Raw genomic sequence first — 112,370 nt, 5'->3', positions numbered from 1 at the left:
TAACATGGTCCATTCCTGGAGGGCGGGGTGAGGCGATGCGCCTGCTGCGGCTGATGGTCGGCACCGCGCGGGCCGCGACGTTCGCCCAGCACGACCATCCGAGCTACCGTCAGCCCGGCGACCCTCAGCGCGAACCCGATCCCGAGGACGTCAAACCCGAAGCCTGCCCGAGGCGTCGCTGCAAGGGGCGTATCAGGAAGAACAGCTACGGCGACCTCAGCTGCTCGAAATGCGGTTTCATACCGCCGGCGAAGACCTCATGACCGCGAGCACCTCACTCGCAGATGCCGCAACATCCGTCGGCAACCGAGTCGGCCGGTATTTCAGTGTCGTCGGCATGATCCCGGCACTGTTCCTGGTGCTGTGGGGAGCCGTTCTGATCGCGAGCGACGCGTGGCGCGGTCACCCGAACCTGCCTCGGCTGGGCAGATCCCTGTCCGGTTGGACCTTGAGCAGCTATGCCGGAGCGCTGCTGTGGATCTTGCCGGCATCCTTGATAGTCGGTCTGGTACTGAACCCGCTGCAGTTCGGGATGACGCGGTTGCTCGAAGGCTATTGGGGTAGCTCGGGTCCGGCGCGGCTCGTCCTGCGCTGGCGAATCAGCCGTCATCGACGCCATCTGGACCTGTTGCTCCAGCGCCAAGAGATGCTTCGCGAACGTCAGGCCATGGGACTCGACGAGTTGCTGAGGAAGCTCTACAGCCAAGATCCGAAGAGTTGGGACGACCGGACCCGGGAAATTCATCGCAGGAGTATGTTCGATTCAGAGGACGGCGCGAAATTCAGCGGCTTACGGGCCGCCGACGACGCGTTGTTCGGGATTATTCGTTCCCTCCCGGTCATGGCCAGGACGATGCCGACTCGCCTGGGAAACGTTCTGCGCGCCGCGGAAGATCGGGTCGGCAAACAGTACGGGCTCGACGTCATAGCGACCGCTCAGCACTTTTCTCTAGTCGCGGAGCAACGGCATCTCGACCACTTGCGGGACGCACGTCAGCAGTTCGACTTGACCGTGCGCCTGTGTGTCGTCTTCCTGATCGCCACCGCGATGGCCTGTGGCTACCTGGCCACGGACGGGTGGTGGCTGCTGGCCGCGTTGATACCCTACGCCCTCAGCTGGTTGACCTATCGCGCCTGCGTAGGCGCCGCCGCCGACTACATGGCCGTCATGGCCACCGTGATAGACCTCAACCGCTTCAAACTCTACGAAAGCCTCCACGTCGAACTGCCGCGCAACAGCGTGGAAGAACGTCGGAACAACGAGAAGCTCATGAAACTTCTGGACCAGCAGCGAAAAACCACCGTTCGATACAAACATCCCACAATCGTCACTCCGGCTACTCCCCCAGGAACTCCCTGATCGACAGCCCCAGCGACCCCGCGTCCAGCCCGTGGGCCAGGTCGTGGTCCGCGATCTCCCCGTACGTCCGCACCTCCGCGTCCCGTCGCACCCCCAGCGACCGCAGCCGGTGCGGCACATCCGACAGCGCCTCCGACACCCAATGCGCCGACGTCCCCGCCAAGTACGGCTCCACCAGCACGACGGAAGCCGAAGCAGCGAGCACCGCCGACCGCAAGCCCGCCGCGTCGAAAGGGCGGATCGTCGACGCGTACAGCACCGTCACGTCCAGGCCGGAAGTGGCCCGCAGCACCCGATCCAGCACCGGCCCGACCGCCACCACGACCCCGCGAGAGCCCGCCCGCAGCCGCGTGAACCCGACTCCCAGGTGCGGCGACGCGTTCTCCTGAGCCGAGAGGCGCAAGTAGACGCGGCCGTCTCCCGGGATCGACTCCAGCAAGAGCCGGCGCGCCTCCGCAGGGTGGCCCGGGACGTGCACCGTCCAGCCTGGCAAAGAGTCGATCAGCGCCACATCACCCGGCGCCTGGTGCGTCCGGCCCGCCGTCGGCATGTCGTACGACGCGCCGTACGACACCAGCACCCCGCCCAGCTCCTGGTGCGAGAAGTCCAGCTTGATCTGCTCGAACCCGCGCTCCACCAGGAACGACGAGAACGTGTGCACGATCGGCCGCAGCCCCGCCAGCGCCAGGCCCGCGCCCGTGCTGACCAGCAGCTGCTCGCGGATCCCGACGTTGATCACCCGGTCCGGGTGCCGTCGCGCGGCGCCGGCCAGCTGCGCCGCCGAGATGTCCGCCAGGACGATCGCGACGTCCGGGTCGGCGTCGAGGATCTGCTCGGTCGTGGTCAAGAACGTGTCGCGCATGAGTTCAGCCCTTCGGTTCGACGACGGCGACGACCGCGAGCGGCCGGCCCGGGTGCGGGGTGGTGAACGCGGCGAACAGCGCGTCGTGGTCGCGGCCGGGCACCGTGCGCGTCTCCCAGCCCTCGACGTCGAACCGGCGCGCGATGCCACCCGGCCAGCCGCGCGTCGACGACTGGTTGTCGATCACCACCGTCGTGAGGTTCTCGAGTGCGAAGCGCGCGGCGACGACGATCGCCTCGTGGTTCGAGCCCTCGTCCAGTTCCGCGTCGCCGATGAGCGTCACCACCTTGGGTGACAACAGGCCGCGGGCGCGCAGGCCCAGCGCCGTGCCGAGCGCGATCGGGAGGCCGTGGCCCAATGATCCGCTGGAGATCTCGACGCCCGGGATCCGCCGCCGGTCCGGGTGGCGGCCGAGGCGCGACACCGGGTCGGACCACGTCGGCAGCTCCGCCTCGTCCAGGAAGCCTTTCGCGGTCAGCACGGCGTAGTACGCCATCGGCCCGTGCCCCTTCGACAGCAGGAACCGGTCGCGGTCCGGCTTGCGGAAGTTCTCGGTCGTGATGTCGAGCACGCGGTCGTAGAGCACCCACAGGACGTCCACTGTGGACTCGGCGGCGGCTTGGTGCTTGTCGTCGCCCGTCATCAGCGAGATCAGTCGAAGCAGCTCGGCGTAACCCGGTTCGGTCGCAGTGGTCATGCTTCCGACGATGCAACCTCGACTAAACTCGAAGTCAAGGCTAGCCTGAGCCGGTGACGAGGCTCGCCGAACATCTCAGTATCGGGCAAGTGGCAGACCGCAGCGGAGTACCGCACACGGCGCTGCGGTTCTACGAGGAACGAGGGCTGATCAGCTCGGAGCGCTCGGCGGGCAACCAGCGCCGCTACGCGCGTTCGGTGCTGCGGCGGATCGCGTTCATCCGCGCGGCGCAACGGGTCGGCCTCTCCCTCGAAGACATCAGCGCGGCGCTGGCGACCCTGCCCGTCGACCACGCGCCGACGAAGGCCGACTGGGCCCGCCTTTCCCGCGACTGGCAGCACGAGCTCGACGCCCGGATCGACGCCCTGCAACGCCTTCGCGACCGCCTCACCGGCTGCGTCGGCTGCGGCTGCCTGTCCCTGCGCAGCTGCGCGCTCTACAACAACGACGACGACCTCGCGCGCTTCGGGCCCGGCGCCAGCAAACTGCGTCCCGCGGTCGAGGGCGGCATCTAATTCGCTTGCCCGCGGCGGGATCCTGGGGAGGTAATGAACGACAAAGAAATGATCCGCATCTCGAAACGGCTGGCGCTGCACCTGCGCCACGACCCCGCCGCGATCGGCCTCACCCTCGGCCCCGGCGGCTGGGTGGCGGTCGACGCGCTCCTGCGCGCGCTGCGCGCCCACGGGTTCACGCTCACCCGCGAGCAGCTCGACGAAGTCGTCGAGACCAACAGCAAACGCCGGTACGCCTTCGACGAAACCGGCACCATGATCCGCGCGAGCCAGGGCCACAGCGTGGCCGTCGACCTCGGTCTGGCGAACGCGACGCCACCGGCTGTCCTCTACCACGGCACGGTGGCGAAGTTCCTCGACGCGATCCTGCGCGACGGCCTGCGCCCGATGAACCGCCACGCCGTCCACCTGTCGGCGACGATCGACACGGCCCGGACGGTCGCCGCCCGCCGCAGCAAGCCGGTCATCCTGCGCGTGGACGCCGCGGCGATGACGGCCGCGGGCCGCACCTTCCAGGTGAGCGCGAACGGCGTGTGGCTGACCGCCGCGGTGCCGCCGGAACACCTCCACCGCCTGGCCTGACGCGGACGACACGCGCACCTGAGCGGACGACACGCGTACCGGGATGGACGACTCGCGTACCCGGAGGGTCGGCTCGCGCACCGGGACGGTCGGCTCGCGCGCCCAGGCGGTCGGCTCGCGTATCTGGACGGTCGGCTCGCGGGATCAGAACCCGAACTCGCGTGATTGAGGAGTCGACTCGCGTGATTGAGGAGTCGACTCGCGTGATTGGGGGGTCGACTCGCGAGGCGGGTCGGCTCGCGGGTTAGAGGGTTGAGATCGGGAGGTGGGCTCGGCGGCGGGGGCGGCCCAGGAGCCGGCGGCCGACGTCGAGGAGTTCCGTGCGGAGTTCTTCGTCGTCCAGGCCGGCCAGGTCCGGGGAGCCGCCGGCCATCGCGATGCCCGTCAGGGCCACCATCGCGTTGACGCGGGCCGCCGTGTCCGGGTCCGGGCCCGACAGGATGCCGAGCAGCGCCTGGCCGAAGCCCTCCATGCCGCCGTGGGCCGACTTCTCGATCGCGCGGATGAGGCCCGGGTCGCTCGAGAACAGCGCCACCAGCGTGCGGTGCCGGACCACCAGGTCGACGAACCCCTCCAGCAGCAGGTCCACCTGCGCGCCGCGGCGCTTCTGCGCGGCCGCGCGCAGGACCAGCTCGTCCAGGTCGCGGATACCGGGCTCGGCGACGGCCTCGGTGAGCTCTGCCTTCGTCTTGAAGTGGTAGTAGACCGCGGCCTTCGTGATGCCGAGCGCGTCGGCGATCATCTGCAGCGACGTGCCTTCGACCCCGTGTTCGGTGAACAGCCGCAGCGCGGTGTGCAGCAGTCGGGTCCGGGTGTCCTCGGCCGGGCCGGCGGTCATTCTTCCTCCTCAGCGAGTCGTCGGAGCGTACGTCAAGCCCTCCTTGGCGAGCAAACCCGCTTACTTGCCGATCGGCAAGCGAACTCCTTGCTGTTCGACAAGTCACATACTTGCCGATCGGCTTGGACGCCTCCTTGCCGATCGGCTAGCTTGGAAAGTGATCAGATGGAGTGAACCGACCCCGTTCGGGCGAAACGGAGCTGACTCGTGGCGACCTTCCTATACCGGCTGGGCCGGTTGTCGTTCCGGCGGCGCGCGCTGGTCGCGGCCGTCTGGGCGGCCGTACTCGTGGCCCTCGGACTGGGCGCGCTGACGCTGTCGGGCCAGCTGTCCAACTCGGTGACCATCCCCGGCACCGAGTCGCAGCGGGCGATCGACCAGCTCACCGAGAAGTTCCCGCAGGCCAACGCCGGAGGCGCCACCGCGCGCGTCGTGATCGAGGCCCCGGCCGGGACCACCGTGGCCGACGCCCGGGGCAAGGCCACCGTCGAGGCGCTCGTCGGGCAGCTGAAGACCGCCCCGAAGGTGTCGAGCGTCGTCGACCCGTTCCAGGCCCAGTCGATCTCGCCCGACAAGCGCGTCGCCCTCGCGCAGGTCAGCTACGGCGCGAAGGCCTACGAGCTCACCGACGAAGACCGCCAGGCGCTGCTGAACACCGCGAACGCCGCCCGCGCGGCCGGGTTCACCGTCGAGCTCGGCGGCGACGCGGTGCAGGGCATCCCCGAAACCGGCGCGACCGAAGGCCTGGGTGTCGCGGTCGCGGCCGTCGTGTTGATCATCACCTTCGGCTCGCTGATCGCCGCCGGGATCCCGCTGCTCACCGCGCTGATCGGGGTCGGCACCGGGATGGGTGGCATCTTCCTCGCCTCCGGCTTCCTCGAGCTGAACTCGAACACGCCGATCCTGGCGTTGATGATCGGGCTCGCCGTCGGCATCGACTACGCGTTGTTCATCGTGTCGCGCTACCGGCACGAGCTCAAGCTCGGCCGCAGTCCCGAGGAAGCCGCGGGCCGCGCGACCGGCACCGCCGGGTCCGCCGTCGTCTTCGCCGGGCTCACCGTGATCATCGCGCTGGCCGGGCTGACCGTCATCGGCATCCCGTTCCTCGGCCAGATGGGCGTGGCCGCCGCGGTCACCGTCGCGGTCGCCGTCGTCATCGCGCTGACGCTGCTGCCCGCGATCCTCGGCTTCGCCGGGAAGCGGGTCGCCGGCGAGCGGATCCGCCTGCGCCGCAAGCCGGTCGAGACGACGCACGGCGAGCGCTGGGCGCGGTTCGTCGCCCGCCACCGGTGGCCGGTGCTGCTCGTCGCGCTGGCCGGGATGGCCGTCGTCGCGCTGCCCGCCCTCGGCATGCAGCTCGGCCTGCCCAACGACAGCACCGCCGCACCGGAGTCCACGCAGCACAAGGCGTACGAGATCGTCAGCCGCAGCTTCGGCGAAGGCGCGAACGGGCCGCTGCTGGTCGTCGTCGACGTCGGCTCGAGCACCAACCGCCAGGCCGCGCTCGGCCAGGCCGCGGCCGACATCCAGAAGCTGCCCGACGTCGCCGCCGTCACCCCGCCGAAGGTCAACCAGAACGGTGACACGGCGTTGCTCTCGGTGATCCCCAAGAGCGGGCCGAGCAGCACCCAGACCGAGGACCTCGTCGCCGCGATCCGCACCGAATCCGGGACGCTGCAGGAGGCGACCGGCGCGAAGCTGGCCGTCACCGGGCAGACGGCGGCGAACATCGACGTCTCGGAGAAGCTCTCGGACGCGATGCTGCCCTACCTCGCCCTGATCGTCGGGCTGGCGTTCATCCTGCTGATGCTGGTGTTCCGCTCGGTCGTGGTGCCGCTGAAGGCGACGATCGGCTTCCTCGGCTCGGTCGCCGCGACGTTCGGCGCCGTGGTCGCGGTGTTCCAGTGGGGCTGGCTGACGGACCTGCTCGGCGTCGAGTCGACCGGGCCGATCATGAGCATGCTGCCGATCCTGCTCATCGGTGTCCTCTTCGGACTCGCGATGGACTACCAGGTGTTCCTGGTGACGCGGATGCGCGAGGAGCACGTCCACGGCGCCGAACCCCAGGAGGCCATGGTCACCGGCTTCCGGCACGGCGCCCGCGTGGTCGTCGCGGCCGCGCTGATCATGATCAGCGTGTTCGCCGGGTTCATCCTGGCCGAGTCGACGCTGATCCAGTCGATCGGCTTCGCGCTGGCGTTCGGCGTGCTGGTGGACGCGTTCGTGGTCCGGATGACGCTGGTGCCGGCCGTGATGTCGCTGCTCGGCCGCGGCGCCTGGTGGCTGCCGAAGTGGCTCGACCGGATCCTGCCGGACGTCGACGTCGAGGGCGAGAAGCTCACGAAGCACCTGGACGACGCTCCGGGCGACGACCCGCGCGAACTGGTCGGCGCGAGCCGCTAGCGGCAAAGTCCGTGAAGGCCTCCTTACCGGCTCTTATGGCCGGTAAGGAGGCCTTCACGGCTTTACGGGGTCAGCTGGCGAACCAGAAGATGGCGCCGCCGATGGCCAGTACGGCCGCGATGCCCAGCACCACGGCCATGAACTTGGCCGTCTTCCAGGCCGAATAGACGCCGCCCACCAGGAAACCACCCAGGGCCAGCAGCAGGACGCCCACCACTTCCTTGCTCACGCTGGTTAGGGTGCCACATGCCGTTCGACGTGATCGTGCTGGGCAGTGCCAGCCCCTACCCGCGCCCCGGTGCGCCGTGCTCGGGGTACCTCGTGCGCAGCGCGGGCGCCACGCTCTGGCTGGACGCCGGGCCCGGCACCCTGGCCGCGCTGCAGGAGCACACCACCCTCACCGACGTCGACGCGATCTGGATCTCGCACCTGCACGCGGACCACGTCGCCGACCTGCTGCCGGCGGTGTACGCGCTGCTGTTCGCCGACCTCCGCCCGGCGCGGCCGATCCCGCTGTACGGCCCGCCGGGCATCGCGGCCCGGCTCGGCGCGTTCCTGACGAACACCGCGGCGGCGCCGATCGGCGAGGCGTTCGAGGTGCACGAACTGCACGACGGTCACTTCGCCGAGGCCGGCGGGCTGACACTGGCGACCACGGCGGTGGAACACGGTTTCCCGGCGTTCGGCGTCCGCGTGACCGACGGCGACCGGGTGCTGGCGTACTCCGGCGACACCGGCCCGTGCGCCGCGCTCACCGAACTGGCCAACGGCGCCGACCTGTTCCTCTGCGAGGCGGACGGGCCGGAGCCGTCGACGGTGCACCTGACGCCGGAGGACGCCGCCCGGGCCGCGCACACCTCGGGGCGGCTCGTGCTGACCCACCTCGGGCCGTTCCTCGGCGCCGCCGACGCAGTCGAGCGCGCCTCGGCCGTCCACACGGGACAGGTCGAGGTCGCGACGCCCGGCGCGGTGTTCGCGGTCTAGAGCACGCCCTTCGTGGAGGGGATGCCGCCCGCGCGGGGGTCCGGTTCCGTTGCCGCGCGCAGGGCTCGGGCCACCGCCTTGTACTCCGCCTCCGCGATGTGGTGCGGGTCGCGGCCGTGGATGACGCGGACGTGCAGCGCTATCTGGGCGTGGAACGCCAGCGAGTCGAACACGTGGCGGGTCAGCACGAACGGGTAGTTGCCGCCGATCGTGAAGGTGGTGAACTGCTCCGGCTCGCCCACGTGCACGCAGTACGGGCGGCCCGAGACGTCGATCGCCGCGTGGGCCAGGGTTTCGTCCATCGGGATCCAGGCGTCGCCGAAGCGGCGGATGCCGCTCTTGTCGCCCAGCGCCTGGCGGAGCGCCTGGCCGAGCACGATCGCCGTGTCCTCGACCGTGTGGTGCGCGTCGATGTGGACGTCGCCCGTCGCCTCGACCTTGAGGTCCAGCGAGCCGTGCACGCCGAACGCCGTCAGCATGTGGTCGTAGAACGGGACGCCGGTCGAGATCTCCACCTCGCCCGTGCCGTCGAGGTCCAGCTGCACGGAGATCGAGGACTCCTTGGTGGTCCGTTCGACCTTGCCGATGCGCGTCATCGTGATACTTCCTTACTCGCCTCGAGGAAGGCGTCGTTCTCCTCCGGGGTGCCGATGCTGACGCGCAGGTGCCCGGGGATGCCCGGGTCCCGGATCAGCACTCCGGCGTCCAAATAGGACTGCCACGCGGTCGCCGGCGAAGCGAACCGTCCGAAGAGGACGAAGTTCGAGTCGCTCGGCACCGGGTCGAAACCCAGTCCCGCCAACGCCTCCACGACGCGGTCGCGTTCCGCCGCGAGCTTGTGGACGGTGCCCAGCGTCGCGTCCGCGTGGCGCAGCGCCGCGCGCGCGGCCGCCTGGGTCAGCCGCGAGAGGTGGTACGGCAGGCGCACCAGCAGCAGCGCGTCGACGACCGCGGGCGCCGCCGCCAGGTAGCCGAGGCGGCCGCCGGCGAAGGCGAACGCCTTGCTCATCGTGCGCGACACGATCAGCCGCGCGGGGTAGTCGGCCAGCAGCTCGACCGCGCTGGGCTGTGACGAGAACTCCGCGTACGCCTCGTCGACGACGACGATCCCGGTGGCCGCGTCCAGCACCACGCGCAGCTCGTCGAGCGGGATCGAGCCGCCGGTCGGGTTGTTCGGGCTGGTGACGAACACGATGTCCGGCCGCTTCTCCCGGATCACCGACGCCGCCGCGGCCGTGTCGAGCGTGAAGTCGGCGCGGCGCGGCGCCGGGAGCCACTCGGTACGTGTGCCCGACGCGATGATCGGGTGCATCGAGTACGACGGCTCGAAGCCGAGCGCGCTGCGCCCGGGGCCGCCGAAGGCCTGCAGGATCTGCTGCAGCACCTCGTTGGACCCGTTGGCGGCCCAGACGTTCTCCTCGGTGAGCACGACCCGCGTCGACACGCTCAGGTAGTCGGCCAGGTCGTGACGCAGCTCGAGGGCGTCGCGGTCCGGGTAGCGGTGCAGCTCGGCCGCCTCCGCGCGGACGGCCTCGGCGACGTCCGCGACCAGCTCGGGCGGCGGCGGGTACGGGTTCTCGTTGGTGTTGAGCCGGACCGGGACGTCCAGCTGCGGCGCGCCGTAGGGCGACTTGCCGCGCAGGTCCTCGCGCAGCGGCAGCTCGTCCAGCGTGATCTCTTCGCCGATGGTCATCGGGCCTCCCCCGCGAATCGGGCCGTGACGGCTTCGCCGTGCGCCGGCAGGTCCTCGGCGTTCGCCAGCGCGACGACGCGGCCGGCGACCTCGCGCAGGGCGTCCTCGGAGTAGTCCACGACGTGGATGCCCTTGAGGAAGCTCTGCACGGACAGGCCCGAGGAGTGGCGGGCGAACCCGCCGGTGGGCAGCACGTGGTTGGAGCCGGCGCAGTAGTCGCCGAGCGACACCGGGGCGTACGCGCCGACGAAGATCGCGCCGGCGTTGCGGACGCGGGCGGCGACCGCGCGCGCGTCGGCCGTCTGGATCTCCAGGTGCTCGGCGGCGTAGGCGTCGACCACGGTCAGCCCGTCATCCACAGTGGACACCAGGATGACGCCGGACTGCTTGCCGCCCAGGGCTTCGGTGACGCGCTCGGTGTGCTTGGTCGCCGGGACGCGGCCTGCCAGCTCCTTGTCGACGGCGTCGGCCAGCTCCTCCGACGTCGTCACCAGGACGCTCGCGGCGAGCGGGTCGTGCTCGGCCTGGCTGATCAGGTCGGCGGCGACGTGCACCGGGTCGGCGGTGTCGTCGGCGAGGATGGCGATCTCGGTCGGGCCGGCTTCGGAGTCGATGCCGATCAGGCCGCGCAGCATGCGCTTCGCCGCGGTCAGGTAGATGTTGCCCGGGCCGGTGACGACGTCGACCGGGGTCAGCTCGGTGCCGTCAGTGTCCGTGCCGCCGTAGGCCAGCAGCGCGACGGCCTGCGCGCCGCCGACGGCCCACACCTCGTCGACGCCGAGCAGCTCGGCCGCGGCGAGGATGGTCGGGTGCGGCAGGCCGGCGAACCCGGCCTGCGGCGGCGAGCAGACGACCAGCGAGCCGACGCCGGCGATCTGCGCCGGGACGACGTTCATCACCACGGTCGACGGGTACACCGCGAGCCCGCCCGGCGCGTACAGCCCGACGCGCTCGACCGGGACCCACTTCTCGGTGACCGTGCCGCCGTCGACGACCGTGGTCGTGACGTCGGTGCGGCGCTGCCCCTCGTGCACCTTGCGGGCGCGGGTGATCGACTCCTCCAGCGCGGCGCGCACGGCCGGGTCGAGCTGGGCGAGGGCCTGGGTGAGCCGCTCCCGCGGCACGCGCACGCTCACCGGCCGGACCTTGTCGAACTTCTCGGTGTACTCCAGGACGGCTTCGACACCGCGATCGCGGACCGCCTCGACCACCGGCCGCACCTGATGCAGCGCCGCGTCCACGTCGTATTCGGCACGCGGGAGGGTGGCGCGCAGTTCGGCGGCGGTCGGGACCTGCCCACGCAGGTCGGTGCGGTTCAGCATGCCCACCAGGGTACGAGGTCACGATCCCGGCCCGTTCGGCGATACTCCCCGGTGACGGCGGATCCCAGCATGCAGGAGGCCACGGTGGCGCGAATCGCGTTGTGCCAGCTCAACTCGGGTGACGACCCGGAAGCGAACCTGAAGCTGGTTCGCTCGGGCGTCGAAGCGGCGGTCGCCGACGGCGCCCGGATCGTCGTGTTCCCGGAGGCGACGATGGCGCGCTTCGGCCGGCCCCTGGACACGGTCGCCGAGCCGCTGGACGGGCCGTGGGCGTCGGCGGTCGCCGCGGTGGCGGCCGAGCACGACGTGGTGATCGTCGCCGGGATGTTCACCCCGGCGGACGGCCGGGTGCGCAACACGCTGCTGGTCACCGGCGGCGGCCACCACCGCGGTTACGACAAGATCCACCTCTACGACGCGTTCGGCTTCGCCGAGTCCGACACCGTGGCGCCGGGCGCCTCGTTGACGACGTTCGAGTTCGAAGGCGTCGTCTACGGCGTCGCGACGTGCTACGACGTCCGGTTCCCGGAGCTGTTCCGGTCGCTGGCCGACGACGGCGCCGACGTCGTGCTGCTGCCGGCGTCGTGGGGTGCGGGCGAGGGCAAGCGCGAGCAGTGGGAGGTCCTGGTGCGGGCCCGCGCGCTGGACTCGGGCTGCTGGGTCCTGGCGTGCGGCCAGGCCGACCCGGCGGCGACGGGCGTCACGGTGAACCCGAAGGCGCCGACGGGCATCGGGTACTCACTGGCGTCCGACGGCTTCGGCCGGGTGCACGCCGCGGCGGGCCCGGGCACGGAGACGCTGGTGGTGGACGTCGACCCGGCGGTGGCCGCGCGAGCCCGCACGGCGACCGGCGCCCTAGCCAACCGCCGCCTCTGAATCCCGAAGGCGGCACTTTCACGTGAAAGTGACCACCAGGGGGCGGCACTTTCACGTGAAAGTGCCGCTTTAGCGGAGCAGGCCTTCGCGGATCGCCACCCGGACGAAGCCCGCGCGGCGGCGTTCGCCCGTCTTGTCGCGGATGCGGTCCAGGTAGGAGCGGACCGTGCGGACGCTGATGTTGAGGATCTCCGCGACGTCGACGTCGCGCTCGCCCGCCGCCACCAGGCGCAGTACCTGCTTCTCGCGCTCCGAGAGCACTATCTTCGGCCCGGCGTGCCGCTCCTCGCTGTCCTGGATGATCATCCCGGCCAGCGTCGGCGACACGTAGGCGTTGTCGTCGGCGATCGTGCGGATGGCGCGCAGCAGCTCGTCGCCGTCGACGTCCTTCGACAGGAAGCCCTTCGCGCCCGCCTGCATCGCGCCCAGGACCTCGGGCTGCTCCGCGTGCGCGGACACCACCAGCACCTTGTGCCCCATGTGCCCCACCTCCAGGACCGCGGCGGCGTCCTGGACGCCGCGCAGCTTGAGGTCGAGCACCACGACGCTGCCGGCCGGCTGTTCCTGCACGGCGAAGCGGGCCACCGAGTCGGCGACCGCGCCCAGCTCGATGTCCGGGGCCTCGGTGAGCACGCGGGTCAGCGCGTACCGGTAGAGCGGGTGGTCCTCGATCACGCCGACGCGGATGCGCCGCGGGGCCGGGGTCTGCTCGCCGGAGTCGCTCACTTGCGACCGCCGCGCCGCGGGCCGGACCCGCCGATGAGACCGCGCCGGATGGCTTCCTTGACCAGCCCCGGCCGCCGGCGCTCGCCCGTCTTGTCGCGGATCCGGTCGAGGTAACCGCGCACCGTCCGGACGCCGATGCCGAGGATCAGGGCGATGTCGACGTCCCGCTCCCCCGCCGCGACCAGCCGCAGCACCTGTTCCTCGCGCGGCGACAGCTCGACCTCGGCCGCGGTGACCGGGCGGTCGGCGTTGTCCTTGATGATCATCCCGGCGACCACCGCCGAGACGTACGCGCCGCCGTCGGCGACCGTCTTGATCGCGATCAGCAGCTCGTCGGCGTCGACGTCCTTCGACAGGAAGCCGCGCGCGCCGGCCGCGATCGCGCCGAGCACGACGTCCGGTTCCGCCTGGGCGGACACGACGAGCACGTGGTGGCCCAGCTCGCAGACCTCCAGCACGGCCGCCGCGCCCGCTACGCCCGGGAGGCCGAGGTCGAGCAGCACCACGCTGCCCGGCGGCTGCCGGTGGACGTGGAAGCGCGCGACCGAGTCGACCACCGCGCCGAGCTCGACGAAGTCGGCCTCGGCCAGCACGCGCTCCACGGAAACGCGGTACAGCGGGTGGTCCTCGACGACCGCGACCCGGATCTTGCCCATCGCGGCCAGTGCGTCTTCGGTCGAGCGCTCTTCTGTCATGTGCACGACTTTCACCCCGTTCCACCCGACGGGGCCGGCCGGCCGGCGGTGACCGGATCCAGCGCGGGGCCCGTCGGCACCAATGCGAGCAAACTACCTGCGATCGACTGGCGGGCCACTCCTCCGTACCCCAGCGAGGCCAGCGCCTGTGTGTTCACCACCGGATACTTCAAGCCCGTGTCGGTCACCAAGTACGTCGTCGCCGAACCCGCTTCGACGACCACCGCACCTCCCGACGGCGGCACGAACACCTCGTCCGCCACCCGTGCTTCGGAGCGGGTCGCGACCTGGATGGCCCGGGATCCGGCGGGCAGCGGAAGTTCGGCCGAAACGAGCAACCGGTTCCCCTGACTGCACAGCGTCACCGAGTTCCCGGTGATCGGCGCCTTGCCGGGGATGCGGTCCGGGAAGGCGGCCGGGTCGGCGCCACCGGCGCGGGGCGCGGCGAGCTTCGGCGCCCCGGCGACGTCGGCCGCGCGCACCTGGACCGGCGCCGGAGTGCCGGCGTAGGCCGCCGCGTTGGCCTCGGTCGTCACCAGCAGGCTCGCCTCGGTCTGCCCGACCGGCTCGAGCCCGTCCGCGCGGACCAGGTAGTACGACGTCGCGGTGCCGGGCGCGGCCATCGCGTCGACCACGGAAAGCACTTCGCCGACGCGCGTGTCGCGGCCGCCCACGACAGGCCCGCGGCCGCCGGCGCCGTCGACCGGCAGCGCGGTGAGGTCCCGCCCGGAGGCGACGGTGTCGATCCAGCGGGCGGACACCGCGATCGTCGGGTAGCTGTCGAACTGCAGCGCGGTCGCGGCCTCGTCGCCGAGCTTGTAGCGCCGGCCGCCGCTGAGCAGGAACTTCTCGCCCTGCGGCAGCCGGACGATGACGCCCTGGTCACGCGGCAGTTCGACGCCGGACGCGGGCGCGGCGAGCAGGACGGCGGTGCGCGGCTCGGCCGACGCGGGCGCGTCCTGGGTGGTCCGGCTGCAGCTCGTCCAGGGCGCGGTGACCAGCGCCGGCGCCGCGGGCAGCGAGTCGGGGGCGCCGGCGATGCCGATCTGGGCGCCGCGCCCGGCCTTGCCGAGGTTCTCCGAGGACACCGAGACGGTCGCGTCGCCGTTGCCGCCGGCCAGCAGCCGGGCGGAGGCGTAGTTGAGGACCGGGTGCAGCACGCCGTCTGCGCCGAGGACGAACCGCGCGCCGGTGCCCTCTTCGACGATCACCTTGCCGCCGGCCAGCCAGTCTTTACCGCCGGAGGGGTTCAGCAGGCCGATGATGCCGAAGACGGCGGTCACGAGCAGGGCGGCGACGAGGCCCAGGACGGTGCCGAGCACGAGGCGGCGGCTGGGCGAGACGGGGTGGTTGGCGTCGGCGGCGACGAGCGCGGAGACCAGCCTGCGGCGGAGGAACTGGTACGCCTGGATCTGGTCCCGCTGCGTCCACACGCTGCTGCGCCCCCGGTGTGTGCGTACCGACCCTCCGAGCCGTTGATGCTAAGCACCCGATCCGGGCACGGCGAGGGTAATTTTTACGCCCACGCCGTATCTGGGGAGGTACTAGCGTCCGGGACCGGGGAAAGGGGAACCTGTGTCCGTCGGAACCGCTGAATCCACCGTCCGCCCGGCGCCGCCGCGACCCGCTCGCGCGCCGCTGCCCTGGCTGCTGCCGATCCGGCCGCTGCAGGCCGCGGTGTGGGAGATCGCGGCCATCGCCGCGCTGCTCGCGTGGACCGTCGGCGGCCTCGCGCAGCCGGTCAGGATCGGCGTCAGCGCCGCCGCCGGGCTGGTGGTGCTGCTGACGTCGGTGCGGTTCGCCGGGCGGCACCCGGCCGGCTGGACGCTGACGTGGATCGCCTACCGCCTGCGGCGCCACGACACCCGTCACGACAGCCCAGACCCCTTGATGCGCGTCGCCGGGCCGGTGAAGGTGCGCCAGCACGTCGACCGCGCGGGCAACCGCTTCGGCGTCGCGGAGGTCGACGGCGGGTGGAGCGCGCTGGTGCGCCTCACGCCCGGGTCGGGCTCGCCCTCGTCCGCGGTGCTGGTGGACATCCTGCGCGCGGCCTACCGCCGCACCGACGTCCCGCTGGCGTCGGCGCAGCTGCTGACGTGGGCGGTCCCGCGCGGCGACCAGGTGCTGCGGGTGCGCTGGCTGGCCGTGCGCTACCGCCCGGACCTCGCGCCGATCGCGGCGCTGGCCCGCGGCGGCGGCGATCTGGGTGCGTTGCGCAGCACGGCGTCGGCGGCGCTGAGCCTGATGGGCGAGCTGGCCGAGGCCGGCTACCCGAGCACGGTGCTGGAGGCGGGCGAGCTGGGCCAGGAGCTGCGGGTGGCGCTGGGCGTCCAGGGTCCGTCCGCCGCGCAGGCCGACCACTGGCGGGCGTGGACGTGGGGCGAGGCGAGCCAGATGTGCTTCATGCCGCGTTCGGTGCGGACGCTGGACGTCTCGGTCCCGGAGGCGGCCTTCACGGCGACGTCGTACACGCTGCGCCGCACGGCGGCGGGCAAGGAGCACGAGGAGCTGACGATCCGGGTGGGTGGCCGTCCCGGCAAGCCGGTGCCGTCACCGGGCCACTCGGCCGTCCCGCTGCACGGCCGGCACGGCGCCGGAGTCCGCCGCACGCTCCCGCTGGCGCTGGACTCCTGAAAGCCGTGAAGGCCTCCTTACCGGCTCTTATGGCCGGTAAGGAGGCCTTCACGGCTTTGGACCAGCGTCAGCCGCGGACGGCTTCGTAGACTCCGGCGATCATGCCGACGAACGGGACCAGCGAGAGCAGCACCAGGAACTCCGAGACGTCCAGCAGCCGTGACCAGTACGGCGATCGCAGGCCGCGCGCTACCCGGGTGGCGTAGGCCAGGCAGATCGCCGCGGCGAGGACGACCGCGCAGCCCGTCGCGAAGATCGCCGTGCGGTTGCCCGAGGCCACCAGCCAGCCGCCCGCGACGACCAGGCTCGTGATGCCGAAACCCACCAGCACCAGGCGTTGGGTCTTCCCCGCGTACGACCGCGACCGCAGGATCCACGCCAGGCCCAGCACCGCCGCCAGCCCGGCGTCCCACGGGCCGCCGGTCGCCAGCACCACCGTCGAGAACAGGACCACCAGGCCCAGCGCCACCAGCAGGCCCGTCAAGACGGCTTGGGCGCGCGACGTCCGGCCGAACATCTCGTCGCCCAGCGACGGCTGTTCGTCGGCGCGGAAGGCCTCCATGTCCTCCGGCACCCGCGGCAGCGGAAGCCGCGCGAGGCGCAGCGCCAGCATCGGGGCCACCGCGGCCAGCGCCGTGGCGAGCACGGCGGCCACCGCCGCGGCCGCCACCGGAGTGGTGCCGGCCAGCAGCACGACCCCGGTCGTCACCGCGCCGAAGCCGGCCGCGACCGTGATCGCGACGAACCACGGCAGCCGGTCGGCGACCGAGACCGCCGCGAGCACGCCGTAGATCGTCACGGCGGCGAAGCCGGCGGCCAGCGGGCCGGCCGACAGCGAGAACAGCGGGTGCGGCGGCAGCACGGACATCCCGGCCAGCAGCGCGACGCCGACCCCGGCGAGCGACCCGGCCGCGCCGGCCTCGGCGTCGCCGTACGCGCGGCTCAGCGCGCCGCCGCCCAGGAGCAGCACCAGCGCCAGCAGCCCGGTCCCGATCGGGGCCAGCACGCTGCCGGACGCCGCGGCCTGCACCAGCAGCCCGCCCGCGAGCAGCAGCACGACCGCGGCCACCAGCCCGGACCGCCGCGCGACCGACGGACCCCAGCCGCCGTTCGAGTCGGCGACGCTGGCGATCGAATCGATGACGTCGTCGAACAGCAGCGGACCCCGCGGGCGTTCCCGCGGGGTCAGGTGGAGGACTTCGCCGTCGCGGATCTGGGCCGCGGCGACGCTCAGGCCGAGTGCGAGTGGCGCCCCGCCGAGCCGGGAGAGCACCCAGCCGGGATGGTCGGCCGACGCCTGCCCGGCGGCTCCGGCCAGCCGCACCAGCTGCGGCACCAGCTCGGCGAACGTCGATTGCTGCGGCAGCGCGACGTCCACCCGGGCCCGCGGCGTGACCACCGTGACCCGGCGGGTCGTCCCCGTGATCGCGGCGGCCGTCATCGTGGCGCCTCCGCGGGAAAGAACACGTCGGCCGTCATCAGATGTTCTTGGCGGCCGAGATGACCGGGGCGAACTTCGCGTTCGAAGCCTCGGCGAGCTTCGTGAGCCCGGCGTTCACCGCCTCCAGCACGATCTCCGAGAGGTTGCGGGCGTCGTACTCGCGGATCGCGCGGGGGTCGATGTCGATCGAGGTGAACCGGCCGTCGCCGCGGAGGGTGACGGTGACCTCGTTCTGCCGCGAGTGCGCCTTGACCTCCATCGCCTCGACCGTGCGCTGGATCCGCTGGACCTCTTCGGTCTGCTTGCGCACCTGCGCCAGCAGTTCGTCCATGTCCGGCACCGCGTACGGATCGGTCACTGTTGTCTCCCTTCGTGCTGGCGGACGTGGACGCTGCCGACGAACCGCTGGAAACCGGGTGAGAGCGCCCGCGCGGTCGCGGGCGCGGCCGTGCAGGCGAGCTCGAGCACCAGCCGCTGCTCCGGCGTGGCGCCGGGGACGGTCAGGTGCACCTGGGTCTGGATCAGCTCGGTGCCCTCGCCGGTGCGCAGGCGCAGCAGCTGCATGACACCGGGCGCGGCCGGGGCGCCGACGTCCCGGTGGCTGAGGACGTCGAGCCCGGCCGAGCTGAGGGACAGGCGCTCGACGGCTTCGGCGGCGATGTCGTCGATCGACTTCGCGTCGGGCCGCTGCTGCACGCTCACCGTGATGTTCGGGACGAACTCGCCGGCCGGCGCGTCGTGCACGGCGACGAACACCGCGCCGGAGTCGCCGGGGTCGACGGCCGTCCAGCCGTCGGGGATCACGAAGTCCAGGGGAAGGGTCACCACGCCCCCACCGACGAAACCGCGTCGTCCCAAGCGGAACCGACGGCGTTGGCGGCGTCGTGCGCCGCGGTGCCGACGTAGTCGGCGGCCGCGCCGCCGTACTCGCTGATCGTGTGGCCGACCTTCGGCAGGTCGATGTCGATCTTCGCGCCGACGCCCGCGCCGAAGCCGAGCGCGGCGCCCGCCTTGAAGTTGACCTTGAGGTGGCCGGCGTCGTAGACGGCCTGGGCGTCGAGCTGCGCGCCGATGCCGTACTGCAGCGTGCCGTTCGCGCCGACGCCGATGCCGGCGACGTCCGCGGCGACCTCGCCCTCGACCTTGCCGCCGACGAAGACGTTCGCGTGCGCGCCGACGCCGTGCGCGCCGAGGGTGCCGGACGCGCTCGCCTCGCCGCCGGCGAACACCGTGCCCTTGGCGTGCGCCGACGAGACACCCCAGTCGCCCTTGAGCTCGCCCTCTTCCTTCACCGCGGCCAGCTCGGTGTGCCCGGACGCGCCGACGTCCCAGCCCTTCGACGTGATCTTCCCGTCGTACTCCGGGGTGAGCCCGTCCTGGTCCTGCTTGAACTTGTAGTAGGTGATCTCGGTGTTGTTGCCCAGCTTGTCCTTGAGCCCCTCGGGCTTCGGCTGCCCGAACGGCGTGTCCGCCTTCTTCGGCGCGCGCGTGCCTTCGAGGCCGTCCCAGGTGAGCTTCTTCCAGCCCGAGTTCTTGAACCACGACGGCGCGTCCCGCGGCCGCTTGCGCCCGTCGAGCGGGCTGCCGTTGAGCCAGCCCAGCGGGCCCGCGGTCTTCTTGCCCAGCTTGTACTCCAGCCGCTGGGTGCCCTCGGGCGGGAACAGCTCGGCGAGCGCGTCGGAGTACTCGTCGACGACCTGGCGGGCCGCCTGGACGCTCTGCTCGCCGAGCTGGCGGGCGGCCTGGATGAACGCGCCGACCGAGGCGGAGTTCACCGCGCGGGCCTGCGCGGTCAGCTGCTGGGCGTACTGGTCGAACTGCGCGAGCACCGAGTCGACGGCGGCCTTCGCGGACTGCACGAGCTGGGCCGCCGTGCTTAGCCGTTTCGCCTGGTCGTCGAGCTTCGTGGCGGCGTCGGTGAGCTCCCCGCCCAGTTTCTGCGCCGCGGTGGCGAACGCGGTGTAGGCGTCGCCGTCCCAGTCCGCGTGCAGCGTCTTCGCGGACTCGTCGATCTCCTTGGCCTTGCCGGAAACCGTCGAGGCCTGGGTGGCGACCCGCTGCGACGCCGCGCTCAGCGCGCCCGGGTCACCCGTGACGCGCCGCTGGCACTCGACGAGGACCTGCCGGTACCCGGACAGCACGGAGCTGACCACTCCCGACGCGTCGACGACCCCCGAGCCCGTCATCGGCTAGTTCCCGGCCGCGTCGTAGCCGACGTGCTGGCTGAAGTGCTTTCCGTCGTAGTCGAGGTTGATGTCGACGTCGAAGTCCTGCCCGCCCGGAGCCTCCACAGTGGACTCACCGGTGGTGAGGTTGGTGTGGATGACGACCTCGTTCGCGCCGCCGGCCGCGCCCGCGCCGCCGGTGACCGGGGCGGGCTGGGTGACGGGCTGGGTGACCGGCGCCGGCTGGGTCGGCACGGTGGCGCCGTTCTGGGCCGGGTCCACGGCGATCCAGCTGTTCGACGGGTCGAGCGGGGTGCCGTTGGCCGTCACCGGCGTCGTGGCTCCGGTCGCTCCGGTGCTGGAACCGCCGCCGGTGGCGAGCGCGGGCGGGGTGTAGTCGGTGAACGAAGGCTGCTGCTGCGGGATCCCCCCGCCGCTCCCGCCCGCCACCGCCTGCTGCCCGGCCGGGCTCGCCACCGACGACGGGGCCTGCGGGGCCGTGACCGGGGTGGTCCCGGCCGACGGCGTCGTCGCTCCCGCGGTTCCGGTGTCGTGGTGGAACAGCTTCTCGATCTCCCCGATGACCGTCGCCAGCTGGGTGATCTGCTGGGCGAGGTCGGTCGCGCCGAGCGCCTTGAGCAGCGCGCCGATCGACGTGATGAAGGCCCGCAGCGACGCGCTCGTGCCGGTCGACAAAGCGACCGCCGCGCCGTAGGTCCACGGGTTCGACATCAGCGAGGCGACCGTCGGGTTCACCGCGGCGACGACCGCGCGGTAGGCCTCCTGCGCGGTCTTGATCAGCGTGCCGGAGATGCCGAGCAGCTCGGCACCCTTCTGGACCACGCCGATGATCTTGGTGAGCTGGTCGAGGGAGTCGGTGATCTTCTTCAGCGCCGACTCGCTCGCCGCGCCCGACCAGATCTTGCCGAGCTGGTCGGCGGCCTTGGACAGCTCGGTGTACATGCTCAGGAACTGCTCGGCCTTCTTGACCAGGTCGAGCACGTGCTGGGCGATCTGCTCCGGCTGGCCGGTGACGATCTGCGGCAGGATGGTGATCGGCCCGCCCGAGGACGCGGTCGCGTCCATCGCGCTGGAGTTCGGGAAAGTCAGCATCGGACGACCTCACAAAGTCTCATCGGGCGGGAAACACAGCTCAGACGACGGAAGCGGGCCGGTACACACTGACTTTCGCCAGTCCGCTGATGCGGGCGTCGAGGAGCCCGTGGTTGTACAGGCGGCCGCCGTCGCCGGCGACGCCGATGACCGGCTGGCGGTCGGAGAACAGCAGCGGCTCGACCACCACGACGTCCCCGCTGTGCACGCCGCCGGGGACGTCGGAGAACGTGCGGGCGGTGCCGGCGTAGACCTCGATCAGCCCCATCCGCGCCTGGTTGTCGGCGTCGCCGGCGAGCCAGTCGTTGAAGTCGGCGACCCCGTGGAAGCGGGTGTCGGTGATCGGGTGGTCGCCGAGCTTGCCGAGGTCCGCGTCGCCGAGGTAGCGCAGGACGTTGCCGACCGACGACGGCTCGCCGTGGGCGCCCGCGCTGTCGTTGATCGCCAGGGTGGCGAGCTCGGAAGCGTGCGAGTTCCCCCAGATCGACGCGGGCGGTGTGGCCCCGCCGGTCGCGGTGCCGCCCCCGTAGCCGGTGGCGACGTCCTGGTCCGCCGCCTGGTAGGCGTCGGCGCTGGCCTTGACGAGCCCGTTGATCTGCTGCAACAGCTGCAGGAGCGTGCGGACCGCGGTGATCTGGCCGGAGTGCAGGGCGGCGTTGGCGGCGGCGACCGCGCTGCCGAACGTCGCGAACGACGTCGGCTGCACGACCAGGCGTTCCAGATCGGCCACGGCGTTGATGCCGTGGGCGATGATGCCCCCGACGTTGCCCACGGCGGAGCGCATCGCCTCGGGCTCCGCCCGGTACTCGCCGGCCATGGCTCTCCTTCCGCGGATGGCTGCTCGGCAGAGCGTAAGTTCGTCCCCGGAAGCGGGCGGACGGCAAAAGTACCCACCGCGAGCGGGCGGTGAGTGGCCAAAATACCGGGCAGAGCCGTCCCGATCTGGAGTTTTCGCCGCATGAGCCTTTCGCCCGAGCGCCCGACCGAGATCGTGCTGCAGTCGCCGCCGATGCTTCCGAAGAGCTCGTCCGGCGGGATGATGCAGCTGATGATGTTCCTGCCGATGATGCTCGGCATGGGCGCGATGTCGTTCGTCTACATCGGACGCGACGGCGGGGTGATGACCTACATCTTCGGCGCGTTGTTCATCTGCGCCATGGGCGGCATGGTCGTGATGTCGCTGGGCCGCGGCGGGATGGCGAAGAAGGCGCAGATCAACGACGAGCGCCGCGACTACCAGCGTTATCTCACCGGCCTGCGCGGCCAGGTCCGGGACATCGCCGACGGCCAGCGCGCCGCGATGGTCGCCGTCCAGCCCGACCCGGCCGACCTGTGGGCCTACGTCGAGACCGGGCAGCTGTGGGACCGGCGGCGCACGGACGGGCAGTTCGCGCAGGTCCGCGCGGGCACCGGGCCGCAGCGGCTGGCGACGCCGTTGAAGGCGCCGCAGACCGTGCCGCTGGAGGACCTGGACCCGGTGTCCTCGACCAGCCTCAAGCACTTCATCCGCACCTACTCGACGGTCGACGGGCTGCCGGTGGCGCTGTCGCTGCGGTCGTTCGCCGCGGTGAGCCTGGCCGGGCGCCGGCCGGACGTGCTCGGCCTGGCGCGGGCGCTGCTGTGCCAGCTCGCCACCTTCCACTCCCCCTCCGACCTGCGGCTCGCGCTGTGCGTGTCGCCGGATCGCCGGCACGACTGGGAGTGGCTGAAGTGGCTGCCGCACGCGACGGCCGCGACGGCGTCCGACGCCGTCGGCTCGCGGCGGCTGGCCGCCGACACCGCGGCCGCGCTGGCCGAGCTGCTCGGCCCGGACCTGGGCGAGCGCCCGGTGTTCAGCCGCCGCGCGGCGAGCGAGCTCGACCTGCCGCACCTGGTGGTCGTCGTCGACGGCGGCAACGCCCACGGCGAGCCCCGGCTGATCGGCGTGGACGGCCGGCTCGGCGTCACGGTGATCGAGGTCGGCGCGGAGCACCCGCGGACGTACTCGACCGAGAAGCTGCTGAGCCTGCACACCACCCCCGACTCGCTCGGCATGGTCGTCGGCGACGCCACCGAGCAGCGGCTCGGCTTCCTCGGCCGCCCCGACGTGCTCGACCGCGGCGCCGCCGAAGCGCTGGCCCGGATGCTGACGCCGTTGCACACGCCCGCGGCCGTCGTCGGCGAGAAGCCGATGTCGGCGACGTTCGGGCTGTCCGGGCTGCTCGGCATCGGCGACCCGCGCGACACCGACACCGCCGTGACCTGGGCGCCGCGGGCGGCCCGGGACCGGCTGCGGATCCCGCTGGGCATCAACCCGGAGGGCCGGCCGGTGGAGCTGGACCTCAAGGAGTCGGCCGAGGGCGGGATGGGCCCGCACGGCCTGGTCATCGGCGCGACCGGATCCGGCAAGAGCGAGCTGCTGCGGACGCTGGTGACGGCGCTGGCCGTGATGCACTCGTCGGAGACGCTGAACCTGGCGCTGATCGACTTCAAGGGCGGCGCGACGTTCGCCGGGATGACCGGTCTGCCGCACACGTGCGCCGTCATCACGAACCTGTCCGACGACCTCGCGCTCGTCGACCGGATGGCCGACGCCCTGAACGGCGAGCTGCTGCGGCGGCAGGAGCTTCTGCACTCGGCCGGGAACTACGCGTCGGTGCGGGACTACGAGAAGGCCCGCGCGGACGGCACGCCGCTCGACCCGCTGCCGTCGCTGCTGGTCATCATCGACGAGTTCAGCGAGCTGCTGTCCGCGCGGCCGGAGTTCATCGACCTGTTCGTCGCGATCGGCCGGCTCGGGCGCTCGCTCGGCATCCACCTGCTGCTGGCGTCGCAGCGGCTGGAGGAGGGCCGGCTGCGCGGGCTCGACTCGCACCTGTCCTACCGCGTCGGCCTGCGGACGTTCTCCGCCGCGGAAAGCCGCGCGGTGCTGGGGGTCGCCGACGCCTACCACCTGCCGCCGGTGCCGGGGTCGGCCTACCTGAAGGCCGACACCGACACGCTCATCCGGCTCAAGGCGGCCTACGTCTCGGGTGAGCTGCCGCCGCGCAGCACGGTCGTCCGCGAAGACGGCCAGGCCTTGGGCGTCCTGCCGTTCTCGCTGGCCCCGGTCGAGATCCCGGTGACGACCGAGATCTCGGAAGCCCCGGTCGCGCCGGACGGCACCGGCGAGACCATCATCCACGCGATGCTGTCGCGGCTGGAGGGCCGCGGCCCGTCGGCGCACCAGATCTGGCTGCCGCCGCTGGCCGAACCGCCGACGCTGGACCAGCTCCTGCCGCCGCTGGGCGAGGACGCCGCGCGCGGCCTGTGCCCGCTCGGCTGGGGCGGCAACGGGAAGCTGACGGTCCCGGTCGCGCTGGTGGACAAGCCGTTCGAGCAGCGCCGCGACATGCTGTGGGCCGACTTCTCCGGCGCGGGCGGGCACGCGCTGATCGTCGGCGCCCCGCAGACCGGCAAGTCGACGCTGATGAAGGACATCGCGGGCATGCTCGCGCTGACCCACACCCCGGCCGAGGTGCAGCTGTTCGTGCTGGACATGGGCGGTGGCGCGCTCGCGCCGATCGCCGGGCTGCCGCACACCTCCGGCTACGCGACCCGCCGCGACGCCCAGCGCTGCCGCCGCGTCGTCGCCGAGCTGACGACGTTGCTCGAACAGCGCGAGGAGTTCTTCGCCGCCAACGGGATCGAGTCGATCACGACGTTCCGCCAGCGCCGCGCGGAGTTCACCGAGAGCACCGAAGGCCGCGAGTTCGGCGACGTCTTCCTGTTCGTGGACAACTGGACCACGATCCGCCAGGAGTACGAGCAGCTGGAGGAGCAGATCACCGGGCTGGCCGCGCGCGGCCTCGGGTTCGGCATCCACGTGATCGTCTCGCTCAACCAGTGGATCGGCGTCCGCGCCCAGCTGCGCGACGCCATCGGCACGCGCTTCGAGCTGCGCCTCGGTGACCCGATGGACTCCTCGATCGACCGCAAGGTCGCGATCAACGTCCCCGCCGACCGCCCCGGCCGCGGTATCACCGCGGAGAAGCTGCACTTCCTCGCGGCGCTGCCGCGGATCGACGCCGACCAGCGCCCGGAGACGATCGGCGCGGGCGGCGTCGACCTGACGCGCCGGATCAACGAGGCCTGGCAGGGCCCGCGCGCGCCGCAGGTCCGGCTGCTGCCGCCGGAGGTGCCGCTGGACACGCTGGCCGCGGGCCCGGGGAAGCAGGTCACCTTGGGCATCGCGGAGTCGACGTTGCGCCCGGTCTACCTGGACTTCGCGGCGGACCCGCACTTCGTGGCCTTCGGCGACGTCGAGTCGGGCAAAAGCTCGCTGCTGCGGGCGATCGCGACCGGCATCACCTCGGCGTACACGCCGGAGGAAGCGGCGATCATCGTCGCGGACTACCGCCGCGGCCTGCTGGGCGCGATCTCCGAGGAGCACCTGCTGGGCTACGCGGGCGCGGAAGGCAAGCTGACGGAGCTGATCGCGGACTGCGCCACGGCGATGCGCAACCGCTTGCCGGGCCCGTCGGTGACGCCGGAGCAGCTGCGCAACCGCTCGTGGTGGCGCGGTCCGGAGCTGTTCGTCCTGGTGGACGACTACGAGCTGGTGGCCACGGTCGGGCGGAACCCGTTGCAGCCGCTGCTGGAGTTCCTGCCGCAAGCCAGGGACATCGGCCTGCACGTGATCATCGTCCGCGGCTCCGGAGGTGCGGGGCGGGCGCTGTTCGAGCCGGTGCTGCAGCGGCTGCGGGAGCTGGGCTCGCCGGGGCTGATCATGTCGGGCACCAAGGACGAGGGCGCGCTGCTGTCGGACGTCAAGCCGTCACCGCAGCCGCCTGGTCGCGGAACGCTGGTCTCGCGCCGCCACGGCACGGGTCTGGTGCAGGTCGCGTGGACCAAGCCCGTGGAGTCCTGACCGCACCGCGCTACAGTTCCCGCCTGCGCCATCGCGGGCGCGGCCGGCTTCCCGGGCGCGCGCGGGCGCCGGTGTCTTCCCAGGGAGCTGTCCGTGAAGACCGTGGTCGTCGAGGAACCCGCCGCCGTCTCGCCGTGGCGGCTCGTCAACCGCGTGACGCTGGGGCTCACCGTGGCCGGGTTCGCTGCCGCGGCCTGGGATCGGCGGTGGATGAGCGACGACGGCCTGATCGTGCTGCGGACCGTGCGGCAGCTGCTGGCCGGGAACGGGCCGGTCTTCAACGTCGGCGAGCGCGTCGAAGCGAACACCAGCACGCTCTGGACGTACCTGCTGGCCGCGTTCGGCTGGGTCCCCGGCGTCCCGCTCGAATGGGTCGCCGTGGTCACCGGGCTGCTCTGCTCGGCCGCCGGGTTGCTGCTGGCCCTCGACGGCGCCCGCCGGCTCAGCGGCGGGTTCACCCTGCCGGCCGGCGGGCTGGTCGTGCTCGCGCTGCCGCCGTTCCGGGACTTCGCGACGTCCGGGCTCGAAACCGGCCTGATCCTCCTGTGGCTGGGCGGCACGTGGTGGCTGCTGGTCCGCCGCGCCCGGCGGCAGCCGTCCGGTCCACTGTGGACAACGGCCGTCGTGGTCGGCCTCGGCGTGCTCGTCCGGCCGGATCTCCTGCTGTTCAGCGTCTTCGCCGGGATCGGCCTGCTGGTGCTGGAGTGGCGGGGCTGGCGGCCCGCAGTGACCTGGCTCGTGGCCGCCGCCGCGCTTCCGCTGGCGTACCAGGTGTTCCGCATGGGTTACTACGGCCTGCTGACGCCGAACACCGCGCTGGTGAAGGAGGCGTCGAGGGTGCGGTGGGATCAGGGTTTCGCGTACCTGGACGACTTCTTCACGCCGTACCTCCTGTGGATCCCGCTGGCGTTGTGCGCGGTGGCGGCGCTTCTCCGGCGCTTCTCCTTCGACCGCCGAGTGGCCGTCGTGTGCGCGGTGCCGGTGGTGGCCGGGCTCGGCCTGGCGCTGTACGTCGTCCGCATGGGCGGCGACTTCATGCACGCCCGGATGCTGCTGCCGGCGCTGTTCTGCCTGCTGCTGCCGGTGATGACGGTCCGGCTCACCCGCGCGTCGGCGCTGCCGGTGGCCGCGCTGGGCGCCTACGCCCTGATCGCCGCCGGCGACCTGCGGACCGCCTACGCCGACCTGCCGGCGCCACTCGACGAGGCGACGGGAATCGCCGACGAGCGCGCGAGCTACGTCGTCGCCAGCGGCCACGCGAACCCGGTCCTGGCCACGGACTTCACGCAGTTCACGGCGATCGCCGACCGCATCCGCCCGCAGCTGGCGGCGGAACCGGGCCCGGTCATCTTCTGGGACGACGAAACGTGGCACGCGTACCCGTCGGCGGCCGGCCACAGCACCGGGACGTTCTTCAACATCGGCGGCCCGGGCCTGCTGCTGCCCCTCGACGTGGCGGTCCACGACCCGATCGGCCTGGCGGACCCGCTGGCCGCGCACACGACGCCGTACCCGGACCGCCGCGTCGGCCACGACAAGTACGCGGGCCCGATCTGGACGGTGGCGGACCAGGGCGTCGGCACCCCGGCCGGCTTCCCGCCGGACCGGCTGGCGGCGATCCGCCGGACGCTGGCCTGCCCGGAGGTGCGCGAGATGCTGGACTCGGTCCGCGCACCGTGGACGTTCGAGCGCTTCCGGGACAACCTGGCAGGCGCGTTCACCCGCACCGGCCTGCGCTACGACCACGACCCGGTGAAGGCCCAGTACTGCGGCTCGGCTTGAGCCCTCAGCGCGCGGGCGCGGTCATCTCGGCCGCGAAGCGGTAGTAGCAGACCGCCCGCGGCTTGCCCCCGGCGCCGCTGACCGAGATCGGCGTCATGACCTGGACGCGCGCGCCGGGAACCGGGCGGGCGGCGGCCTGGCAGCGGTCCAGGATCGGCTGGTAGGACACGCCGATGTCGAGCCCGTGCGCTTCACCCGCGGGCAGCTGTTCCCGGAACGGCTGCCGCCACCACACCATGCAGGCGGCGAAGACGATCAGCCCGAACACGAGCGCCACGATCGCGACGCGGCCGACCGGCCGACGGCGAGCTTCGGTGCACATCAGCTCGTCGAACAGTTCCGGGTCGTGCTCCGGTGCCGCCATGGTTCCCCCTCGCGCGTGGCCGCGGGCACTGTAGCCCGTCCCGGCCACCGGGCCGGCGCGCGTTCACCGTCGGCGACTTTCCGACTTCGGTAGGTTTCGGAAAATTCCGGCGCAACTTACCTTGGGCTGATCGTCCCGCTCGGGACGGATCACCAGGCCGAAGGGCATTTTCATGCGAATGTCGAGGGCTTCGAGGGCGGTTGCCGCCGTGGGTGCCGCTGCCGCCGCGTTGAGCTTGGTCTCCGCGGGAGCCGCGGACGCCCAGCAGGACATCATCGGCGGGAGCACCGTCTCCTCCGCGCCGTGGGGCGCGCAGATCTACTGGAACAACGTCACCACCTACGGCGGTTTCGAGTGCTCCGGGACGATCATCGCCCCGCAGTGGGTGCTCACCGCCCAGCACTGCCTGAACTCGCCGGGCATGCACGTGAAGGTCGGCAACGTGACCCTCCAGCAGGGCACGAACGCCGTCGTCGACCAGCAGAAGGCCTCGCCCAACGGCGACGTCGCGCTGCTGCACCTCACGACCGCGGTGAACACCACCTTCATGAAGCTCGGCACCGGCAACCCGCCGTCCGGGTCCACCAACCAGATCTACGGCTGGGGCCGCACGCAGGGCACCAGCCCGCCGTCGAGCACGCTGAAGACCGCCAACGTCCGCGTCACCGGCACCAGCACGGACGCCTTCGGCGGCACGGCCATCGCGAGCCAGGGCGTCAACGGCTCGGCCTGGCACGGCGACTCGGGCGGCCCGGAGCTCTACAACGGCGTCCAGGTCGGCGTCTGCTCCACCGGCAACAACTCCGGTTCGAACCCGCAGGGCACGCAGAACTACGCGAGCATCGCGTCGAGCCGCAGCTGGATCCGCACCACGGCCGGCGTCTGACACGCGCCCCGCGCCGGCCTCACCGCCCGGGAGGCCGGCGCGGGGCATACTCGCCCCATGAAGTTCCGCACCACGGTCCTGCTCGGCGGCAAGACGGCGACCGGCCTGCCGGTGCCCGGCGACGTCGTCGAGGCGCTCGGCGCCGGCAAGAAGCCCGCGGTCACCGTCACCCTCGGCGGCCACAGCTACCGCACCACGGTCGCGAGCCGCGGCGGGCAGTTCCTCGTGCCGCTCAGCGCCGAGAACCGCGAGCAGGCCGGGGTCGCCGCGGGGGACGACGTCGACGTCGAGATCGTCCTCGACACCGCCCCGCGCGAGCTGGAGATACCGGACGACCTGGCCGCCGCGCTGGCCGCCGATCCCGAGGCGCTGAAACGGTTCGAAAGCCTGTCCTACAGCCGGAAGCAGGGGTTCGTGCTGCCGATCGGGCAGGCGAAAACCGAGGAGACCCGGCAACGGCGGATCGCCAAGGTCGTCACGGACCTGCGCGCCGGGAAGTGATGGACGCCCGCACGGTCCTGCGGGTGCTCGAAACCCTGGCCCCGGCGCGGGTCTGGCTCGCCGGCGGCTGGGGCGTCGACGCCCTGCTCGGCCGGCAGACGCGCGAACACCGCGACCTCGACCTGCTGCACCGCCGGGAGCAGGAGCCCGCGGTGCTCGCGGCGCTGGCCGAGCTCGGCTACCGCGAGACGCTCGACCTGCGCCCGGTCCGGTTCGTCCTCTCCGACGGCGGCACCGAACTCGACCTGCACCCGCTGGTCTTCGCCGCGGACGGCTCAGCCGTCCAGGCCGCCCCCGACGGGACTTTTCCTTACCCAGCCGGGTGTTTCGTCACCGGCCGGATCGACGGCGTCGAGGTGCCGTGCGTTTCCGTGGCCCAGCAGGTGTTCTTCCACCAGGGGTACGAGCCGGCCGGGCGCGACCTCGCGGACATGCGGGCCCTGCGCGAAGAGTTCGGCGTCGACACCCACTTCTAGTCCACAATGGACGCCCGGAGCGCCGCCTTGTCCGGCTTCCCCGACGGCGCCACCGGCACCGCGTCCACCAGCTCGAACCGCGCGGGTACGGCCGCCTCCCCCAGCTCGGCCGCCACGCCCTTGCGCACCTCGGCCAGGTCCGGCGAGCGCCCCGGCACCGGCACCACGAACGCCACCGCCGCCTCGCCGGTCAGCGCGTCCGGCACCGCGACGACGTACGCCTGGTCGACGTCCGGGTGCGCGGCGATCGCGTGCTCGATCGGGCCGGTGTAGTGGATGATCGCGTTGACGATCACGACGTCGCGGGCGCGCCCGGACAGGTGCAGGTAGCCCTCGGCGTCGAGGTGCCCGAGGTCCTGGGTGCGGACCCAGCCCTCGCGCAGGACCTCCGCCGTCGTGGTCTCGTCGCGCCAGTAGCCCGCCAGCGCGGACGGCGTGCGCACCCAGACCTCGCCTTCCCGCCCCTGGGCCACCGCCGCCCCGGCGGCGTCGCGAACCTCGATCTCGACGGTGTCGCACGCCTTCCCGACGGATCCGGGCCCCTCGTCCGCCCCGCAGACCGTCAGCATGCCGGTCTCGGTCTGGCCGTACGCGTGGTGCATCGCGGGCCCGATCAGCTCGGCCGCCTCGGCGAGCTTGTGCGGCGGCACCGGCGACCCGGCCACGATCAGCGTCCGCAGGTCGCTCAGGTCGACGTCCTCGGCCCGCAGGGTGTCGAGGACCTGGTGCAGCCGCGGCACGGTCATCAGCGCCGCGCTCACCCGCAGCCGCGGCAGGATCCACGGGAAGTCCGGGAGCCCGTCGGGGATCACGGCCGTGCCGCCCGAGAGCAGGCAGAGCGCCAGCTGTTCGAGCATCACGGCGCTGGAGAGCGTGCCGAACAGCAGGAACCGGCTGAACCCCGCGCCGAGCTTCTCGTGGGCCGAGCCGGGCACCGGGGCCTGCCAGACGCGGCCCTCGCTCAAGGCCCGGTAGTCGAAGGCGACGCCCTTCGGGACGCCGGTGCTGCCGCTGGTGAACACGACCGTCGCGATGTCGTCGGGCCGGCCCGCGGGCACCGGCTCCTCGTACGCGGCGAGCAGCTCCGGCCCGATCCGCAGGATCAGCGCGCCGGCGACGGTGCCGAGCAGCTCGGGCGACTCGGTCGCCTCGTCGACCACGAGCGCGTCGATGTCCTCGACGATGTGCCGCAGCTGCGGCACCGGCAGCCCGGCCCGCACGCAGACGACCCGGCAGCCGAGCACGTGCGCGGCGATGATCGCGGCGAAGCCCTCGGGCGTGACGGCGGTGGCGATCCCGACGCCGGCGCCCGGCCCGAGCCCGGCGGCCCGCAGCCCGGCGGTGAACCGGCCGACCAGCTCCTTCAGCGACGCCCGGGTGGTCACCGCGTCCCCCCGCTCGAACGCGGGCACGTCCGGCGCGCGGTCCAGTTCGGTGAGCAGAGCGTGCGGGTGGACCATCTCGGGCCGCCTTCCGTCCGGGGCCCCCGGGTCTACCGGGCGGATCTCAGAATTTCGGCAGAGACCACCCGGAGCCGGGTCGGCGTGTTGACCACCGTGCGATCATCTACGAGCAGCCCGAGCACCGACGCCGCGCACCGCAGCGCCGTGCTCCGGCGAGCACGACCAGGGGGCGGTGCCACGACCGGAGCGTGACCAGCGGATTTCCCTTGTCTGCCATGGCATACAGCCTGGCCGGGACGGTCACGACGGGCACTGGAGCGCGCCCCCGTTCGGGGGCTGGGCGGGCCCCGCCGGGTCCCTGTGGGTAATAGTGCCGTCAGCACGACCGGCAGTTGTGCCGTTTGACCACACCCCCCTTCTTTCTAGCGTGACTTTCACACCGCGCGGATCACCGCGCCAGGGGAAATTCGCTTCAGGAAGGAGGTGGCCCGTCGATGTCCAGTCCGGGATTCCAGGCAGATTCCGCTGCTATGACGCGCGCCGTCCAGGGTTTCGAGGAAACCGCCACGAACGCCAAGTCCACGATGGCCAGCTTGGAGTCCGAGCTGACCGAGGCCCTGCGCAACTACAAGGGTGACCAGGCCGTGGCGTTCTGGGACCTCCAGCGCCGGCTCCAGGAGAAGATGACCACGGCCGTGAAGGAGCTCGACACCATGTCGCAGCTCGTCCACACCAGCCACGCGAACTACGGCCGCGGCGACTCCGACGTCCACCAGAGCTTCCAGGGGGTCGGCAACACCCTCGAGGGCTCGGGCGTGATCCCCCGCCTCAACCCCTGACCTGAGAGGACGTACCGATGGCCGACGTCGTCGAAATCAACTTCGCCGCGCTGCAGCACAGCTCGGCGTCCCTGGCCGCCAAGGCCAAGGCGCTCACCTCCCAGCTGGAGCAGCTGCACCAGAACCTCCAGCCCATCACCGCGACCTGGTACGCCTCCGGCAGCTCCGCCGGTGACGCGGCGCGCCAGTCGGAGACCCGGCTGCGCCAGGCCACCGCGGACATCGTCGCCATCATCGCGCAGTTCGGCGGCAAGGTCGGCGAGGCCCACGACCTCCAGCAGCAGCTGGAGAACCGCAACCAGGGACTGTTCGCGGGCTGATCCGCGCCCAGACGTCGGTCGGCCGGTGCGGGAAACCCCCCGCTCGCACCGGCCGACCGGCTTTCCCTCATCCCCCACGTGCGGACAGAGACGGGATCCGATGCACGACCAGTCGTACTACGTCCACCTGGAATCGCTGAAGGACTTCGTGCGGGAGCTGGAGACCCAGATCCAGGCGATGTCCAAACCGAACGACTTCCTGCTCACCCTCGGCGACGAGCCGCTGCTGTTCGGCGAGTTCGGCGAGGCCGGGTCGCTGGCCGACGCCAACCGCGCCGCGGTGTCGGAGATGCAGGGCCTGCTCGACCAGGTCCGCAGCGCGATCGGGTTCGCGCAGGACGTCACGAACACGGTCGCCGACGGCTACGCGAACGCCGACCAGTCGGTGGCCGGCGACCTGCACAGCTCGGGCGCCGTCACGGGCCTGCTGGACCCGGTGCTCGGCCTGCTCGGCCTCGGGCACAGTGACGGGAGCAAGGGATGACCCACCACCACGACACCACGGCCCACACGAACTTCGCCGCGTACAGCCATCAGCAGCTGTACGCGATGCTGCAGGCCGGCGACCCGAACAGCGCGCGGCACGCCGCCGACAAGTGGAAGTCCGCGTCGCTGCACCTGCACGAGCAGGCCCACAACCTGAACTCCGAGCTCACCGAGTTCAAGGACCAGTGGACCGGTGGCGCCGCCGACCAGTACCAGCACATGATCGTCGACCTCGCGAACGGCATCGCCAAGGTGGCGCAGACCGCCGAGGCGATGAACGTGATGCTCGACGACGCCGCCGACGCGCTGGTGAAGGCCAAGAAGGAGATGCCGCCGCCGGTTTCGGTGCCGGACGTCTCCCCCGCCGACGTCGCGCTCGCGGTGAACCCGCCGCTGCTGCCGCCGGACGCCTCGCCCGCCGTGATGCAGGCCGCCGCGCAGCAGCGCCAGCAGGCGATCTCGAACGTCGAGGCGCAGCAGTCCGCCGCGAACGCCGCGGGATCCGCGCACGGCAAGGCGATCGCCGTCATGACCACACTGGCCGGTGAGTACGGCGTCGCCGAGGAGTCGATCCCGGCGTCGCCGAACGCCGTCGAGACGCCGGTCGCCCCGCCCGCCGGTGGTGGCGCGGGCGGTGCCGGCGCGCCCGGGCTCGTCGGCAACAGCACGACCGATCCCGGCGTGGTCGTCACGCCGACCGACGGGCACCCGCTGCCCGGCGCCGACGGCACCACGCAGCAGCCCGGCACGACCGCGCCGACGTCGAACCCGCTGTTCGGCGACATGTTCACCGCCGGGCTCGCCGCGGCTTCGGCCGCCGCGTTCGGCCGGTTCGGCTCGATCATGCCGAAGGTGCCCGGCTGGGCGTCCGGCAAGGACCCCAAGGAGAACAAGGACGAGGCACCCGGCACGAAGCTCGGCGGCGGCGCCGGCGTCGAAGGCGGTGCCGGGGGCGGCATCCCGATCGGCGGGGGTGACGCGCCGTCGATCGGCGGCGGCATCGGGGGAGCCGGCGGGCTTTCGGCCGGCGGCGGCGCGGACGCCCCGGCGGCGCACTCCGGCCTGGCCGGCGACGGCGGCTCGGGCAACGCGCTCAGCGGCCTGGCCGGCAGCGCGGTCGGGGCCGCCGGTGCGGCGGCCGCCAAGAGCGCGATGCCGATGATGCCCATGATGCCGATGGGCATGGGCGGCGGCGGGGACATGGGCTCCGGCCGCCGGATCCCGGCCTGGCTGGTGGAGACGGAGAACGTCTGGGGCCAGTCCGCCCCGGTCGCGCCGCCGGTGATCGGCGAAGAGCCGGACGTCTACTGACCCGGTCGTGAGTGCGTAACAGTGTTCTAACACTGTTACGCACTCACGACCCCTTGCTGCAGAACGGAGGCGGGCCGTGACGGCTGCCGGGTATCGCGTGGCCCCCGCTCGCCTCGACACGGCGGCGGGAGAGTATGGCACGCGGGCGGAAGCGCTGTCTTCGGCGCAGTCCGCCGTCGCGGGCGAGAAGGTGCCGGCCACGGCCTTCGGGCAGGTCAACGCGGCCAAGGCGGCGGCCAAGACGTTCGAGAAGACGATGACGGAGCTGGGCTCGAAGCTCTCCGGCGACGTCACGCTCGCCAAGAAGCTCCAAAGTGGACTGACCGAGTCGGCGGCCGGCTACCGGCGGGCCGACGCCCAGGTCGCCGCGATGTACCGGGCCCTGCTGCCCGAGGATCCCTTGCCCAAGGCCGGAAACCCGGCCGGCATCGGCGGCGCGGCCGACACCGGCGCGTGGGGCCAGGCGATCGCGGCCAACCGCACGAAGGTCGCCGACGCGCTGACCGCCGAACGCTCACGGCTCGCACAGCTCACCGACGCCGACGACGTCAAGGCGTCCCAGGCCCGGATCAAGCTGTACGAGGACATCCTCGCGAACAACCGGCAGATCCTGAAGTTCGACCCGTCGGGCAACGGCCGGATCGCCGAGCTGGTCGGGCACATCGAGCCGGGCACGCGCGACGTCGGGCTGTTCGTGCCCGGCGTCAACACGCAGATGTCCAACTTCGACGCCTACGCCGGCCTCGGGCGCAGCCTGGTGGCCGCGGACCCGACCGGGCGCACCGCGATGGTCGTCTGGGCCGACGGCGTCTTCCCGCAGAACCCGGTGGTGCAGGGGCCGGACGCGAGCTACGCGCAGACGATGGCGCCGGACCTCAAGCACTTCACCGACGACCTGCGCGGCGAGATCGCGAGCCACGCCGGTTCCGACGTCACGCTGACCGCGATCGGGCACAGCTACGGTGGCGCGACGGTCGGGCTGGCCGAGACGCAGGGCCTCGACGTCGACCGCGTGCTGCACGTCGAGTCGGCGGGCATGGGCCACGGCGTCTGGTCGCCGGCGGACCTGCCGGCGAGCCAGGCGGGCGTGCAGCGGTTCTCGATGACCGCGCCGCTCGACCCGATCCAGATCGCCCAGGGCAACGCGTGGGGCCTCGAGTGGACCGGCATCGGCCACGGCGCCGACCCCGACACCTTCCCCGGCGTCACCGACCTGGAGACCGGGCGCGACGCGGCCGGCAACGAGATGTGGGGCCTGTCGTCGCACAGTGACGTGCTCAAGCCGGGTTCGGAGTCGTGGACGAACATCTACCGCGTCATCACCGGCGGCCCGACCACCGCCGACGGCACCTTCGACCCGCATGGCATCCTCGAGAACGGCGTCGAGTTCCTCAACGACGGAGGTGTGCTGCGATGAGCGTCGAACTGGACCGCCTGGCCGGCGAGCTGACCGGCGTGATCGACAGCGTCGCGGCCGTCTTCGGCTCCCCGGCGGACCCCACGGTCGACGGCGAGCTGGACGTCGACCCGACCAACCCCGGCCACCTGTGGTGCTGGCAGTACGGCGTCCGCCTGGAGCACACGGGCGAGCCGGAACGCCGCTTGGCCGAGGTGATCCTCCCGTCCCTGGAGGAGCGAGGCTGGCAGGCCCACGACCGCAGCACGGCCCGCGAACTCATCGCTCGCTTCAGCCGCGAAGGCGCCGACTTCACCGTCCACGTCGCCCGCGCGAGCCACGCGGTGGCGATCATCGGCTCGACCCGCCCCGTCCCCGCGTAACCCCGCGAGTTCCGCCTCCAATCACGCGAATCCCGTCCCGGATCACGCGAGTTCCGGCCTCCGTACCGTGAACCGACCCTCCGGGTACGCGAGCCGACCCTCCAGGCACGTGAACCGACCATCCAGGTACGCGAGTTCGCCGTTCCGGTACACGTGACTCGCGTGATCAGAGACGTATCTCGCGTGATCGAACGCGTAACTCGCGTACCCGGAGGGTCGGCTCGCGTACCCAGGCAGTCGGTTCGCGTGCCTGGACGGTCGGTTACGGGGTGAAGCGGGAGGGGCGCCAGCCCCGACGGCGGGCCCGGCGGACCGCGGCCACCGTGACTCCCGCCGCGGCCGCGAAGGCGACGCCCGCCAGGGCGATCGTGCCCGCGGCGACGTTCGAGGCCGGGCGGGCCGGGGCCGCGGCCGGGACCACCGCCGGGCCGGGAGCCGGGGCGACGGCCGAGCCGGGCGGCGCGACGTCGGCGGGGAGGGTCGAGGAGACGGCGGCGTAGGCGTCCAGGACTCCCCAGCCCAGCCGCGGGTCGTGGGCCCCGGACGGTGGGCGGTGCGCGGTCAACGTCAGCCGGGTGACGACCTGGTCGCCGGTCAGGTCCGGGTGGTACGCGCGGACCAGCGCCGCGACGCCCGCGACGTACGCCGCCGCGAGGCCCGGATCCGTCACCGGCCAGCGGTGCGCGACCGCGCCGCCCGCGCCGGCCGACGTGCTGACCAGCTCCGCGCCCGGCGCGGCGACGCCGACGTAGTCGCCCGCCTCGGTCTGCACCGGCTCGCCCGCCTGGTTCACCGAGCCGACGCCCAGCGCCCCGGACGTCGCCGTCGGGTACGTCCGCGCGCCCTGCTGGGTCGCCGTCGCCGCCGAGACGACCACCGCGCCTTCCGCCCGCGCCCGTGCGACCGCGCCGGACAGCGCCGGGCTGTCGAACGCCGCGGGGACGGCCACGAGGATGACGCCCGCGTGCCGGTCGACCGCCGTGTCGATCGCGCCGGCCAGCGCGCCGGGGTCGCCGCCGTCGTTGGACGAGCCGTTCGCCTGCGTGTAGCGGATCGGCAGCAGGTGCACGCCGGGCGCGACACCGGCGAACGTCGTCGACGGATCCGGCTGGGCGCCGACGATGCCGGCCGCGATCGTGCCGCGGCCGTCGCAGTCGGACGCCTCGGTGCCACCGCCGCCTTCGAGCTGGCCGGGCGCGAACTGGGAGTTCTGCCCGTCGACGCCGGTGCCGATGACGGCGACCAGCTGACCCTCACCGCGCGTCAGCGGCCAGAGCCGCGCCGGGTCGACCAGCCGCTGCCCCCACGGGACGCCGCCGGTGTACGTGCCGGACGGGTTCGCGCACTGGGCCTCGGGGGCCGCGGCGGCCGGGACGCCGAAAACGGCCGTCCCCGCGAGGAGACCCACCACCGCGAGCACCGCCGGAAACCGCACCCCGACCCTCCGAACCCAGACTGAAAACCGGTGGCGGAAAGGAACTTCCGCCACCGGCAGTCTAACGGGGAAACACCGTTCAGCGAAGGTCCATGCCGAGATCCAACGCGGGTGACGAGTGGGTCAAACCGCCCACCGACAGATAGTCCACACCGGACTCGGCGTAGGCCTTACCACGGTCGAGGGTGAGGCCACCAGAGGATTCCAGCCGCGTCTTCGGGGAGACGTCGTCGCGGCGCGCGACCGCCTGGGCGCACTCCTCCGGCGTGAAGTTGTCCAGCAGCACCTCGTCGGCCGCCGCCGCCAACGCTTCTTCCAGCTGCGCAAGCGAGTCGACCTCCACCTCGCACGGCAGCTCCGGCGCGTGCGCCCGGGCCGCTTCCAGCGCGGCGGTGACCGAACCCGCGGCGACTACGTGGTTGTCCTTGATCAGCACCGCGTCACCCAGCCCCAGCCGGTGGTTGACGCCGCCGCCGCACCGGACGGCGTACTTCTGCAGCAGCCGCAGCCCCGGCAACGTCTTGCGGGAGTCCCGGATCGCCGCGCCGGTACCGTCCACTTCGGACACCCAGGCGGCGGTCGCGGTGGCGACGCCGGAGAGGTGGCACAGCAGGTTCAGCGCCGTGCGCTCGGCCGTGAGCAGGCCGCGGACCGGCCCGCGCAGCACCAGCGCGGGCTCCCCCGCGACCAGCCGGTCACCGTCCTCGCGCCCGGCCAGCACTTCGTACCCGTCGCCCAGCACCATGTCGAACACGGCCAGCGCGACCGGCAGCCCGGCCACCACGCCGTCGACGCGCGGGGTCAGTTCCGCGACGGCGATCGCGTCAGCGGGCACCGTCGACGCGGTTGTCGCGTCGGGCCCGTACCGCAGGTCCTCGCCCAGCGCCGTCGTGACCACCCGCGTCACGTCTTCGACGTCGAGGCCGGACGCGGCGATCAGGCGCAGGACCGGTTCGGAGATCGGGAAAGTCATGCCACGCCCTCCAAGGGGATCGGGTCGGCCAGCACCGGCTGACCGGACAGGCTGAGCCGGATGTGCTGGCTGCGCCGCCAGGTCTCGGCCGGCGCGGGGAAGTCGGTCCGCACGTGGCAGCCGCGCGACTCGGTGCGCCGGTCGGCCGCGGTGAGCAACGCCTGCGCGACCACGGTCAGCGCCGCGTCTTCGACGGCCGCATGCGTCCACAACGGACTGTCCTGGGTGGACAGGTCGAGCACGGATCCGGCCGCCGCCAAGCCGTCGGCGTCCCGGCCGATCGCCGCGTACCGGCTCATCACACGCTGCAGCGCGTCGCGCTCGGCCGTCGGCGCGGTCGTCCACGACGGCACCTGCCCCCGCGACGGATCGGCCAGCAGCCCGGCCGCGAGGTCCGCCGAAACGGCCTCCGCGACGCGCTGCCCGACGACCAGGCCTTCGAGCAAGCTGTTGGACGCCAAGCGGTTCGCGCCATGCAGGCCGGTCCGCGCCACCTCACCGGCGGCGTAGAGACCGGGCACCGACGAGCGACCGTCCACAGTGGTCACCACGCCACCGCACGAGAAGTGCGCCGCCGGAGTCACCGGGATCGGGTCGCGGGCCGGGTCGAGCCCCAGCACCGCGCACGCGGCGAACACCGTCGGGAACCGCTGGGCGAACCCGGCGATCCCGGTGGCGTCGAGGAACACGTGGTCGTCGACGCCGCCCGGCGCCGTCAGCATCCGCCGGGTGATCGCCGCCGAGACGACGTCGCGCGGGGCGAGGTCGCCGAGCGGGTGCACGCCGTGCATCACGGACACACCGGCGCCGTCGACCAGGGTCGCCCCCTCGCCGCGCACCGCCTCGGTGACCAGCGGGCAGCGGCCGCGCGCGCCCGGCGTGTAGAGCACCGTCGGGTGGAACTGGACGAACTCGATGTCCGCCACCGTCGCCCCGGCCCGCAGCGCGAGCGCGAGGCCGTCGCCGGTGGCGATCTCCGGGTTCGACGTCGCCTGGTAGAGCTGCCCGACCCCGCCGCTGGCCAGCAGCACGGCCGGCGCCCGGACGACCCCGGGCACGCCGTTGCGGTCGAGCACCGTGACCCCGGCGACCCGCCCGCCCGGTGTGCGCAGCGCGTCGACGGCGATGTGGTGTTCGAGCACCGGCACCCGCGCCTGCCCGGCCTGCGCGACCAGCGCGCGCTCGACCTCGGCGCCGGTGGCGTCGCCGCCCGCGTGGATCACGCGGAACGCGCTGTGCCCGCCCTCGCGGGTCCGCGCCAGCAGGCCGTCTCCGGACGAGTCGAACGTCGCGCCGTCCGCCCGCAGCCGGGCGATCGCGGCCGGGCCGCCGTCGAGGATCGAGCGGGCGGCGACCTCGTCGACCAGCCCGGCGCCCGCGGTGAAGGTGTCCTCCGCGTGCTTCTCCACGGAGTCGTCGAGGTCGTGCTCATTTTCCAGGACGACGGCGACGCCGCCCTGGGCCCAGCGGGTGTTGCCGTCCGCGACCGCCGCCTTGGTGACCACCAGGACGTGCAGCCCGAGCGCCTGGGCCCGCAGCGCCGCGGTCAAACCGGCGACGCCGCTGCCGATCACGACCAGGTCGGCGCGCGCTTCCCAGACCGGGGTTTTCGCCTGTGGGTCATTAACCGGCGTGCTCATTCCGCGCCGCCGGGCTGCCCGATCTCGATCATCCGCTGCACCGAAGCGCGCGCCCGGGACGCCGTTTCGAGGTCGACGTGGACCTCGTCCAGGCCGTCGCGCAGGCACCGCAGCAGCGCCGCCGGGGTGATCATCTTCATGTACCGGCAGGACGCGCGGTCGTTCACCGCGCGGAAGTCGATGTCCGGCGCGGCCTTGCGCAGCTGGTGGATCATGCCGATCTCGGTGGCCACCAGCACGGTCTTGGCCTTGGTGTCGCGGGCCTCGTGGACCATGTCGCCGGTCGAGAGGATCTTGACCCGCTCCGGCGCCACCGCCCCCTCGCCGGCCAGGTAGAGCGCCGACGTCGCGCAGCCGCACTCGGGGTGGATGAACAGGTCCGCCTCCGGGTCCTCGGCCGCGCGCTCGGCCAGCTCCGCGCCGTTGATGCCGGCGTGGACATGGCACTCCCCGGCCCAGACGTGGATGTTGTCCCGGCCGGTGACACGCTTGACGTGCGCGCCGAGGAACTGGTCCGGCAGGAAGAGAACCTCCTGGTCAGCGGGGATGGACGCGACGACGTCGACCGCGTTCGAGGACGTGCAGCAGATGTCCGTTTCGGCCTTCACCTCGGCCGTGGTGTTGACGTAGGAGACGACGACGGCGCCCGGGTGCTCGGCCTTCCAGGCCCGCAGCTCGGCGCCGGTGATCGAGTCGGCGAGCGAGCAGCCGGCCCGCGCGTCGGGGATCAGGACGGTCTTCTCCGGGGCCAGGATCTTCGCGGTCTCGGCCATGAAGTGCACGCCGCAGAAGACGATGGTGGACGCGTCGCTGCTCGCCGCGATGCGGCTGAGCGCGAGCGAGTCGCCGGTGTGGTCGGCGATGTCCTGGATCTCCGGGAGCTGGTAGTTGTGCGCGAGCAGCACCGCGTCGCGCTGCTTCGCCAGGCGCCGCACCTCCTCCGCCCAGGCCGCGTTCGCCTCGACGCCGCCGAACGGCGTGAGACCTTCCGGAACCAACGTGGTGGTCATCTGGCCCTCCTGGACCTTTCTCCGGTTTTCGCCTTATAATCGAAAACCGTGCGAAGTCATCTTAACACCCAGACCCCCTTGGCCCACGAGGTTTTGGGAGCGGTCCTGCAAGTGCGCTCGGACACACTCCGGGTGCTGCTGTGGCGCCGCGCGCTCGACCCGCACCTCGGCCGCTGGTCGCTGCCGGGCGGCCGGCTGCGGCCCGACGAGGACGTCGAGACGTCCGTCCGGCGCCAGCTGAAGGAGAAGGTCGACGTGCGTCAGCTCAAGCACGTCGAGCAGCTCGCGGTGTTCAGCGCCCCGGCCCGCGTCCCCGGCCCGCGCGTGGTGGCGACCGCGTTCCTCGCCCTGGTCCCCTCCGACGTCGACCCCGAGGTGCCCGAGGACACCGAGTGGCACGACGTCGCGAAGCTGCCGCGCACGGCGTTCGACCACGAGTCGATCGTGCTGCGCGCCCGCGACCGGCTGCGCTCGAAGCTCTGTTACACGAACCTCGGGTTCGCCCTCGCGCCCGAGGAGTTCACGGTGTCGGCGCTGCGCGGGCTGTACTCGGCCGCGCTGGGCTACAAGGTGTCGGCGACGAACCTCCAGCGCGTGCTTTCCCGCCGTGGATTACTGGTCCCGACAGGCCACACGGCGCCGCCGGGGCGGGCCGGCGGGCGTCCCGCGGCGCTCTTCTCCTTCGCGGGCAAAGGCATGCAGATCACCGATCCGTTCGCGGTGTTCAAGCCGCCGAACCGGTGACCATCCTGCGCCGGACCCGTTCTCCCCTTACCGTGGGACGCGTGACCGAGCCGGAATCGGAAAGTGACGCGACGACGACAATCCTGCCGTTGTTCCCGCTCCAGACCGTGCTGCTGCCCGGCACCCGCCTCCCGCTGCACATCTTCGAACCGCGGTACCGGCAGCTGACGGCGGACCTGGTAAGCGGGACCGTGCCGGGGCGCGAGTTCGGCGTGGTCGCGCTGCGCTCGTCGCTGACCCGCGAGGTACGTGGTCTGGACCAGCTGTACGACATCGGCTGCAGCACGGTGCTGCGCGAGGCGAAACGCCTGCCCGACGGCCGGTTCGACGTCGTGACGCTGGCCCAGCGCCGCTTCCGCCTGCGGGAGCTCGACTGCACCTCCGCGCCGTACCTGATCGCCTCGGTGGAGTGGGTCGACGACGAGCCGGTGGCGCCCAGCGGCGGCGTCGCCGAGCGCCTGGCCGCCGTCGCGCGCACCGCGCACCAGCGCTACTGCGAAACGGCGTGGCGCAGCGACGACTGGGTCGAACCGGAAGCCGACGCCGCCCTCGAAGACCTGGCCTACCTGCTGGCCGCGGACTGCCTGTTGCCGCTCGAAGACCGCCAGCGGCTGCTGGAGGAACGCCACCCGCTGCGCCGGCTGCGCATCGCCTGCCGCCTGCTGACGCGCGAGACCGGCTTCCTGAACACGCTCGGTGCGGTGCCCCTGCCGCCGGGCGAACTCACCGATCTGAGCCGCCCGGCCAGCCTGAACTGAGGCGCGTCAGGACTCGCTCGGCGACCCGTTGCCGAACTTGTTCCAGACCTTGCCCGCGGCGCCGGACACCGTCTCGCCGACGTCGCTGAACACCTTCGTCAGCGGGTCGGCGGACGCGCTCCACGAGTCCTTGTACGCCTTCGCGGCCGACTTCAGGTCGTCCTTCCAGTCGGCCGTCGGGCTGTCGTCGTCGCGGCGCGGGTAGTCACCGGCCAGGATCGCGCGGTACTCCGCCGACGCCGCCCACTTCTGCAGCTGCGCCGCGCGGACCACGGCGAACGGGTGCGACTCCGTCTCGACGTAACGGAGCTTGAGGAAGCTGTCGCGGATGTCGTCGACCGACTCGTACTCGGTCGCCTGCTGCAGGAACGACGGGATGTCGATGCGGGCCGGGTCGATGCCGCCGGCGACCTGGATCTGGGCGCGCAGCGCGGCCGTCGGGTCCTGGCTGCACAGCAGGCCCGCGCGGTCGCAGGACAGCTCGGCCTTGCGGTACCACTCGCGCAGCGCCGCGATGATCGCGCGGATGCCGAGCGCGCTGACCGGCGTCCACGACATCGACAGCTGCAGGCTGATCAGCCGCACCATGATCGTGCGGTACACGGTGTGCCCGGACAGCACGTGCCCCATCTCGTGGCCCAGCACGAACCGCAGCGCGTCCGGGCTCATCAGCTCGACGAGCCCGGTGCTGAGCCGGATGAACGGCTCGTCCATGCCGACGGCCGACGCCTGGACCCGCGGGTCCTGGTAGACGAACACGTTCGGCACCGCGGGCAGGTCCAGCGTCTCGGCGCACTCGTGGCGGAGCTTCTCCAGCTCCGGGTACTGCTTCGGCCCGACGCGGATCGACGACGCGAGCGCCATCAGCCGCTCGCCGCGTTCGTTGTAGAACCCCGAAACGGCCTTCACGACCTGCGCGAACCCCGGCACCGCGCGCAGCGTGGCGAGCGCGCCGCGGTCCACGGGGTGCTCGTAGGCGCGCGGGCTGATGCCGGGAAAGCGGACGGCGTTGTGCCGCGATATCTCGATGTCCTCGGTCACTGCTGAAACCCCCTGTGGTTTTCGAGGGGGCCAGCCTAGGGAACGCTCAGCCGAGCCGGCGGCCGAGGTCGTCCCGGCCGTTCCAGGTCGTGAGCAGGCTGTAGGCCAGGGCGACGCCGAACGGGCCGGTGATCAGCACCCACCACGACTCCAGGCGCGGCGCCAGCTCGATCACCGAACCGAGCGCCGGCGCGCTGTCGATCGTGTAGTGGCTGTTGGCCCAGCCGACGCCGAGCAGCATGGCCAGCGCGCTCGCGAGCGCGACCCCGAGCACGGCGGCGAGGAAGACGACCGGCCCGCGGCGCTCGCGCATCAGCCACGCGACGACGCCGACGACGATCCCCAGGCCCAGCGTCAGGAAGCCGAAGATCGCGAGGTCGTCGAAGCGGTGCCAGCTCTCGAGTTCGAGGGCGCCCTGGGTGCCGTCGGAGGCGATGATCCGGACGCGCTCCGGCGGCGCGATCCGCGACCACAGGAAGGCGAGCGGGAAGCTCAGGACGCTGAGGGTGCCGAGCACGCTCACGGCGGGCAGCAGGTCGGCCTTGACGACGACCCGCGGCTGCCGCTCCCGGAACAGCACAGGCACGGACCACGGTCCCGGCACGGCCGACGGCCGGTGCGCGGGGCCCGACGACTCACTCACCCGGACTCCCTCCTGCAACACGTGTCGACCGAGCGTAACCGGTCGGTGTGCGAGGGACGTCAGCCGCCGACCGTGTCGGCGGCACTCACCCGCCGGCCCGGCTCCGAAGGCCGGCCGCAAAAGCCGTGAAGGCCTCCTTACCGGCCATAAGAGCCGGGAAGGAGGCCTTCACGGCACTCCGGAGAAGTGGACGTCAGCCGCTCGCCGTGTCGCCGTGACGGCTGCAGCGCGCCGTCCAGCCCAGCGGGCTCACCTGGACCACCAGGCGGCGCGCGCAGTACGTGCAGAACCGTGGGGGTTCCAGCGCCGTGCGCGGGTTGTGGCACGCCGGGTGGTCCGTGCCACCCGGCGACTCCTGTCCACAGTGGACGCAGTAGGTCGCGGAAACCGCGTCAGAGGCTGTCACTGAGGGCCTTGATGGGCATCTTGAGCTCGTCCAGCATCTCCAGGTCCGCGCTGGCCGGGCGGCCCAGGTTCGTCAGGTAGTTGCCGACGATGATCGCGTTGATGCCGCCCAGCATGCCCTGCTCGGCACCGAGGTCACCGAGCGTCAGCTCACGGCCGCCGGCGAAGCGCAGCATCGTGCGCGGCATCGCCAGGCGGAACGCCGCGACCGTGCGCAGCGCGTCCTTGCCCTCGACGATCTCGTAGTGCTCGTACGGCGTCCCGGGCTGCGGGATGAGGAAGTTCATCGGCACCTCGTGCGGGCTCAGCTCGGCCAGCTGCACGGCGAACTCCGCGCGCTGCTCGATCGTCTCCCCCATGCCGATGATCCCGCCGCAGCAGACCTCCATGCCCGCCGCGGCGACCATCCGGAGCGTGTCCGCGCGCTCTTCCCAGGTGTGCGACGTGACGACGGACGGGAAGTGCGACCGCGCCGTCTCGAGGTTGTGGTTGTAGCGGTGGACGCCCATCTCGACGAGCTCGTCGACCTGCTCCTGCGTGAGCATGCCCAGCGAGCAGGCGATCTGGATGTCGTTGCCGTCTTCCCGGATCGCCTTCACGCCCTCGCGGACCTGCGAAAGCAGCCGCTTGTCGGGCCCGCGGACGGCGGCGACGATGCAGAACTCCGTCGCGCCGGTCTCGGCGGTCTGCCGGGCGGCCTTGACGAGGTTCGGGATGTCGAGCCACGCCGAGCGCACCGGCGTCGGGAAGCGGCCGGACTGGGAGCAGAAGTGGCAGTCCTCGGGGCAGCCGCCGGTCTTCAGGCTGATGATGCCCTCGACCTCGACCTCGGGGCCGCACCAGCGCATCCGCACCTCGTGCGCCAGGGCCAGCAGGTCGGGGAGCCGGTCGTCCGGCAGCCGCAGCAGCTCGAGGACCTCGGCCTCACCCAGGCCGACGCCGTTTTCGAGGACCTGCTCGCGCGCGTAGGCGAGGACATCGGTGTCCGGGACTGCGGTCACGGGCGTCTCCTTGGTCGTGGTGGTGCGGAAAGCGTCTCTCATCGTGCACGAAGCGCGGTCGAGGCGACAGCGACGCAGGTCACTTCTGGGCGGACGCCCGTCCGGTGAACAGCTCGGGGTCGAACTCGCCGCCGAACCACGGCGAGAGCCCGGCCCGCGCCGCCTCCAGGAACTCCTGGGGGGACGCGGTGCCGAGCCCGGCGGGCAGCACGCCCAGCAGCGGCGCCCCGGCCGCCACCGGCAGGTCTTCGAGGTTGGACAGCGCCGCGAGGTCCGGCTCGGCCGGCCAGGAGCCGATGATCACCCCGGCGACGGTCAGCCCGCGCTTCGTGGCGACCTCGGCGGTCAGCGCGGTCGCGTTGAGCGTGCCCAGCCCGGCCTCGGCCACGATGATCACCAGCGAACCGAGCGACCAGGCGACGTCGGCGAGGCTCGACCCGGCGGCGTCGAACCGCACCAGCAGACCGCCCGCGCCCTCGATCAGCGTCAGGTCGTGGTCGGTGTCGAGGTCGGACGCCGCCCGTGCGATCTCGCCCGGGTCGAGCGTCGGCAGGCCGCTGCGGCGGGCGGCGGCCTCGGGCGACAACGGGTCGGGGTAGCGGCGCAGCTCGCGCGTGGTCACCTCGGCCCCGGCCAGGCGGACGACGTCGGCGAGGTCACCGGGCTCGTCGGGGCCGACCCCGGTCTGCGCCGGTTTCAGCACCGCCACCCGCTGCCCGCCGGCCACCGCCAGCGCCGCGATCGCCGCCGTGGAGATCGTCTTGCCGACCCCGGTCCCGGTCCCCGTCATCACCAGCATCGTCACGGACCATCAACTTAGTGACCCCGGCCCGGGCCGCGCAGCCCGGGCGGTGCGGCCGGGGTCCGCGTCAGGCCTCCGGCACCACCGCCCCGGCGAGGCGGAACGAGCGCGCGTCACCCTCCAGCAGGTGCACCTGGGCGGCGCCGACGTCGAAGTACATCCCGGTCAGCTGCAGCTTCCCGGCCGCTTCGGCCGCCGCGACCTGCGGGTACTCCCGGAGGTGGTCGAGCTGCTGGAGCACGTTGAGCAGGGCCAGCCGGTCGCCTTCGCGAGCCGGGCGGGCGCCGTCGACGGTGACCGGGCCGGACCGGCGGGCGCTGGGCACGGCGTAGCGCAGCCACGTCTCCAGCGGCCCCGGCGGCGGGCCGTCGGCGAGCGCGGCCATCGCCCCGCAGCCGGAGTGGCCGCAGACGACGATCTCCTCGACGCCGAGCACGCCCACCGCGTACTCGATCGACGCGTTCATCGACGGGTCGGCCTGCCCCGGCGGGACCAGGTTGCCGATGTTGCGGATGGTGAACAGGTCGCCGGGTCCGCTGGTGGTGATCAGGTTCGGCACGATCCGCGAGTCGCCGCAGGTGATGAACAGCGTGCGCGGCTTCTGGCCGTCGGCCAGCCCGGACAGCGTGTCCCGCAGCAGCGGCGCGGCCCGGCGGTGGAACTCCGTGGCGCCGCGGCGGGTCTGCTGGGCCGGGATGTCGACGGATTCCAAGGCCTGCCAGTCGGACCACGGCGCCAGCCACCGCGGAACGGCCCGGCTCGCGGCGAACCGCGACCGCGTCGGCCGGCCGGCCTTGCCTTCGCCGAACCAGGGGTGACCGACCTCGTCGACGTCCACCGTGCCGCCGGCGCGTTCGTGCGCCTGCTGCCAGGTGGTGAGGCTTTCGAAAGCGGCGTGGTCCAGGTAGTCGACGACCAGTTCCAGCCGCACCGGCACCCCGGCCGGGATGGCGCCGAGCACCTTGGACAGCCGCGGCACGGACAGGAACGTCAGGACACCCTCGACGACGACGCGGTGGCGGTCGCCGTCGCTCTCGACGTGGATCCCGGACCACACCGTGCGACGCAGCATGAGCACCAGCGCCAGCCCGATCCCGGCGAGCACGCCGGTGAGCAGGTCGAACACCACCACGCCGGCGAGGGTGAGCAGGTAGACGGGCAGATCGCCGTGCCTGAGCGCGGTCTTCATGTGCCCGGGGTTGACCAGCTTCGCGCCGACATGCACCAGCAGCCCGGCCAGCGCGGCGAGCGGGATGTTCTGGATCAGCCCGGCGAGCAGGACGACGAACACCAGCACCCAGACGCCGTGCAGGATCGCCGACACGCGGGTCTTCGCCCCGGCGGCGACGTTGGTGGAGCTGCGGACGATGACGCCGGTGACGGGCAGCCCGCCCAGCGCCCCGGAGACCATGTTGGCCGCGCCCTGCCCGACCAGCTCGCGGTCGAGGTTGGCGCGCGGGCCGGTGTGCATGCGGTCGACGGCGACCGCCGAGAGCAGGCTCTCCACGCTGGCGATCAGGGCGATGGTGACGACGGCGAGCGCGAACCCGCCCCAGCCGCCGTCGGGCAGCTGCGGGACCAGGTGGACGTTCAGCAGGTCACCGGGCAGTTCGACGCGCGGCAGCGTCATCCCGGTGGCGACCGACGCCACGGTGGCGAGCGCGATCGCCGCCAGCGGCCCGGGGACCCGCTGGACGGCCTTCGGCAGCCGCGGCCAGATCAGCAGGATCGCGATGGTCAGCAGGCCGATCGTGGTGGCCGAGTCGTGGTGGGCGACGATCTGGCCGGGCAGCTCGGCGACGTTCTCCACGGCCGAGCTCTGGGCCTTGCCGCCGAGGATGACGTGCAGCTGGCCGAGCACGATCGTGACGCCGATGCCGGCCAGCATGCCGTGCACGATGGCCGGCGAGATGGCCAGCGCGGCGCGCGCGATGCGGCTCAGCCCGAGCAGGATCTGGAGGGCACCGGCGGCGACCGTGATCAGGCACGTGACGGCCCAGCCGAAGGTGCTGATGGTTTCGGCCATGATCACGGTCAGGCCGGCGGCGGGCCCGCTCACCTGGAGCGCGGAGCCGCCGAGGGCACCGGCGACGACCCCGCCGACCACGGCGGCGATCAGGCCGGCGGCGACCGGCGCGCCCGAGGCGAGCGCGATGCCGAGCGAAAGCGGTACGGCGACGAGGAAAACGACCAGGGAGGCCGGCAGGTCGTGGCGGAGCACGGCGAGGGGTCTCATGATCGCCATGCAACCGGAAATCGTGTGAAATGTCCGCTATGCGCCACTCGATCGAGTGAACGACTGGCCATAATTTGCCCGAATGACACAAATCGGACGTCCGCTTAACCCGCCGTTCACGCCCCGCGTGCCTGTCACCCGACAGTTGAACCCTTTACGACACAAGGGTTCCCGAGGCGGCCTTCGGCACGTCTGCGCACCGAAGGCCACCGCGGGTGTGCTCTGGTCAGGACGTGACGGCGCCCGCCGGGACGAAGCCGCGGGCCGCGTCGTCCAGCAGGGACACCTGCGCGGCGCCGACGTCGAAGTACATCCCGGTCAGCCGGAGGCCGCCGCGCTCCAGCGCCGCGGCCACCACCGGGTAGCCGCGCAGGGTTTCCAGCTGCTGCACGACGTTCTGCAGCGCGAGCTGGTCGGCCTCGGCGGCGGGACGGCGGCCGCCGAGCAGCAGCGGCGCTTCCCGGCCGCGGCGCAGCAGCGTCGGCTCGCCGTGGCGCAACCAGGCGCCGAGCTGGTGCAGACCCGCCGGGGCCTGGCCGAGCAGCGCCTTCATCGCGCCGCAGCCCGAATGCCCGCACACCACGATCTCCGCGACCCCGAGCACACCGACGGCGTACTCGATCGCCGCGCCGACCGAGGAGTCGGCGCCCCCGTCCGCCGGCGGGACGAGGTTGCCGATGTTCCGCACCGTGAACAGGTCGCCCGGCCCGCTGGTCGTGATCAGGTTCGGCACGATCCGCGCGTCGCCGCAGGTGATGAACAGGGTGTGCGGCTCCTGGCCGTCCGCGAGCCCGGTCCAGGTGTCGCGCAGCAGCGGCGCGGTGCGGCGCTGGAACTCCGACGCGCCGCGGCACAGCAGGGAGCTCGCGCTGCGCTGCACGGGCAGGGCGACGTGCTCGGCCTGCCACTCCGACCAGGGGGCCAGCCAGCGCGGCACCACCCGGGCGGCGAGGCCCCGGCGCACGGTCGGCGTGCCCGCGCGGCCGCGTTCGAACCACGGGTGGCCGATCTCGTCGACCGTCACCGGCCCGGCGTGCGCCTGCTGCCAGCCGCGCAGGCAGTCGAACGCGGCGTGGTCCAGGTAGTCGACGAGCAGTTCCAGGGTGACCTCGGCGTGCGCGGGCACCTCGGCGAGCACCCGGGTCAGCCGGGGCACGGAGAGGAACGTCAGCGCGCCTTCGATGACGACGCGGTGGCTGTCACCGTGCCTTTCGACGTGGATGCCGGAGAAGATCATCCGACGCAGCATCAGCGCGAGGGCCAGCAGTATCCCGGCCGCGACGCCGGTGAGGAGGTTGACCGCGACCGCGCCGGCCAGCGTGACGACGTACACCGGGAGGTCGCCGTGGCGGCGGACGTCCTTGATCGCGGCCGGGTTGACCAGCTTCGTCCCGACGTACACCAGTAGCGCGGCGAGCGCGGCCAGCGGGATCAGCCGCAGCGTCCCGGTGAGCAGCAGGCAGGCGGCGAGGATCCAGGCGCAGTGCAGGATCGCCGACATCCGGGTGCGCGCGCCGGCCTCGTAGTTGGTCATGCTGCGCACGACGACGCCGGTGACCGGGAAGCCGCCGAGCGCGCCGGCGGCGACGTTCGCCATGCCCTGCCCGACCAGCTCGCGGTCGAGGTCGGTGCGCGGGCCGCCGCGGCGCTTGTCGACCGAGACCGCGGACAGCAGGCTCTCGAGGCCGGCGATCAGCGCGATGGTGACGGCGGCGAGGGCGAACCCGCCCCAGCCGCCGTCGGGCAGCCGCGGCACGAGGTGCAGGGACGGCAGCCCGGCGGGCAGGTCGACGCGCGGCAGGGTCATGCCGGTCAGCACGGACAGCCCGGTGGCCAGGGCGATGGCGGCCAGCGGCGCGGGCACCCGGCGGACGACGGCGGGCAGCCGCGGCCAGGCCAGCAGCACGGCGAGGGTGACGACCCCGATCAGCACGGCCTGGTCGTGGTGGGCGGCGATCTGCCGCGGCAGCGCGACGACGTTGGCGAGCGCGGAGCCCTGCGCGGTGCCGCCCAGGACGACGTGCAGCTGGCCGAGCACGATCGTGACGCCGATGCCGGCGAGCAGGCCGTGCACGATGGCCGGCGACACCGCGAGCGCGGCGCGGGCGGTGCGGGTCAGGCCGAAGAGGATCTGGAGCAGCCCGGCGGCGACGGTGATCGCGCAGGTGACGGGCCAGCCGTGGGTGGCGATCGTGTCGGCCAGCACCACGGTGAGAGCGGCGGAAGGCCCACTGACCTGCAGCGGCGACCCACCGAAGACGCTCGCGACGAGCCCGCCGACAACGGCGGAGACGAGTCCGGCGAGCACAGGAGCCCCGGCGGCGAGCGCGATGCCGAGGGAAAGCGGTACGGCGACGAGGAAAACGACTATCGAGGCGGGAAGGTCGTGCTTGAGGTTCTGCTTGAAGGTCTCCAGCGGAGACGGCGGTCCGGTGTCGTGTTCACCACGAACGATCTCGATCATGGGGGCAGGATCGCCGAAAGCACGCGAAAAGTCTGCTACGCAAGCATTTCTCGCGTTTACCTGGGCACGGGATCGGTGCCGCGCCGGCGACCTTTCACACTCGCCGCCTCCGCCGTTCGCGTGGTGTAGATCGAGGGTTTGCACGCAGAGCGACGATGAGGGACCTTCGGGTCTCGCTGTGCGCGCGGTCACACCCGATGTGCTGAAATCAAGCGTTTACAAGCCCTGGGAGTCTCCCGCGGGTGATCACGCCTTCTCCGCCACCGCCAGCATCGCCCCCGTGATCACCGCGAGGTCCGCGTCGCTCGTGACGTACGGCGGCATCGCGTACACCAGGTCGCGGAACGGCCGCAGCCACGCGCCCCGCGCCGTCACCACCTCCGTGGCCACCGCCATGTCCACCGGGTGGTCGAGCTGCAGCACGCCGATGCCGCCGAGCACCCGGACGTCGACCACCGACGGGAGGTCGCGGGCCGGGGCGAGGCCGTCCAGCAGGCCCTTCTCCACCCTCGTGACGTCGCGTTTCCACGCGCCGTCCGCCAGCAGCGCCAGCGACGCGTTCGCGACCGCCGAGGCGAGCGGGTTGCCCATGAACGTCGGGCCGTGCGCGAGCACCGGCAGCGCGCCGCGGGAGATCCCGGCGGCGACGTCCGGGGTGCACAGCGTCGCGGCCATGCTCAGGTAGCCGCCGGTCAGCGCCTTGCCGAGGCACAGCACGTCCGGCGTCACGCCCGCGTGCTCGGCGGCGAACAGCGCGCCGGTGCGGCCGAAGCCGGTGGCGATCTCGTCGAAGATCAGCAGCACGTCGTGCGCCTCGGTCAGCTCCCGCAGCGCGCGCAGGTAGGCGGGGTGGTGGAAGCGCATCCCGCCGGCCCCCTGCACCACCGGCTCGACGATCACCGCGGCCAGCTCCCCGGCGTGCCGGGCGATCTCCTCGCCGAGCAGGTCCACATAGGACTGGTCCGGCGGGGTGTCGAACCCCGGCGGCGGCATCGGCACGAAGACCTGCTCGGGCAGCACCCCGCGCCACAGCGAGTGCATGCCGCCGTCGGGGTCGCAGACGCTCATCGGCGTGAACGTGTCGCCGTGGTAGCCGCCGCGCCAGGTGAGCAGCCGCCGCTTCTCCGGCAGCCCGCGGGAACGCTGGTACTGCAAGCACATCTTCGCCGCGACCTCGACCGACACCGAGCCCGAGTCGCAGAGGAAGACGTGCTCGAGCCCGTCCGGCGTCAGGTCGACCAGGGTCTTGGCCAGGGTGATCGCCGGCTCGTGCGTCAGGCCGCCGAACATCACGTGGCTCATCCGCCCGGCCTGCGCGGCGAGCGCGGCGTCGAGGGCCGGGTGCCGGTAGCCGTGGATCGCCGACCACCACGACGACATCCCGTCGACCAGCTCCCGGCCGTCGGCGAGCTTGAGCCGCACCCCGCTTGCCTCGGTCACCAGCAGCGAAGGCACCTTCGCGGGCATGGGCGCGTACGGGTGCCACACGTGCTGGGCGTCCAGGGCGAGCAGGTCGGCGGAGTCCATCCGCCGATTAAATCAGCGCAGCCGGACCGGAAGGGACTCCAGGCCGTGGATCAGGGAGCTGGGCCGGTAGACCAGCTCGTCCGGCTTCGCGTCCAGCTCGATGTCCGGGAACCGCGCCAGCAGGCCGCCGAGGGCGATCTCCGCCTCCAGGCGGGCCAGCGGAGCGCCGACGCAGTAGTGGATGCCGTGGCCGAAGGCCAGGTGGCCGCCCGCGGCGCGCGTGACGTCGAGCTTGCCCGGCTCGGCGTACCGCGCCTCGTCCCGGTTCGCGCCCAGCAGCGAGATCAGCACGAACTCGCCCTCCGGGATCGTCACGCCGCCCGCCTCGACCGGCGCCGTGGTGAACCGCAGGGTGGCCAGGTGGATCGGGCCGTCGAAGCGGAGGAACTCCTCGACGGCGTTCGGCAGCAGCGACGGGTCTTCGCGCAGCAGGGCGAGCTGCGCCGGCTCGCGCAGCAGCGCCAGCACGCTGTTGGCGATCAGGTTGACGGTGGTCTCGTGCCCGGCGACCAGCAGCAGGAACGCCATCGACACCAGTTCGGGCTCGGACAGCGAGTCGCCGTCGTCGCTCGCGTGGACCAGGTCCGACAGCAGGTCCTCGGCCGGTTCGGCGCGCTTCTGAGCGATCAGGCCGGTGAGGTAGCCGAACATGTTCTGCGCCGCGGCCTGCCCGGCCGCCGGTTCCGACGCGCTCAGCAGCGTCTTGGACCAGTCGGCGAACTCCGTGCGGTGCTCCGGCGCGACGCCGAGCAGCTCGCAGATCACCGTGATCGGCAGCGGCGCGGCGAAGGAGGGCAGCAGGTCGGCCCGCTCCCGCCCGCCCAGCGCGTCGAGCAGCTCGGCGGTGATCTCCTCGATCCGCGGCCGCAGCCGCGCCACGGTGCGGCCCGTGAACGCCTTGTTGACGAGCTTGCGCAGCCGCGAGTGGTCCGGCGGGTCCATGTTGAGCATGTGGTGGCCCAGCGACTCGCCGAAGCCACCCTGCGCGGCCACTTCGTCGGGCAGCTTGGCCTCGAACAGCGCGTGCGCGCGCACGTTGTCCTTCTGCAGCCGGGAATCGGCCAGCAGCGCGCGGGCCTGCGTGAAGTCCGTGACGATGTAGCAGGTCAGGCCCCGCGGCATCCGGACCAGGCGCGCGGGCCCGCCCGCGCGCAGCAGTTCCGCGAACAAGTGCGCGTCCTGCGCGAAATCTTCGGCTACCTCGACCGTCGTCATACCGTCCCCCAAGAATCGTCAGCGCTCGGCGAGCGCCGCCACCACGCGATCGATCACGTCCTGCCAGTATGCCCGTTGTTCTTCGCGTTCTTCCGCGCCCGAAAGCCATTCCTGGTGGAAGCGCAGCGTGGTCTTGGCCCCGGAACCGCTCAGCCGCACCTGGACGGTGGAGTCGTGGTCCCAGTCCTGCGGCCGCCAGGTGAGCCGGACGCGGTCGCCCGCGACGAAGCCGCGGATCTCCCCGACGGTGCCGTTTTCGGTCTCGTACTCCGCGCCCGGCTCCTGCGGCAGGTCGACGCCGGGGCCGAGCCAGATCGCGACGCCCTCCCGGCTGACCAGGAAGTCCCAGACCTCCGCGCCGGAGTACGGCAAGGTGCGGGAAACCCCTATGTTCCAACCGACATCGGCGGTCTTCCCCACTGAAGAGCTCACTGAAGAGGTCATGCTCGCATCATCCCACCGGGGTACGACGAAAACCGTCCCCGGTCCGGGTGGAGGATCTCTTCCCGTGCGCTACCGCCCGATTTCCCCCGCCGTCCTGGCCGAAGAACTGACCGAGCGCATCAGCGCGCTCACCGAGCGCCCCCGGATCGCGGTCGCCGTCGACGGCGCGGACGGTGCGACGGAAACCACAGAACTCGCGGACGCCCTGGTCGAGCCCCTGCGCCTGCGCGGCCGTGCGGCCCTGCGCGTGTCCGCGCGCGACTTCCTGCGCCCGGCGTCGCTGCGCTTCGAGCACGGCCGCACGAACCCCGACGCCCGCTACACCGACTGGCTCGACCTCGGCGCGCTGCGCCGCGAAGTGCTCGATCCCCTGGCCGGCACCGGTTCCGGCGAGATCCTGCCGTCGTTGTGGGACACCGAGCGCGACCGCGCGACCCGCGCCGCCCGCGTGCCGGTACCCGAAGGCGGCGTCGTCATCCTCGACGGCGAGCTGCTGCTCGGCGCGGGCCTGGCCTTCGACCTGGCCGTGCACCTGTGGCTCTCCCCCGCCGCCCTGCGCCGCCGCGTGCCGGACGCCTGGGCCGTCCCGGCCTACGAGCGCTACGAGGAGGAAGCGGACCCGAGCGCCCTGGCCGACGTCGTGGTGCGCGTCGACGACCCCCGCCACCCGGCCCTCTACACGCCCTGACGCTCCCGGCCTCCCCGCGCCCACCGGAAAGCCGTGAAGGCCTCCTTCGCGGCTCTTATGGCCGGTAAGGAGGCCTTCACGGCTTTCAGCGTCAGCGGACGGCGGCCACCGGGTCGCCGTCCAGCAGGCCCGACAGGCGGTCCGCCATGACGTCCCAGCGCCAGTTCTCGCTCACCCACGCGCGGCCCGCCTCGCCCATCCGGCGGGCCCGCACCGGGTCCGCGAGCAGGCTGGCGACGGTCTCGCCCAGCTGGCCGACGTCCCGGCCGTCGACGACGTGCCCGGTCACCTCGTCCAGGACCGCCTCGGGCGCGCCGCCGGAGTTGCCCGCGACCACCGGCAGCCCGGTCGCCGAGGCCTCCAGGTAGACGATGCCGAGGCCCTCGACGTCGAGGCCGCGGCCGCGGGTGCGGGCCGGCATGGCGAAGACGTCACCGGCGGCGTAGTGCGCGGGCAGCTCGGCCCACGGGACCGACCCGGTGATGACGACGTCGCGCTCGACACCGCACTCGCGGACCAGCTCGGTCAGCCGCTTGCGGTACGGGCCGCCGCCGACGATCAGCAAAGCCGCGCCGGGCACGCGTTCCTTCAGCTTCGGCAGGGCGCGGATCAGCTGGTCCTGGCCCTTGCGCGGGACCAGCCGCGACACGCAGACGACGGTCGGCCGGTCGCCGAGGCCGTGCCGGGCGCGGATCTCCGCGCGCCCCGCCGGGTCCGGCCGGTAGATCCCGGTGTCCACACCGGACGGCAGCAGCTCCAGCCCGGCCATCGCGCCGAACGCGGCGGCGAACCGGCCGCGGGTGTAGCGGCTGACGTAGGTGACGACGTCCACGGTGTCCCCGATGCGCCGCAACGCCTGCCGCGAGCCCGGCAGCATGGACCAGCCGACCTCGTGCCCGTGCGTGGACGCCACGACGCGGCGCGCCCCGGCCTGCCGCAGCGAGTGCCCCAGCAGCGCCAGCGGCGCGGCGGCGCCGAACCAGACGGCTTCGCAGTCCCGCGCGCGCATGATCTCCTTCGCCCGGCGCAGCACGTCCGGCGTCGGCAGCATCAGCGACGTCGGGTGCCGGACGACCTCGAACGGCGCCGCGGCGTCGAACTCCTCGTGCGACCCCGTGTGCGACTCCCACGACGGCGCGTAGACGACCAGGTCGTCCGCCGGCAACCGGGTGGCGAGGGAGTTCAGGTAGTTCTGGATCCCCCCGGGCCGGGGCGGGAAGTCGTTGGTCACGAGCAGGGTCTTGAGCACGCCCCTGAGGCTAGCGGCCGCCACCTACAGCGAAGGGGCGGCACCGCGTGTGCGGTACCGCCCCTTCGAATGCTGCGCTGTGCTGCGTGGGTCACGACGTCGGGCGTCGCGCTCCCGCGTACTGGCTCTGCAGCGGTGAGATCTTCACGACGTCACCGGTGTCGGGCGCGTGCACCATCTTGCCGTTGCCGACGTACATGCCGACGTGCGAAACGGGCGAGTAGTAGAACACGAGGTCGCCCGGCTGGAGCTGGTCCCGCGGCACCGCGGCGCCGAAGGTGGACTGCTCCCGGCTGGACCGGGGCAGGGTGATGCCGGCCTGCTTGTAGGCCCAGAGCATCAGGCCCGAGCAGTCGAACGTGCTCGGCCCGGTGGCACCCCAGACGTAGGCGCTGCCCAGCTTGCCCAGCGCCGCGTCCAGTGCGGTCTGGGCGTCCGCGGTCGGGGCCTTGAGCCCCGGAGGCGCGGAGCCCGTGTCGCGCTGGGCCGCCTTGTCGAGCGAGCTCAGGCTCTTGTTGGCCGCCTTGAGCTGGTCGATCTGGTCGTTCAGCGTCTTCTGCTTGGCCTGGATGTCCGAGGTCAGCTTCGCCGCGGCGTCACGGGCGTCCGTCGCCCGCTTCGCGGCGTCGGTGGCCTTGTTCGTGGCATCGGTGGCCTGCTGGACGGCGCCGCTGAGGTTGCCCATGGCGGCGTTCTTGTCGGTCGCGATGACCTCGAGGGCCGACGAGCGGTCCAGGAAGTCCTGCGTCGACGTGCCGGCCAGCAGCGCGGACAGCTTGTTCAGCTGGACACCACTGGTGAACGACGCGCCGGCGAACTTGTCGACCTCGGTCTGGTACTTCTTCTCGTTGGCGCTCGCCGCTTCGGCCTGGCCCTTCGCCGCGTTGACGTCGGTGCTGGCCTTGTCGAGCTCACCCTGCTTGGCCTTCAGGTCGTCCTGGGCCTTGAGCAGGTCTTCGTTCAGCTTCTCGGCCTGTGCCGCGAGATCGCGGTACTGGGCGAGCGCGTCCGAACCGGTGGGCGGGGCTTGGAGAACGGGGATGGGGGCGGCGGTGGCCGTCGGCTGGGCCATGGTGACGAGGGTGATCACCGAAGCCGCTGCGAGGGCACCTGACACCACGCGCCTGATGGGATGCGACTGCACGGTCGCGCGGGTCTCCTTTGCGTCTCGGCCGCCGAGGGGGACCGGGGCACGAAGAGGTCGGGGGTTCCTCTTCGCCGTTGTCCCGTCCATCGCGCGCGTTTTCCCTCGAGAGGGAGGCCCGCGATGGTGGTTCCGGTTCCCAGCTTCCCGACAAAGCTGCGTCCGGCGGCGATCTCGCGTCGCCGTCTCATCGACGGCCAGGGGCCACGAGATCTCGGACAGGTTACGAAAAGACCGCCACCGCGTCCACCACCCCCCGCGCCAAAACTCTGCGTAGCGCCGTTAAACACCATCGGACCAGCGGGGGAGAAAACATGTGATGGGCGTTACACGCTGGGGTTTCTTTGGCCGCCATTTCGGCTACCTACCGTTCACCTGATCCGATCGACCACTCGGCGCGCCGACACGAAACGGGTCACTCAGGCGGTGCGCAAAGCCGGTCCTTCGACCATGCGCAGCTGGGGCACCATCCCCGCTTCGGCCAGCGCCGCCACCGCGCGGCGCTCGTCGGCGTCCCACCCGACGGCGGGTGGCGCGCCGAGCAGGACGGTCACCACGCAGTCGTGGCAGGAGATGCCGCGCACGACGCAGCGGTCGCAATCCACCACGACGTTCTCGATGTCGGAAACGGAAATGTGCGAGACGTCCACTTCGGACAACTCGGGGGTGCCGGTCATGTGGTCCTCCTCACGTCGGAACTGCTGCCCCGCACGTTAGGCGGCACCACCGACAGTTTCCGGCGCTCAGATCGCCGAGAACGGCTCCGGTTCACCCGGTCGGGGTCCAAGGCGAGAAAAGCTCGGACCCCGCTCAGACGGCTCACGAGCACCGTGAACGGCCGTCGAGGACGCGACCGTGCGATCGGATACCGGCGCGATAGGCGCCTTCGAACGGGTGAACCGGCGCCCGCGTAATGCTCAGACCCGGCTGAGCCGGCTCACCAGCACCGCGGACGGTGTCGGGTGCGCACCGCCGCCGCGGACCGAGTCGGCGACCGCGCGGTCGGACGTCGCGACCACCATCGGCCGGCCCGCGGGCTCGGCCCGCACGATGTTGCGGATGACGTCGTCGGCCAGCACGCCGCGGTCGGAGAACAGCACCCGGACCCCGCGTGGCACCGAGGCCGGGACCGACAGCACGCCGGCGCCGTCGAAGACCACCGTGACCTCGGCCGAAGTCCGCGCGGCCAGCGCGGAGAGCTGGTGGATCAGCCGGTCGCGCTGGTCGGCCAGCGCGAGCTCGGGGTAGCCGGTCTTGGTGACGTTGTAGCCGTCGACGATCAGGTGCACGTTGGGCAGCGCGAGGTAGCGGTCCAACGTGGACACGTCGGCGATCTTGCCGCCCTGGCCGAGGCCGGAGCTGGCGCCGCGGACCATGTCCGCCGGGCGGGCCCCGCGGGCGCCGAGGGCCAGTTCGCGGCGCAGGCCGTTGGCCGCGCCGTCGATCGTGTCGACGAGCAGCGCCAGCCGCACTTCGTCGGCTTCGCGCGCTTCGCGGGCCGACTGCCGGGCGATGTCGGCGTCGGCGCTGGCGCGTTCGGCCCGGGCGCGTTCGTTGGCGACGCGCTGGCGTTCCCGCGCGAGCTGGGCGGTGAGGGCGGCGACCTGCTCGGCGTGCGCCGAAATACCGCGTTCGGCGTCCACCGACGCCGATTCCGCCGCGTCCTTGGCCTGCCGGAGCTGCACGCCTTGCTCGCGAAGCCGCTTCAAAAGTTTCTCGACTTCACCTTCGCGCTCGCCGCGGACGCTCTCGGCGGCCAGCCTCGCGTCGGTGAGCTCGGCCCGGACCAGGGTCAGCTCGGCTTCGAGCCGCTGGGCGCGGGCGAGCGCGGCGTCCCGCTCCGCGCGCAGGACGTTCTCCTCGGCGTTCTTCGCGACCAACCGGACCCGGCCCGCGGCCCCGGACTCGCCGAGCAGGACGGCGGCCGCCGCCCCGGCGACCGAGTCGACGGCGTTGGGGTCGAGGGCGTCGGTCCGGTGCTCGCGCAGCCACTCGATGACGGCGGTGCGGAACTGGGACGACTCGCCCAGCGCGGCCAGCAGGGCGGCGCCGCCGAGCTTCGCGCGCTTGGCCGGCGCGAACTTGGCGACGGGCCGCAGCTGGCGGGGCACGTCGGTGTTCGGCAGCTTGGCGACGGCGGCCGCTGCGAGTTCGGCGATCCGGTCGCGGACCGGCTCCGGCAGGGCGGGCCAGGTGGCGGGTTCGGGCCGCTCCCCCGCGTCGTCGGCCGGCTCGGGGCGCGGCGCGACACCCGCGGGACCGGCGTGGTCCCCGGGCGGCTCCGGCACGAGCGGCTGCGGGTGCATCGCTCCAGGGTAGGCCCCGCCCCCGGATCCCGCGTCGCACGCCATGCGAACCCGCGGTGACCGGCCGGTCGCCGAAAATTGTCGGGGGTGGCCTCTAGGGTCCCGGCCATGCGTCCGGTCCAGGCACAGCTCGCGTTCGACGAGCTCGGAACCCCGTTGCGGGACACCACGTTCGTGGTGTTCGACCTCGAGACGACCGGGGCGGCACCCGGCCCGAACGGGATCACCGAGATCGGCGCGGTGAAGGTGCGCGCGGGCGAGGTGCTGAGCGAGTTCGCCACGCTGGTCAACCCGGGCGTGCCGATCCCGCCGCAGATCGTCTCGCTCACGGGCATCACCCACGCCATGGTCTACGACGCGCCGCCGATCGAGGAGGTGCTGCCGGCGTTCCTGGAGTTCATCGGCGGGTCGGTGCTGGTGGCGCACAACTCGGGGTTCGACACCTCGCACATGCGCGCGGCCTGTGAGGGACACGGTTATGTCTGGCCGAAGGCGACCGTGGTGTGCACCGTCCGGCTGGCCCGCCGGGTCGTCCCGCGCGACGAGGTGGGCCGCTACAACCTGACGGCCCTGGCGCTGCTGTTCGGGGCCCGGACCCGGCCGACCCACCGGGCGCTGGACGACGCCCGCGCCACCGTCGACGTGCTGCACGGCCTGCTGGAGCGCGTCGGCAACCTGGGCGTCCACTCGCTCGAAGAGCTGATGGGCTACCTGCCCGAAGTCACCGTGGCCCAGCGCGCGAAGCGGCACCTGGCCGCGGACCTGCCGGCCGCGCCGGGCGTCTACCTGTTCCGGGGGCCGAAGGAGGAGGTCCTGTACGTCGGCACGGCGAAGGACCTGCGGCGGCGCGTGCGGACGTACTTCACCGGCTCGGAGGGGCGCAGCCGGATCCGGGAGATGGTCGCGCTGGCCGAGCGCGTCGACCACGTCGTCTGCGCGCACTCGCTGGAGGCCGAGGTGCGGGAGCTGCGGCTGATCGGCGCGCACCGGCCGGCGTACAACCGGCGGTCGAAGAACCGGCACCAGGGCTGGTGGGTCGGCCTGACGGACGAGGCGTTCCCCCGGCTGTCGGTGGTGCGGCTGCCGCGCCCGGGGGTGCTGGGCCCGTTCCGCAACCAGGCCGACGCCCGCACGACGGCGGACACCCTGGCCGGCGCGTCGGGGCTGCGCACGTGCACCCAGCGGATCTCGCCGAAGGCGCCGAGCGGGACCCCGTGCGTCCTCGCCGAGCTGGGCCGCTGCGGTGCGCCGTGCGCCGGCCGGCAGAACGTCGAGGAGTACGGCCCGGCGGTCGAGTCGGTGTCGGGGCTCATCGCGGGCCTCGACGGCGCCCCGCTGCGCGCCGCGGCGGCCCAGCTGGAGCGGCTGGCGGAGGCGCAGCACTACGAGCAGGCGGCCCGCCACCGCGACGAGCTGGCCGGCCTGATCCGCGTCCTGGGCCGAGCCCACCGCCAGGCGGCGCTGGCCTCGATCGGCGAGCTGATAGCGGCGAACCCGGACGGCGCGGGCGGCTGGGAACTGTCGGTCATCCGCTACGGCCGGCTGGCCTCGGCGGGCGTCGCCCGCCGCGGGGTGCCGCCGATGCCGGTGGTGGAGGCACTGGTGGCCTCGGCGGAGACGGTGCTGCCGGACCCAGGGCCCCTGCACGGCGCGCCCCCGGAGGAGGTGGGGGTGCTGCTGCGATGGCTGGCCCGCCCGGGCGTCCGGCTGGTCCGCACGACCCGCCCCTGGGCGGAACCGGCGACGGTCGCGGGGTGGCGGGGCTGGCTGGACCTGGTGACGGAGGCCCATTCCCTGGAACACGTGGGCTGAGGCTGGGTCCGGTGGGCCGCGATCGGGTCCGGCGGCGCCCAGCGCCACCGGCCGGTGGCTGCGGAGGCCTGGATCCCACGCCTCGCTCGGGCACCGGCAGCGCCGTGGCTCAGGCGGGCAGCGACTCCGCGTTCACGGCCGCGCCGTGCACGGCTTGCGACCGCATCGCGCTCAGCGGCGAACCCGCCCTCGCCCACCGGGCAAAGCTCCGGCCGAGCGCATCGCGCTCAGCAGCTACCCGGCCTTCGCCCATCGCCGGCCTGCGCACTCGCCGGCTGGCGGTGTCAGCCGGAGCGGCACGCCCCTGAGCCAGCCGCTTCGAGCCCCACCAGGCCCGCCCGGCGACGAGTCAGACCGGCCGCGGCCGGCCGGGCTCACTAGGATCGCGAGCGATACCCGCAGACGAGTCTTGGAGGACCCAGGTGATCACCGCGATCGTGTTGATCCAGGTAGAGGCGGACGCGATCCCGGACGCCGCGCAGGCGATCGCCGACCTCGACGGGGTCGGCGAGGTCTACTCGTGCGCTGGGGACGTCGACCTCATCGCCACCGTGCAGGTTTCCGCGCACGAGGACCTGGCCGAGCTGATCCCCGGGCGGATCGGGAAGGTGGCGGGCGTGCTGAACACCGTCACGCACATCGCGTTCCGCTCGTACTCCCGCGCCGACACCGAGTCGGCCTTCTCGATCGGCGCCGAAGAGTGACCGAGGTCCCGCGGGAGCTGGCCGACGCCCTCGCGGCGGCCCCGGACGCGGCGGCGCTCTTCGCGGCGCTGCCGCCGTCCCACCAGCGGGAATACACGAAGTGGGTCGCCGAGGCCAAGAAGCCCGAGACCCGCGTCTCTCGTGCCGGGAAGACCGTCGTGAGACTGCGAACGCACTGAAGGCCACCTTCCGGATCGGAAGGTGGCCTTCAGCGTCAGTACCGTCTAGTGCTCGGAGCGCTCCGACGCCGTCTCGGCGCTTTCGATCTCCGCACGCGTGTGGCCGTTGCCGTTCGCGTGACCGTTGCCATTGCCGTTCGAATGCCCGTTGCCGTGAGCCCGCTGCAGCGCGGTGGTCTCCTCGGCCGGGTCGGGCGTCCAGAACGTGCCCGGCACGGCGTGCCCCGCCGAACCCAGCTTGTTCATCTTCTTCGGCACGGACGCGCCCTGGTACTCGAGCGGCACCGCGTGGCCGTGGCTGTCGACGCCGCCGAGCGGCTGGTGGATCTCGATGAACTCACCGTGCGGCAGCCGCTTGATGATGCCCGTCTCGACGCCGTGCTCCAGCACCTCGCGGTCGGCCCGCTGCAGGCCCAGGCAGAGCCGGTAGGTGAGGTAGTAGGCGACCGGCGGCACGAGCAGGACGCCGATGCGGCCGGCCCACGTCGTCGCGTTCAGGGAGATGTCGAACTGGTCGGCGATGATGTCGTTGAAGCCCGACAGCTCGATCACCATGAAGAAGCCCAGCGCCATCGCGCCCAGCGCCGTGCGGACCGGGACGTCCCGGGGCCGCTGGAGCAGGTTGTGGTACGCGTTGTCCTTGGACAGCTTCCGCTCGATGAACGGGTAGCTGATGAACAGCCCGATCAGGATCGGCATGCCGACCGCGCCGGGGAAGAACACCGCCGGGATCGTGTAGTTCCCGAGGTAGACCTCCCACGCGGGCCAGATCCGGAGCATGCCGTCGGCCCAGGCCATGTACCAGTCCGGCTGGGACCCGGCGGAGACCTGCGCCGGGTTGTACGGGCCGAAGTTCCACACCGGGTTGATCTGGAACAGGCCCGACATCAGCGCCAGCACGCCGATGACCAGCGTGAAGAAGGCGCCGCCCTTGAGGGCGAAGTACGGCATGATCCGCACCCCGACGACGTTGGTCTCCTTGCGGCGCACCCCCGGGAACTGGGTGTGCTTCTGGTACCACACCAGCGCCAGGTGCGCCCCGACCAGCGCCAGCATGATCCCCGGCAGCAGCAGGATGTGCAGCGTGTACAGCCGCGGGATGATCTGGTCGCCGGGGAACTCCCCACCGAACAACGCCCAGTGGATCCAGGTCCCGATCACCGGCACCGACAACACGATCCCCGACAACGTCGCCCGGATACCGGTACCGGAGAGCAGGTCGTCCGGCAGCGAATACCCGAAGAACCCCTCGAAGCAGCCCAGGACCAGCAGCAGACCACCGATCACCCAGTTGGCCTCACGCGGCTTGCGGAACGCGCCGGTGAAGAACACCCGCAGCATGTGCACCGCCATCGACGCGACGAAGATCAACGCCGCCCAGTGGTGCAGCTGCCGCATGAACAACCCACCACGGACGTCGAACGAAAGGTCCAGCGTCGTGCGGAACGCCTGCGACATCTCCAGGCCCTGCATGTTCGTGAAACTGCCGTGGTAGACGACCTCCTGCATCGAGGGGTCGAAGAACAACGTCAGGTACACACCCGTGAGCAGCAGGATGATGAAACTGTAGAGCGCGATCTCGCCCAGCAGGAACGACCAGTGGGTCGGGAACACCTTGTTCATCTGGTGCCGCAGGCCCTTGGCCAGGCGGTAGCGCTGATCGGCGTTGTCCGCGGCGTCGCCCACCGCCCGCTCGATCGCGCTCGACCCCTTGGTCGGCGTGGTGAGTGAACTCATGACTTACGCTCCCAAAAGGCCGGACCGATGGCCTCGATGAAGTCGCCTCGCGCGATCAAGTATCCCTCTTCGTCCACCGTGATCGGTAGTTGGGCCAGCGGACGGGTCGCCGGGCCGAAAATCGGCTTGGCGTAGTGGAGGGCGTCGAACTGCGACTGGTGGCACGGGCACAGGATGCGATTGGTCCGCTGCTCGTACAGGGAGGTCGGGCAGCCGACGTGGCTGCAGATCTTCGTGTACGCGTAGAGGTCGCCGAAGTTGAAGTCCTCCTGGCCGGACCGCTTGACCACCTTGGCGGCGTCGGTCGAGCGCAGGCGGATCAGCATGACCGGGTTGTCGACCCGGGTCAGCGCGGCGGCCAGCAGCTCCGGCTTGTCCTTCTCGGAGTCGCGGTACGGGAACACCGTCTCCATCGCGCCGGCGTCGAGGTCCTCGGCCTTGACGAGGCTGGCCTCCTGGCCCTCTTCCAGCGGCTTGCCGGTGTTGCGGCGCAGGTAGACCTTCTCGCCGGGGAAGTTCGGCTGCCAGCCGGTGTGCCAGAGGGAGTCACGGCCCTCGGTGTCCTTCCACGGGTTCTTGATGAAGGACGCGAGCGGCAGCGCGGCGGCCGCGAGGCCCAGCGTGCCGGCCCCGGCGATCGCCGAGCGCTTGATCAGCGACCGGCGGGCGATGGTGCTGCGGCTCCCGGCGTCGGCCAGGTGCGCGAGGATCGTGGCGCGGTCGACCTCGGTCGAGCCCTTGCCGTCACCGTCGTGGCGCTCCTGCACCGAGACCTCGGCGGGCACGAACTTCTTCGTGTAGAGGATCACGCCGATGCCCAGGCCGAGGATGGCCAGGCCGAGCGTGAGCCCCAGCATCGGGGTGTAGAGGCTGTACCAGAAGTGGCCGCTCTCGTTGTCCGGCGCCTCGTACTGCCACGGCCACCAGATCAGGGAGACGACGAACCCCAGCCCGGCCACCGCGGACAGCGCGAACCAGAACGCCACCAGGCGCTCGGCGCGCTTCTCCGCGCGGGTGCCCTCCACGGGCCACGGGGTCGGGTACTCGGCGATCTCGACGCCGTCGAGCTGACCGCCCAGCTTCAGCAGCTGGTCGCGATCCATCTCCGCCAGCTCCGCCTCCGTCGGCGGCTTAGGCCCCTCGGCACTCATGCCTTCGATCCAATCCACAACGTCACGCCGATCAGCGCGGCGATCCCGACGATGAAGGCGATGACACCCTCGGAAGCGGGGCCGACCCCGCCGAGGCCGTTACCGCCCGGGTCATTGTTGCCGTCGGACACCGACTTCACGTAGGCGACGATGTCCTTCTTCTCCTCGGGCGAAAGCTGCCGGTCGGAGAACTTCGGCATGTTCTGGGGGCCGGTGAGCATGGCGGTGTAGATCTGCTCTTCGCTCGCCGGGTCCAGGTTCGGCGCGTACTTGCCCGCCGACAGCGCGCCGCCGCGGCCGGTGAAGTTGTGGCACGAGGCGCAGTTGAGGCGGAACAGCTCGCCACCGCGGGCCGGGTCGCTGCCGCGCAGCGCCTCGCCCTTCTCGGCCGGGCGCTGGGCGCCGCCGCCGTGCGCCTGGATGAAGGCGCCGACCGCGTCGATCTCGGCCTCGCTCAGCTTCGGCGGCTTGCGCTCGATCTGCGCTTCCTGCCGCGCGGCCGGCATCCGGCCCGAGGAGGTCTGGAAGTACACCGCGGCGTCACCGATGCCGATGAGGCTCGGGCCGCGGTCCTGCACGCCTTCGAGGTTCGCGCCGTGGCACGCGATGCAGGTGTTGTTGTAGACCTGCTCGCCGAGGCGCAGCTGCGCCGGCGTGCCCTGGGCCTGCGCGGTCTGCGGCTCGGGGGCGAACACGGCGTACAGGGCGCCGGCGCTCACCAGCGCGATACCGAGCGCGAGCAGGCCGGCGAACCGCCTCCGCAGCTTCGACCGCGCGCGGTAGCCGCGCTCCGAGGACTTGGTGCTGGTGGTCATCTTGCGGCAACCCTTGCTGTCAGTTCAGGCCGATGGAGAAGGTGGTGGCGGCTGGGGGCGCGGACCTCACGGCAGGAGGTAGATCACACCGAACAGGCCGACCCACACGATGTCGACGAAGTGCCAGTAGTAGGACACGACGATCGCCGACGTGGCCTGGGCGGGGGTGAACTTGCTCAGCTTCGTGCGGATGAGCAGGTACACGAAGGCGATCAGCCCGCCGATGACGTGCAGGCCGTGGAACCCGGTGGCGAGGTAGAAGACCGTGCCGAACGGGCCGGACGGGATCGTCATCCCCTCTTCGACCAGGTTGTGGTACTCGTTGGCCTGGCCGCCGACGAAGATCGCGCCCATGATCAACGTGATGATGTACCAGCGGCGCAGCCCGTAGACGTCACCGCGCTCGGCGGCGAACACACCGAACTGGCAGGTCAGCGAGGACAGCACGAGGATCACCGTGAACGGGATCGCGTACGTCACGTTGAGGTGGAACTCCTCGCCGTGCAGCGGTGGTGGCCACGCGCCGGTGGAGTTCTGCGCCTTGACGGTGAAGAACATCGCGAAGAGCCCGGCGAAGAACATCAGTTCGCTGGACAACCACACGATGGTGCCGACACTGACCATGTTCGGCCGGTTCAGCGAGTGAACCCGCTGACTGATGGTGGGAGCTGCCGTTGTCACGGATCGCATTATGTCCTCCCGCGCCGCCGTCCCGCCGGGTGGGTCCACGGCAAGTCGCGTGCGGAGCCGATCACACCTCCGGAAACCGGCACTGCGGAAAGGTGAGAGCTACTCATGGGTTTACTCGACCGGCTGCGTGACCTGGTCAAGAAGGACGAAACCGCCGGTCTGACGCCTGATACGCCCGGGTTGAAGATCGTCGCCGAGGCCTTCGACCCGGCCGTCGCGGACTCCGCCGTGCTCGCCGGTTCACCCGCCTGGGTCAGCACGGCACCCGCCGTTCTGCGGCACCACCTGCTGCTTCCGCCCGCTCGCCTCGGCGAAGCGGCGTCGATCCTCGCCCAGGACGGCTACGACCTGCGAGAAGAGTCACCCGATGGAGGTCTGACGCGGGTGCACGCGGTCCGCGTCCAGGTGCTCGACGCGCTCCACTGCGCCCAGGAACGGTCCCGGATGGCGGGCCTCGCGCAGCGGCTGGGCGGCGACGCGCTGGGCTGGGACGCGCTCCAGCCGGAGGCGCCCGCGTGATGTCGGTCTCGGCCGATACGATCGGACGAGACTCTGTTGTAACCGGGGCTCCGCCCCGGGCCGAGGGCTCCGCCACCCGGAACCCCCGAAAGCATTTGTTGACGAAGACGGAGGCGTGCTCAATGACCGAGCGGGCGATGCGGGTCCTGGTGTTCAGCCACAAGGCGGAGGTGCGCGAGGCGATCGTGAACGCGGTCGGCCGGCGGCCCGCCGCCGACGTGGGCCGCGTGGAGTACGTCGAGGCGGCCGGCATCGCGGACGTGCTGTCCGAGGTGGACGCGGGCCACGTCGACCTGGCGATCCTCGACGGCGAAGCGCAGCCGACCGGCGGCATCGGGCTGTGCCGCCAGCTGAAGGCGGAGATCACCGACTGCCCGCCGATCGTGGTCGCGGTGCGGCGGCGGGACGACCGGTGGCTGGCCACCTGGTCGCAGGCGGACGCCGTGCTGGTGCACCCGCTGGACCCGCTGACCGCCGCGGAGACCGTCGCCGACGTGCTGCGCGCGCGACGGGTCCCCGTCGTGAACGGCTGAGCCCGGTGACCACCCCGGTCCCCCGCACCTGGCCACCCCTGCTCAAGCAGCTCATCGCGCGGGTCGACCTGTCCGAGGACGACACGGCGTGGGCGATGGACCAGATCATGAGCGGCGCGGCGAGCCCGGCCCGGATCGCCGGGTTCGCGGTGGCGTTGCGCGCCAAGGGCGAGACGCCCGCGGAGATCGCCGGCATGGCCGCGACGATGCTGGCGCACGCGCGCCGGGTCGAGCTGGACCGCCCGGCCGTCGACATCGTCGGCACCGGCGGTGACGGCTCGAACTCCGTGAACATCTCGACGATGGCGACGATCGTCACGGCGGCGGCGGGCGCGCCGGTGGCCAAGCACGGCAACCGCAGCGCGTCGTCGAAGTCCGGGGCGGCCGACGTGCTGGAGACCCTCGGCGTGCGGATCAGCCTGCCGCCGGAGGAGGTGCAGCGCAGCCTCACGGAGGTCGGCGTCGGGTTCTTCCTGGCCTCGGCGTTCCACCCCGCGCTGCGCCACGCCGGCCCGGTCCGCAGCGAGCTCGGCGTGCCGACGACGTTCAACCTGCTCGGCCCGCTGACCAACCCGGCCCAGCCGGGCAGCGCGCTGATCGGCTGCGCGTACGCGGACAAGACCCGGGTGCTGGCCGAGGTGTTCGCCCGGCGCGGCACGCGGGCCCTGGTGGTCCGCGGCGACGACGGCCTCGACGAGATCACCACCACGACGACGTCGACGCTCTGGGTGGTCGCGGACGGTGAGGTCACCGAGCGCGGCCTCGACCCGCTGGAGCTGGGCATCCCGCGCGCGACGGCGGAGGACCTGCGCGGCGGCGACGCGGCGGCGAACGCGGAGGTCGTCCGCGAGCTGGTGGGCGGCAAGCCGGGCCCGGTCCGCGACGCCGTCCTGATCAACGCGGCGGCGGCCCTGGCGGCGTTCACGGGCTTCTCGGCGTCCCTGGAGGACGACCTGCGCGCGGGCTTGACGCGAGCGGCCGAGGCGATCGACTCCGGCGCGGCAACGGCCCTGCTGGACCGCTGGATCGCGTTCCAGTAGCCGCGGACCGGCGTCAGCCGCGGAAGGCCGTGCGGTACGACGTCGGGCTCGTCCCCCTCAGCCGGGTGAACTGGTGGCGCAACGCCGCCGCCGAGGCGTAGCCGCACGCCACTGCGATGTCCTCCACCGACAAGCGGCCTTCCTCCAGCAGGGCCTGGGCGCGGTCCAGCCGGCGTTCCGTCAGCCAGCGGTGCGGCGTTGTGCCCGTCGCCGCCGAGAAGCGGCGCAGGAACGTCCGCTCCCCCAGGCCGCTGCGGCGGGCCAGTTCCGCCACCGTGAACGGCCGGTCCAGCCGTCGCTCCACCCATTCCAGTGCTTCGGCCACCACCGAGTCGTCCGGCAGGGACGGGACCGGGGCCTGGACGAACTGGGCCTGGCCGCCCGCGCGGAAGGGCGCCGCCACCATCCGGCGGGCCAGGGTCGTCGCCGCCGTCACGCCGCGCAGGCGGCGGACCAGGTGCAGGCACAGGTCGACCGCCGCGACCGTGCCCGCGCTGGTCAGGACGCCCTCGTCGTCGGCGTACAACGCCTGGGGGTCCACGAGCGCCGTCGGGAACTTCTGCCGGAACTCCGCTTCGTACACCCAGTGGACCGTGCAACGGCGGCCGTCGAGCAGGCCCGCGTACCCCAGTGTGAACACGCCCGCGCAGAACCCCGCCACCCACGCGCCGCGCGCGGCCGCGTCGCGCAGGACGTCCAGCACCGGGGACGGCGGCGGTGCCGTCCGGGGCGCGCACGTCGGCACGATCAGCAGGTCCGCCGACGCCGCGAAGTCCAGGTCCGCGAGCCCGGACAGCCCGAAGCCCGACCAGCTGGCGATCGGCGCGCCACCCGGGGAGCAGACGGCGAAGTCCCAGCCGTCGATGCCGTCGGCGCTGCGGTCGGTGCCGAACACCTCGCACGCGACGCCCAGCTCGAACGGTGAAACGTGGTCGGCGAGCACCACCGCGACCCGGTTGACGTCCATCGGCCGAGTGTGTCACAAGTTTTGCGGTCGTTGTCATCTCTGACACTGGTCGGCCGGCGCGCGCGGGACGAACCTGGTCCGCATGATGAATTCGGAAAGCCGCCCGCTGCTCCAGTGGACCGCGGCGATGGCGATGTCCGGGACGATCGGCGCGGTCGTCCTGGAAAGCGGCGCCGCGGCCCCGGCCGTCGCGTTCGCCCGCTGCTTCGTCGGCGGGACGCTGCTCGTGCTCTGGTGCCTCGCGCGCGGCTGGCTGCAGGCCTGGCGGCCGTCGCGCCGCGACCTCGGGCTGGCCGTGCTGGGCGGGCTGTTCCTGGTCGGGAACTGGGTGCTGCTGTTCGCCTCGTACGCGCTGTCGTCGATCTCGGTCAGCACGGTCGTCTACCACACCCAGCCGCTGATCCTGGTCGGTCTGGCGGCGGCGTTCCTGGGCGAGAAGTTCGCGAAGAGTCACCTGATCCGGGCCGGGATCGCGTTCGGCGGCGTGGCGCTCATCTCACTGTCGGCCCACGGCGAGGACGGCAAGCCGGTGCAGCTGGCGGGAATCGCCCTCGCCCTCGGCGCGGCCGTGCTCTACGCCGGCGCGTCCTTCGTCGCGAAGCAGCTGAAGCACGTCCGCCCGCACCTGCTCGCGGCCGTGCAGACCACGGTCGGCGCGCTGCTGCTGGCGCCCGTGCTGCTGATCACGCCGCTGCCGTCGACGACGTCGGGACTGCTCTGGCTGGTGCTGCTCGGGACGGTGCACACGGCCCTGATGTACGTGCTGATCTACGCCAGCATCGGCAAGCTGCCCACGACGACGGTGGCGCTGCTGTCCTACGTCTACCCGGTGGTCGCCGTGCTGGTCGACATCGCCTTCTACGGCCACCGCCCGACCTGGCCCGAGGCCGTCGGCATGCTCGCGGTGCTGGCCGCCGCGCTGGCCCCGCAACGCACGAAAACCGGCCGCCACACTGTCGAGCAGCGTGACGGCCGGTCAGCGGAGCTTGAGGTCAGTCGTGCGACGGACCCGTGTGGTACTCGAACACCAGGCCGCCGATCGTGATCAGCAGCGCGACGAGCGCGATGACCAGCAGCCAGATGTGGAAGAACGCCAGGGCGAGGGCGGCCAGGGCGGCGGTGGCCGCCATGCTGACCGGCCAGTAGCTGCCCGGGCTGAAGAAGCCCAGCTCGCCGGCGCCGTCGCTGATCTCGGCGTCTTCGCGGTCTTCGGGGCGCGGTTCGATGCGGCGGGCGACGAACTGCATGTAGCTGCCCGCGAGGAACGCGAGGCCACCGGTGAGGAACAGCGAAACGATGCCGACCGGCTCGGGTCCGTGGGTGGCGGCCAGCGCGGTCCACACCCAGTACACGGCCGCCATGAACACGGCGAAGCTCGCCACGATGAAGAAGATTCGCGCTTCGACCTTCATGGGTCTTTCCTACTCCTGTTATCGCTCTTCAGGGGGTCCGGGTGGCGGAGCCCCCGGCCCGGGGCGGAGCTCCGGTTGACACAGTCGCTCAGAGTCAGTTCGACGCGGTCCGCGCCGTGCGGTCGGTGTTGAACGGCTGGGTGGTGACCGCGTGCGGTGTGCACAGCTCGCCGCAGTTCATCTTCGTCAGCGCCTCGGACGCGGTGAACGTCTGGTTCGTGGCCGGGTTCACCTGCTTGCGCAACGCGATGTACTGGTCGTACTTGTCCGCCGACAGCGCCCGGACCTCGAAGTTCATCACCGAGTGGTACGTGCCGCACAGCTCCGCGCACCGGCCGACGAAGGAACCCTCGCGGTCGATCTTGTTCTGGAAGGAGCTGTCTTGGTTGTTCTTGTCCGGGTTCGGCATGACGTCCCGCTTGAAGTGGAACTCAGGCACCCAGAAGGAGTGGATGACGTCGGTCGAGATCAGGTCGTACTGGATCGTCTTGCCGACCGGCAGCACCAGCAGCGGGATCTCGCCGGACGAGCCGACCGTGCTGACCTGGCCACTGCCGTCGGGCTTGGCGGCGCTGGGGTCCTCGTACCTGAACTCCCAGTTCCACTGGAACGCCACGACCTGGACCTTGACGTCCGGGTTCGGGATCTTGTCCAGGACCTTCGACTCCGTCGTCGCGGTGAAGAAGAACAGGACGCAGACCATGATCGTCGGGACGACGACCGTGAACAGCTCGAGCGGGATGTTGTACTGGAACTGCCGGGGCAGCTCCTCCGGCTCGCCGTCGACCGTCTTCTTCTTGCGGTGGAACGTCGCGGTCCAGAAGATCAGGGCCCAGACGATGACGCCGACGACGAGCGCCGCGATCACGGTCCAGGTCCAGAGGTTCCGCATCTCGTTCGCCTGCTCGGTGACACCCACCGGCCAGCCGAACCGCAGGATCTCGTCGCCGGAGCAGCCCGTCGCGGTCAACGCGACCAGCACGGCCAGCGCGGCTACACGCGCGGTCCGCTTACCCAGGGTGCGCTCGGGTTTTCCCACTGCGCCTCGCCCTTTCACCCAGAGCCTCCTACGACCGATCTTTGTGACAGGGCGGAGCCTAGCCGAGTTGGCGCAGTCCGCTGACCAAGGGGCCTCCCTCGACGCGCGTGGTACTCGCCACGGCGCGCCCGGCATACTGGGCGCTCCCCAGCCCCACGAAGACCCTGAAGGTGTGTGAGTACCCGTGTGCGGCCTGCTTGGACTGATCTGCGCGACCGAAACCGGCGCTGCGAACGCGCGTGACGCCGTCGGCGCGGCCATGCGCTGCCAGCGCCACCGCGGGCCCGACGAGCAGGACACCTGGGCCGACGCCGAGGTCGTCTACGGCTTCAACCGGCTGGCGTTCATCGACGTCGAGCACGCGCACCAGCCCCTCGTCTGGGGGCCGCCGGAGGCGCCGGGCCGGTACACGATGAACTTCAACGGCGAGATCTACAACTACCTGGAGCTGCGGGCCGAGCTGGCCGGCGAGCACGGGGCGAAGTTCGAGACCGAGGGCGACGGCGAGGCCATCGTCGCCGGCTACCACTACCTGGGCGCCGCGTGGGTCGAGAAGCTGCGCGGAATGTTCGCCTTCATGATCTGGGACTCGCAGGAGAAGCGGGTCTTCGGCGCGCGCGACCCGTTCGGGATCAAGCCGCTGTTCTACTCGGCCGGCCCCGGCGGCGTGGCGTTCTCCAGCGAGAAGAAGAGCCTGCTGGAGCTGTCGGACACCCTCGGCGTCGCGCAGGAGCTGGACCGCAAGGCGCTGCAGCACTACCTGGTCCTGCAGTACGTGCCCGAGCCCGAGTCGCTGCACACCGCGATCCGCCGCGTCGAGTCCGGGACGTCGTTCGAGGTCGTCCCCGGCGGTGAGGTGCAGTTCACCCGCTACTTCCACCCGAAGTTCGCGGCGAAGCCGGTCAACGGGCCGGCCGAGGCCGAGGCGCTGTACGAGCGCATCGCCGATGTGATGCGCGACTCGGTCGGCAAGCACATGATCTCCGACCCGGACGTCACCGTCGGCGCGTTCCTCTCCGGCGGCATCGACTCCACGGCCACCGCCACGCTGGCCAAGGAGCACAACCCGAACCTGATCGCGTTCACCACCGGGTTCGAGCGCGAGGGCTACTCCGAGGTCGACGTCGCCGCCGAGTCGGCCGCCGCGATCGGCGTGAAGCACGTAGTCCGCACGGTCACCGCGGACGAGATGATGGAGGTGCTGCCGCTCATCGTCTGGTACCTCGACGACCCGGTGGCCGACCCGGCGCTGGTGCCGCTGTGGTTCATCGCGCGCGAGGCCCGCAAGCACGTCAAGGCGGTGCTGTCCGGCGAGGGCGCGGACGAGCTGTTCGGCGGCTACACGATCTACAACGAGCCGATCTCGCTGGCGCCGTTCGAGAAGATGCCGGGCGGCATGCGGAAGCTGATCGGCAAGGTGTCCACGAAGATCCCCGAGGGCACCCGCGGCAAGGACCTGCTGCGCCGCGGCGCGCTGCCGCTGGAGGACCGCTACTACGGCAACGCCCGCAACTTCCGCGACGACCAGCTTCGCCACGTGCTCAAGACGTACCAGGAAGGCGTGGGCTTCAAGGACGTCACGGCGCCCTGGTACGACGTCTCGCGCGGCTGGGACCCGGTGGCCCGGATGCAGCACGTCGACCTCTACACCTGGCTGCGCGGCGACATCCTGGTCAAGGCGGACAAGGTGACCATGGCGAACTCGCTGGAGCTGCGGGTGCCGTTCCTGGACGCCGAGGTGTTCAAGGTCGCCGCGTCGATCCCGCTGGACCAGAAGCTGGCGCACAACACCACGAAGTACGCGCTGCGCCAGGCATTGGCGAAGATCATCCCGGCGCACGTGCTGAACCGCCGCAAGCTCGGCTTCCCGGTGCCGATCCGGCTGTGGCTGCGCAACGAGATGTACGACTGGGCCAAGGGCATCATCAACGATTCGCGGACCGAAGAGCTGCTGGACAAGAAGGCCATCCTGGCCCTGCTGGAGGAGCACAAGGCGGGCCAGCTGGACCGCAGCCGCCAGCTGTGGGCGCTGATCGTGTTCATGTTGTGGCACGGCATCTTCGTGGAGCACCGCATCAAGCCGGAGATCCCGGAGCCGGTGTACCCGGTCAAGCTCTGACCGTCCATTGTAGACAGTGAATGTCCCGCGCGCGGGACAAGCGAAAGGGCCTCCTCGCCGCGGCGGGGAGGCCCTTTTTCGGTGCGTCAGTGCCACCACTGGTTCGTGCCGCCGGACCGCCGCAGGGCTGCAGCTCGATGCCCGGGATCGGCGACGCGGAGGACCGGCAGCGGCCCGCGGACCGCTGCCGGGGTTCCCCCTGGTGGAGCCGTCCGATCCCCTCTCGGCCGCCTCTTCCGCCATTCTCCGTACCGGACGGGGCGTCGTCGAGGGACTCAAGCCCAGCCGAAAACCCTCAGGTCAAGCCCACGAAAAGGCCCCCTCACCAACCGGCGAGGGGGCCTTCGCACGACAGTGCGTCAGACGGGGAGGACCACCGAGATCTCCTCGGCCGCGTCCGGGCCGAAGGCCTCGCCGATGCGGGCGAGCGCGTCGGCGCGGTCGAACGTCCACTCCTGGGTGCCCACCGTCTCGAGCACCAGCACCGCGATGAGCGAGCCGAGCTGTGCGGACCGCTCCACGTTCAGGCCGCCGTCGAGGCCCGCCAGGAAGCCCGCGCGGAAGCCGTCGCCGACGCCGGTCGGGTCGGCCTTGGCGCGCTCGGGGACCGCGCCGATCTGCAGCGCGACGCCGTCCTTGCCGACGATCTCGACGCCCTTCTCACCCAGCGTCGTGATGCGCACGCCGACCTGGTCGAGGACGTCGGCCTCGGTCCAGCCGGTCTTCTGGAGCAGCAGCTCCCACTCGTAGTCGTTGCTGAACAGGTACTTCGCGCCGGCGACGAACGCCCGCGCCTGCTCCCCGGACATCCGGGCCAGCTGCTGCGACGGGTCGACGGCGAAGGTGTACCCGCGCTGGCGGCACTCCTCGGCGTGGCGGACCATGCCCTCCGGGTCGTCCGGGCTGATCAGCACCAGGCTCAGCGGGCCGGCTCGGTCGGCGATCGGCGCGAGCTCGATGTTGCGGGACTCCGCCATCGCGCCCGCGTAGAACGTCGCGATCTGGCAGAGGTCCTCGTCCGTCGTGCAGACGAACCGCGCGGTGTGCGCGGTCTCCGACACGTGCACACCCGAGGTGTCGACGCCGTGGCGCTCCAGCCACGAGCGGTAGTCGGCGAAGTCGGCGCCGACCGCGCCCACCAGCACCGGCTTGACGCCCAGCACGCCGAGGCCGAACGCGATGTTCGCGCCGATCCCGCCGCGCCGGACCACGAGGTCGTCGGCGAGGAAGCTCAGCGAAACCCGGTGCAGCTGCTCGGCCACCAGCTGTTCGGCGAACCTTCCGGGGAAGTGCATGAGGTGGTCGGTTGCGATACTGCCGGACACTGCGATCCTGGCCCTGTCTGCCACCGGCTGCTCCTTTGTGGTCGACCTCACGGCAAACGGCGCGAACTTACCCCCGGGTCGTGCCCCATCCGGGTTGTTCGCGCACACCACCCGAGACTACCGGCTGGTACTCCTTCTCCAGTCGAGTCGCGATCAATAGCGTTACGAATCGTGAAAGCCGTCACCGAACCCGAGACGTTGTCCGAGCTGATCGCCGACTGCGCCCACATCCCCACGACGCTGCGGGCGGGCGACGTCCCGCTGCCGCGCGTCCAGGCGCCGCCGTGGCAGGTCGACGAGGCGTGTCACGCCCAGGTCGCGGAGCTCGACGCCTACGTCTGAGCCGCAACCCCGCAGCAACGAAGAAGGCCCCGTCCTCCGTTCGGAGGCGGGGCCTTCTCGCGTGTTGCTCAGAACCGGCGTGCGACGCTCAGTGGAACGAGTCGCCGCAGGCGCAGGAGCCGGTCGCGTTCGGGTTGTCGATCGTGAAGCCCTGCTTCTCGATCGTGTCCACGAAGTCGATGACGGCTTCCGAGACGTACGGGGCGCTCATCCGATCCACGGCGACCTTGAGGCCGTCGAAGTCGCGGAACAGGTCACCGTCGAGCGTGCGCTCGTCGAAGAACAGCTGGTAGCGCAGACCCGCACAGCCACCGGGCTGGACGGCGATGCGCAGGTGCATGTCATCGCGGCCCTCCTGGTCGAGCAGGGCCTTCGCCTTGGCAGCCGCGGTGTCGGTCAGCGTGACGCCGTGGGTCTCCTCGGCGGTCTCGGCCTGCGTCGCGCCGGCGTGCTCAGCGGTCGTCATGGCACTCCTCATAGGTTCGAACTCACTGCGGATACTCCTGGTGCCCTACGTCCAACACCCGGTGCGTCCGATCTGTTCCCCTGCCATGGTCGCACATCGATCGACCTGGTGAAACGGCGGCGTGACGCCTGCAATACCCTGGTGACGTGAGGTTCCTGCGCCGAAGCACCACAGACACCGCCGCCGACGAGCCGGCCACGACCGAGGCCGTCGACGTCGGCGGCAAGTCGTTCACGCCCGGTAAGGGCAAGGCCACGCCCAAGCGGCGGGAGGCGGAGGCGAAGCGCCGGGGTCCGGTCGCACCGCCGCCGACCACCATGCGGGAGGCGATGAAGCGCAACAAGGAGCTTCGCAAGGCGAACCCGCAGAGCAAGGAAGACCGCCGCTCCGAAGCGAAGATCCGCCGCGAGCGGATGATGTCGGGCGACGACAAGTACCTGCTGCCGCGCGACCGCGGGCCGGTCAAGGCGTACGTCCGCGACCTGGTCGACACCCGGCGCAACCTGCTCGGCCTGTTCATGCCGCTGGCGATCCTGGTGTTCCTCGCGCTGCTGGTGCCGTTGCCCCAGGTGCAGTCGTACATCACCCTGCTGTGCACGGCGCTGCTGCTGGTGATGGCCATCGAGGGCGTCGTCAACGGCCGCAAGATCGGCAAGCTGGTGCGCGAGAAGTTCCCCAAGGAGACGGTGAACGGCCGGTCCGTCGGCTGGTACGCGTTCGTCCGGGCGTCGCAGATCCGGCGCCTGCGGGTCCCGAAGCCACGGCTGAAGCCGGGCGACCCGATCCCCAACTGAGCTTTCCGGAAGAGCCGGGTGAGACACGTCTCACCCGGCTCTTCGCTGTCCGGGACCGCCAAAACGGGCTGGAGTTGCTCCAGGTCGTTAGCAAAGCAAACGATTACCGCCTAGGCTGCGGTCATGGAGTTTCGTCGTCTCGGCCGCAGCGGCCTCAACGTCAGTGAGATCTCGTACGGGAACTGGCTCACCCACGGTTCCCAGGTCGAGGAGGACCAGGCTCACGCCTGCATCAAAGCCGCGCTCGACGCCGGCATCACCACCTTCGACACCGCCGACGTCTACGCGAACACCGCCGCGGAGTCGGTGCTCGGGCGCGGCCTGAAGGGGCAGCGGCGGGAGAGCCTGGAGATCTTCACCAAGGTCTTCTGGCCGACCGGTCCCAAGGGGCCCAACGACAAGGGCCTGTCCCGCAAGCACATCCTCGAGTCGGCGAACGCCTCGCTCGACAGGCTCGGCACCGACTACCTCGACCTCTACCAGGCGCACCGGTTCGACCGGAGCGTGCCGCTCGAAGAGACCATGCTCGCCTTCGCCGACCTCGTCCGCCAGGGCAAGGTGCTCTACGTCGGCGTCTCGGAGTGGACCGGCGAGCAGATCAGCCGGGGCGCGGCGCTGGCCCGTGAGCTGAAGATCCCGTTCGTGTCGAACCAGCCGCAGTACAACATGCTCTGGCGCGTCATCGAGGACCAGGTCATCCCCGCCTCCGAGCGCGAGGGGCTCAGCCAGATCGTCTGGTCGCCGATCGCGCAGGGCGTGCTGACCGGCAAGTACAAGCCGGGCGCGGCGTTCCCCGAGGGCTCGCGCGCCACCGACGAGAAGGGCGGCGCCAACATGGTCCGCCGCTTCCTCGACGACGAGGTCCTCAAGCGCGTCGCCGAGCTGGAGCCCCTCGCCAAGCAGGCGGGCCTGTCGATGGCGCAGCTGGCCGTCGCGTGGGTGCTGCAGAACCCGAACGTCGCGTCGGCGATCATCGGCGCCTCGCGGCCGGAGCAGGTCGTGGACAACGTCCAGGCCGCCGGCAAGAAGCTCGACGCCGACCTGCTCACCGCCATCGACGACGTCCTCGGTGACGTCGTGGAGCGCGACGCGAGCCTCACCAAGAGCCCCTGACGTCGAAAGCCGTGAAGGCCTCCTTACCGGCCGTAAGAGCCGGTAAGGAGGCCTTCACGGCTTTTCAGTCCTGGTTGATCCGGGCCTGGTAGGGCACGTGGCCGTCCAGGTCGAGGCCGTCCTCCGGGGAGACGCGGGGCTCGACGCCGAATCCGCGCAGCAGGCGGCTCGCCCCGGCCAGCCGGTCACCGCCGCGGCCCGGGAGCCGCTCCGGCGTGAAGCCGCGCTCGGCCAGCAGGCTCTCGACGTCGTCCATCAGCCGGTACGGGTCGTAGCCCCGCGGCTCAACCACGGGGCCAGGTCTTCCCGGTGATCCGCTCGTAGACCTCGGTGTAGCGCTGCCGCGTCTGCTCGACGATGTCCGCCGGGATCTCCGGCCCGGGCGGGGTCTGGTCCCAGCCGGTGCCGCGCGACCAGTCGCGCACGAACTGCTTGTCGAACGCGTGCTGCGGCCGGCCCGGCTCCCACTCGTCGGCGGGCCAGAAGCGCGACGAGTCCGACGTCAGGACCTCGTCGCCCAGGGTCAGCGTGCCCTCGGCGTCGAACCCGAACTCCAGCTTGGTGTCGGCGATGATGACGCCCTGCGCGGCGGCGTGTTCGGCGCCCTTCGCGTAGATCTCCAGCGTCAGCTCGCGAAGCCGCTTCGCGGTGTCTTCGCCGATCTCGTTCAGCACCTCGTCGAAGGTCATGAACTCGTCGTGCCCGGTGTCGGAGATCTTCGTCGTCGGCGTGAAGATCGGCTCCGGCAGCTTGTCGCCCTCGACCAGGCCCGGCGGCAGCGAGACGCCCGAGATCTTGCCGTCGCGCTGGTACTCCCGCAGGCCGAGGCCGGCGAGGTAGCCGCGGGCGATGCACTCGACCTGGACCATCTTCAGCGGCTTGCAGCGCATCGCGCGGCCGGCGAACTCGTCCGGGACGTCGGTCGCGGAGACGACGTGGTTCGGGACGACGTCGGACATCCGGTCGAACCACCACGCGGACAGCTGGTTGAGCAGCTTGCCCTTGTCCGGGATCGGCGTCGGGAGCGAGACGTCGTAGACCGAGACGCGGTCGGTGGCGACCAGCAGGAGGTCGCCGTCGAGCTCGTAGAGGTCACGGACCTTGCCCGCGTGGATGTGCTTCATTCGCCGTCCTCAGTCGTGTACTCGTGGAAAACCCAGTGTTCGGGCAGCGCGGCGGACTCACCGTATTCCACGACCGTGCCGTCGGCCGCGAGGAAGGTGCTCCGGCCGAGCAGCACCGGCGACCCGGCCGGCACCGCCAGCTCGGCCGCCTCGTTCTCGTCCGCCCGGCCCGCCGCGTGCCGTTCCTGCGTGACGGTGATCTTCGTGCCGAGCCGCGCGGCCGCGTGGGCCGACGTGCCCTCGACGATCCGCTCCGGCACCAGCAGCGCCGGCGCCCTGGCCGAGAGCGCGCCGTCGAACCACGAGGTCGACGTCGAGAGCGGGCGCGAGTCCGGCCCGTAGGTGGTGCGCCGCCGCCGGATGGCCGGGGCGCCCGCCTCCAGGCCGAGAGCGGCCGCGGCCCGCTCGATCGCCGGTTCGAGCCCGGCCGACCGGATCACGGCGTAGTGGCCCGGCGGGTAGATCTTGCCGGTGCGCGCCGAGGCGACACTGCGGTCGAGTGCGCTGCGGTGCAGGCCGCCGCGGTCGACGACCGTGCCGACGCCGCGCACCGGACGCACGAGGCCCTGCGAGCGGAGCGTGGCCAGCACCTTGGTGGCCGTCGCCATCGCGACGGCCCACGTGCGCGCGATCTCGCGGGCGGACGGCACCGCGTCGCCCTCCTGCAACCGGCCGGACAGGATGTCGTCACGGATCCGGCCCGCGATCTGCAGGTACGGCGGCTCAGGACGGTCGAGGGTGGGCAAGGCGGCTCCTCACGAGGACTACGCACAAGTGTTCTAGCACGCCAGGGGGTCTCCCTCAAAGCCCTGCTCAGAACCACCCAGGTGTACTAGTACACGCGCTGGACTGCGCTCTAGTACGCAAGTTACCCTCGAAAGTGTGTCCCCGCCCACATCCCACACCGGATCAGGCGGCCCGGATCTCGAGGAACTGCTCGAGGAGCTCCGGCGCCGCAAATGGGTGCTGCACCTGTTCGGCGGCCGCGAGGCGCCGGAGATCTACGCGGCGGTCTTCCAGTGGCAGACCTGCGCGGACGTGGTCGTACTCCGGGACGAGCACCGGGCGAGCGCCTACCGGGTGCCGACGTTCCCGGGCACCGACGTGTTCAGCCCGCGGGTGGTCACGTGGCAATACCACGCCACCCCGGTCTGGACGCTGCGGGCGGCGCTGACCTTGGCGGAGCCGGGCACCCCCGGCGCCCCACTGCAAGCGCTGCGCCCGCAGCCGGGCTGTCACATCCCGATGGAGCTCCGCGCGGACGTGACGATCCGCCCGACCTGGACCGGCTTCGAGGAGGAGAAAGGGGACAACGGCGGACCACCCGCCTGCGCTTAGCGGGCGAGCAGCCGCTCCGCGACCACCAGGTCGTGGGGGTAGGTGATCTTCAGGTTCTCGGGCGCACCGGGGACCCACCGGATCGGCAGGGAGGAGTACCGCTCCATGCAGGACGAAGTGTCCGTTCCCGAGAAGCCCTCACGCTCCGCCTGTTCGTAGGCCTCGAGCAGCGGTCCGGCCCGGAAGCCCTGAGGCGTCTGGACGCGGATCGCGCCGGGCACCTGGGCGACCAGGTGCCCGGCATCCACTTCGACGACGTCGTCCGCGGCCAGGCCCGGCACAGCCCCCCCGTCCTCGCGTGTCCGGGCCAGCACCGCGCCGACCAGGTCGGAGTGGACCAGCGGCCGGGCCGCGTCGTGCAGCAGCACGGCGTCGACCCGGCCGCCTGTTATGCGCGGGGCGAGGTGGCGCAGCGCGTTCAGCTCGGACGCCTGCCGCGTGGGCCCGCCGTGCACGATCTCGACGTCGCCGTCGAAGCCGGCGAGCACCTCGTTCGCGAGCTCCGCGTCCTGCGGCCGGATCACCAGCACCAGCACGCCGACGCCGGGCACCCCGGCGAAGGCGTCGAGGGACCAGGCGACCACCCGCCGCCCGGCCAGCGGCAGGTAGACCTTGTTCAGCCGCGCGCCGACGCGGGTGCCCGCGCCGCTGGCCAGCACCACCGCGGCCGCCGTCTTCTCCACCGTCTCCACGAGCGGCGAGACTACTGGGCGGGCGTGTAGCTCAGGATGATCATGCCGGTGTCGTGCACCTCGGTGCCGTTCAGCGTGAACGTCTTCTGGCCGGTCTCGCGGTAGAGCAGCTGGTCCGGGGTGGCGTTGCCGGAGAGCACCGGGTGCAGCCAGACGCGCAGCTCGTCGAGCAGGCCGTTGTCGAGCAGCAGCCGGGTGACGTCGCCGAAGCCGTACTGCAGGATGTCGCCCGCGGTGCGCTCCTTGAGGGCCCGGATCTCGTCGACGACGTTCTCCGAGATCACCTTCGAGCCGGTCCACTCCGGGTCCTTCAGCGTGGTGGACACAACGTACTTGTCGATGCTGTTCATCCGGTCGGAGACCTCGTCCTTGGGCAGCTGCGGCCACGCCTGCGAGAAGCCGTCGTACGTCTTGCGCCCCATGATCAGCGCGTCGCTGGCGGCCAGCTGCGCCTTCACGGCCGCGTGGGCCTGCTCGCCGAGGTACGTGAAGTGCCAGTTCTGCATGTTCGTGATGTCGCCGTCGAGGGTCATGTACGTGGCGTTGACGATCCGGCCCATGGTGGTGTCTCCCTGTGTTCGTGCTCCCGCTTACGACCACGCGTCGAACGGGGCAGGCCCGGATCGACACGTCTCACGAACTATTTTCGCGGGCCCGGTAGGTTGGGCCGCGGCGGTGCCGGAAAAGACTGCCGCCACAAGAGGAAAGGGCCTGGTGTGGAGCCGGAAGACATCGAGTTCCCCGAGATCACCCCGCCCGACGAGCACGCCCGGTCCGCGGCGATCGCCCTGCACGACAAGCTGGTCAAGCCCGCCGGGTCGCTCGGCAGGCTCGAGGAGCTGGGCGTCTGGATCGCGGCCTGCCAGGGCCAGTCGCCGCCGCGGCCGTTCACCCGGCCCCGGGTCGTCGTCTTCGCCGGGGACCACGGGATCGCCGCCAAGGGCGTCTCGGCCTATCCCGCCGAGGTCACCTCGCAGCTGCTGGGCACGATGCTGACCGGCGGCGCCGTGATCAACGTGCTGGCCGCCGCCGCGGGCGCGAGCGTCCGCGTGGTCGACATGGCCGTGGACGCCGAGGCCCCCGCGACCCGCTCGATCGGCGAGTTCAAGGTCCGCCGCGGCTCCGGCTCGATCGACGTCGAGGACGCGCTGAGCGCCGCCGAGGTCAAGGCCGCGGTGCGCGCCGGGATCACGATCGCCGACGCCGAGGTCGACGGCGGCGCGGACCTGCTCATCCCCGGCGACCTCGGGATCGGCAACAGCACGCCGGCGTCCGTGCTCGTCGCGGCGCTGACCGGCACCGAGCCGGTGGCCGTGGTCGGGCGCGGCTCCGGCATCGACGACGACGCCTGGATGCGCAAGGCCACCGCGGTGCGCGACGCGCTGCGCCGGGCCCGCGTCGTGCTGGCCGACCCGATCGCCCTGCTGCGCACCACCGCGGGCGCCGACATCGCCGCGATGGCCGGGTTCCTGGCCCAGGCCGCGGTCCGGCGGACGCCGGTGGTGCTCGACGGCCTCGTCGCCTGCGCCGCGGCCCTGGTCGCCGAGGACCTCGCCCCGGGCGCCCGCCGCTGGTGGGTCGCCGGGCAGCGGACGGCCGAGCCGGCACACGGCCTCGCGCTGGAGCACCTGGACCTGGGCCCGCTGCTGGAGCTGGACGTCCGGCTCGGCGAAGGCACCGGCGCGGTGACGGCGTTGCCGCTGCTGTCGATGGCCGCGCGCGTCCTGGCCGAGACGGCCACGCACGAGCAGGCCGGCGTCTCCGGCCCGCTCATCCCCGCCGTCGCCACCTGACCCGGAAAGCCGTGAAGGCCTCCTTACCGGCGCTTATGGCCGGTAAGGAGGCCTTCACGGCTCTAAAGTTCAGCCGAGCGGGACCATCCAGTTGTCCGGGTCCGGGCGGGTGCCCTCCTGGATGCCGGTCAGCTCTTCGCGCAGCTTCATCGTGAGGGTGCCCGGCTGCCCGTCGCCGATCGTGAACTCGCCGTTCGCGTGCTTGACGTGCCCGACCGGGGTGATCACCGCCGCCGTGCCGCAGGCGAACGTCTCCGTCAGCTCCCCCGAGGCCGCCGCCTTCTCCCATTCGTCGGTGGAGATCCGGCGCTCCTCGACCTTGTGACCGAGGCGCTCCGCGAGCTGCAGCAGCGACTTGCGGGTGACGCCGGGCAGCAGCGAGCCGGTCAGCTCGGGGGTGACGAGCCGGGCGTTCTCGCCGGAGCCGAAGACGAAGAACAGGTTCATCCCGCCCATCTCCTCGACCCAGCGCCGCTCCACCGCGTCGAGCCAGACGACCTGGTCACAGCCCTTTTCGACGGCCTGCGCCTGGGCCACGAACGACGCCGCGTAGTTGCCGGCGCACTTGGCCGCGCCGGTGCCGCCGGGCGCCGCGCGCACGTATTCGGTCGAGAGCCAGACGCTCACCGGCTTGATGCCGCCGGAGAAGTACGACCCGGCAGGCGACGCGATGACGGTGTAGACGTAGTCGGCGGCCGGGCTGTTGACGCCGAGGCCGGTGGACGTCGAGATCATGAACGGCCGCAGGTAGAGCGCGTCACCCTGCCGGGTGGGAACCCAGCGGTTGTCGACGGCGATCAGCTCGCGCAGCGACTCGAGGAACAGCTCCTCGGGCAGCTGCGGCATGGCGAGCCGCTCGGCCGACTGCCGGAAGCGCGCGGCGTTGGCGTCCGGGCGGAACGACGCGATCGCGCCGCTCGGCTGGCGGTAGGCCTTGAGACCCTCGAAGATGGCCTGGCCGTAGTGCAGCACCGACGTCGCCGGGTCGAGGGTGAACGGGGCGTAGGGGCCGACTTTGGCGTCGTGCCAGCCTTCGCTCTTGGACCACTTGACCGTCACCATGTGATCGGTGAAGTACAGCCCGAAACCGGGGGCGGTGAGTACCTCCGCGACGCGTTCCTGGCTCGCAGGGCTCGAGTGCGGGACAGAGGTGAACTGCGTCGTGATGGTCATGGCCAGAGAATACCTGTTGGTCGGAAGCGCGTTAGTCGGATGTCCACGTGTTTTCCGACGGCGTTCCCGACCGGCTGGGCGTCCCGCGTCCGCGCCCCGACCACACTAGGATGACGCCGTGACCTTTCACTCCACTGAGCCGGTCCCCCGGTCCGCCCCGGGCACCGGCGCCGGCGTCAAGACGTTCGTCACCGCGGTGCTGCTGACCTTCGGCGTCGGCCTGCTCGGCATGGTCGGCTGGGCCGTGCTCAGCAGCGGCTTCGGCGGCTTCCTCGGCCTGGTCGCCGGGGTCTTCGGCGTCGTCTGGTGGCGCAGCATCCACGACAAGACGGTGTTCCCGCAGGTGATCCCGACGAAGTCCGTCGTGATCCTCGCGGTCGTCAACGCCGTGCTGGCGCTGATCCTGATCCTGACGGCGGGCTGAGCTCCGCCAGCAGCCCCGCGGGCAGCTCCGGCGCCGGCCAGTCCGGGTCCGGGCGGAAGTCGGTGTCCGTCCCGTCGAACGGGTAGGCGCCGCGCTCGGCCAGCGCGCCGATCCGCTCGCCTTCGGCACGCAGCCGGTCGAGCTGCTCCGGGGTCAGCCGGCCGGCGTCGATCGCCACCTCGGCCTCGTCCTCGTCGTCCCAGCGCCAGGTGCCGTCCCGGTCGACGACGACGTCCAGCACGCCGTCGACCCGGTCCACCGCGCCCGGGCCGCGGCCGAGCGGCACCTCGAGGTTGACGTACCAGTTCGTGAACCGGCCCGCGGCGTCGAAGAACCACCACACCGACGACCATTCGTCGTCGGCGATCCGGCGCAGCGTGGACGTGCGGTGCCAGAAGTCCGGGACGGCGACGCGCGGGATGCGGAACCGCTGCTCCAGGGGCGCGTCCGCCATGTGCCGGCCGTCGACGAGCCGGCTGCCGACGATCGGCGTGCCGGCCGGGATCCAGCCGAGCAGGACGCGGCCGTCGTCTTCGAGGACGCGCAGCGGGTGAACCTGGCCGATCGAGCCGTCCGGCCGGTGGAACCGTTCGAGCACGGTCTGCCCGGGCCGCCAGCGTCGATCACTCACGCGACCCACTGTACCGGCGGGCGCGCACGCCGAGTAGCAGTGCGATCACGGTCGCCAGTCCGGCGGCGACGAGCACCGGGAGCACGGGCAGGAAGTACGCGGCCACGGCGGCGACGGCCAGGCCCGCGAGGCCGGGCACGCCGGCCCGGGTCCGGACCTCCGCGCCCGCGGCGAGCGCCGGCACCACGGTCGCGACCACGGCGAACGCGGTGAGCAGCGGCTGCAGCGAGTCCGCGTCGGCGGCGGACAGCAGATCGCGCAACGACGTCAGCGACAGCCCGAGCCGGACCGCACCGAGCTGGTACAGCGCGGCGAAGGCGGCCAGCACCGCGACCGCGCCGAGCAGCAGCACGCGGAGCCCGGCGTTGTCCCGGCCCGCCGGCCGCAGGAACGGCAGCGTGAGCACGGCCGCGACGAGCACCCCGGCGAAGTTCGGCGGCTGCAGGCCGCCACCGACGGTCGACACCGGCGGCACCGCCACGCAGAGCGCCACCAGGACCAGCCCGGCCACCAAGAGCACCCCGCCCGCGGCCCGTGCGACGAACGTAGGGATCTTGAGCCCGGCGAACCCCGCCCCGGCGACCACCACGACGAACACCGCCGCGGCGAGTTCCCGGTGCGCGGGGAAGACGTACGCGCCGAACGCGATCGCGTAGACCGCGGTCTCGGCCGGCCGCGCGACGGCCACGACGACCCGGTCCACCAGGGCATCACCCGGTTCCGGCACCCGCGCCGTCCCGGCCGCGGCCACCGCCGCGAGCACCAGCCCGGCCAGCAGCCACCAGCCCGCGCCCGCCGCCCCGGCCGCCAGCGCGACCAGCAGCCCACCGCCCAGCCGCACGCCGCCCTCCCTCTCCCTCTGTTCACCCGTGCACCGCTTGTCATTAGCATGGCTCACGATCCCGACCGGGCCGGTGCCCGGTGCCACGTGAACGCGCGAGGAGCCAGAAGTGACCGTGCCCAAGCTCGCCCTGTCCGACAACACCGGGGAGGCACTGGCCAAGACGCGCGCCGACGTGGTCGTCATCGGCACCGTGGCCGGCGAGGACGGGCCCGTGCTCGCCGCGGGCGCTGAGGCCGTGGACGCCGCCTTCGACGGCCGGCTCGCTGGCCTGCTCGCCACGCTCGGTGCGAGCGGCAAGGCCGAAGAGGTCGTCAAGGTGCCGACGCTGGGCAAGCTGTCCGCCGGTGTCGTCCTGGCCGTCGGTCTCGGCAAGGCGGGCGCCGGCGTCACCCCCGAGCAGGTCCGCCGCGCCGCCGGTGCCGCCGGCCGCGCGCTCGCCGGCACCGACCGCGCGTTCGTCACGCTGTCGGCGCTCGACCTGCAGGCCGCCGTCGAGGGCACGATCCTCGGCTCGTACGTCTTCACCGCCTACCGCTCCGAGAAGGGCGACGCGCCGGTCGCGAAGCTCGACTTCGCGAGCCCGGCGGAGGGGACGGCCCGCGACCACAAGGCGACGCTGAAGGCGTCCGCCGGCATCGCCGAGGCCGTGCTGACCGCCCGCGACCTGATCAACACCCCGCCGAACGACCTGTACCCGGCGTCCTTCGCCGAGCGCGCCAAGAAGCTCGCCGAGGACAACGGCCTCGAGTTCGAGGTGCTCGACGAGAAGGCCCTCAAGCGCAAGGGTTTCGGCGGCATCCTCGGCGTCGGCGGCGGCTCCTCGCGCCAGCCGCGGCTCGTCCGCCTCGCCTACAAGCCGGCCAAGGCCGTCAAGAAGGTCGCGCTGGTCGGCAAGGGCATCACGTTCGACTCGGGCGGCATCTCGCTCAAGCCGGCCGCCAACATGGACCACATGACCTCGGACATGTCCGGCGCCGCCGGCGTGCTCGCGTCGGTCGTCCTGGCCGCGAAGCTCAAGTACCCGCTCGAGGTCGTCGCGCACATCCCGCTGGCGGAGAACCTGCCGTCCGGGACGTCGTACCGCCCGGGTGACGTCCTCACCATGTACGGCGGCAAGACCGTCGAGGTGCTCAACACCGACGCCGAGGGCCGGCTCGTGCTGGTCGACGCCATGGTGCGCGCCGCCGAGGAGAACCCGGACTACCTGATCGAGACCTCGACGCTGACCGGCGCCCAGGTCGTCGCGCTCGGCAACCGCACCGCCGGCGTGATGGGCTCGGAGGACTTCCGCGACCGCGTCGCCGCGATCATGCAGGCCACCGGCGAGAACGGCTGGGCGATGCCGCTGCCCGAGGAGCTGCGCGCCGACCTCGACTCGCGGCTGGCCGACCTGGCCAACGTCACCGGGCACCGCTGGGGCGGCATGCTCGCGGCCGGCATCTTCCTGCGCGAGTTCGTCGCCGACGGCCTCGACTGGGTGCACATCGACATCGCCGGCCCGTCGTTCAACACCGCCGGCCCGTGGGGCTACACCGGCAAGGGCGGCACCGGGGTGCCGGTCCGCTCGATCGCCGCGGTGCTGGCGGACATCGCCGCCAACGGCTGAGTGGATCCGGGCGAGTACCTCGAAGCGGCGGTCAGGGACGTCCTGACCGCCGCTTCGTCCACTGTGGACAACCAGGTCGGGTACGCCGCCCTGCTGCTGGCCACCGCCGGCGCCCTCGGCGAGGCCGACCGGCTGGTCACCCAGTGGCAGGCCGGTACCGAACGGCCGGTGAGCGCGCTCGCGAGCGACCCGATCCGGGCCCGCGCCTGGGAAATGCTCTTCGAGGCCCGCGGCGGTCGTCCGTCGTGGGCCGAAGGCCTGCCGCCGCTCGATCCCGACGCCGAAGAGCGCGCGCACACGGCCACCCTGCGCCGCCCGGTCTCCGATCTCGACGGCGTCCTCCCGCCCGGGGCGATCGCCGAAGTGATCAAGCACGTCGCGCCGTCCCGGCCGGACAAGGCCCGGACCGCGCTCGCCGACGGTGACCTCGCCCGCTGGGCCGAGCTGACCGGGCCGCGTCCCGACGTCGCGACGCTGGCCGCGACGCGCGCGCTGGCCCCGGCCCTGGTGGCCGGCGCGGACCCGCTCGGCCTGGGCGACTGGGCCGAGGCGTGCGCGGGCGCGCTGGTCGCGGCGCTGAACGAGCGGTACCCGCCCGACCTGGGCACCTGGCCGGAGCTGATCGCGGCGATCCTGCGCCTGCGCGGCAGTACCGTCGCTGCCGCCTCCGCGCCGCCGGCGGCGTCGGCCGCGGCGATCCGCTCGGCGGAACAGCGCCTCGGCGTGGAGCTGCCCGAAGACCACCGCGCGTTCCTGCGCACTTGCGACGGGCTGCCCGCCGACGTCGTCTTCCCGCGCCTGCTCGGCACGGCGGACCTGCGCGCCGAGAACGGCGTGGTGCTGCTGGCCGACCCGGCCGTCCTGCTGCTCTCGGCGTCGCACGTGGTGGAGGTCGACCCGGTGCTCGGCACGACCGTGCACCCGTCGTTCCGCTCGGTGCTCGAACGGCACGCCACCCTGTTAGCGTCGGCGCGGTGACCACCCTCACCGTGGAGAAGATCACTCCCGACAACGTCGCGGCCACGTGCCAGCTGGCGGTCGAAGAGCACCAGAAGGACTTCGTCGCGCCGGTCGCCGTCTCGCTGGCCGAGGCCTACACCCGGCCGGAGGTCGCCTGGCCGCGGCTGATCCGCGCCGACGGCGAGCCTGCCGCCTTCGTGATGGGCGCGTTCGACCCGGACGCGGAGCTGGACTTCTTCCGCTGCGGCATCTGGCGGCTCAACGTCGGGGCCAGGGTCCAGGGGCGCGGCTACGGCCGGTTCGCCGTGGAAGCCGTCCTCGACGAAGCCCGGCGGCGCGGTGAGAAGGCCGCGACGGTGCTGTGGCTCCCGGCCGAAGGCGGCCCGGAGGACTTCTACCTGCGGCTGGGCTTCCGCCGCACCGGCCAGACCTTCAACGGCGAGGTCGTCGGCCGCATCGAGCTGTAGGTCTGCCGCGGCTCGTCGTGAGTGGCAATGAGGGTTCTAACCCGAATTACCACTCACGACGGGTGCGCTAGGCCTGGCCGCGCTTCTTGCGTTCGGTGTACTCGCGCATCCGCTTCGGGTAGCCGATCCGCGCGACCTCGTAGACCGGGATCGAGCGGCGCTGGCCGAAGTTCTGCGCGGCGTCGAGGCTGCTGATCCGGCGCCGGGTCCACTCGCCGTCGTGAGCGACCAACACCACTGTGGTCTCGGTGACGTTCGTCTTCGGCTCGACGAACGCCTCCACCCCGCGCCGCGAGGCCGCCCACTCTTCGAGGTGCCGGGTGTCCTCGGTGTTGGCTTTCCGCAGCGTGCCGGCCTTCTGACCACCCTTGCCGCGCCTGCGCAGCGAGTCGAAGAGCCCCACCGCGACCACCTCTCCTCCGGGTACTTTGCCTGTTCATTATCCCGGACCGCGCGTGTGGTCGGCGTCGCACACCCGGCTAGGTCGCAGCCCCGTCCGGCGTAGTGACAAGATGGCGGTGTCGCGCGCGCGGTTATACCGGGCAGGGGCGACAACAGAGCACCACCCCACTGCTTGCCGAGGAGCTATTGAAGTGACCGACACCTCCGCCGACCTCGTGATCCTGGGAGGCGGATCGGGCGGCTACGCCGCGGCGTTCCGCGCGGCCGAGCTGGGCCTTTCCGTCACGTTGATCGAGAAGGACAAGCTCGGCGGGACCTGCCTCCACCGGGGCTGCATCCCGACCAAGGCACTGCTGCACGCCGCCGAGGTCGCCGACGAAACCCGCGAAGCCGGGTCCGTCGGCGTCAAGGCCGTCTTCGAGGGCATCGACATCGCCGGGGTCAACAAGTACAAGGACGGGATCGTCTCCCGCCTGTACAAGGGCCTGCAGGGCCTGGCCAAGGCGCACAAGGTGAACCTCGTCGAGGGCAGCGGCACGTTCGTCGGCGGCACGACCGTCGAGGTGGACGGCACCCGCTACACCGGCAAGAACGTCATCCTCGCCACCGGTTCGTACTCGCGCACGCTGCCCGGGCTCGAGCTGGGCGGCCGCGTCATCGCCAGCGAGCAGGCCCTCGCCCTGGACTACGTCCCCAAGAAGGTCGTCGTCCTGGGCGGCGGCGTGATCGGTGTCGAGTTCGCCAGCGTCTGGGCCTCCTTCGGCGTGGACGTCACCATCGTCGAGGCGCTGCCCCGGCTGGTCCCGAACGAGGACGAGTTCGCTTCCAAGCAGCTCGAGCGGGCCTTCCGCCGCCGCAAGATCGCCTTCAAGACCGGCGTGCGGTTCACCGGCGCGAAGCAGGACGACAACGGCGTGAGCGTCTCGCTGGAGTCCGGCGAGACCCTCGAGGCCGACCTGCTCCTGGTCGCCGTCGGCCGCGGCCCGAACTCGGCCGGCCACGGTTACGAGGAGGCCGGCGTCAAGATCGAGCGCGGCTTCGTCCTCACCGACGACCGGCTGCGCACCAACCTGCCGAACGTCTACGCCGTCGGCGACATCGTCCCGGGCCTGCAGCTCGCGCACCGCGGCTTCCAGCAGGGCATCTTCGTCGCCGAGGAGATCGCCGGGCTCGCCCCGCGCGAGATCGACGAGAGCGGCATCCCGCGGGTCACCTACTCGCACCCGGAGGTCGCTTCGGTCGGGCTGACCGAGTCGCAGGCCAAGGAGAAGTACGGTTCGGACGTCACCACGTTCACCTACGACCTCGGCGGCAACGGCAAGAGCCAGATCCTCAAGACCTCCGGCGGGGTCAAGCTGGTCAAGGCGCCGGACGGCCCGGTCGTGGGTGTACACATGGTGGGTGACCGCGTCGGCGAGCTCATCGGCGAAGCGCAGCTGATCTACAGCTGGGAGGCTTTCCCCGAGGACGTCGCCCCGCTCATCCACGCCCACCCCACCCAGACCGAGGCCCTCGGTGAAGCGTTCCTTGCCTTGGCCGGCAAGCCGCTGCACGTGCACAGCTGACGTCTCACCAGCAGAATCCAGACCACGCAGAATCTTGAAAGAGGAGTCAGCGAACGATGGCCTACTCCGTCACATTGCCGGAGCTCGGGGAGAGCGTCACCGAAGGCACCGTCACCCGGTGGCTCAAGCAGGAAGGTGACACCGTCGAGGTCGACGAGCCGTTGCTCGAGATCTCGACCGACAAGGTCGACACCGAGGTGCCCTCCCCGGTGGCGGGCACGGTCGTGAAGATCAGTGCCCAGGAGGACGAGACCGTCGAGGTCGGCGGCGAGCTCGCCGTCATCGACGACGGTTCCGGCGGCGCGCCCGAGTCTTCCGCCCCCGCGCAGGAAGAGCAGAAGTCCGAGCCGGAACCCGAGCCCGAGCCCGAGTCCGCCCCTGAGCCGCAGGCCCGGGAAAGCGCACAGGACAGCGCCCCGAGCAAGCCGGACACCGCGCCGGCCGCCGACGGCGAAGGCACCGAGGTGAAGCTGCCCGAGCTGGGCGAGAGCGTCACCGAGGGCACCGTCACGCGCTGGCTGAAGCAGGTCGGCGACTCGGTCGAGGTCGACGAGCCACTGCTCGAGATCTCCACCGACAAGGTCGACACCGAGGTGCCGTCGCCGGTCGCCGGCACGGTGCTGGAGATCCGCGCGGGCGAGGACGAGACCGTCGAGGTCGGCGGCGTCCTGGCCGTGATCGGTGCCGCGGGTGCCGCGCCGAAGGCGGAGTCCAAGCCGGAGCCGGTCCAGGAGTCCAAGCCGGAACCGAAGCCCGAGCCCAAGCCCGAGCCGGTCCAGGAGAGCAAGCCCGAGCCCAAGCCGGAACCGAAGCCCGAGCCGAAGGCCGAGCCCGCTCCCGCCGCGGCGAAGGAAAGCTCGGCGGACGGCCCGTACGTCACGCCGCTGGTGCGCAAGCTGGCGTCGGAGCACGGCATCGACCTGTCGAGCCTGACCGGCAGCGGTGTCGGCGGCCGGATCCGCAAGCAGGACGTCCTGGCCGCGGCCGAGGAGAAGCAGAAGGCCGCGGCCGCTCCGGCCCCGGCCGCCGCCGCTCCGGCTGCGCAGGCTCCCGCGGCGCCGGCCCCGGCCGCTCCGCGTGCGACGTCCACCGCGGTCTCCCCGGAGGTCCAGGCGCTGCGCGGCACCGTGCAGAAGGCCAGCCGGATCCGGCAGATCACGGCCACCAAGACCCGCGAGTCGCTGCAGATCGCCGCGCAGCTCACGCAGGTCCAGGAAGTGGACGTGACCAAGATCGCCAAGCTGCGCCAGCGGGCGAAGGGTGCCTTCAAGGAGCGCGAGGGCGTCAACCTGACGTTCCTGCCGTTCTTCGCGAAGGCGACCGTCGAGGCGCTCAAGCAGCACGCGAACGTCAACGCGTCCTACAACGAGGACACGAAGGAGATCACCTACCACGGCGCCGTGCACCTGGGCATCGCGGTGGACACCGAGCGCGGCCTGCTCTCGGTCGTGATCCACGACGCCGGTGAGCTGAGCCTGGCCGGTATCGCGCACCGCATCGCCGACCTGGCGGGCCGGGCGCGGGCCAACCAGATCAAGCCCGACGAGCTGTCCGGTGGCACGTTCTCCATCACCAACATCGGCAGCGTCGGCGCCCTGTTCGACACGCCGATCATCGTGCAGCCGCAGTCGGGCATCCTCGGCACCGGCGCGGTCGTCAAGCGCCCGATCGTCGCCACGGACGCCGACGGCAACGACACGATCGCCATCCGCTCGATGGCGTACCTCCCGCTGACCTACGACCACCGCCTGGTGGACGGGGCCGACGCGGGCCGCTTCCTGATGACGATCAAGCAGCGTCTGGAAGAGGGCAACTTCGAGGACGAGCTCGGTCTCTGACTCAAGCAACGACGAAGGCCGCCACGGAACTCTCGTGGCGGCCTTCGCCGTTTCCGGACGCGAGGTTCGAGCGGCGCCGTTGTCCGTGAAGGACTCCTTCCCGGCCATAAGAGCCGGGAAGGAGTCCTTCACGGCTTTCCGGGCCGGTTTCCCGCGGGACCCGGAGTGCGAGGCGGACCCCGATGGGCCACGATCGACCCATGCGAGTACTCATCGCCGGAGCGAGCGGCTTGATCGGGTCGGCGCTGGGCGACCGCCTGCGGCGCGACGGCCACGACGTCCGCACGCTGGTGCGGCGCGAAACCCGGGCGGCGGGCGAACACCGCTGGGACCCGCCCGCCGGCACCATCACCGACGGTGCCTTCGAGGGTGTCGACGCCGTCGTGAACCTGGGTGGCAAGCCGCTGTTTCCCGGCCGCTGGAGCGCGATGCGCAAGCAGCAGCTGACCGACAGCCGCGTCGAACCGACCGAGGTGCTCGCCGAAGCCGTCGCCGAACACGGCGTCGGCGTGCTGGTCAACGCCTCCGCCGTGGGGTACTACGGCAACCCCGGACCATCCACTGTGGACGAGAACTCGCCGCGGGGGCAAGGGTTCCTGGCCGAGCTGTGCGCGGAGTGGGAAGCCGCGACGGCGGCGGCGCGTGACGCGCGGGTCGTCCACATCCGGACCGGGCTGGTGCTGTCGACCAAGGGTGGGCTCTACGGCACGCTGCGGCCGCTCTTCCGGTTCGGCCTGGGCGCGCGTCTCGGCGACGGCCGCCAGTACATGCCGTGGATCGCCCTCGACGACGAGGTCGGCGCGATCGTCCACGCCCTCACGCACGATTCGCTGTCCGGCCCGGTGAACCTGACCGGGCCCGCGCCGGTGACCAACGCCGAGTTCACCCGCGCGGTCGGCCGCACGCTGCACCGGCCCGCGCCGTGGTTCGTGCCCGGGTTCGCGCTCAAAGCCGTGCTCGGCCAGGCCGGCGAGGAAATGGCGCTGTTCGGGCAACGCGCGCTCCCGGCCGCGTTGGAACGCTCCGGTTACGCGTTCCGGCACCCGACGCTGGACAGCGCGCTCGCCGCCGCATGACCGTTCAGGTCCGGCGCTGGCTCGTCGTCGGCGTGGTGCTGTCGGCCGCGTTCGTCCTGCTCGGGCTGAGCGTCGCGCGGCAGCCGCTCGCCCTCGACGTCGCCGTGGCCGACGCCCTCCACGACGTCTACGCCCAGCCGCTCGGCCGGGTCGCCCAGGCCGGCAGCGACGTCCTCGGCCCGGTGCTCCCGTTCGTCCTCGGCACGGCCCTGGTGGCGCTGGCGCTGCGGCGGCGCGAACACGTCGGCCTGTGCGTCCGGCTGGCGGTCGTGCTGGTGCTCTGCCGGCTGACCAGCTTGGTGTTCAAGCCGATCTTCCTGCGCGAACGCCCGCGCGACTACCCGGACCTGAGCTACCCGAGCGGGCACGTGACGTCGGTGGCGAGCACCGGGTTCGTCCTGCTCCTGCTGTGCGCGTGGCTGTGGCCGCGGCTGGTGAAGCGGGTCGCGGTGGCCGTCGTCGTGGCCACCGTGCTGATCGCCGCCTGCCGGGTCGTGCTGGGTGTGCACTGGGTCACCGACACGATCGGCGCGGTGCTCGCCGTGACCGGTGTCGGGCTGCTCTCAGCGTGCGCCTTGCGCCTGCTTCCGCCGGGTGACGGGCGTAGCCTCGACGGGTGAGTTCTTCCCGGATTTCCTGCCGCGCCAGCACCGAACCCGTCGACGTCCGCGAGCTCGGCACGATCGACTACGCCGAGGCCTGGGAGCTCCAGCGGAGCGCGCTCACCGCGCGGGCCGACGGCACCGCCGGCGACACGATGCTCCTGCTGCAGCACCCGTCGGTGTACACCGCCGGGAAGCGCACCGAGCCCGCCGACCGGCCCACCGACGGCACCCCGGTGATCGACGTCGACCGCGGTGGCAAGATCACCTGGCACGGCCCCGGCCAGCTGGTCGGCTACCCGATCGTGAAGCTCGCCGACCCGATCGACGTCGTGCACTACGTGCGGCGGCTCGAGGAGGCGCTGATCCACGTGTGCGACCAGCTGGGCGTGCACACCGGCCGCGTCGAAGGCCGCAGCGGCGTCTGGATCCCGGCCGACGAGCGCGGCATCGAGCGCAAGATCGCCGCGATCGGCATCCGCGTCCAGCGCGGCGTGACGATGCACGGCTTCGAGCTGAACTGCGACGCCGACCTGGCCGCGTTCGACAGCATCGTGCCGTGCGGCATCCGCGACGCGGGCGTGACGTCGCTGTCGTACGAGCTGCGGAAGGACGTCAGCGTGGAGGCGGTCCTGCCGCTCGCGCGCGACGCCGTCCTCGCGGCGCTCGAAGGCGAGCTGCCGGTGACCGACGACCGCTGGCTCCCCCGCCCCCAGGCCCCGCAAGCTGCCGGCGTCACCTTCGCCCTGCAGAACTGACCAAGTCCGTGAATGCCACATCGAGGGACATAGCGTCCCTCAATGTGGCATTCACGGACTTCGGGCTCAGTCCAGCTGCGGGGCGACCTCGGACGCGATGAGGTCGATCTGGTCCAGGTCGGACAGGTCCAGCAGCTGCAGGTAGACGCGGGTGATCCCGGTCTTCTCGCGCCACTGCCCGATCCGGTCGACGACCTCGGCGGGCGAGCCGGCCAGGCCGCTCTCCCGCAGCCCGGCGACGTCGCGCCCGATGGCCGACGCCCGGCGCTCGACCTCGGCGTCGTCGCGGCCGACGCCGATGACCAGCGCCACCGAGCGCAGGATCTCCTTCGGGTCGCGGCCGATCTCCTGCGCCGCCGCCTCGACGCGGGCGAACTGCGCGGCCGCGGACTCCTGGTCGGCGAACGGCAGGTTGAACTCGTCGGCGAACCGCGCGGCCAGCGCCGGGGTGCGCTTCTTGCCCGAGCCGCCGATGATCACCGGCGGGGCCGGCGACTGGGCCGGCTTCGGCAGCGCCGGCGAGTCGATCAGCGTGTAGTGGCCGCCCGTGAAGGAGTACGTCTCCCCCGCCGGCGTCTTCCACAGCCCGGTGATGATCTCGAGCTGCTCGGCGTAGCGGTCGAAGCGCTCCTTCAGCGGCGGCAGCGTGAGGCCGTACGCCTCGTGCTCGGCGTCGTACCAGCCGGCGCCGAAGCCGAACTCCACCCGCCCACCGGACATCTGGTCGACCTGCGCCACCGAGATGGCCAGCGGCCCGGGGTGGCGGAAGGTCGCCGCGGTGACGAGCGTGCCGAGCCGGATCCGGCTGGTCTCCCGGGCCAGGCCGGCGAGCGTGATCCACGCGTCGGTCGGGCCGGGCAGGCCGTCGGCGTCCCCCATCCTCAGGTAGTGGTCGCTGCGGAAGAAAGCGTCGTAGCCGGCGGCTTCGGTCGCCTTGGCGACGCGCAGCAGGTCGTCGTAGCTGGCCCCTTGCTGGGGCTCGGTGAAGATCCTCAAGTCCACGAAGATCAGCCTATAGACGGAGCGGCCTCTTCGCCGTCGGTGCGCCGCAGGCGGACCAGCATGCGGACGATCACGTCCTCGATCTCGGCGCCGACCTTCTTCGGGTCCGGCGAGCTGGCGATCTCGGTGGCCGCGCTCGACAGCGCGCCGAACAGCAGCCGCGCGGTGACCTCGACGGGCACCGGCTCGACCTCGCCCGCGTCGATCAGCGACTGCAGGCCCGTGCGCACCAGCCCGAAGCTGCACCGTTCCTCGGCCTCGCGCCAGCGCTCCCAGCCCATCACGACCGGCGCCTCGTGGATGGCGATCCGCTGGTAGGCGGGGTCGAGGCAGGCGCGGATGAACGCGTTGAGGCCGCCGAGGGCCCGCTCCCAGGGGGTGCCCTCGCCGTTCATGATCTTGTCCAGGCGGTCGTAGACGAGGCTTTCGACCGAGTCGAACGCGGCTTCGAAGAGAGCCTGCTTGCCGCTGAAGTGGTGGTAGAGCGCGCCCTTCGTCACGCGGGCGCGCTTGGCGATCTCGTCGAGCGAGGTCCCCGCGTACCCGCGCTTGGTGATCAGTTCCACCGCGCTGTCGACCAGCGCCGACCGCGTCGACTCGGAGTAGTCGAGTCGCCTGGACCTCATTGTCGCCACCTTCACAACTTTACGCCCGGAGGACCTCTCCATACCCATGGTATGTTCACCGGGTCAGGTCCGTACCGGGAGTATGCCGCAGACCCGCGGTATGACCCCCGCCACGGAAGGGGAGCCACACCATGAGCTGGACCGACTTCTACCGACGTCAGGAAATCCTCGAAGCCACCGTCCGCCAGGCGGGCCGGAACCCGGGCGCGCCGCTGCCGCTCGACGAGGTCCCCGGAGCCGAAGACCACTTCGGCTGCGAGGAGAACGTCCTCGCCGCCCTGCAGTACAAGTGGACGCAGGTGCTGGCCGGCCGGCTGCGCACCGAGGTCACCGACCCGGACGACGCCGACGGCTTCGGCGACCACGTCGACGCCGTCACCCGCGCCTGGCGCGCCACCGTCGACGAGCACGAGACGCTGCGCGCGGTGCTCGACGGCGGGCTCGAGCGCCACGCGTCGCTGCGCCGCATGCACGACGGCGAGCTGCGGATGCTCGCCGTCACCTCGGGGCTGGCCGACCCGCGTGAGCCGGCCGACGAGATCACCAAGGTGGGCCACACGCTCGAGGCGCTGCTGCGCACGAGCCGTGAGCAGTCCCACTGCCCGCGCCGCCCGATGATGAGCGGCTTGCGGCGCCTGCTCGCGCCGAGCGCGTAACCACGGTTAAGTAAGCGCATGACTGAGCGTTGGGCCGAAGCCGACATCGCCGACCAGACCGGCCGCACCGCGGTGGTCACCGGCGCGAACTCCGGCCTCGGCCTCCGCACGGCCGAGGTGCTCGCGGGCAAGGGGGCCCGCGTGCTCCTCGCGTGCCGCTCCGCCGAACGCGGCGCGAAAGCCCTGGAGCAGGTGCGCGCGGCCGCCTCGGGCGCCGCACCCGAACTCGTCAAGCTGGACCTGGCCGACCTCGCTTCGGTGCGCGAAGCCGCCGCGTCGGTGCGGGAACGCACCGGCGACCGGCTGGACCTGCTGATCAACAACGCCGGGCTGATGATGACACCGCGCGGCAGGACAGCCGACGGCTTCGAGACCCAGTTCGGCACCAACCACCTCGGGCACGCGGCGCTGACCTGGCTGCTGCTGCCCGCGTTGCGCGGCGGCAGCGGCGCCCGCGTCGTCACACTTTCGAGTGTCGCCGCGACCGGCGCGCGCATCGACGTCGCCGACCCGAACTTCGAGCACCGCCGCTACAACCCGGGGGCCGCCTACGGCCAGTCGAAGCTGGCCAACCAGGTGTTCGCGCTCGACCTGAACCGCCGGCTGCGTGCCGCCGGCGACGACGTCCTCAGCGTCGCCGCCCACCCGGGTTACACGTGGACCGGCCTCGGCCAGGGCATGGCTCGCTCGTACCGCAACCCGGTGCTGCGCGCCGTGATCGGCGGCGGCAACCGGCTCGGCGAGATCCTGCTGGCCCAGGGCCCCCGCATGGGCGCGCTCCCCCAGCTGTACGCGGCCACCGCGGACGGCATCGAAGGCGGCGAATACATCGGCCCGCGCGGCGTCGGCGGCCTGCGGGGTCACCCCGTGAAGGTGAACCCGCTGACGCCCGCGCGCAGCGAGGCGCTGGGGGCCGCGTTGTGGGACCTCACCGCGAAGTTGACCGGCGTCACGCCCGACCCCGCGTAGGCGGAACGGCCTGTGCGGCGGGCGTACGCTTGATCCCGTGAGTGCTGCGCCTGAAGGCCGGAAGCTGCTGCGTCTCGAAGTCCGCAACAGCGAAACGCCGATCGAGAAGAAGCCGCCGTGGATCAAGACGCGAGTGCGGATGGGCCCGGAGTTCACCGAGCTCAAGGGCCTCGTGCGCCGCGAAGGTCTGCACACCGTCTGCGAAGAAGCGGGCTGTCCCAACATCTACGAGTGCTGGGAAGACCGCGAAGCCACGTTCCTCATCGGCGGCGACCAATGCACCCGCCGGTGTGATTTCTGCCAGATCGACACGGGTAAACCGGCCGAGCTGGACCGGACGGAGCCGCGGAAGGTCGCGGAGTCCGTCCAGGCCATGGGGCTGCGGTACTCGACGATCACCGGCGTGGCTCGTGACGACCTCGCCGATGGTGGGGCGTGGCTGTACGCCGAGACCGTCCGTCAGATCCACTCGCTGAACCCGGGTACCGGTGTCGAACTGCTGATCCCGGACTTCAACGCGGACCCGGAGCAGCTGGCCGAGGTGTTCGGCTCGCGGCCGGAAGTGTTGGCGCACAACGTGGAGACGGTTCCGCGGATCTTCAAGCGGATCCGTCCCGGCTTCCGCTACGCGCGTTCCCTGGACGTTATAACGGCCGCGCGCGAAGCCGGTCTGGTGACGAAGTCGAACCTGATCCTCGGCATGGGCGAGACGCCCGACGAGGTCGCCCCGGCGATGCAGGACCTGGTCGACGCCGGGTGCGAGATCCTGACGATCACGCAGTACCTGCGGCCGTCGCCGCGGCACCACCCGGTGGACCGGTGGGTGAAGCCGGAGGAGTTCGTGGAGCACTCGAACGCCGCCGAAGCCATGGGCTTCGCCGGCGTCATGGCCGGCCCGCTCGTGCGCTCGTCGTACCGCGCGGGACGCCTTTACGCCCAGACGAAGGCCCACCGCGGCGAGGACCTGCCGGAGAACCTGCAGCACCTCGCGGTCGAAGGCCCCGCCGCTCAGGAAGCCGCGTCGCTGCTGGCGCGGTGACCGACGCCACACCACCGACCTTAAAGGATCGGTAAAGTGGCGCGCATGGCCCTGGTTTCGGATCTCCTCAGCTGGTTGCAAGGACTCCCGGAACCGGGGCTCGTCGCGGCGACCGGCGGCCTGGTCTTCGCCGAGTGCACGATCGGCCTGGGTTTCCTGGCCCCGGGCGAATCCGGCCTGCTCATCGCCGCGACGACGGCGAACACCATCGCCCGCTTCCTGGCACTGTGGACGGTCGTCACGCTGTGCGCGACGGCGGGCGACGCCCTCGGCTACGTCATCGGCCGCCGCTTCGGACCCCGGCTGCGCGAGACCAAACTGATCCGCAAGTACGGCCTCGAAGCCTGGGACAAGGCGACGTCGGTCCTGGAACGCCGAGGCGCGTGGGCGGTGTTCTTCGCGAGGTTCCTGCCGGTGATCCGCACACTGACACCGGCCGCGGCGGGGACGTCGGGCCTGCCGTTCCGCCGGTTCCTGCCCGCGGCCGCGGCGGGCGCGTTCTGCTGGTCGCTGGTCCACATCAGCATCGGCGCCGCCCTGGGCGAAGCGGCGAAGCGCATCGAAGGCGCGTTGAACACGGGCGGCTTGATCGTGATCGGCGTACTGGCGGCGGTCGCGGTGTTCTTCTTGCTGCGCTTGAAGAAGCGCAAGACGCTCGCGGCCGCCGAACCGGAGTCCGAGCGCGTTCCCTGAAGCGGAAAGCCGTGAAGGGCACCCTCACGGCCTTTAACGCCCTGAAGGTGCCCCTCACGGCGTGAGAGCCGGGTGCCACGAGGGTGCGGCCCGAGACGCCAGGCCGCACCCTCCCGGCGTCAGCGACGGGCGCGCGTCGCCTTGCCGGTGGCCCAGCCGATCAAGCCGAGCGCCAACAGCGCCCCACCGGCGACGAACGGCCAGGAACCGGTGCCCGGCACGGACGGCGCCGGAACGGGGGTGGCGGCGAGGTCGTAGCCGCCGAGCTTGCCCTGCGCCCGGTACGCCGAACCGGGCAGCTTGTCGCCGTACAACCGGTGCACCAGCTGCTGGTACGCCGGCACCGCGACGCCGTCGCCGACCCGCGAGCGGGCCGGGTCGTTGAGCGGCAGCACCCGGCCGTCGCGGATCCGGTACCAGGCGTTGACCTGCGGCTCGGTGAACACGACGTCCGCGCCCGCCTGCGCCGGGTAGGTCACCTCCTCGGTGCCGGTGGTGAAGTTGGTCGCCGCCCAGCCCGACGCCTCGGGGGTGAGCCAGACCGTCGCCTGCCGGCCCGTCGACGCCTGCGTCCGCACGGCGAAGTACGCGAACGCCGCCGGCTGCGCGTCCGGCGTCCCGGCGACGAACGCGGGGTCGAGCGAGTAGACGCGCAACGGCTCACCGGTGACGCGCGGCGCCTGCTCCGCGTCGGCCCGCGCGACGCCGGAACGCTGGTCGAGCTGGCCGAAGAACGACGACAGCTTCGCCGTCGTGTCCGGCGAGGCGAGCACCTGCTCGGCCGCCGTGACGTCGGTGCCGGACGGTTCCGAAGCCGAAGCCGTGCCGCCGAAGCCGAGCACCAGGGCGGAGCCGGCGAGGAGGGTGACGAGTCCGCGGTAGAGGTTCATGTCACGCCCCGATCCGGTAGAGGGACTGGGCCCACTGGAACTGCCCGTTGCGGACGTAGCTCGAGTGCGCCATCGCGCTGTAGCGCTGGCTGCTCGGCCACGGGTCGCCGTAGTAGACGAGCCCGCTCGCGTCGTAGCCGTAGATCACCTGGGCGTGGCCACCGCCGGCCGTCCAGTAGATGCCCGTCTCGACCGGGCGCCGCGCGGTGATCTCGCTCTGCACGGACGCGAAGCTCAGCGCGCTGGTCACGGTGCCAGGCCGCAGCCCGAGCGCCTGGTAGCCGCGCTGCACGTACGTCAGCTCGCCGGCCTGGTTGGGGCACTGCGAACCGGCCGGGTAGCCGCGGGAGTAGTCGCAGAACGTGTTCTGGCTGACGCTTGAGCCGTAGCCCAGGAACCGCGCGATGGTCAGGCCGCTCGCGGCCCAGCACCACTGGTTCTGTTCCTGCACGAGCTGGCTGATGGCCAGGGTGGTGGCGGCCCGTGGGGCGGCCGTCGCGGGCGGGGAGAACAAGCCGGCCAGCGCGACGCACAGCACGCCGATCGCCATTGATCGTCTGAGGTGCATTCGTTGCTCCTTGTCGGCAACAGGTGGGGACTTCGTGAGCGTCTCCCGTTGCCGCGCCGGGCAGTAATCCCAGCGGGGATAACACCGGCGTTATGCCGCCTATCGGGCGGAGACCAACCGTTCGCCCGGTTCCTCCGGATGCTGGCGGCACCACCGCGCGAAGTGCGGGTTCCGCTGCCGCGACGCGACGTAGGCGACCTCGGCGCAGCGGAACACCTCGTCGGTCGCCGGCGTGCGGGCGTCGTCCTCCCGCGTCGCGAACAGCAGCGTGGTCCACAGCGGGTCCCCGGCGAGCGGCAGCGCGAGCAGCCCGGGCGGCGGAGCGGACGCGGCCTGCGCGAGGCACACCGCGCCCTGCGCGATCAGCGTCCCCGCCGTGCCCGCCTCGGACGTGAAGTGCCGCACCCGCGGCGTGAACCCGGCCGCCGCGCAGGCCTGCAGGAACCGCACGCGCACGCAGTTCTCGTGCGGTGGCGGCAGGATCCAGTCGACGCCGGCCAGATCCGCGAGGTCGACCACGCCACCGCGAATGGCCGGGTGGCCCTGCGCGATCCCGACGAAGATCGGCTCGGTGGCCAGCGTCCGCACGGTCAGCCCGGCGTAGTGGTGCGGCTCGGTGCCGTCGAACCGTTCGAGCAGCGCGACGTCCACCCGGCCGGTCGAAAGCAGCTTCAGCAGGGTCAGCGACGCCGGCTCGGCGTACGTCTGGACGTCGAGCGTCTTCCCCAGCTCTTCGATGAACCGGCCGATGATGAGCAGCGGCACGTAGCCGATCTTCAGGGTTTCCGCGACGCTCTCGCCGTGCCGCCGGGCGGTCGCGACGAGGGCCTGCATGTCGGACAGCAGGGCGTCGGCGCGGGCGAGCACGAACCGGCCGAGCTCGGTCGGGCGCACGCCGCTGGGCTCGCGGACGAACAGGTCGCCGCCGAGGATGCGTTCGATGCGCTTGAGCTGGGCGGTGAGGGCAGGCTGGCTGACGCCCAGCACGGTGGCCGCGCGGCTCACACTGCCGCCGTCGGCGACAGCGCGGACGGCCCGGAGATGGCGCAGTTCCAGCTCGGCCACGTCCAGCAGGTTAACGCCGGCTTCACGGCCGGCACGACCTGCGAAAGTCGGGCTTACTACATTCGGCGGTATGAGTTTCGCGGATCTTCCCCGGCCGGTCGGCTTCGTCCTCGGTGGTGGCGGCAGTCTCGGCGCGATGCAGGTCGGCATGCTGCGCGCGGTCGCCGAGGCCGGGATCACCCCGGACCTCGCGGTCGGCACGTCGGTCGGCTCGCTCAACGCGGCCGTGCTGGCCCTGACCCGCGACGACCCGATCGAGCGGCTGCGTGGCATCTGGGCGCACATGACGCGGGACGAGGCGTTCCCCGGCGGTGTGTTCAGCCGCGTCCGGACGCTGACGCAGAGCAAGACGCACCTGTTCACCAACCGCGGCCTGACGAAGATCATCGACGAGCACGTCGGCGCCGGGCGCCGGTTCGAGGACCTGGCGCTGCCGCTGGGCGTCGTCACCACGCAGGTCGACACGGCCGAGCCGCTGCTGATCCGGTCCGGCCCCCTGCTGGCGCCGCTGCTGGCCAGTTGCGCGATCCCGGGGATCTTCCCGCCGGTCGAGCACGAGGGGCGGTTGCTCTACGACGGCGGGCTCGTCGCGAACGTCCCGATGCGGCAGGCGCTGGCGATGGGCGCGCAGTCGCTGGTGGTGTTCGACTGCGCGTTCCCCGGGAAGCTGCCGAGCGCGCCGCGTACGTTCGCCGAGGTGATGATGTTCACCGCGATGATCAGCATGCGGAACCAGGCCGTGCTGGAGGCGCCGCTCGCGGCGTCCCAGGTGCCGGTGGTGTACCTGCCCGGGCCGGCACCCGCACGGGTGAACCCGCTGGACTTCGGTCACACGGACGCGCTGGCCACCGAGGCCTACGACGCGGCGCGGGAGTTCCTCGACGGGATTTCGGTGTCCGGTGCGGGGCTTTACGGCGCCCCTGGTCTGGTCGTCACGTGATCCACGTCACGACGATGCACCGATCCGGTCGGAAGGACGTCATCGCTATCGCGTAGTTTTGATGGTAATGCCCGCCGATCCCAATTTCCCAAAAAGAGACAATATGCTCCCCAAGAAGACTTTACTTTCGGTGGCCGGGATTCTCGCCGGAGCACTGCTGCTTTCCGCCTGCTCGTCCGGTGACGACGGTGGTTCGCCCACCGGCGGGGCGCCGACGTCCGGATCCGAGGCGCCATCCGCGAACCCGGTGGCGGTGACGTTCGAGCCGGCGGGCGGCGCCAACGTGAACCCCGCGACCCCAGTCGTCGTCAAGGCGGCCAACGGGAAGCTCATCGACGTCACGATCACCAACACGGCGAAGGGGAAGCCGGTGGCCGGCAAGCTGGCGACGGACTCCCTCAGCTGGACGTCCAGCGAACCACTCGGCTACGGCGCGACGTACAAGATCGTCGCGCACGCCCAGGGCGCCGACGGGAAGCCGATCGAGCAGGACAACCAGATCAGCACGATCGCCCCGAAGAAGCAGGCCAACGCCAACCTGATCCCGGCGCCGTCCGCGGTGGCGAGCACGGGTGTCGGTGTGGGGCAGCCGATCGTCTTCAGCTTCGGCAAGATCGCCGTCAAGAACAAGGCGGACGTCGAGAAGGCCCTCACGGTGGAGTCGACGCCGAAGCAGGAGGGCAGCTGGTACTGGATCGACGACTCGAACGTCCACTACCGGCCGAAGGAGTACTGGAAGGCCGGCACGACGCTGAAGGTCACGGCGAAGATCTACGGCGTCGATTTCGGAAACGGCGTCTTCGGCGCGGAGGATCGTACGGAGACGTACAAGGTGCACGATTCCTGGATCGCGAAGGCGGACGGGAACACCGAGCAGATGCAGATCTTCCACAACGGCGCGATGGTGAAGGCCATGCCCATCTCGATGGGCAAGGACGCGACGCCGACGCATTTGGGCGCGCACATCATTTCGGACAAGCAGGCCAACTACACGATGGACTCGTGCACGTACGGCGTCTGCCCGCCCGACCCGAAGGCGTACCGCTCCAACGAGAAGTTCTCACAGCGCATTTCGAACGACGGCGAGTTCGTCCACGAGAACCCGAACAGCGTGGGCCAGCAGGGAAGCTCGAACGTCTCCCACGGCTGCATCAACCTGAACGCGGCGAACGCCCAGTGGTTCTTCCAGAACCTGGGCCTGGGCGACGTAGTAGAGGTAACCAACTCGGGCGGCCCCCAGCTCCCAGTCTGGGACCTGTACGGCGACTGGTCCAAGTCCTGGGCCGACTGGCAAGCCGGCTCGGCGGTGAAGTAACTGCAGTTGTCTGGTCAGGGGCCGGGAGCTTTCGCTCCCGGCCCCTTTCTTTTGCCCATTTCGCAAGTCATACCGCGAGAGTCACGCGGGCACGGCACCGATCACGCAGACTCCCGCTCAGTCCCCATCCGGCCCAAGTCTGGTGAGCCAGCCGCTGCAGCCCCCACTCGCGCCGAGTCCGTGAGCCAGTAGCCGTAGCCTCCATCCGCGCCGAGTCCGTAAGCCAGCAGCCGTAGCCCGAGCCGGGCTCTATCCGCGGCCAGCCCGGTGAGCCAGCTGCTGCAACCCGAGTCAGGTCCTGCCCGCGACAAGTCCGATGAGCTAGCTGCCGCACTCAAGTCAGGACCAATTCGCGGCCAGTCCAGGGAGCCAGCCACCGTAGCCCGAGGCAGGCCCAATTCACGGCCAGTCCCGGTGAGCTAGTCGCTGCGGCCGAGCAGCAGCCAGGGATCCCACCGCCGGCGCAAGACCCCTACCGGCCAGCCACTCGGCGATCCACCACCGCAGCGGGACCCAGTCGGCCAATCACCCCGTCGATCCGCTGCCAGCGCGGAACCCAGTCAGCCAACCAGCCGGGCGATGCCCCCGGCCGCCACGTACTCACGGATGGCAGCCGGTGTAGCCGGCTCGACACCTACGCAGGCCGCAGGCGTAGCCGATAGAGGCATCGACAGCGTGCGGGGAGGCTTCAGCCGTGACTGGCAGGGTATCTCGCATGATCCGCGGGGCATCTCTCGTGACCGGGCGGGCACCACCGGTGATCCGGCGGGCATCACTCGGATCGGACATCACCCGGATTGTGAGGCCGGGAGCAGGGCGCTGCGGTGATCGGAGCCGCAACTCACGTGATCCCGCACGGATCTCGCGTGATTGTGGCCGGATCTCGCGTGATCCCGGGCGGGACTCGTGTGATCCGGGCCGGGATCCACGTGATTCCAGGCGGGATCTCGCGTGATTGAGACCGGAACTCGCGCACCGCGCGAGAGCAGCTCGCACACACGAACAGTCAGCTCACGTACCCAGCGGGCCGGCTCACGTACCTAGCCGGTCGGCTTACGTCCCGAACGGTCGGCTCGCGTACTCAGACAGTCGACTTACGTACCCAGCCGGTCGGCTCGCGTACCTCGACAGTCGGCTCCCGTGATTGAAGCGCCGGCCACCCGGGATCCAGGGGTCGGCACCTGTGCTCAGAAGGTCGACACCCGTGATTCACGGGTCACCACGCGGCCCAGACGGCCGTCTCGCGTGCGTGAAGGGTCAACTCGCGTGACTGGAGAGACGACTCGCGTGATCAGAGGGTCAACACGTGATTGGAAGGTCAACTCGTGTGACTGGAGAGTCGACACGAAGTGGGCCACGGTGCCGGCCGACCCGGTTTTGGGCATGAGAAAAAGGGCCTGGCCCGGGAGAACTAGTGTTCTCGACCGGGCCAGGCCCTTCTCAACGAAATGTTCGGCGGTGTCCTACTCTCCCACAACCCTTCGGTTGCAGTACCATCGGCGCTGTCAAGCTTAGCTTCCGGGTTCGGAATGGGACCGGGCGTTTCCCTGACGCTAAAACCACCGAAACACTATCAAACACCCACACCCCCCAAACACAGGGAGCTGTGTGGTGTTTCAGAACCGTAGAGTGGATGCGTAACACCTTCGTAGACAAGTCCTCGGCCTATTAGTACCAGTCAACTCGACAACACATTACTGTGCTTCCATATCTGGCCTATCAACCCAATGGTCTATTGGGGGCCTTAACCCACAAAGGGTGGGATACCTCATCTTGGAACAGGCTTCCCGCTTAGATGCCTTCAGCGGTTATCCCTTCCGAACGTGGCCAACCAGCCATGCCCCTGGCGGGACAACTGGCACACCAGAGGTTCGTCCGTCCCGGTCCTCTCGTACTAGGGACAGCCTTCCTCAAGTATCCTACGCGCGCGGCGGATAGGGACCGAACTGTCTCACGACGTTCTAAACCCAGCTCGCGTGCCGCTTTAATGGGCGAACAGCCCAACCCTTGGGACCTACTCCGGCCCCAGGATGCGACGAGCCGACATCGAGGTGCCAAACCATGCCGTCGATATGGACTCTTGGGCAAGATCAGCCTGTTATCCCCGGGGTACCTTTTATCCGTTGAGCGACACCCCTTCCACCAGGTGGTGCCGGATCACTAGTCCCGACTTTCGTCCCTGCTCGACATGTCTGTCTCACAGTCAAGCTCCCTTGTGCACTTGCACTCAACACCTGATTGCCAACCAGGCTGAGGGAACCTTTGGGCGCCTCCGTTACTCTTTAGGAGGCAACCGCCCCAGTTAAACTACCCATCAGGCACTGTCCCTGAACCAGATCATGGCCCGAGGTTCAGATTCCCAATTCGACCAGAGTGGTATTTCAACAATGACTCCACAGTAACTAGCGTCACCGCTTCACAGTCTCCCACCTATCCTACACAAGCCGAACCGAAAACCAATACCAAACTATAGTAAAGGTCCCGGGGTCTTTCCGTCCTGCCGCGCGTAACGAGCATCTTTACTCGTAGTGCAATTTCGCCGGGCCTGTGGTTGAGACAGCCGGAAAGTCGTTACGCCATTCGTGCAGGTCGGAACTTACCCGACAAGGAATTTCGCTACCTTAGGATGGTTATAGTTACCACCGCCGTTTACTGGCGCTTAAATTCTCAGCTTCACCCCCGAAGGGATTAACCGGTCCTCTTAACGTTCCAGCACCGGGCAGGCGTCAGTCCATATACATCGTCTTGCGACTTCGCATGGACCTGTGTTTTTAGTAAACAGTCGCTTTCCGCTGGTCTCTGCGGCCACCCACCCCTAGTCCGTAAAGGACTTCAGGATGTTTGGCCCCCCTTCTCCCGAAGTTACGGGGGCATTTTGCCGAGTTCCTTAACCACAGTTCACCCGATCGCCTTAGTATTCTCTACCTGACCACCTGTGTTGGTTTGGGGTACGGGCCGTGCATGCACTCACTAGAGGCTTTTCTCGGCAGCATAGGATCACTCTACTTCACCTCAAACGGCTACGCATCACGTCTCAGAGTATATAAAGCACGGATTTGCCTATGCTTTCTCCTACACGCTTACACCAGGACAACCATCGCCTGGCGGAGCTACCTTCCTGCGTCACCCCATCGCTTGACTACTACGAAATCAGGTCCCACGCTCCACAATGCCAACTCCGCCCGAAGGCATCACCGGCACGCTTTGGGTGGTTAGTATCAAACGCCTCGTCATGGGCGCACATGCTCGGGTACGGGAATATCAACCCGTTGTCCATCGACTACGCCTGTCGGCCTCGCCTTAGGTCCCGACTTACCCTGGGCGGATTAGCCTGGCCCAGGAACCCTTGGTCATCCGGCGGCAGAGTTTCTCACTCTGCATTCGCTACTCATGCCTGCATTCTCACTCCCACACCCTCCACCGCTAGCTTCCGCCACGGCTTCCCTGGGTGCAGGACGCTCCCCTACCCATCAACACGACTACACAAGGACTTCAAGAGCCCAAGTGGATCTATTGTGTCAATGACACAGCTTCGGCGGTGTGCTTAAGCCCCGCTACATTGTCGGCGCAGGACCACTTGACCAGTGAGCTATTACGCACTCTTTCAAGGGTGGCTGCTTCTAAGCCAACCTCCTGGTTGTCTGGGCAATCCCACATCCTTTCCCACTGAGCACACACTTAGGGGCCTTAGCTGGTGTTCTGGGCTGTTTCCCTCTCGACGACGAAGCTTATCCCCCGCCGTCTCACTGCCGCACTCTCACACCACGGTATTCGGAGTTTGGTTGATTTCGGTAACCCGGTAAGGCCCCTAGACCATCCAGTAGCTCTACCCCCGTGGTGAAACATGCGACGCTGCACCTAAATGCATTTCGGGGAGAACCAGCTATCACGGAGTTTGATTGGCCTTTCACCCCTACCCACAGCTCATCCCCTCAGTTTTCAACCTAAGTGGGTTCGGGCCTCCACGACGTCTTACCGTCGCTTCACCCTGGCCATGGGTAGATCACTCCGCTTCGGGTCTAGACCACGCGACTCATTCGCCCTATTCAGACTCGCTTTCGCTACGGCTACCCCACACGGGTTAACCTCGCCACGCAGCACTAACTCGCAGGCTCATTCTTCAAAAGGCACGCCATCACCATTACAGCTCTGACGGCTTGTAGGCACACGGTTTCAGGTACTCTTTCACTCCCCTCCCGGGGTACTTTTCATCTTTCCCTCACGGTACTAGTCCGCTATCGGTCTTCAGGAAGTATTTAGGCTTACCGGGTGGTCCCGGCAGATTCACAGCAAATTCCACGAGCTCGCTGCTACTCGGGAACACCACCAAGAACAACAACACAAGTTTTCGCGTACGGGGCTCTCACCCACTCCGGCCGCCCATCCCAAGGCGTTCCACTAACCCATGCGTCAATTCCGAAGAAATGTCAGTTCCTTCAAGGCGGGTCCCACAACACCGACTACACAACCCCTGACAGGTATCACATGCAATCGGTTTAGCCTCTTCCGCTTTCGCTCGCCACTACTCACGGAATCACGGTTGTTTTCTCTTCCTACGGGTACTGAGATGTTTCACTTCCCCGCGTTCCCTCCACACACCCTATATATTCAGGTGCGGGTAACACCACATCACTGGTGCTGGGTTTCCCCATTCGGAAATCCTCGGATCACAGCTCGGTTGACAGCTCCCCGAGGCTTATCGCAGCCTCCTACGTCCTTCATCGGCTCCTGAAGCCAAGACATCCACCATGTGCCCTTAACAACTTGACCACAAAGATGCTCGCATCCACTCTACAGTTCTCAAACACCACACCAGAAACAAACATCGCTCCCGAGGCGTAAGCCCCGAGGCGTGTTGCCTCAGGACCCAACAGTGTGCTTCGTGAACAACCCACCACTCGACTCGGCGAGCGTCCTCCACGACCCCGAAGGATCAGTACTAACGCCGGCGTCTGTCACCGCGATAAGCCATAACCAGTAGTTCCACAATTCCTTGAGCAACCAGAGCAACACTGCATTCGAGTGTTAAACCCCAGCCACCCCACGCCCTGGTTCCGGGTATCCCGGGAACGTGGATGTGTTGTGCTCCTTAGAAAGGAGGTGATCCAGCCGCACCTTCCGGTACGGCTACCTTGTTACGACTTCGTCCCAATCGCCAGTCCCACCTTCGACCACTCCCTCCCCGAAGGGTTGGGCCATGGGCTTCGGGTGTTACCGACTTTCATGACGTGACGGGCGGTGTGTACAAGGCCCGGGAACGTATTCACCGCAGCGTTGCTGATCTGCGATTACTAGCGACTCCGACTTCACGCAGTCGAGTTGCAGACTGCGATCCGAACTGAGACCGGCTTTAAGGGATTCGCTCCACCTCGCGGTATCGCAGCCCTCTGTACCAGCCATTGTAGCATGTGTGAAGCCCTGGACATAAGGGGCATGATGACTTGACGTCATCCCCACCTTCCTCCGAGTTGACCCCGGCAGTCTCCCACGAGTCCCCGCCATAACGCGCTGGCAACGTAGGATAAGGGTTGCGCTCGTTGCGGGACTTAACCCAACATCTCACGACACGAGCTGACGACAGCCATGCACCACCTGTACACCAACCACAAGGGAAGCCCCATCTCTGGGGATGTCTGGCGCATGTCAAGCCCAGGTAAGGTTCTTCGCGTTGCATCGAATTAATCCACATGCTCCGCCGCTTGTGCGGGCCCCCGTCAATTCCTTTGAGTTTTAGCCTTGCGGCCGTACTCCCCAGGCGGGGTGCTTAATGCGTTAGCTACGGCACGGACAACGTGGAATGTCGCCCACACCTAGCACCCACCGTTTACAGCGTGGACTACCAGGGTATCTAATCCTGTTCGCTCCCCACGCTTTCGCTCCTCAGCGTCAGTATCGGCCCAGAGACCCGCCTTCGCCACCGGTGTTCCTCCTGATATCTGCGCATTTCACCGCTACACCAGGAATTCCAGTCTCCCCTACCGAACTCAAGTCTGCCCGTATCGACTGCACGCTGAAGGTTAAGCCTCCAGATTTCACAGCCGACGCGACAAACCGCCTACGAGCTCTTTACGCCCAATAAATCCGGACAACGCTTGCACCCTACGTATTACCGCGGCTGCTGGCACGTAGTTAGCCGGTGCTTCTTATCCAGGTACCGTCACTTGCGCTTCGTCCCTGGCGAAAGAGGTTTACAACCCGAAGGCCGTCATCCCTCACGCGGCGTCGCTGCATCAGGCTTTCGCCCATTGTGCAATATTCCCCACTGCTGCCTCCCGTAGGAGTCTGGGCCGTGTCTCAGTCCCAGTGTGGCCGGTCACCCTCTCAGGCCGGCTACCCGTCGTCGCCTTGGTAGGCCACTACCCCACCAACAAGCTGATAGGCCGCGGGTTCATCCTGCACCGCCAGAACTTTCAACAACACTCCATGCGAAGCGTTGTGATATCCGGTATTAGACCTCGTTTCCAAGGCTTATCCCAGAGTGCAGGGCAGATTACCCACGTGTTACTCACCCGTTCGCCACTAATCCACCCGAAGGCTTCATCGTTCGACTTGCATGTGTTAAGCACGCCGCCAGCGTTCGTCCTGAGCCAGGATCAAACTCTCCAACAATGAATAGTTTGATCGAGACTATGTACTCAATCATTCTCAAAGGAACCTCATACGAGGTTATATAAGCTCTACTGGCTTAGTTCACTAGCACACTGTTGAGTTCTCAAGCAACACACTCCGGCATCACCCGCATTATCGGCGGGCTCAACCTCGGCGATTGTTTCAAGCCTTTGTTGTTCCGAGGCTATCACCTCGATTCAGGACCACCCACTCTACCACTTTCGTGGGAGCTTGGTTCGCGGTCCTGGCGGCCACCCGGTTTCCCTGGCGACTTGGAGAACT

General features: G+C 71.0%; 109 protein-coding genes and 3 rRNA genes. 50 read left to right on the top strand and 62 right to left on the bottom strand.

The genetic code is table 11. The features are described from left to right. Positions 1 to 35 precede the first annotated feature (35 nt). A complete protein-coding gene (locus tag OG439_RS00560; protein ID WP_326947379.1) occupies positions 36 to 263 on the top strand; it encodes a hypothetical protein in 228 nt (75 codons plus the stop codon). Next, positions 260 to 1,360 carry a hypothetical protein gene (locus OG439_RS00555; protein WP_326947378.1) on the top strand — a complete coding sequence of 367 codons (1,101 nt, stop codon included), beginning with the start codon at positions 260 to 262 and terminating at the stop codon, positions 1,358 to 1,360. Before OG439_RS00560 ends, OG439_RS00555 begins: the two co-directional genes overlap by 4 nt. Here the strand turns inward: OG439_RS00555 and OG439_RS00550 are convergent. Further along, complete coding sequence (locus OG439_RS00550) at positions 1,338 to 2,222, bottom strand: transketolase family protein (protein ID WP_326947377.1); 885 nt, start codon at positions 2,220 to 2,222, stop codon at positions 1,338 to 1,340. The two genes, OG439_RS00555 and OG439_RS00550, sit on opposite strands and share 23 nt — an antisense overlap. 4 nt (positions 2,223 to 2,226) lie before the next feature. Then, positions 2,227 to 2,919 (bottom strand): thiamine pyrophosphate-dependent enzyme, encoded by a 693-nt coding sequence (locus OG439_RS00545; protein WP_326947376.1) that lies wholly within the window; start codon positions 2,917 to 2,919, stop codon positions 2,227 to 2,229. Positions 2,920 to 2,972: 53 nt separating this feature from the next. On the opposite strand from OG439_RS00545, the gene soxR reads away from it, so the two are divergent. Beyond that, the gene (gene soxR, locus OG439_RS00540; protein ID WP_247062842.1) at positions 2,973 to 3,434 is read left to right on the top strand and encodes a redox-sensitive transcriptional activator SoxR; all 462 of its coding nucleotides are present in this window, start codon (positions 2,973 to 2,975) and stop codon (positions 3,432 to 3,434) included. 33 nt (positions 3,435 to 3,467) lie between these two features. Then, positions 3,468 to 4,016: an RNA 2'-phosphotransferase gene (locus tag OG439_RS00535; RefSeq protein ID WP_326947375.1), complete on the top strand. Its 549-nt coding sequence runs from the start codon at positions 3,468 to 3,470 to the stop codon at positions 4,014 to 4,016. A gap of 244 nt (positions 4,017 to 4,260) precedes the next feature. Here OG439_RS00535 and OG439_RS00530 read toward each other — a convergent pair whose 3' ends face one another. Continuing rightward, positions 4,261 to 4,854 (bottom strand): TetR/AcrR family transcriptional regulator, encoded by a 594-nt coding sequence (locus tag OG439_RS00530; protein ID WP_247062840.1) that lies wholly within the window; start codon positions 4,852 to 4,854, stop codon positions 4,261 to 4,263. A gap of 207 nt (positions 4,855 to 5,061) precedes the next feature. Between OG439_RS00530 and OG439_RS00525 the strand changes: the two genes are divergently transcribed. After that, complete coding sequence (locus OG439_RS00525; RefSeq protein WP_247062839.1) at positions 5,062 to 7,257, top strand: MMPL family transporter; 2,196 nt, start codon at positions 5,062 to 5,064, stop codon at positions 7,255 to 7,257. 70 nt (positions 7,258 to 7,327) lie between these two features. On the opposite strand, the gene OG439_RS00520 is transcribed toward OG439_RS00525, so the two are convergent. Then, entirely contained in the window at positions 7,328 to 7,486 is a 159-nt protein-coding gene (locus tag OG439_RS00520) for a hypothetical protein (protein ID WP_247062838.1), read from the bottom strand. A gap of 17 nt (positions 7,487 to 7,503) precedes the next feature. On the opposite strand from OG439_RS00520, the gene OG439_RS00515 reads away from it, so the two are divergent. Next, positions 7,504 to 8,241 carry an MBL fold metallo-hydrolase gene (locus tag OG439_RS00515; protein WP_326947374.1) on the top strand — a complete coding sequence of 246 codons (738 nt, stop codon included), beginning with the start codon at positions 7,504 to 7,506 and terminating at the stop codon, positions 8,239 to 8,241. Here the strand turns inward: OG439_RS00515 and hisB are convergent. From hisB to hisD, 3 genes are read right to left on the bottom strand one after another with little or no spacing between them, the layout of a single operon-like run. Continuing rightward, positions 8,238 to 8,837 (bottom strand): imidazoleglycerol-phosphate dehydratase HisB, encoded by a 600-nt coding sequence (gene hisB, locus OG439_RS00510; RefSeq protein WP_326947373.1) that lies wholly within the window; start codon positions 8,835 to 8,837, stop codon positions 8,238 to 8,240. The genes OG439_RS00515 and hisB overlap by 4 nt on opposite strands. Next, on the bottom strand, positions 8,834 to 9,934 hold the full coding sequence (locus tag OG439_RS00505; protein WP_326947372.1) for a histidinol-phosphate transaminase: 1,101 nt from the start codon (positions 9,932 to 9,934) through the stop codon (positions 8,834 to 8,836). Before OG439_RS00505 ends, hisB begins: the two co-directional genes overlap by 4 nt. After that, positions 9,931 to 11,256 (bottom strand): histidinol dehydrogenase, encoded by a 1,326-nt coding sequence (gene hisD, locus OG439_RS00500; RefSeq protein WP_326947371.1) that lies wholly within the window; start codon positions 11,254 to 11,256, stop codon positions 9,931 to 9,933. The genes OG439_RS00505 and hisD overlap by 4 nt, the downstream gene beginning before the upstream one ends. Positions 11,257 to 11,340: 84 nt before the next feature. Between hisD and OG439_RS00495 the strand changes: the two genes are divergently transcribed. Further along, complete coding sequence (locus tag OG439_RS00495; RefSeq protein ID WP_326947370.1) at positions 11,341 to 12,132, top strand: carbon-nitrogen hydrolase family protein; 792 nt, start codon at positions 11,341 to 11,343, stop codon at positions 12,130 to 12,132. Positions 12,133 to 12,201: 69 nt separating this feature from the next. Here OG439_RS00495 and OG439_RS00490 read toward each other — a convergent pair whose 3' ends face one another. Genes OG439_RS00490 through eccB form a run of 3 tightly spaced genes read right to left on the bottom strand, consistent with a single transcriptional unit; the run spans position 12,202 to position 14,986 of the window. Beyond that, positions 12,202 to 12,858, bottom strand: a complete 657-nt coding sequence (locus OG439_RS00490) for a response regulator (protein ID WP_247062829.1) — start codon at positions 12,856 to 12,858, stop codon at positions 12,202 to 12,204. Continuing rightward, the gene (locus tag OG439_RS00485) at positions 12,855 to 13,553 is read right to left on the bottom strand and encodes a response regulator transcription factor (protein ID WP_247062827.1); all 699 of its coding nucleotides are present in this window, start codon (positions 13,551 to 13,553) and stop codon (positions 12,855 to 12,857) included. The genes OG439_RS00490 and OG439_RS00485 overlap by 4 nt, the downstream gene beginning before the upstream one ends. 11 nt (positions 13,554 to 13,564) lie before the next feature. Then, positions 13,565 to 14,986: a type VII secretion protein EccB gene (eccB, locus tag OG439_RS00480; protein WP_326947369.1), complete on the bottom strand. Its 1,422-nt coding sequence runs from the start codon at positions 14,984 to 14,986 to the stop codon at positions 13,565 to 13,567. A 142-nt stretch (positions 14,987 to 15,128) separates the two neighbouring features. Between eccB and OG439_RS00475 the strand changes: the two genes are divergently transcribed. Beyond that, positions 15,129 to 16,187, top strand: a complete 1,059-nt coding sequence (locus OG439_RS00475; RefSeq protein ID WP_326947368.1) for a type VII secretion protein EccE — start codon at positions 15,129 to 15,131, stop codon at positions 16,185 to 16,187. A gap of 67 nt (positions 16,188 to 16,254) precedes the next feature. On the opposite strand, the gene eccD is transcribed toward OG439_RS00475, so the two are convergent. Genes eccD through OG439_RS00445 form a run of 6 tightly spaced genes read right to left on the bottom strand, consistent with a single transcriptional unit; the run spans position 16,255 to position 21,723 of the window. After that, positions 16,255 to 17,628 (bottom strand): type VII secretion integral membrane protein EccD, encoded by a 1,374-nt coding sequence (eccD, locus tag OG439_RS00470; RefSeq protein WP_247062821.1) that lies wholly within the window; start codon positions 17,626 to 17,628, stop codon positions 16,255 to 16,257. Positions 17,629 to 17,665: 37 nt separating this feature from the next. After that, positions 17,666 to 17,986: a YbaB/EbfC family nucleoid-associated protein gene (locus tag OG439_RS00465; protein ID WP_247062813.1), complete on the bottom strand. Its 321-nt coding sequence runs from the start codon at positions 17,984 to 17,986 to the stop codon at positions 17,666 to 17,668. Beyond that, the gene (locus OG439_RS00460) at positions 17,983 to 18,456 is read right to left on the bottom strand and encodes a hypothetical protein (protein ID WP_326947367.1); all 474 of its coding nucleotides are present in this window, start codon (positions 18,454 to 18,456) and stop codon (positions 17,983 to 17,985) included. Before OG439_RS00460 ends, OG439_RS00465 begins: the two co-directional genes overlap by 4 nt. Next, positions 18,450 to 19,814 (bottom strand): WXG100 family type VII secretion target, encoded by a 1,365-nt coding sequence (locus tag OG439_RS00455; RefSeq protein WP_326947366.1) that lies wholly within the window; start codon positions 19,812 to 19,814, stop codon positions 18,450 to 18,452. The genes OG439_RS00460 and OG439_RS00455 overlap by 7 nt, the downstream gene beginning before the upstream one ends. Positions 19,815 to 19,817: 3 nt before the next feature. Further along, positions 19,818 to 20,906: a WXG100 family type VII secretion target gene (locus tag OG439_RS00450; protein WP_326947365.1), complete on the bottom strand. Its 1,089-nt coding sequence runs from the start codon at positions 20,904 to 20,906 to the stop codon at positions 19,818 to 19,820. A 40-nt stretch (positions 20,907 to 20,946) separates the two neighbouring features. Then, on the bottom strand, positions 20,947 to 21,723 hold the full coding sequence (locus tag OG439_RS00445) for a WXG100 family type VII secretion target (RefSeq protein WP_326947363.1): 777 nt from the start codon (positions 21,721 to 21,723) through the stop codon (positions 20,947 to 20,949). Between the two features lie 141 nt (positions 21,724 to 21,864). Between OG439_RS00445 and eccCa the strand changes: the two genes are divergently transcribed. Together eccCa and OG439_RS00435 are read left to right on the top strand one after the other, a co-directional pair. Next, positions 21,865 to 25,794, top strand: a complete 3,930-nt coding sequence (gene eccCa, locus OG439_RS00440; protein ID WP_326947362.1) for a type VII secretion protein EccCa — start codon at positions 21,865 to 21,867, stop codon at positions 25,792 to 25,794. Between the two features lie 93 nt (positions 25,795 to 25,887). Beyond that, positions 25,888 to 27,576, top strand: coding sequence for an arabinofuranosyltransferase (locus tag OG439_RS00435; RefSeq protein ID WP_326947361.1), 1,689 nt, complete (start codon positions 25,888 to 25,890; stop codon positions 27,574 to 27,576). Between the two features lie 4 nt (positions 27,577 to 27,580). Here the strand turns inward: OG439_RS00435 and OG439_RS00430 are convergent, their stop codons facing one another. Beyond that, positions 27,581 to 27,940, bottom strand: coding sequence for a hypothetical protein (locus OG439_RS00430; protein WP_326947360.1), 360 nt, complete (start codon positions 27,938 to 27,940; stop codon positions 27,581 to 27,583). 208 nt (positions 27,941 to 28,148) lie between these two features. Here OG439_RS00430 and OG439_RS00425 point away from each other — a divergent pair, with 208 nt between their 5' ends. From OG439_RS00425 to OG439_RS00415, 3 genes are read left to right on the top strand one after another with little or no spacing between them, the layout of a single operon-like run. Then, positions 28,149 to 28,826, top strand: coding sequence for a S1 family peptidase (locus OG439_RS00425; protein ID WP_326947359.1), 678 nt, complete (start codon positions 28,149 to 28,151; stop codon positions 28,824 to 28,826). A 57-nt stretch (positions 28,827 to 28,883) separates the two neighbouring features. Next, complete coding sequence (locus tag OG439_RS00420; protein ID WP_326947358.1) at positions 28,884 to 29,327, top strand: YdeI/OmpD-associated family protein; 444 nt, start codon at positions 28,884 to 28,886, stop codon at positions 29,325 to 29,327. Next, a complete protein-coding gene (locus OG439_RS00415) occupies positions 29,327 to 29,803 on the top strand; it encodes a nucleotidyltransferase domain-containing protein (protein ID WP_247062797.1) in 477 nt (158 codons plus the stop codon). The genes OG439_RS00420 and OG439_RS00415 overlap by 1 nt, the downstream gene beginning before the upstream one ends. Here OG439_RS00415 and OG439_RS00410 read toward each other — a convergent pair. After that, positions 29,800 to 31,263 carry a class I adenylate-forming enzyme family protein gene (locus OG439_RS00410; RefSeq protein ID WP_326947357.1) on the bottom strand — a complete coding sequence of 488 codons (1,464 nt, stop codon included), beginning with the start codon at positions 31,261 to 31,263 and terminating at the stop codon, positions 29,800 to 29,802. The two genes, OG439_RS00415 and OG439_RS00410, sit on opposite strands and share 4 nt — an antisense overlap. Before the next feature lie 437 nt (positions 31,264 to 31,700). Here OG439_RS00410 and OG439_RS00405 point away from each other — a divergent pair, with 437 nt between their 5' ends. The 6 genes from OG439_RS00405 to OG439_RS00380 all read left to right on the top strand — a co-directional run bounded on the left by OG439_RS00405 (position 31,701) and on the right by OG439_RS00380 (position 35,941). Further along, a complete protein-coding gene (locus tag OG439_RS00405) occupies positions 31,701 to 32,045 on the top strand; it encodes a WXG100 family type VII secretion target (protein ID WP_256475974.1) in 345 nt (114 codons plus the stop codon). Positions 32,046 to 32,062: 17 nt separating this feature from the next. Further along, positions 32,063 to 32,365 (top strand): hypothetical protein, encoded by a 303-nt coding sequence (locus OG439_RS00400; RefSeq protein ID WP_072480751.1) that lies wholly within the window; start codon positions 32,063 to 32,065, stop codon positions 32,363 to 32,365. Positions 32,366 to 32,465: 100 nt separating this feature from the next. Further along, positions 32,466 to 32,849, top strand: a complete 384-nt coding sequence (locus OG439_RS00395; protein ID WP_247062789.1) for a hypothetical protein — start codon at positions 32,466 to 32,468, stop codon at positions 32,847 to 32,849. Beyond that, positions 32,846 to 34,162: a WXG100 family type VII secretion target gene (locus OG439_RS00390; RefSeq protein ID WP_326947356.1), complete on the top strand. Its 1,317-nt coding sequence runs from the start codon at positions 32,846 to 32,848 to the stop codon at positions 34,160 to 34,162. The genes OG439_RS00395 and OG439_RS00390 overlap by 4 nt, the downstream gene beginning before the upstream one ends. Positions 34,163 to 34,238: 76 nt before the next feature. After that, entirely contained in the window at positions 34,239 to 35,579 is a 1,341-nt protein-coding gene (locus OG439_RS00385; RefSeq protein WP_326947355.1) for an alpha/beta hydrolase, read from the top strand. Next, on the top strand, positions 35,576 to 35,941 hold the full coding sequence (locus OG439_RS00380; protein ID WP_326947354.1) for a hypothetical protein: 366 nt from the start codon (positions 35,576 to 35,578) through the stop codon (positions 35,939 to 35,941). Before OG439_RS00385 ends, OG439_RS00380 begins: the two co-directional genes overlap by 4 nt. 262 nt (positions 35,942 to 36,203) lie before the next feature. Here OG439_RS00380 and OG439_RS00375 read toward each other — a convergent pair whose 3' ends face one another. The 4 genes from OG439_RS00375 to nadA all read right to left on the bottom strand — a co-directional run bounded on the left by OG439_RS00375 (position 36,204) and on the right by nadA (position 40,999). Then, positions 36,204 to 37,361, bottom strand: a complete 1,158-nt coding sequence (locus OG439_RS00375) for a S8 family serine peptidase (RefSeq protein WP_442792320.1) — start codon at positions 37,359 to 37,361, stop codon at positions 36,204 to 36,206. Between the two features lie 94 nt (positions 37,362 to 37,455). Next, on the bottom strand, positions 37,456 to 38,349 hold the full coding sequence (nadC, locus tag OG439_RS00370; RefSeq protein ID WP_326947352.1) for a carboxylating nicotinate-nucleotide diphosphorylase: 894 nt from the start codon (positions 38,347 to 38,349) through the stop codon (positions 37,456 to 37,458). After that, positions 38,346 to 39,989 (bottom strand): L-aspartate oxidase, encoded by a 1,644-nt coding sequence (locus OG439_RS00365; RefSeq protein ID WP_326947351.1) that lies wholly within the window; start codon positions 39,987 to 39,989, stop codon positions 38,346 to 38,348. The genes nadC and OG439_RS00365 overlap by 4 nt, the downstream gene beginning before the upstream one ends. Beyond that, on the bottom strand, positions 39,986 to 40,999 hold the full coding sequence (nadA, locus tag OG439_RS00360) for a quinolinate synthase NadA (RefSeq protein ID WP_326947350.1): 1,014 nt from the start codon (positions 40,997 to 40,999) through the stop codon (positions 39,986 to 39,988). Before nadA ends, OG439_RS00365 begins: the two co-directional genes overlap by 4 nt. Before the next feature lie 111 nt (positions 41,000 to 41,110). Here nadA and OG439_RS00355 point away from each other — a divergent pair, with 111 nt between their 5' ends. After that, the gene (locus OG439_RS00355; protein WP_326947349.1) at positions 41,111 to 41,743 is read left to right on the top strand and encodes an NUDIX hydrolase; all 633 of its coding nucleotides are present in this window, start codon (positions 41,111 to 41,113) and stop codon (positions 41,741 to 41,743) included. Between the two features lie 41 nt (positions 41,744 to 41,784). Then, positions 41,785 to 42,501, top strand: coding sequence for an LON peptidase substrate-binding domain-containing protein (locus tag OG439_RS00350; protein ID WP_247062774.1), 717 nt, complete (start codon positions 41,785 to 41,787; stop codon positions 42,499 to 42,501). A 6-nt stretch (positions 42,502 to 42,507) separates the two neighbouring features. Here the strand turns inward: OG439_RS00350 and OG439_RS00345 are convergent, their stop codons facing one another. The 10 genes from OG439_RS00345 to OG439_RS00300 all read right to left on the bottom strand — a co-directional run bounded on the left by OG439_RS00345 (position 42,508) and on the right by OG439_RS00300 (position 54,207). Continuing rightward, on the bottom strand, positions 42,508 to 43,542 hold the full coding sequence (locus OG439_RS00345; RefSeq protein ID WP_326947348.1) for a M48 family metallopeptidase: 1,035 nt from the start codon (positions 43,540 to 43,542) through the stop codon (positions 42,508 to 42,510). Between the two features lie 46 nt (positions 43,543 to 43,588). Continuing rightward, the gene (locus OG439_RS00340; protein WP_326947347.1) at positions 43,589 to 44,185 is read right to left on the bottom strand and encodes a DUF2567 domain-containing protein; all 597 of its coding nucleotides are present in this window, start codon (positions 44,183 to 44,185) and stop codon (positions 43,589 to 43,591) included. A gap of 193 nt (positions 44,186 to 44,378) precedes the next feature. Further along, positions 44,379 to 44,591 (bottom strand): biotin synthase auxiliary protein BsaP, encoded by a 213-nt coding sequence (gene bsaP / locus OG439_RS00335; RefSeq protein WP_326947346.1) that lies wholly within the window; start codon positions 44,589 to 44,591, stop codon positions 44,379 to 44,381. Further along, positions 44,578 to 45,591: a biotin synthase BioB gene (gene bioB, locus OG439_RS00330; RefSeq protein WP_326955073.1), complete on the bottom strand. Its 1,014-nt coding sequence runs from the start codon at positions 45,589 to 45,591 to the stop codon at positions 44,578 to 44,580. The genes bsaP and bioB overlap by 14 nt, the downstream gene beginning before the upstream one ends. A 79-nt stretch (positions 45,592 to 45,670) precedes the next feature. Next, positions 45,671 to 46,396 carry a dethiobiotin synthase gene (gene bioD / locus OG439_RS00325; protein ID WP_326947344.1) on the bottom strand — a complete coding sequence of 242 codons (726 nt, stop codon included), beginning with the start codon at positions 46,394 to 46,396 and terminating at the stop codon, positions 45,671 to 45,673. Positions 46,397 to 46,460: 64 nt separating this feature from the next. Then, the gene (locus tag OG439_RS00320; RefSeq protein ID WP_326947343.1) at positions 46,461 to 48,638 is read right to left on the bottom strand and encodes a bifunctional SulP family inorganic anion transporter/carbonic anhydrase; all 2,178 of its coding nucleotides are present in this window, start codon (positions 48,636 to 48,638) and stop codon (positions 46,461 to 46,463) included. Positions 48,639 to 48,855: 217 nt separating this feature from the next. Then, entirely contained in the window at positions 48,856 to 51,093 is a 2,238-nt protein-coding gene (locus OG439_RS00315) for a bifunctional SulP family inorganic anion transporter/carbonic anhydrase (protein ID WP_326947342.1), read from the bottom strand. Between the two features lie 246 nt (positions 51,094 to 51,339). Then, on the bottom strand, positions 51,340 to 52,620 hold the full coding sequence (locus OG439_RS00310) for an adenosylmethionine--8-amino-7-oxononanoate transaminase (RefSeq protein ID WP_326947341.1): 1,281 nt from the start codon (positions 52,618 to 52,620) through the stop codon (positions 51,340 to 51,342). A gap of 12 nt (positions 52,621 to 52,632) precedes the next feature. Continuing rightward, entirely contained in the window at positions 52,633 to 53,835 is a 1,203-nt protein-coding gene (locus OG439_RS00305) for a cytochrome P450 family protein (RefSeq protein ID WP_326947340.1), read from the bottom strand. An 18-nt stretch (positions 53,836 to 53,853) separates the two neighbouring features. Next, positions 53,854 to 54,207: an SRPBCC family protein gene (locus OG439_RS00300; RefSeq protein WP_326947339.1), complete on the bottom strand. Its 354-nt coding sequence runs from the start codon at positions 54,205 to 54,207 to the stop codon at positions 53,854 to 53,856. 136 nt (positions 54,208 to 54,343) lie between these two features. On the opposite strand from OG439_RS00300, the gene OG439_RS00295 reads away from it, so the two are divergent. Further along, complete coding sequence (locus OG439_RS00295) at positions 54,344 to 54,967, top strand: uridine kinase (RefSeq protein ID WP_247062752.1); 624 nt, start codon at positions 54,344 to 54,346, stop codon at positions 54,965 to 54,967. 91 nt (positions 54,968 to 55,058) lie between these two features. Here the strand turns inward: OG439_RS00295 and OG439_RS00290 are convergent, their stop codons facing one another. The 4 genes from OG439_RS00290 to OG439_RS00275 form a co-directional block, all read right to left on the bottom strand. Beyond that, complete coding sequence (locus OG439_RS00290) at positions 55,059 to 56,216, bottom strand: glycosyltransferase family 4 protein (RefSeq protein WP_326947338.1); 1,158 nt, start codon at positions 56,214 to 56,216, stop codon at positions 55,059 to 55,061. A 91-nt stretch (positions 56,217 to 56,307) separates the two neighbouring features. Continuing rightward, on the bottom strand, positions 56,308 to 57,360 hold the full coding sequence (locus OG439_RS00285; RefSeq protein WP_326947337.1) for a C40 family peptidase: 1,053 nt from the start codon (positions 57,358 to 57,360) through the stop codon (positions 56,308 to 56,310). A gap of 419 nt (positions 57,361 to 57,779) precedes the next feature. Beyond that, positions 57,780 to 58,037, bottom strand: coding sequence for a hypothetical protein (locus OG439_RS00280; RefSeq protein WP_326947336.1), 258 nt, complete (start codon positions 58,035 to 58,037; stop codon positions 57,780 to 57,782). A 240-nt stretch (positions 58,038 to 58,277) separates the two neighbouring features. Beyond that, positions 58,278 to 59,666, bottom strand: coding sequence for an NYN domain-containing protein (locus OG439_RS00275; protein WP_326947335.1), 1,389 nt, complete (start codon positions 59,664 to 59,666; stop codon positions 58,278 to 58,280). 108 nt (positions 59,667 to 59,774) lie between these two features. Here OG439_RS00275 and OG439_RS00270 point away from each other — a divergent pair, with 108 nt between their 5' ends. The 3 genes from OG439_RS00270 to OG439_RS00260 all read left to right on the top strand — a co-directional run bounded on the left by OG439_RS00270 (position 59,775) and on the right by OG439_RS00260 (position 62,361). After that, on the top strand, positions 59,775 to 61,478 hold the full coding sequence (locus OG439_RS00270) for a DEDD exonuclease domain-containing protein (RefSeq protein ID WP_326947334.1): 1,704 nt from the start codon (positions 59,775 to 59,777) through the stop codon (positions 61,476 to 61,478). Between the two features lie 422 nt (positions 61,479 to 61,900). Continuing rightward, positions 61,901 to 62,182: an Lrp/AsnC family transcriptional regulator gene (locus tag OG439_RS00265; RefSeq protein ID WP_247062729.1), complete on the top strand. Its 282-nt coding sequence runs from the start codon at positions 61,901 to 61,903 to the stop codon at positions 62,180 to 62,182. After that, complete coding sequence (locus OG439_RS00260) at positions 62,179 to 62,361, top strand: YdeI/OmpD-associated family protein (protein ID WP_326947333.1); 183 nt, start codon at positions 62,179 to 62,181, stop codon at positions 62,359 to 62,361. Before OG439_RS00265 ends, OG439_RS00260 begins: the two co-directional genes overlap by 4 nt. Before the next feature lie 45 nt (positions 62,362 to 62,406). On the opposite strand, the gene qcrB is transcribed toward OG439_RS00260, so the two are convergent. The 4 genes from qcrB to ctaE all read right to left on the bottom strand — a co-directional run bounded on the left by qcrB (position 62,407) and on the right by ctaE (position 66,754). After that, positions 62,407 to 64,098, bottom strand: a complete 1,692-nt coding sequence (qcrB, locus tag OG439_RS00255; protein ID WP_326947332.1) for a cytochrome bc1 complex cytochrome b subunit — start codon at positions 64,096 to 64,098, stop codon at positions 62,407 to 62,409. Beyond that, positions 64,095 to 65,249 carry a cytochrome bc1 complex Rieske iron-sulfur subunit gene (gene qcrA / locus OG439_RS00250; protein ID WP_326947331.1) on the bottom strand — a complete coding sequence of 385 codons (1,155 nt, stop codon included), beginning with the start codon at positions 65,247 to 65,249 and terminating at the stop codon, positions 64,095 to 64,097. Before qcrA ends, qcrB begins: the two co-directional genes overlap by 4 nt. Beyond that, positions 65,246 to 66,064, bottom strand: coding sequence for a cytochrome bc1 complex diheme cytochrome c subunit (gene qcrC / locus OG439_RS00245; protein ID WP_326947330.1), 819 nt, complete (start codon positions 66,062 to 66,064; stop codon positions 65,246 to 65,248). Before qcrC ends, qcrA begins: the two co-directional genes overlap by 4 nt. A 66-nt stretch (positions 66,065 to 66,130) precedes the next feature. Further along, the gene (gene ctaE, locus OG439_RS00240) at positions 66,131 to 66,754 is read right to left on the bottom strand and encodes an aa3-type cytochrome oxidase subunit III (protein WP_247062718.1); all 624 of its coding nucleotides are present in this window, start codon (positions 66,752 to 66,754) and stop codon (positions 66,131 to 66,133) included. Positions 66,755 to 66,859: 105 nt separating this feature from the next. Between ctaE and OG439_RS00235 the strand changes: the two genes are divergently transcribed. From OG439_RS00235 to trpD, 3 genes are all read left to right on the top strand, one after another. Then, the gene (locus tag OG439_RS00235) at positions 66,860 to 67,273 is read left to right on the top strand and encodes a ribonuclease E inhibitor RraB (protein ID WP_247062716.1); all 414 of its coding nucleotides are present in this window, start codon (positions 66,860 to 66,862) and stop codon (positions 67,271 to 67,273) included. 122 nt (positions 67,274 to 67,395) lie between these two features. Then, positions 67,396 to 67,806: a hypothetical protein gene (locus tag OG439_RS00230; RefSeq protein WP_326947329.1), complete on the top strand. Its 411-nt coding sequence runs from the start codon at positions 67,396 to 67,398 to the stop codon at positions 67,804 to 67,806. A 5-nt stretch (positions 67,807 to 67,811) separates the two neighbouring features. Further along, complete coding sequence (gene trpD, locus OG439_RS00225) at positions 67,812 to 68,846, top strand: anthranilate phosphoribosyltransferase (RefSeq protein WP_326947328.1); 1,035 nt, start codon at positions 67,812 to 67,814, stop codon at positions 68,844 to 68,846. Positions 68,847 to 68,859: 13 nt separating this feature from the next. Here the strand turns inward: trpD and OG439_RS00220 are convergent, their stop codons facing one another. Next, positions 68,860 to 69,813: a GlxA family transcriptional regulator gene (locus OG439_RS00220; protein WP_326947327.1), complete on the bottom strand. Its 954-nt coding sequence runs from the start codon at positions 69,811 to 69,813 to the stop codon at positions 68,860 to 68,862. 82 nt (positions 69,814 to 69,895) lie between these two features. Between OG439_RS00220 and OG439_RS00215 the strand changes: the two genes are divergently transcribed. Next, positions 69,896 to 70,858, top strand: a complete 963-nt coding sequence (locus tag OG439_RS00215; protein WP_326947326.1) for a DMT family transporter — start codon at positions 69,896 to 69,898, stop codon at positions 70,856 to 70,858. Here the strand turns inward: OG439_RS00215 and OG439_RS00210 are convergent. Both OG439_RS00210 and ctaC read right to left on the bottom strand, forming a co-directional pair. After that, positions 70,806 to 71,225: a cytochrome c oxidase subunit 4 gene (locus OG439_RS00210; RefSeq protein ID WP_326947325.1), complete on the bottom strand. Its 420-nt coding sequence runs from the start codon at positions 71,223 to 71,225 to the stop codon at positions 70,806 to 70,808. The genes OG439_RS00215 and OG439_RS00210 overlap by 53 nt on opposite strands. A gap of 94 nt (positions 71,226 to 71,319) precedes the next feature. Next, a complete protein-coding gene (gene ctaC, locus OG439_RS00205) occupies positions 71,320 to 72,264 on the bottom strand; it encodes an aa3-type cytochrome oxidase subunit II (RefSeq protein WP_326947324.1) in 945 nt (314 codons plus the stop codon). 184 nt (positions 72,265 to 72,448) lie between these two features. Between ctaC and asnB the strand changes: the two genes are divergently transcribed. Beyond that, complete coding sequence (gene asnB, locus OG439_RS00200) at positions 72,449 to 74,383, top strand: asparagine synthase (glutamine-hydrolyzing) (RefSeq protein WP_326947323.1); 1,935 nt, start codon at positions 72,449 to 72,451, stop codon at positions 74,381 to 74,383. A 359-nt stretch (positions 74,384 to 74,742) separates the two neighbouring features. Here asnB and OG439_RS00195 read toward each other — a convergent pair whose 3' ends face one another. After that, complete coding sequence (locus OG439_RS00195) at positions 74,743 to 75,732, bottom strand: carbohydrate kinase family protein (RefSeq protein WP_326947322.1); 990 nt, start codon at positions 75,730 to 75,732, stop codon at positions 74,743 to 74,745. A gap of 147 nt (positions 75,733 to 75,879) precedes the next feature. On the opposite strand from OG439_RS00195, the gene OG439_RS00190 reads away from it, so the two are divergent. Then, positions 75,880 to 76,050 (top strand): hypothetical protein, encoded by a 171-nt coding sequence (locus tag OG439_RS00190; RefSeq protein WP_247062699.1) that lies wholly within the window; start codon positions 75,880 to 75,882, stop codon positions 76,048 to 76,050. A gap of 88 nt (positions 76,051 to 76,138) precedes the next feature. Here OG439_RS00190 and OG439_RS00185 read toward each other — a convergent pair whose 3' ends face one another. Continuing rightward, positions 76,139 to 76,516, bottom strand: a complete 378-nt coding sequence (locus tag OG439_RS00185; protein ID WP_247062697.1) for a HesB/IscA family protein — start codon at positions 76,514 to 76,516, stop codon at positions 76,139 to 76,141. 146 nt (positions 76,517 to 76,662) lie between these two features. On the opposite strand from OG439_RS00185, the gene OG439_RS00180 reads away from it, so the two are divergent. Beyond that, positions 76,663 to 77,310: a DUF3043 domain-containing protein gene (locus OG439_RS00180; protein ID WP_326947321.1), complete on the top strand. Its 648-nt coding sequence runs from the start codon at positions 76,663 to 76,665 to the stop codon at positions 77,308 to 77,310. A 123-nt stretch (positions 77,311 to 77,433) separates the two neighbouring features. After that, positions 77,434 to 78,423, top strand: a complete 990-nt coding sequence (locus OG439_RS00175; protein WP_326947320.1) for an aldo/keto reductase family protein — start codon at positions 77,434 to 77,436, stop codon at positions 78,421 to 78,423. 64 nt (positions 78,424 to 78,487) lie between these two features. On the opposite strand, the gene OG439_RS00170 is transcribed toward OG439_RS00175, so the two are convergent. Genes OG439_RS00170 through OG439_RS00160 form a run of 3 tightly spaced genes read right to left on the bottom strand, consistent with a single transcriptional unit; the run spans position 78,488 to position 80,293 of the window. Next, positions 78,488 to 78,715 (bottom strand): hypothetical protein, encoded by a 228-nt coding sequence (locus OG439_RS00170; RefSeq protein WP_247062693.1) that lies wholly within the window; start codon positions 78,713 to 78,715, stop codon positions 78,488 to 78,490. After that, positions 78,708 to 79,547 (bottom strand): phosphoribosylaminoimidazolesuccinocarboxamide synthase, encoded by an 840-nt coding sequence (locus OG439_RS00165; protein ID WP_326947319.1) that lies wholly within the window; start codon positions 79,545 to 79,547, stop codon positions 78,708 to 78,710. The genes OG439_RS00170 and OG439_RS00165 overlap by 8 nt, the downstream gene beginning before the upstream one ends. Further along, complete coding sequence (locus OG439_RS00160) at positions 79,544 to 80,293, bottom strand: GntR family transcriptional regulator (protein WP_247062689.1); 750 nt, start codon at positions 80,291 to 80,293, stop codon at positions 79,544 to 79,546. Before OG439_RS00160 ends, OG439_RS00165 begins: the two co-directional genes overlap by 4 nt. Positions 80,294 to 80,429: 136 nt before the next feature. Between OG439_RS00160 and OG439_RS00155 the strand changes: the two genes are divergently transcribed. Beyond that, positions 80,430 to 80,885, top strand: a complete 456-nt coding sequence (locus OG439_RS00155; protein WP_326947318.1) for a hypothetical protein — start codon at positions 80,430 to 80,432, stop codon at positions 80,883 to 80,885. On the opposite strand, the gene OG439_RS00150 is transcribed toward OG439_RS00155, so the two are convergent. Further along, the gene (locus tag OG439_RS00150) at positions 80,882 to 81,568 is read right to left on the bottom strand and encodes an IspD/TarI family cytidylyltransferase (protein WP_326951456.1); all 687 of its coding nucleotides are present in this window, start codon (positions 81,566 to 81,568) and stop codon (positions 80,882 to 80,884) included. The two genes, OG439_RS00155 and OG439_RS00150, sit on opposite strands and share 4 nt — an antisense overlap. Positions 81,569 to 81,588: 20 nt before the next feature. Beyond that, entirely contained in the window at positions 81,589 to 82,137 is a 549-nt protein-coding gene (locus tag OG439_RS00145; RefSeq protein WP_326947317.1) for a dihydrofolate reductase family protein, read from the bottom strand. 156 nt (positions 82,138 to 82,293) lie between these two features. Here OG439_RS00145 and cobT point away from each other — a divergent pair, with 156 nt between their 5' ends. Beyond that, positions 82,294 to 83,370: a nicotinate-nucleotide--dimethylbenzimidazole phosphoribosyltransferase gene (gene cobT, locus OG439_RS00140; RefSeq protein ID WP_247062686.1), complete on the top strand. Its 1,077-nt coding sequence runs from the start codon at positions 82,294 to 82,296 to the stop codon at positions 83,368 to 83,370. Positions 83,371 to 83,439: 69 nt separating this feature from the next. Here cobT and OG439_RS00135 read toward each other — a convergent pair whose 3' ends face one another. Next, entirely contained in the window at positions 83,440 to 84,543 is a 1,104-nt protein-coding gene (locus OG439_RS00135) for a branched-chain amino acid aminotransferase (RefSeq protein WP_326947316.1), read from the bottom strand. 118 nt (positions 84,544 to 84,661) lie between these two features. Between OG439_RS00135 and OG439_RS00130 the strand changes: the two genes are divergently transcribed. Continuing rightward, positions 84,662 to 84,967 (top strand): hypothetical protein, encoded by a 306-nt coding sequence (locus tag OG439_RS00130; protein ID WP_326947315.1) that lies wholly within the window; start codon positions 84,662 to 84,664, stop codon positions 84,965 to 84,967. Here the strand turns inward: OG439_RS00130 and OG439_RS00125 are convergent. Then, positions 84,924 to 85,598 (bottom strand): DUF402 domain-containing protein, encoded by a 675-nt coding sequence (locus OG439_RS00125; RefSeq protein ID WP_326947314.1) that lies wholly within the window; start codon positions 85,596 to 85,598, stop codon positions 84,924 to 84,926. The two genes, OG439_RS00130 and OG439_RS00125, sit on opposite strands and share 44 nt — an antisense overlap. After that, on the bottom strand, positions 85,591 to 86,439 hold the full coding sequence (locus OG439_RS00120; protein WP_326947313.1) for a hypothetical protein: 849 nt from the start codon (positions 86,437 to 86,439) through the stop codon (positions 85,591 to 85,593). The genes OG439_RS00125 and OG439_RS00120 overlap by 8 nt, the downstream gene beginning before the upstream one ends. A gap of 109 nt (positions 86,440 to 86,548) precedes the next feature. Between OG439_RS00120 and OG439_RS00115 the strand changes: the two genes are divergently transcribed. From OG439_RS00115 to OG439_RS00105, 3 genes are read left to right on the top strand one after another with little or no spacing between them, the layout of a single operon-like run. Continuing rightward, positions 86,549 to 88,048: a leucyl aminopeptidase gene (locus tag OG439_RS00115; RefSeq protein ID WP_326947312.1), complete on the top strand. Its 1,500-nt coding sequence runs from the start codon at positions 86,549 to 86,551 to the stop codon at positions 88,046 to 88,048. After that, positions 88,049 to 89,026 carry an SMI1/KNR4 family protein gene (locus tag OG439_RS00110; protein ID WP_326947311.1) on the top strand — a complete coding sequence of 326 codons (978 nt, stop codon included), beginning with the start codon at positions 88,049 to 88,051 and terminating at the stop codon, positions 89,024 to 89,026. Further along, the gene (locus tag OG439_RS00105; RefSeq protein WP_326947310.1) at positions 89,023 to 89,475 is read left to right on the top strand and encodes a GNAT family N-acetyltransferase; all 453 of its coding nucleotides are present in this window, start codon (positions 89,023 to 89,025) and stop codon (positions 89,473 to 89,475) included. Before OG439_RS00110 ends, OG439_RS00105 begins: the two co-directional genes overlap by 4 nt. A gap of 67 nt (positions 89,476 to 89,542) precedes the next feature. Here the strand turns inward: OG439_RS00105 and OG439_RS00100 are convergent, their stop codons facing one another. Beyond that, entirely contained in the window at positions 89,543 to 89,887 is a 345-nt protein-coding gene (locus OG439_RS00100; protein WP_326947309.1) for an oxidoreductase, read from the bottom strand. 181 nt (positions 89,888 to 90,068) lie between these two features. Between OG439_RS00100 and lpdA the strand changes: the two genes are divergently transcribed. The 5 genes from lpdA to lipB all read left to right on the top strand — a co-directional run bounded on the left by lpdA (position 90,069) and on the right by lipB (position 95,716). Next, complete coding sequence (gene lpdA / locus OG439_RS00095) at positions 90,069 to 91,442, top strand: dihydrolipoyl dehydrogenase (protein WP_247062673.1); 1,374 nt, start codon at positions 90,069 to 90,071, stop codon at positions 91,440 to 91,442. Between the two features lie 56 nt (positions 91,443 to 91,498). Next, positions 91,499 to 93,280, top strand: coding sequence for a 2-oxoglutarate dehydrogenase, E2 component, dihydrolipoamide succinyltransferase (gene sucB, locus OG439_RS00090; RefSeq protein WP_326947308.1), 1,782 nt, complete (start codon positions 91,499 to 91,501; stop codon positions 93,278 to 93,280). Positions 93,281 to 93,480: 200 nt separating this feature from the next. After that, positions 93,481 to 94,356, top strand: a complete 876-nt coding sequence (locus OG439_RS00085; protein ID WP_326947307.1) for a TIGR01777 family oxidoreductase — start codon at positions 93,481 to 93,483, stop codon at positions 94,354 to 94,356. Then, positions 94,353 to 94,976 (top strand): phosphatase PAP2 family protein, encoded by a 624-nt coding sequence (locus tag OG439_RS00080; RefSeq protein WP_326947306.1) that lies wholly within the window; start codon positions 94,353 to 94,355, stop codon positions 94,974 to 94,976. Before OG439_RS00085 ends, OG439_RS00080 begins: the two co-directional genes overlap by 4 nt. Then, positions 94,973 to 95,716 carry a lipoyl(octanoyl) transferase LipB gene (gene lipB / locus OG439_RS00075; RefSeq protein ID WP_326947305.1) on the top strand — a complete coding sequence of 248 codons (744 nt, stop codon included), beginning with the start codon at positions 94,973 to 94,975 and terminating at the stop codon, positions 95,714 to 95,716. Before OG439_RS00080 ends, lipB begins: the two co-directional genes overlap by 4 nt. A gap of 66 nt (positions 95,717 to 95,782) precedes the next feature. On the opposite strand, the gene OG439_RS00070 is transcribed toward lipB, so the two are convergent. Both OG439_RS00070 and OG439_RS00065 read right to left on the bottom strand, forming a co-directional pair. Then, the gene (locus OG439_RS00070; RefSeq protein WP_326947304.1) at positions 95,783 to 96,718 is read right to left on the bottom strand and encodes an LLM class F420-dependent oxidoreductase; all 936 of its coding nucleotides are present in this window, start codon (positions 96,716 to 96,718) and stop codon (positions 95,783 to 95,785) included. 5 nt (positions 96,719 to 96,723) lie between these two features. Further along, positions 96,724 to 97,344 carry a TetR/AcrR family transcriptional regulator gene (locus OG439_RS00065; protein ID WP_326947303.1) on the bottom strand — a complete coding sequence of 207 codons (621 nt, stop codon included), beginning with the start codon at positions 97,342 to 97,344 and terminating at the stop codon, positions 96,724 to 96,726. A gap of 131 nt (positions 97,345 to 97,475) precedes the next feature. On the opposite strand from OG439_RS00065, the gene OG439_RS00060 reads away from it, so the two are divergent. Genes OG439_RS00060 through OG439_RS00045 form a run of 4 tightly spaced genes read left to right on the top strand, consistent with a single transcriptional unit; the run spans position 97,476 to position 100,701 of the window. Continuing rightward, positions 97,476 to 98,000 carry a hypothetical protein gene (locus OG439_RS00060; RefSeq protein WP_326947302.1) on the top strand — a complete coding sequence of 175 codons (525 nt, stop codon included), beginning with the start codon at positions 97,476 to 97,478 and terminating at the stop codon, positions 97,998 to 98,000. Between the two features lie 18 nt (positions 98,001 to 98,018). After that, positions 98,019 to 98,969, top strand: a complete 951-nt coding sequence (locus OG439_RS00055; RefSeq protein ID WP_326947301.1) for an oxidoreductase — start codon at positions 98,019 to 98,021, stop codon at positions 98,967 to 98,969. 37 nt (positions 98,970 to 99,006) lie between these two features. Further along, on the top strand, positions 99,007 to 100,008 hold the full coding sequence (gene lipA, locus OG439_RS00050; RefSeq protein ID WP_326947300.1) for a lipoyl synthase: 1,002 nt from the start codon (positions 99,007 to 99,009) through the stop codon (positions 100,006 to 100,008). Positions 100,009 to 100,053: 45 nt separating this feature from the next. Further along, positions 100,054 to 100,701 carry a DedA family protein gene (locus OG439_RS00045; RefSeq protein ID WP_326947299.1) on the top strand — a complete coding sequence of 216 codons (648 nt, stop codon included), beginning with the start codon at positions 100,054 to 100,056 and terminating at the stop codon, positions 100,699 to 100,701. 119 nt (positions 100,702 to 100,820) lie between these two features. On the opposite strand, the gene OG439_RS00040 is transcribed toward OG439_RS00045, so the two are convergent. From OG439_RS00040 to OG439_RS00030, 3 genes are all read right to left on the bottom strand, one after another. Beyond that, positions 100,821 to 101,591, bottom strand: coding sequence for a hypothetical protein (locus OG439_RS00040; protein WP_326947298.1), 771 nt, complete (start codon positions 101,589 to 101,591; stop codon positions 100,821 to 100,823). 1 nt (position 101,592) lies between these two features. Further along, a complete protein-coding gene (locus OG439_RS00035) occupies positions 101,593 to 102,159 on the bottom strand; it encodes a papain-like cysteine protease family protein (RefSeq protein ID WP_326947297.1) in 567 nt (188 codons plus the stop codon). Positions 102,160 to 102,258: 99 nt separating this feature from the next. Next, positions 102,259 to 103,224, bottom strand: coding sequence for a LysR family transcriptional regulator (locus OG439_RS00030; RefSeq protein WP_326947296.1), 966 nt, complete (start codon positions 103,222 to 103,224; stop codon positions 102,259 to 102,261). 70 nt (positions 103,225 to 103,294) lie between these two features. Here OG439_RS00030 and OG439_RS00025 point away from each other — a divergent pair, with 70 nt between their 5' ends. After that, positions 103,295 to 104,164 carry a patatin-like phospholipase family protein gene (locus OG439_RS00025; RefSeq protein ID WP_326947295.1) on the top strand — a complete coding sequence of 290 codons (870 nt, stop codon included), beginning with the start codon at positions 103,295 to 103,297 and terminating at the stop codon, positions 104,162 to 104,164. A gap of 103 nt (positions 104,165 to 104,267) precedes the next feature. Beyond that, positions 104,268 to 105,479 carry a L,D-transpeptidase gene (locus tag OG439_RS00020; RefSeq protein WP_326947294.1) on the top strand — a complete coding sequence of 404 codons (1,212 nt, stop codon included), beginning with the start codon at positions 104,268 to 104,270 and terminating at the stop codon, positions 105,477 to 105,479. Positions 105,480 to 106,929: 1,450 nt separating this feature from the next. On the opposite strand, the gene rrf is transcribed toward OG439_RS00020, so the two are convergent. From rrf to OG439_RS00005, 3 genes are all read right to left on the bottom strand, one after another. Next, positions 106,930 to 107,046, bottom strand: a 5S ribosomal RNA gene (gene rrf, locus OG439_RS00015). 81 nt (positions 107,047 to 107,127) lie between these two features. Continuing rightward, positions 107,128 to 110,249, bottom strand: a 23S ribosomal RNA gene (locus OG439_RS00010). A 323-nt stretch (positions 110,250 to 110,572) separates the two neighbouring features. Next, positions 110,573 to 112,088, bottom strand: a 16S ribosomal RNA gene (locus tag OG439_RS00005). The 16S, 23S and 5S rRNA genes sit together here, the layout of an rRNA operon. Positions 112,089 to 112,370: the final 282 nt, after the last annotated feature.

This window comes from Amycolatopsis sp. NBC_01307, assembly GCF_035975215.1.
GTDB lineage: Bacteria > Actinomycetota > Actinomycetes > Mycobacteriales > Pseudonocardiaceae > Amycolatopsis.
The sequence above is the reverse complement of the archived record's forward strand: the minus strand, read 5'-3'. Positions and strand labels throughout refer to the sequence as shown.

Coding starts and splice junctions, on each gene's coding strand:
- OG439_RS00560 (WP_326947379.1), top strand. CDS start 36: ATGCGCCTGCTGCGGCTGATGGTCGGCACCGCGCGGGCCGCGACGTTC.
- OG439_RS00555 (WP_326947378.1), top strand. CDS start 260: ATGACCGCGAGCACCTCACTCGCAGATGCCGCAACATCCGTCGGCAAC.
- OG439_RS00550 (WP_326947377.1), bottom strand. CDS start 2,222: ATGCGCGACACGTTCTTGACCACGACCGAGCAGATCCTCGACGCCGAC.
- OG439_RS00545 (WP_326947376.1), bottom strand. CDS start 2,919: ATGACCACTGCGACCGAACCGGGTTACGCCGAGCTGCTTCGACTGATC.
- OG439_RS00535 (WP_326947375.1), top strand. CDS start 3,468: ATGAACGACAAAGAAATGATCCGCATCTCGAAACGGCTGGCGCTGCAC.
- OG439_RS00530 (WP_247062840.1), bottom strand. CDS start 4,854: ATGACCGCCGGCCCGGCCGAGGACACCCGGACCCGACTGCTGCACACC.
- OG439_RS00515 (WP_326947374.1), top strand. CDS start 7,504: ATGCCGTTCGACGTGATCGTGCTGGGCAGTGCCAGCCCCTACCCGCGC.
- hisB (WP_326947373.1), bottom strand. CDS start 8,837: ATGACGCGCATCGGCAAGGTCGAACGGACCACCAAGGAGTCCTCGATC.
- OG439_RS00505 (WP_326947372.1), bottom strand. CDS start 9,934: ATGACCATCGGCGAAGAGATCACGCTGGACGAGCTGCCGCTGCGCGAG.
- hisD (WP_326947371.1), bottom strand. CDS start 11,256: ATGCTGAACCGCACCGACCTGCGTGGGCAGGTCCCGACCGCCGCCGAA.
- OG439_RS00485 (WP_247062827.1), bottom strand. CDS start 13,553: ATGACAGAAGAGCGCTCGACCGAAGACGCACTGGCCGCGATGGGCAAG.
- eccD (WP_247062821.1), bottom strand. CDS start 17,628: ATGACGGCCGCCGCGATCACGGGGACGACCCGCCGGGTCACGGTGGTC.
- OG439_RS00455 (WP_326947366.1), bottom strand. CDS start 19,814: ATGACGGGCTCGGGGGTCGTCGACGCGTCGGGAGTGGTCAGCTCCGTG.
- OG439_RS00450 (WP_326947365.1), bottom strand. CDS start 20,906: ATGCTGACTTTCCCGAACTCCAGCGCGATGGACGCGACCGCGTCCTCG.
- OG439_RS00445 (WP_326947363.1), bottom strand. CDS start 21,723: ATGGCCGGCGAGTACCGGGCGGAGCCCGAGGCGATGCGCTCCGCCGTG.
- eccCa (WP_326947362.1), top strand. CDS start 21,865: ATGAGCCTTTCGCCCGAGCGCCCGACCGAGATCGTGCTGCAGTCGCCG.
- OG439_RS00430 (WP_326947360.1), bottom strand. CDS start 27,940: ATGGCGGCACCGGAGCACGACCCGGAACTGTTCGACGAGCTGATGTGC.
- OG439_RS00420 (WP_326947358.1), top strand. CDS start 28,884: ATGAAGTTCCGCACCACGGTCCTGCTCGGCGGCAAGACGGCGACCGGC.
- OG439_RS00415 (WP_247062797.1), top strand. CDS start 29,327: ATGGACGCCCGCACGGTCCTGCGGGTGCTCGAAACCCTGGCCCCGGCG.
- OG439_RS00410 (WP_326947357.1), bottom strand. CDS start 31,263: ATGGTCCACCCGCACGCTCTGCTCACCGAACTGGACCGCGCGCCGGAC.
- OG439_RS00405 (WP_256475974.1), top strand. CDS start 31,701: ATGTCCAGTCCGGGATTCCAGGCAGATTCCGCTGCTATGACGCGCGCC.
- OG439_RS00400 (WP_072480751.1), top strand. CDS start 32,063: ATGGCCGACGTCGTCGAAATCAACTTCGCCGCGCTGCAGCACAGCTCG.
- OG439_RS00395 (WP_247062789.1), top strand. CDS start 32,466: ATGCACGACCAGTCGTACTACGTCCACCTGGAATCGCTGAAGGACTTC.
- OG439_RS00390 (WP_326947356.1), top strand. CDS start 32,846: ATGACCCACCACCACGACACCACGGCCCACACGAACTTCGCCGCGTAC.
- OG439_RS00380 (WP_326947354.1), top strand. CDS start 35,576: ATGAGCGTCGAACTGGACCGCCTGGCCGGCGAGCTGACCGGCGTGATC.
- nadC (WP_326947352.1), bottom strand. CDS start 38,349: ATGACTTTCCCGATCTCCGAACCGGTCCTGCGCCTGATCGCCGCGTCC.
- OG439_RS00365 (WP_326947351.1), bottom strand. CDS start 39,989: ATGAGCACGCCGGTTAATGACCCACAGGCGAAAACCCCGGTCTGGGAA.
- nadA (WP_326947350.1), bottom strand. CDS start 40,999: ATGACCACCACGTTGGTTCCGGAAGGTCTCACGCCGTTCGGCGGCGTC.
- OG439_RS00320 (WP_326947343.1), bottom strand. CDS start 48,638: ATGGCGATCATGAGACCCCTCGCCGTGCTCCGCCACGACCTGCCGGCC.
- OG439_RS00315 (WP_326947342.1), bottom strand. CDS start 51,093: ATGATCGAGATCGTTCGTGGTGAACACGACACCGGACCGCCGTCTCCG.
- OG439_RS00310 (WP_326947341.1), bottom strand. CDS start 52,620: ATGGACTCCGCCGACCTGCTCGCCCTGGACGCCCAGCACGTGTGGCAC.
- OG439_RS00305 (WP_326947340.1), bottom strand. CDS start 53,835: ATGACGACGGTCGAGGTAGCCGAAGATTTCGCGCAGGACGCGCACTTG.
- OG439_RS00280 (WP_326947336.1), bottom strand. CDS start 58,037: ATGACCGGCACCCCCGAGTTGTCCGAAGTGGACGTCTCGCACATTTCC.
- OG439_RS00275 (WP_326947335.1), bottom strand. CDS start 59,666: ATGCACCCGCAGCCGCTCGTGCCGGAGCCGCCCGGGGACCACGCCGGT.
- OG439_RS00270 (WP_326947334.1), top strand. CDS start 59,775: ATGCGTCCGGTCCAGGCACAGCTCGCGTTCGACGAGCTCGGAACCCCG.
- qcrB (WP_326947332.1), bottom strand. CDS start 64,098: ATGAGTTCACTCACCACGCCGACCAAGGGGTCGAGCGCGATCGAGCGG.
- qcrA (WP_326947331.1), bottom strand. CDS start 65,249: ATGAGTGCCGAGGGGCCTAAGCCGCCGACGGAGGCGGAGCTGGCGGAG.
- qcrC (WP_326947330.1), bottom strand. CDS start 66,064: ATGACCACCAGCACCAAGTCCTCGGAGCGCGGCTACCGCGCGCGGTCG.
- ctaE (WP_247062718.1), bottom strand. CDS start 66,754: ATGCGATCCGTGACAACGGCAGCTCCCACCATCAGTCAGCGGGTTCAC.
- OG439_RS00235 (WP_247062716.1), top strand. CDS start 66,860: ATGGGTTTACTCGACCGGCTGCGTGACCTGGTCAAGAAGGACGAAACC.
- OG439_RS00230 (WP_326947329.1), top strand. CDS start 67,396: ATGACCGAGCGGGCGATGCGGGTCCTGGTGTTCAGCCACAAGGCGGAG.
- OG439_RS00220 (WP_326947327.1), bottom strand. CDS start 69,813: ATGGACGTCAACCGGGTCGCGGTGGTGCTCGCCGACCACGTTTCACCG.
- OG439_RS00215 (WP_326947326.1), top strand. CDS start 69,896: ATGATGAATTCGGAAAGCCGCCCGCTGCTCCAGTGGACCGCGGCGATG.
- OG439_RS00210 (WP_326947325.1), bottom strand. CDS start 71,225: ATGAAGGTCGAAGCGCGAATCTTCTTCATCGTGGCGAGCTTCGCCGTG.
- OG439_RS00185 (WP_247062697.1), bottom strand. CDS start 76,516: ATGACGACCGCTGAGCACGCCGGCGCGACGCAGGCCGAGACCGCCGAG.
- OG439_RS00175 (WP_326947320.1), top strand. CDS start 77,434: ATGGAGTTTCGTCGTCTCGGCCGCAGCGGCCTCAACGTCAGTGAGATC.
- OG439_RS00165 (WP_326947319.1), bottom strand. CDS start 79,547: ATGAAGCACATCCACGCGGGCAAGGTCCGTGACCTCTACGAGCTCGAC.
- OG439_RS00145 (WP_326947317.1), bottom strand. CDS start 82,137: ATGGGCCGGATCGTCAACGCCACGTACATGACCCTCGACGGCGACATC.
- OG439_RS00135 (WP_326947316.1), bottom strand. CDS start 84,543: ATGACCATCACGACGCAGTTCACCTCTGTCCCGCACTCGAGCCCTGCG.
- sucB (WP_326947308.1), top strand. CDS start 91,499: ATGGCCTACTCCGTCACATTGCCGGAGCTCGGGGAGAGCGTCACCGAA.
- OG439_RS00085 (WP_326947307.1), top strand. CDS start 93,481: ATGCGAGTACTCATCGCCGGAGCGAGCGGCTTGATCGGGTCGGCGCTG.
- OG439_RS00080 (WP_326947306.1), top strand. CDS start 94,353: ATGACCGTTCAGGTCCGGCGCTGGCTCGTCGTCGGCGTGGTGCTGTCG.
- OG439_RS00065 (WP_326947303.1), bottom strand. CDS start 97,344: ATGAGGTCCAGGCGACTCGACTACTCCGAGTCGACGCGGTCGGCGCTG.
- OG439_RS00060 (WP_326947302.1), top strand. CDS start 97,476: ATGAGCTGGACCGACTTCTACCGACGTCAGGAAATCCTCGAAGCCACC.
- OG439_RS00055 (WP_326947301.1), top strand. CDS start 98,019: ATGACTGAGCGTTGGGCCGAAGCCGACATCGCCGACCAGACCGGCCGC.
- OG439_RS00045 (WP_326947299.1), top strand. CDS start 100,054: ATGGCCCTGGTTTCGGATCTCCTCAGCTGGTTGCAAGGACTCCCGGAA.
- OG439_RS00040 (WP_326947298.1), bottom strand. CDS start 101,591: ATGAACCTCTACCGCGGACTCGTCACCCTCCTCGCCGGCTCCGCCCTG.
- OG439_RS00035 (WP_326947297.1), bottom strand. CDS start 102,159: ATGCACCTCAGACGATCAATGGCGATCGGCGTGCTGTGCGTCGCGCTG.
- OG439_RS00025 (WP_326947295.1), top strand. CDS start 103,295: ATGAGTTTCGCGGATCTTCCCCGGCCGGTCGGCTTCGTCCTCGGTGGT.
- OG439_RS00020 (WP_326947294.1), top strand. CDS start 104,268: ATGCTCCCCAAGAAGACTTTACTTTCGGTGGCCGGGATTCTCGCCGGA.